Raw genomic sequence first — 95868 nt, forward strand, 5'->3', positions numbered from 1 at the left:
TCTGAGGATTGTGACGATAACGATGCAACCAACACAAACTCTAACGTCAACGATGCCGATTGCGATGGTGTTCCAACCAGTGAAGACTGTGATGACAACGATGCTACCAATATAAACTCAAACGTCAATGATGCGGATTGTGATGGTGTTCCAACGTCAGAAGATTGTGACGATAATGACGCAACAAATACGAATAGTAACGTCAACGATGCTGATTGTGATGGCATTCCAACATCAGAAGACTGTGACGACAACGATGCAACCAATACAAACTCTAACGTCAATGATGCCGATTGTGATGGTATTCCAACAAGCGAAGACTGTGACGATAACGATGCAACGAACACAAACTCTAATGTAAACGATGCGGATTGTGATGGCGTCCCAACATCTGAGGATTGTGACGACAACGATGCAACTAACACAAATTCTAATGTAAACGATGCCGATTGTGATGGCGTTCCAACATCCGAGGATTGTGATGACAACGATGCAACCAATACGAATAGCAACGTCAATGATGCCGATTGTGATGGCGTTCCAACATCTGAGGATTGTGATGATAACGATGCTACCAATACGAATAGTAACGTAAATGATGCGGATTGTGATGGCGTTCCAACATCAGAAGACTGTGACGATAACGATGCAACTATTGGTCAAAACTGTGATGGAGAGTTAATAGTGATTAAAACAGCTGAGGTTTTTGGCACTAGACTAGGTGATCAAATTACCTACACCATAACTGTTGAGAATACAGGTGATGTAGTCTTAACGGAAATAAGCCTTGTTGATACGTTTTTAGATGCAAATGGAAATATATTAACATTAACTACCGAGCCAACATTTGATAGTGCAGATTTTGGAAGTGCTGAAGGAACTTTATTAGTAGGTGAAATTGCAACTTACACGGCAACATTTATAATAACTCAAGAAGCAATTAATGCAGAAGGAGTAAGTAATAGTGTGGTTGCCACTGGAATAACACCAGATGCAATAATTGTATCTGACACAAGTGATGATGATGATGATTATGATGGTAATACAACCGATGATCCGACAATAACTCAATTAGGGTGTTTGACAATCTATAACGAGTTTTCACCGAACAATGATGGTATAAATGACACATTCATTATTGGTTGTATAGAAGATTACCCAGACAATAAATTAGAAGTATATAATCGTTGGGGAAATATGGTTTATTCAAAACGAGGATATCAAAATAATTGGGATGGAACTTCAAACGGTCGAGTGGCAATTAACGAATCAAAAAAGTTGCCTGTAGGAACTTATTACTATGTATTGGATTTAGGAAATAGTTCTGCCCCAAAAGTTGGATGGTTATACATAAACAGATAATTTTTTTACCCAAATAAAAAACAATAAAAATGATACATAAATCATCAAATATAAAAGGATTAATTATAGCTATAATTACGTTAATGGTTACTTTAAATGGTTTGGCTCAGCAAGATCCTCAATTTACTCAATACATGTATAATACTATGAGTATTAACCCAGCTTATGCAGGGCAAAGGGAGACTTTAAGTATTACTGGCCTTTACAGAACACAATGGGTAGGCATTGATGGGGCTCCAAAAACACAAACCTTAGGAGTTCATTCTCCGTTACGCAATGAAAAAATTGGTTTGGGACTCTCTATTGTAAATGATGCCTTAGGGCCTGTAAATGAAACTTATATAAACGCAAATTTTTCATATACAATACCTTTAAATAGCAATGGGACAAAACTATCATTTGGACTTAAAGGAGGAATTAACTTATTAAATACGGATTGGAGTAAAGGAAGTTACCAAAATCCAGATCGTGTATATAGTGAAAACGTAAGTTTGCTTTCACCAACTATTGGAGCTGGTTTATACCTACATTCTAGAAAATGGTATCTAGGGTTTTCTGTGCCAAACTTTATTAAGACAGAACATTATGATGATTTTCAAGAATCACTAGCTGCAGAACGTTTACACTTCTATTTAATTGGTGGTTATGTATTTGATTTAAGTGAAACAATAAAGCTTAAACCTGCTTTCTTAGTTAAAGCAGTCTCAGGTGCTCCACTAATTGCAGATGTGTCAGCAAATTTTCTTTTCAATGACAAACTAACCTTAGGATTAGCTTGGCGATGGGATGATTCATTTAGTGCATTGGCAGGTTTTCAAGTAAATAAAGGCTTGTATATTGGTTATGCATACGATTTAACAGCAACAAATTTGAATAATTATAATAGTGGAACACATGAAATCATGCTGCGTTTTGAGTTACAAAAATCAGGTAGATTTATATCCCCAAGATTCTTCTAAAAAATAAATACGATGAAAAATAAACTACTTATAATAGTACTAATTCTTATTACGAATCTGTCATTTGGACAAAATAAAGTGAATAGAAAGGCTGAAAAGGCGTATACAAATTTTTCTTATGTTAAATCAGTACAACAGCTTTTGGAATTGGCAGAAGAAAATAAAGCAACATCTGAAGACCTTCAACATTTAGCAAATTCTTATTATTTTAACGGAGATATGCAAAATGCTTCTAAATGGTACGAAGAACTATTGAGGCAAGATCGAGAAGTAAACTCTGAGAGCTATTTCCGGTATGCATTAAGCTTAAAAGCAATCAATAATTATTCTAAAGCCAATGATATAATGAATTTGTTTTGCGAATTAAGCCCAACAGACTCAAGAAGTATATTGTTTAAAGAGAACATTAATTATCTCTCTGATATAGAAAGTCTATCAGATAATTTTGAGCTAATAAACTTAGATGTTAATACATCATTATCTGATTTTGGAGTGTCAGTTTATAAAGGCAACTTAATTTTTGCATCTTCAAAAGATTTAGATGGAAAACTATACTCATGGAATGAGCAACCATTTTTAGATGTTTTTCAATTAAATGAGGATGGTAGTGTCGATAAGCTTATTGGAGAGGTTAACACAAAATATCATGAATCTTCAACAACTTTTAGTAAAGATGGTGAGACTATGTATTTTACAAGGAATAATTTCTTTGAAGGAAAACTAAAAAAAGACACTACTAGTACCTATAAGTTAAAAATATTCAAAGCTAAACTAGTTGATGGGCAATGGACAAGTATAGAGTCTTTGCCATTTAACAATGATAAATATAATGTAGCCCACCCTACTTTAAATCAGGATGAAACAAAATTATATTTTGCGTCAGATATGCCAGGTACTTTAGGGGCTTCAGATATTTTTATGGTTAAAATACATGAAGATGGAAGTTTTGGTGAACCGGTAAATTTAGGATCTAAAATTAATACAGAAGCAAGAGAAAATTTTCCATACATCAGTAATAATGGTACACTTTATTTTTCATCTGAAGGAAGAATAGGTTTAGGCGGTTTAGATGTATACAAATATGAAAATATTGAATCAATTAAAACGTCTAATAATACAGCAACAAATTTAGGGAAACCTATAAATAGTAAAAAAGATGACTTTGCTTTTATTTTTGATGAAGTAACAAGGCAAGGTTATATTTCTTCAAATAGAGAAGGAGGGAAAGGAGATGATGATATATATTCATTCGAAAAACCTTTATGTAACCAATTAATTTCTGGAACAGTTTTAAATGCTATAACTAATGAAATAATTTTGGAGGCTGATGTTACTTTATATGATGAAAATAATTCTATCATAAGAACTTTTAAATCTGATTCTAAAGGGATGTTTAGTGATGAATTATCTTGTGAAGCGGCAGTAATTAAAGTAATTGCTGAAAAGGAAGGATACAATCAAGGATTGACAAATTTTGAAATTAAATCAAACTCAAGTGAAGACCTTACGCTTAAATTGAGTTTAGAGCCAAAACCGAAAGCTGCAGCTTTAGGAACTGATTTATTTAAATTATTAAATTTAAATCCTATTTATTTCGACTATGATAAGTCATTTATAAGGTCTGATGCGGAAATAGAATTAGCAAAAATAATCAATTATATGAAAGAATTTCCTTCGGTAAAGGTAGATGTGCGTTCGCATACAGACTCACGAGGTAATGATTCTTATAATTTAGCTCTATCCAATAGAAGGAATAAATCAACAAAGGAGTATCTTATTAATATTGGAGGTATCTCTGAAGATAGATTGTCTGGAAAAGGTTATGGAGAGACCCAACTTACTAATAAATGCTCGAATGGAGTAAAATGTAGCAAAGAGGAACACCAGGCAAACCGAAGAAGTGAATTTATAATTACAGAAAACTAAAAAAATGAAAAAAATTCTAATCGTATTAGCTGTTTTAGCATTAACAGCTTGTAAAAATGAAAAATCAAAGCTTACTAAAATAAGCAAAACCTTAAATAAGTCGGAGGTTAATAACTATCCAAATATAACTTTTGAAGAAACAGAACATGATTTTGGATTTATTCAACAAGGTGACCAGGTGTCTACTGTTTTTAAATTTAAAAATACTGGTACAGAATCGTTAGTTATATCGTCTATAGAAGCGAAATGTGGTTGCACCGTTCCAAACGATTGGCCAAAAGAAGCTATTCTACCAGGAGAACATGGACAATTTGAGGTGCAGTTTAACTCCACGAATAAGAATGGTAGAATCAAGCAACCAATAACTATTACCTCTAATAGCAAAGCTGTTCAAGATGTTGTAACAATTACTGCAACTGTTAATTAAGATTTAAAATAAGGGAACTTCTTAATTAGATTAAAAAAGCCTTTAGAGTTATTCTAAAGGCTTTTAGTTTGTGGAGTCGGAGAGAATCGAACTCTCGTCCAAACAAGCCACTAAAGAGCTTTCTACACGTTTATTCTGTTCTTGGTTTTTCGATTGTAAGCTGGTTACAGACAACCTACTTACAACTTATCTTCTTTAGTTTCAAAAGTAAATCGAAGCGCTCTACTCTCTATATTAACATTTACGATGCCTCTAATAGAACGCCGTTAATCAAGGCTTTCAGGAGACATTTAGCTTGTACACCTTGTGTACCTAGGCCAATCCTACTATAATTCAGATTAGGCAGCTAAAGCGTAGTTATTCTCGCCGTTTAAAAGTTTGACCTAGCCTTTTACGTGTTTCAAAGTCATTACACGACGTGCTTACCGTTTAATTGATCTCGCTGTCAAAACCAGTCGACCCCAAATAAATTATAATCCTTTTTTTAAAAGGAAAGCGAAGTTACTAAAAAATAGTTGTACAACTTCATAAATCCATGTATTTTCGTGCAAATTCTATACCAAAAACCCATGGTCTCATCGAGATATCACTTCAAGAAAGTTGATATATAATTAACAGAATAATTTATAAGTAATAATTTTTAGCAATGAGTATTAAATTCGCCATCATAAAAGAACGAAAAAACCCACCAGATAGGCGTGTGGTATTTTCACCAGAAAAATTAGCTGAAGCTAGAAAACAATTTCCAGAAGCTACTTTTAAAATAGAATCGAGTGAAATACGCGTATTTCCAGATGAAGCATATAAAGCCTTAGGTTTTGAAGTTACTAATGATGTTAGTGATTGCGATGTTATGTTAGGTGTAAAAGAGGTCCCTATAGATGCGCTTATCCCTAATAAAAAGTATTTCTTTTTTTCGCATACTATTAAAAAACAGCCATACAATAGAAAGCTGCTTCTAGCCATGCTGGAAAAAAATATTGAAATGTACGACCATGAAACTATTGTAAAGAAAAGTAACGCCAGATTAATTGGATTTGGTCGTTATGCTGGTTTAGTTGGAGCTTACAATGGATTTAGAGCTTTAGGCTTGAGAGATAACTTGTTTAACTTACCAAAAGTAGAAACTTTAGCTGATTTAAATGCTGTTAGGGCAGAATTAGATAAAATTACAATTCCTAATATTAAAATAGTTCTAACAGGAACTGGAAAAGTAGCTCAAGGTGCCAAAGAAATTCTAGACCACCTAAAAATAAAAGAGGTTAGCGATGCGCTGTATTTAACGTGTCACTTCTCCGAACCTGTTTATTGTATGGCAGATGTTATGGAATATAATATTCGTAAAGATGGAAAAGTTGGGAGAAAACAAGAGTTTTATAAGGATCCTACAGGATATAAAAGTAATTTTATGCCTTACGCTAAGGTAACGGATTATTTTATAGCTGGTCATTTTTATGGTAATAACGCACCTTACCTATTTACGAGAGAAGATGCAAAACATGCTGATTTTAAAATTAATTTGATTGCAGATATTAGCTGTGATGTGGATGGACCTGTAGCGTCAACATTAAGGGCTTCTACTATAGCAGACCCTTTTTATGGCTATGATGCAAAAACCGAAAGTGAAGTGGCCTACAATGCTAAAGATGCAATAACAGTTATGGCGGTTGATAATTTACCATGTGAATTGCCTAAAGACGCCAGTGAAGGTTTTGGAGAGATGTTTTTAGAGAATGTTATTCCTGCTTTTTTTAATAAAGATGAACGTGGTATTTTAAAGCGTGCAAAAATTACCGAGAATGGAAAACTAACGGAAAGATTCTCATATCTACAAGGATATGCGGATGGTAAATATTAAAATAGTTAATATGAATAAAACAGCTTTAGTAACGGGAGGCGCCTCTGGATTAGGATATGAACTAGCACTTTTGTTAGCTAAAGATGCACATAATTTAGTTTTAATAGATATTGATGCTGAAAAACTTCAGGAGGCAAAACAACTAATAGAATCTGTTTATTCGGTTACAGTTCAAATTTCAGTAAAGGATTTAAGTCAAGTCAATATTTCTGAAGAAATCATTGAAGAATTGAATGGTTTAGAAATAGATGTATTAATTAACAATGCCGGTTTTGGTTTGTTTGGTACCTTTTGGGAAACCGATTGGAAACGCGAAGAACAAATGTTGCATCTGCATGTAATGACTACCACTCATTTAACCAAATTGATTTTAAAAGGAATGGTTAAAAGAGGGTCTGGAAAAATTTTAAATTTATCCTCTTTAGCTGCTTTTCAGCCAGGACCATTAATGTCTTTATACTATGCTACAAAAGGATATATTCTTTCTTTCTCTGAAGCCATAGCATGCGAGTTAAAAGGAACTGGAGTTACAGTAACAGCTTTGTGTCCTGGGCCTACAAAAACTTCGTTTCAGCAAGTGGTTTCAAACAATACATCTGAAAATAAAATTACTTTTAATATGGCTAGTTCTAAAGAAGTAGCTGCTTACGGCTATAAATCTATGAATAAAGGTAAGGTCTATGCTATACCGGGTAGATTTAATAAACTTTTAGCAACTTTACCTCGTATCATGCCCAGAAATACTGCTGCTTTAATTGTTAAAAGAATTCAAGAGAAGAATCGTGAGGATTAATTCGACTTGTTATGAAACCAGCCGAAGAATACATACTAAAGCAAGTTGAGCCTTTCCGCTCTATATTGATGCATTTGCAGGTGGTTATTGAGCGCACTTTACCACAAGTCGAGTTAAAATATAAATGGAGGTTGCCTTGTTTTTATATAGGAAAGCGGCCAATTTGTTATTTAAATAAAAGTAAAGATTATGTAGATGTTGGTTTCTGGCATTCGGCTCATCTTTCAAAAAAGTTTGATGCTCATCTGGTAGGTGAAAGCCGAAAAATTGTAAAATCACTTCGATATAAGACTCTAGAAGATATCAAGGATGATATCTTAGTTTCTATTTTAAAGGAAGTAGAGCTGCATAAAGATAAATCGTTTTGGAATAAATAAAATTATAGAGAATTCACCACTTTTCTAATAGTAATTAAATTGGTCAATAATTTTTCCAAATTATCTAAATGAAGCATATTTGCGCCATCACTTTTTGCATTTGCAGGATCGAAATGTGTTTCTATAAATAAGCCATCGACATTATTTACAATTCCAGCTCTAGCAATAGTTTCAATCATATCTGGGCGTCCACCAGTTACACCTACAGTCTGGTTTGGTTGCTGTAAAGAATGCGTCACGTCTAAAACAGTAGGTGCATATTGACGCATGGTTGGAATGCCTCGAAAATCGACAATCATATCTTGATAGCCAAACATGGTGCCTCTATCGGTTATCCAAACTTTTTCGTTACCAGCATCTTTTACTTTTTGGACGGCATGTTTCATGGCTTCAGGACTCATAAATTGTCCTTTTTTTAAGTTGACTACTTTGTTTGTTTTTGCAGCAGCTACCACCAAATCTGTTTGACGAACCAAAAAAGCAGGAATTTGTAACACATCTACATATTCGGCAGCCATAGCGGCATCAGATATTTCGTGAATATCGGTAACCGTTGGGACATCGAATGTGTTGGATACTTTTTGAAGAATTTTAAGTGCTTTTTCATCTCCAATACCTGTAAAACTGTCAATTCTGCTTCTGTTAGCTTTTTTAAAACTTCCCTTAAAAATATATGGAATCTCAAGCGTCTCTGTAATTGCAATTACTTTTTCAGCAATACGCAAGGCCATATCTTCACCTTCAATGGCGCAAGGTCCTGCTAAAAGGAAAAAGTTATTAGAACTAGTGTGTTTTATTTTAGGGATCTCGTTAAGATTCATCTGCTTAAAATTTTAAGCCACAAAGATAGTCAATTTAGAATGCTTTTTTCATACTATTTCTAATCATCCAAAGCGACATTAAAAAGTTTGTAAAAACAAATATACCCCCAACAATAACAAAGTTTCTTACTGTTTCAGAAAATGTAATAATATTAAGGGTATCTATTAAGTATGCTAATATCATATAAGACGATAGGCATACAGAAACAATTCCTAATGAAAAATTAAGTTGTTTACTTGGTTTAATAAGTTGCCAAACAAATGGAATAGCTGTCAATAAAATAGGGTAAGCAGTTATGCCTTCATTTTTATTAACGTCTGTAAACCAATAAGCAACTGCTGCTATAAAATAGAAGTAAGGTGTGAATTTTGAGTATTTACTAATCAGTTTCATCTTTTAAAATTTAGGGTTAAACCTGTTTTTATTAAGATGTAAATTGCCTGTTGTGGTTTAATTACTGGTTAGTTTGGCTATTTACTATTAATCATTAATTAAACGAAAGATACAAACAGAAAGTATAATACTTTTTAACTATAACATTTACTTAACATAGTTTGTAAACTGATAATAGTGTTTTATTAGGGGTATTAAAATTTCATTATTGTGAACTCCGTTATATCACAATCGTTACAATACCAAACTTGAATAAAGTATATGTAATTTTCATTATCAATAATATCAGAATTTGATTGGGATAAAGTTGTTTGTGTGAATGTACTAAACATACCGTTTGGTGTGTCGGAGCCATCAATTATGTAGATAGGTAAAATTGAATTTTCGTTATATGCGTATTTGTTAGCTCGATATAGTCCAGCATAAGCAGTATTATGAACGCCATAACTTCCTGAATTGTCATTATCTTTCAATATTGCCTTAATACCAGCAAGAACGGTTCCATCTGGAATCTGAACCCCTCTTCGTAATCGCGTGTAAGTTGAATACTCGTCAATAATCGGTAGTTCAAACCTATTAAATATGTATTCACCTATAATTTCAGATATAACTTTCCCTGTTGCATCAACCTTAAGTGAACCATTATTATTACCTGCATATTGAGGTAGATAAAACTCTCCATTTTTAATCTCTAAAACACTACCTGTTCCAGTCTCAGTGATCCTTAGATTGTCATCAGGAGCATGATAATTTATATTAAATTTAGTATTCGTGCCATCTTTGAGACTAAGATTAAAAGCTGTAGTTGATTCGGTTGCAAAATCTGAAGAGTTGGAATGGGTTGATTCAGTTGCGAAATCTGAAGAGTTGGAATGTAGAGCATAAGGCACAGTCTTAAGTTGTGTCGTGCCTAAATTAACAAAATCAGGGCCACCAGTGTTTATTAGCACCATTAAAAAATGATCATCTGAAGCCCAATCTATGGCATTAAACGTTCCATAAACAGGTGTGCCTTCTCCAATGTTTAAAATAACTAAACCATTAGCATCAGTGTCTGGCATGTGTACTTCTTGATATACATTGGTTTGGGATGCTCCTTTTAATATTACAAACTGTATTAGTATTTCTGCATTAGTAAGGGGGTTGCCATTTTCATCTTTCACAATTGCCTTATAATTTATTCCATTTGTTTGTGATATTAAATTAGTGAAAGTGAATAAAGTTATTAGTAGTATTAATTTAAATTTCATTATTAAAGTTTTTGTTTGTTAGATAAATTTAAGGTAAAAAATTAATATTCAGTCATATAAAGCAGAAATTAATATTCAGTTGCGTTTAAAAAACTTGTTAATTATCACATACAACCTATTAAAATAAAACGTAACTTTGCACGCTCAAAATAAAGCACCTATATGGCTAACATTAAAAACATTGCAATTATTGCCCACGTCGATCATGGTAAAACTACTATGGTTGATAAAATCATGTACCATTGTCAATTATTTCGTGAAAACGAAAATACTGGCGATTTAATTCTAGATAATAACGATCTAGAGAGAGAACGAGGTATTACTATTACTTCTAAAAATGTGTCTGTTATTTATAAAGACACAAAAATTAATATTATTGATACTCCTGGTCACGCCGATTTTGGTGGTGAAGTAGAGAGGGTATTAAACATGGCTGATGGTGTTTTATTGTTAGTTGATGCTTTTGAAGGCCCTATGCCTCAAACACGTTTTGTTTTACAAAAAGCAATTGATTTAGGTTTAAAACCATGTGTGGTTGTAAATAAAGTCGATAAAGAAAACTGTACTCCAGACGATGTCCATGAGGCTGTATTCGATTTGATGTTTGAACTAGGGGCAGAAGAGTGGCAACTAGATTTTCCAACGGTTTATGGTTCTGCCAAAAACAACTGGATGAGTGAAGATTGGAAAAATCCAACAGATAATATTGAACCATTATTAGACATGGTTATCGAACATATTCCTGCTCCAAAAATTGTTAAAGGAAATACACAAATGTTAATTACATCTTTAGATTTTTCGTCTTTTACGGGGCGAATAGCTATTGGACGTTTAACTCGTGGTGAATTAAAAGTAGGTCAAAACATTTCTTTAGTAAAAAGAGATGGTAAGATTGTTAAAAATAAAATTAAAGAACTTCATGTTTTTGAAGGCGTTGGCCGTAAAAAAGTAGAAGAAGTTCAGACAGGTGATATTTGTGCGATTGTTGGCCTTGAAGGTTTTGAAATTGGTGATACTGTTGCGGATTTTGAAAATCCAGAAGGCTTAAAAACCATAGCTATAGACGAACCAACAATGAGTATGTTATTTACAATTAACGATTCTCCTTTCTTTGGGAAAGATGGAAAGTTTGTAACTTCTAGACATATTAAGGATCGTTTAAATAAAGAACTAGAAAAGAATCTGGCATTACGTGTTAATGAAACTGATAGTGCAGATAAATTCATCGTTTTTGGACGTGGTGTATTACACTTATCGGTTTTAATAGAAACGATGCGTCGTGAAGGTTATGAACTTCAAATTGGTCAACCACAAGTAATAATTAAAGAAATAGATGGTGTAAAATGTGAGCCAATTGAAGAGATGACAATAGATTTACCAGAAGAAGTTTCAGGAAAAGCTATTGAAATGGTTTCTACTCGTAAAGGCGAAATGTTAAGTATGGAAGCTAAAGGAGACAGAATGGTTTGTAAGTTTATGGTACCTTCAAGGGGAATTATTGGCTTACGTAACCAGCTTTTAACTGCTACAGCAGGAGAGGCGATTATGGCTCATAGGTTTAAGGAGTATCAACCTTTAAAAGGTGGAATTCCAGAACGTCAAAATGGATCTTTAGTATCTATGGAAAAAGGTCAAGCTATTCCTTATTCTATTGATAAATTACAAGATAGAGGGAAGTTTTTTGTTGATCCAGGTGAAGATATTTACGAAGGACAAGTAATTGGTGAAAACTCTCGTGGAGACGATATGACTGTTAATGTAACCAAAACCAAAAAGTTAAGTAACGTACGTAGTTCTGGAGCAGATGATAAAGCGAAGATTGTACCAGCTATTAAGTTTTCTTTAGAAGAAGCTTTAGAATATATTCAAAAAGATGAATATGTTGAGGTAACACCAAATCACTTGCGTTTACGTAAAATATACTTAACTGAAGTAGAGCGTAAAAGAAACAAGGCTATTTAATTAAATAGTTTAATAATTATATCTAAAGAGGAATTCTATAAACGAATTCCTCTTTTTTTTTAGTTGTAAATACAATTAGATATAACTTTTTTTGAATTTATTAAGCACAACGGGAGGGTGATGTTGCTGGGACTGTTTAGTTAATATTGATTTAATAAACCAATATTATGTGTTAAATAAAGATTAGTCATTAGCGTTCTTTAATCCCAGAATGCTGAAAAACAAACTAAAAAATATTACTTGCATCCCCAGAAGTATTGTAAATACTGCGGGTATAATAATCCTTAAGGTTTCTGACGGATTCAGTTCTCCAAAATCTGAATGTCTCCAAATACTGAATCCATAATAACTTAATATTACCCCAAGAATAAGAAATAGAACGCCGATTACCAAACCAGTTTCTAGGTTTAAATAATTGAATAACTTGTTGTAACGATTGCTCTTAGGAAGCAAGTTGTTTTCTACTGCATAAATTTTTGTCAGCGCATAAAAAACAATAAACTGAAAGCCAATTAGCACCATACTAGAAGAATATAGTAAAGTGTGAATATCTAATTTAACATTATTGATAACAATTGGGTGACTTATAATTATGGCTGAAGTAATAATGCCTAAGAGTATCAGAATGATACCTGGAATAAAAAAAAGCCATTGCGGACTGTATAAAAGTAAAAACCTTAAATGCCTCCAGCCATCCCTCCAGGTGTTAAGATGAGGTGCTCTAGTTCTTCCGTCTGGTTTTAAAGTAGTTGGTACTTCGGTAATGGTTAGATTATTTAGTTTGGATTTTACAATCATTTCTGAGGCAAACTCCATTCCAGTAGTTTTTAAATCCATTTTATAATAAGCTTCTTTACTAAAGCCTCTTAGCCCACAATGAAAATCGCCTATATTAATTTTATAGAACAATCGTCCTAAGAAAGACAAAACAGGATTGCCTAAATATTTATGTAGAAACGGCATGGCTCCTTCTTCAATCCCTCCTTTAAAGCGATTTCCCATTACTAAATCAGTACCAGCCCTAAGCTCTTTTAAAAAGGGTAATAAATTTTCAAAATTATAACTGTCATCGGCATCGGCCATAATAATATAGGTTCCTGAAGCAGCAATTATACCTCCTTTCAGAGCGCTTCCGTAACCCTTTTCTTCAACTGGTACTACTATAGTATCGTGACTTTTTGCTATGTCTTGAGACCCATCTGTGCTACCATTATCTGCTATTATAATTTCACCTGCAACCTGATTGGTTTGTAAAAATCGTTTCGCTTTTGTAATACATATGGCTATAGTCTCGGCCTCATTTAAGCATGGCATAACAATAGATAATTCAGGTTTTTTTTCCATGCTTGATTAACTTTAAAAGAATAATAAATATTAAGAAAAATAAAGAATAATTATAAAATAAATACCTCATAATGGAATGACTCGCTAAAGCAACAATTAAAGCATTTGAAAGGATTAATGACGAAAATAGAAATAAATAGAGAATAAACTTGTTGTTTGAGACGAAGAATCTTATTCCGCTATAAATAAAGACAAGAATCATAAAAAACAATAATAATTCCGATTTAAATCCATGAATTAGATTGTTGTAATACAGTTTTATCCATTTGTTGAAGTTATTTTTTATTAAAACTTTTACAATATTACCACTTGTATCTTCAATACCAACCCTTGCTTCTCTTATAGAATATCCACGATTTAAATAATATTCGGTACCACGATCGTGTACTGTGTAATTGCATATTTTGCCTAAATTGTTGTGAAAATGGTTGTAATAGTCCTTGTACGAATTTCTTTCTTTGCTTGACAATAACCAGTTGTTTTCTTCTATAAAACCATAACAATCCTTAAAAATATTTTTATCGTCTTCGTCTTTTATATATTGAATATCTGACGCATCACTTACATAAAAAGCAGCTCCAGACATACAGATATTAGTAAATGGAGTTGTTACAAAAAGATTGTCTTTTAGTTTGTGGTAGGTTCTATCCATTAAAGTAATAACAACTGGAATAAGAAGTAATAAAATAATGTTTCTAAGATGAGGTCGTTTTAATGCTAATGTTTTTATTTTAATGATATAAATAACTAGTATTATAATTGGCAAGACAATAAATTGGCCTCGAGTTAAAGCTAAAAGAATGAATGTGATTAATAAAAGCCGAAACGATTTTATGTGATAATTTGTAAGAAAATCTGTAGAAAAAGCAATAAATAAAAGATAAAGAGGATAACTTAAACCTTCAGAACAAATGTTATTTGCTATATATAAAGGTCCAAAAAATGGGAAAATTAAAAGTGCCAGAAAAACAAACTCACTGATAATATGTAACTGTAATAGCTTCGAAATTCTTGTTAGCACAACATGAACCGCAAATAGCCCAAATAAAAGTTGAAAGCCCACAGTAAAAACATTGAAATAATCTTGAAAAATAAATGTAAACAATTTTGCAAATAACGAATAACCAGGAGTTCTATAAATTTGTGCATTTAGATAACTTCCTGTATCAGGTGTATATATAGCATCATGAAAAATAAGAATCATGAATGTTAGCACATAAATTATTATAAATAGAAACTGTTTGTTTATTTTTTTTAAATAGTCCAACGTTACTTTTTTTAGCGATTAAATATAAGTAAACCATTCTATTAAAAAAGTAGCTACATTAAAAATGTCTTGCTATTTTTTTTTAAAAATTATATCAAATTATGAAGCTTAAGTAATAGTATTCGCTTATTTTGTAAACGATTTATTTTCTTAAGATAAATAGGTATTAATTTTTTTTGAAAGAAAAGAACTTTAATTTTAGATTTTCATATAGATACTCATGAGCGACTTTAAAGTTGTAACATATTCAGATAAAAATCACAAAATTTGGAATCATTTTGTCCAAACCTCAAAAAATGGAACTTTTTTATGTCATCGTGATTTTATGGAGTACCATCAAGATAGATTTAAAGATCAATCCTTCTTGATTTTTAAAGATAAAAAACTAGTTGCACTTTTCCCTGCAAACATTAAGAATCATATTATTTATTCGCATCAAGGACTTACTTATGGTGGCTTGATAGTTGGTAAGAATGCTACCTTTAAAACTATTATGAAAGTTTTTAAAAGTTTGCTTGAAACTATAGAAAATTTAGGGTTTGAAGAACTAATAATAAAACCAACACCAAGAATATACCATACACATCCAAGCGATGAAGTAGATTACTTGTTATTTAAACTTCAAGCCGAGCTTATAAGAAAAGATTTAACTTTAGTTATAGATACTAAGGATCCAATTAAAATAAGTTCATCTAACAGAAAGAGAGGTTTAAAAAAAGCACATAAAAACAATTTAATTATTAAGGAAGAGTCTGATTTAGATTTGTTTTGGAATCAGATTCTAAAACCAAACCTAAAGGAGAAACATGGTGTAGAACCGGTTCATACTTTGGAAGAAATAAACTATTTAAAATCTAAATTTCCTAATAATATTAGGCAATTTAATGTATATAATGACAATAATATTGTTGCAGGAACTACCATTTTTGAGACTGAGAAAGTGGCTCATGCCCAATACATTTCAGCAAACCATACCAAGCAAGAATTAGGTAGTTTGGACCTGTTGTTTCATCATTTAATTCATGATGTTTATGAGTCTAAGCCCTATTTCGATTTTGGTATATGTAGTGAAAATGGCGGTAAGCAAATAAATTCAGGCTTACAATCTTGGAAAGAATCTTTTGGAGCCAGAAGTATTTCGCATGATGTTTATAGTGTTTTAGCCAAAAACCATGTTAATTTAAACGATATTTTAATATGATAAAGTTTTTAGACTTAAATAAAATCAACAAAAGATTTGAACCTGAATTTAATAATAAATTTAAACAATTTTTAGACTCAGGACATTATATTTTAGGTAAAGAAGTAGCAACTTTCGAAACTAATTTTGCTAAGTATTGTGGTTCAAAATATAGTATAGGAACTAGTAATGGTTTGGATGCTTTAAGCTTAATATTTAAAGCCTATATAGAACTAGGAATTTTAAAAACTGGAGATCATGTGTTAATTCCGGCAAATACTTTTTTTGCAAGTGCCTTGGCCGTTATAAATTCCGGATTGATTCCTGTTTTTGTTGAGCCAGAAATTAACACCTTTAATATGTCGGTACAGGAAATTGAAAAGCAATTAACACCGAAGGTTAAAGCTATAATGGTTGTGCATTTATATGGACAATTAGTTAATATGGAAGCTATTAATGTTCTTGCAGAAAAAAATAATTTAATCATTATTGAGGACGCAGCTCAAGCACATGGAGCAGAGAACAAAGCTGGTAAAAAAGCGGGAAATTTAGGTCATGTCGCTGCTTTTAGTTTTTATCCTAGCAAGAATTTGGGGGCTTTGGGAGATGGAGGAGCAGTCACTACTAACGATCCTGTTTTAGCAAAAACCATCAAAAAACTTCACAATTATGGCGCTGATAAAAAGTATGAATATAGTCTAGTGGGTTTTAACAACAGATTAGACGAAATACAAGCCATGTTTTTAAATATTAAATTAAATGCGTTAGATGATGATAATTTTAAACGACAAGAAATTGCAAAACGGTATCTAACTGAAATATCCTCAAATAAGATAGAACTTCCATTTTATGATGGCTCTAAAAACCATGTGTTTCATGTATTTGTAGTAAGAGTAAGAGAACGAGAAAATTTTGTCTCTTATTTAAAAAAACATGATATTGAAACTTTAATTCATTACCCAATTCCACCTCACAAACAAAAGGCTTTAGTTCATTTTAATAATTTAAGTTTGCCCATTACCGAAAATATTCATAAAACGGTTGTTAGTCTTCCAATTAGTCCAGTAATGACAGACAAGGATGTTGCCCAAATTATAGAAATAATAAATTATTATTAATTGAAAAAATTAATTAAATACATAAACAATAACGTTTTAATTAAAGTTGCTTCGTTAAATTCTGTGTCGCTTTTAACCAGAATTGTCGGAGGACTTTTAACCTCGAATGCTATTGCTCATTTTATTGGAGCAGAAGGTATGGCACTTATCGGGAATTTAAGAAATTTTGTGTATTCCATTCAGTCTTTGGCTACTTTAGGTTTGTATAATGGTGTTGTTAAATATATTGCGGAATTTAAAAGTAATACTGTTGAGTTAAGCAAAACCATTTCTTCTACTTTTTATTTAGGTTTTATTTCAACTGTTGTCGTATCATTTTTGTGTTATTTTAATGCTGAATTTATTAATGATATTATTTTTCCCAAGTACAATGACTACGCTTATGTTATTGAAGTGTTAGCCATTGCTTTACCATTTTACACTTTGAATATGTTTACATTTTCAATAATGAATGGCTTTTCAAAGTTTAAAATTCTGATTATAATTAATATTATTGGTCAGATTCTAGGTGTGTCAGTTACCTTGTTATTAATTTATAAAAACCGGATTGATGGTGCTTTAATTTCTGTTGTTATTTCAGAGTCTTTAATCTTTCTAATCACCTTAGTTGGAATTGTTAATCAACGTAGTTTAATACCTTTAATAAAGATAAGTAACGTCAGATTTATAAACATAAAAAAATTGAGTTCTTATTCTGTTATGGCCTTATTTTCGGCTATGGTTATTCCTATGGTCGCCATTGGAATACGAAATTATATAAGTGATAACATTGGTTTGCGCGAAGCAGGATTCTGGGAAGCCATGACCCGTATTTCTAAGTATTATTTGATGTTTGTAAGTTCTTTGTTGACACTTTATATTTTGCCTCGTCTATCAGAAATTAACAATCCAAAGGAGTTTAGAAACGAAGTTTTTAATTTTTATAAAACCATTATTCCAATTTTTGCGGGCGGGTTGTTGGTTATTTACTTATTGAGGAGCTATATCATTACAATTGTTTTTTCTAGCGAATTTAAACCTGTAGAAGAATTGTTTTTATGGCAACTATTAGGGGATTTCGTGAAAGTGTTATCCATTGTAATTGCCTATCAATTTTTAGCTAAGCGCATGTTCTGGCACTATATAATTACTGAAGCTTTTTCGGTGCTAATTCTTTATGTGTCTAGTGTTTTGTTTGTAGATATGTATGGCGTAAAAGGTGCAACCATCGCACATTTTGTTACATATGTTTTATATTACTGTGTGATTTTACTTATTTTTAGTTCGTCACTTTTTGGAGTTATTCCAGATGAAAAAGATTTAACTATTAATGATTAGCATGTGCATCCCCAAATCTTCAGATATTTTTCAGCAATTAGAATATAATGGTGCTCTTTTTCTATAAAATCTCTTGCGTTTTTTGAAATGTCTTTAATTAACGCGGGGTTTTCAATGAGCCATTCTAATTTTTCAACTATATATTTAACATCTGGTAAGGCATTTATAGCAACAGTATTTTCGGCTAAATTATAATAATTTAGCCATTCTTTCTCAGCACCTGTAAAAACGACCTTTCCTTTTGCCATTGCCTCTAAAGCATTATAGCCTTGATCGAAACTGTAGAGCTGATCTAAAACTATATGAGCTTGATTGTACACTTCAATGTACTGATTGTAGGGAAGATTATAAGTTGTATGAATTTCTACCTTATTGCCATATTTTTTTTGAATAACCTCTAAAGCTTCTATAAAAAAATGAGAACCTTTTTTTATTTGAGACAAGGTGTTTATCCCATGAAAGATGTGAATTTTATCAGTTACATTAATTGGTTCAAAAGGTATTTTGTCTGTATTTATTGGGTTTGGGATTAATCCTAAATAAGCACTGTTACCTATTAAGGGAATATGATAATCCATATCTGAAGCAATCACACCACAACTATGTTTATAAATAAACTCATGAAGTTTTTTATAAGCTGGACTTATATATTTTAAACAATAATCGAATTGTTTTTTAAGGGCTTTGTTGTTTAAATAAGGCGACAATACAGAATAAGCTTCTTTTTCTTTTAAATAATGACTAATATTTATAAAATCGTCACCACAAGACAGTAAAAATAATTTCTTATTTTGAGTGAATAATTTCTTCAATAAGGGGATTTGTAATTTTGGATGAATAGAAAGTGCATCCTCATTTATAAGTTGAACCACATCAAAGTGATGTAACTTTTTTAAGGCTTTTCTAAATTTATAAGCAACTTCTAAATCAGCTATATCAAAGTTAGTTAGCTTATGGATGGCTTTTCTAATAAAAAGTAAAATAGGCTTGTTGCAAGTTTTAATTGAAAGATCGATGTCAGAAGGAAACTGTTTAAAAAGGTCACCATTTCCAACTAAAACAACGTCGTGTCCTAGTTTTTGTAATCCTTCCTTTAGGGAATTATGTAATCGACTAAATTCTCCAATTAAAAGTATTTGCATGCTTATTTTGATACCTTTGTTGTCCAAAGATACTCGTTTCAATGAACATTTCAGAAAAAACAAAAATTCCTTTAGAAATTCTTGTGGCTACAACCAATAGAAACTCATTGGATTTTATTAATAACATGTTTAAAAACAATGTTTTGGAAAATTATCAGGTGTTGATAATAAATCAGACCAGTGAAAATATGTTACTAGAATCTGATAAACCAAACATTCGTGTTATTAATTCTTTTGAAACAGGTTTGAGCCGAAGTAGAAACTTGGCCATACAACATGCCATTGGAGATATATGTTTGCTGTCAGATGATGATGTAATCTATCTGAAAAATTTTGAAAAACAGATCCTTAAGAGTTATAAGGAATTGCCTGGTGCAGGTGTTATTACCTTTAAAACTTTAACACCCAATAATAAGCCTTATAGTAAATATCCAGAAAAAATAATTGGATTAGAGAGTTTCTATAGAAAAGTGCTTTCTATTGAAATTTCTTTTAAAAAAGAAATTATCATTGAGAATAAGTTGTTTTTTGATGAGAATTTTGGTTTGGGAAGTGTTTTTCAGGATTGCGAAAACAGATTATTTTTAGAGGAAGTTTTAAAAAATAAACAGATAAATGCGTATTTTTCACCTGAATTTATTGTTGTGCACGAACCATTAAGTTCAAGTGACGATGTGACTTCAGATAGATATATGTTTGCAAGAAGTGCCTTGTTTTATAAATATCATGGTGTTTTGGGATGGATTTATGTATGCAAGCTTATTTTTTCGTTAGTTAATAGGAAATATATCAAGCTAAATAATGTGCCACATAAATTAAAGGTGGCAAAACAAAGTATTAATACCTACAAAAGCATGGTACATGGAGAGTAAAAAATCAATGATAGCTCAATTAGAATTAATTGAAATTCCTAAAATTGAAGATAAAAAGGGTAGAGGTAACCTATCTGTCATAGAAAAAGATTGTATCCCTTTTTCTGTTAAACGAGTGTATTATTTGTACGATGTGCCTAGTGATGCCTATCGAGGTGGTCATGCACATAAAAACCTATATCAGTTTTTAATCGCTTTAAGTGGTAGTTTTGATGTGGTTCTAGACGATGGAAAAGAAAAAACAACTATTACATTAAATAAGCCTAATAAAGGTTTGTTAATACCTAAAGGCATATGGCGTGAATTGGAAAATTTTTCTTCAGGTTCTGTTTGTTTGGTTTTGGCATCTGAAGAGTTTGACGAAGCAGACTACATAAGAAGTTATAAGAAATTTCTAAGTTTTAAAAGCTAAAAATAGTTCTTTTTAAAGCTTATTAAATTGTAGCTATTAATAATCAGTTTGGTTATAAATAATGGAGAATTAAGAAGTAGTTTTTGTTTAAAATTTAGCTTTTTAATGTCTATTTCATTTTTTAGCTTCTGAAAATTAAAGGTATCACCTACTAGCTTATATTTAATGGCTGAAGAAAATTTGTTTTTATTTATATAGTATTTAAAATAATCAGACTGGTTAGAATTGTTGTCATAATTTGAAAAATTAATCGATGTAAACTTTTTTCTATTAGACTTAGTTAATCCATCATCTACAACTAAATGAGTTGCTAATGGTGTATTTAAAAATACTACTTGATATTTTAATCCAACCCTTATCCAATATTCTGTGTCTTCACCAGTATTTAGATTTTCATTAAACTCACCAACTTTTTCTATGGCTTTTTTACTTAAAACAGAACTAGAGCAATGTAAAATAGAATGGTCTATACTAAATTTAAAATAGTTAAGTATTTGTACTTGATTTGGACTTAAATCTAAATTTTTATAGGAAGCAAAATAGCTGTTTTTATTTGTTTTTATTTTTAAAGCAGTAGCAAAAATATGTTCTTTTGGATAATTTCGAATTAACCTATTTATATGTTCAAGAAAATTGTGTTCCCAAAAATCATCTGCATCTAAAAAAGCCACATAATCAGCTTGTGCTTTTTTTATACCATAATTCCTAGCTGTAGATACGCCAGAATTTTTAATAGAATACACTTTTATTCTTTCATCTATAATAGTATCTACTATATCTAAACTGTTATCTGTTGAGCCATCATTAATCACAATAACTTCAAAATTTGAACAGCTTTGGTCAAGAACACTGTCTAAAGAATTTTTAATGTGCTTTTCTTTATTGTATAAAGGGATTATTATGGAGAAAAATGGTTTCATACTAATTATGTATCCTACAAAAATAACCTAATCTATATAAATCGAATAATAATAAATTCGGATTCTCTTGTGTTAGATTCGTCTTTATTTTTAAATCAAACATTAGCATAACCTTTCCAAAGAGATGCTGTAAATAAAACAATTTTAAAAATCCATAAGCTTTTAATAAGCTAATGTCGTTGTTGGTTACTTGTTTAGATTCATGTAAGTTTTTTAAAGTAAGCATGGCACCTTCTGTTTTTTTTAAAAACTCAGAATTTTCATCTAAACCAAAATGGTAGACTTCATTGTTTATATGCCAAATTTTAATTTGCCTTTTTTTTAACAAGGCTCCTAATAAATAATCCATCCCATAACTATTGTCGGTGTTATTTTTTATCAGTTCTTGATAAATAGACTTTTTTATTAGAACATTGGCCGAAATAATCACCTTATAAGGATTTTGATTTCTAATGGCAGCATCAACTTCTTCTCGTTGTTTTCCAAAAGTAAAACGCAAAGTTTTGTTTTTAGCATAAGAAGCTTCTTGATAAGCAAAACCACCAAAAATAGCCTCGTGATTACCTTTAATTTCTTTAAGATATTTGCTTAAAAAATTTGAATTTTTTGGTAATACATCTGCATCTATAAATAACAACCAGTTGTATTGTGCTTGTTTTGCTAGAAATAGTCTGCTTGCCGTTCTACCAATATTTTTTTTGGCTTCAATAAATTTACAATTTGATAAGTTATTAATTTTCTGATTTTCAATGTTTAAATCTGAAAAAGAACCATCATCTACACAAATAAGTTCAAAAGCTATATTTGTCTTTAGCGCTTGCCTCTCAAGCTCTACAGCTAAAGGAAAAGCATTGTAATGATATGTTGGAATTAAAATGGATAACATGAATGTTGTTCAATTGTTCAAATCTAATCAATATTGACACAAATTTCATAAAATTAAATCATTAGTTGAACTTGTGTTACTGTTGCATTTTTAATTAATAGCTATTAAATGAATGTGCCTTCCATAAATCAAAAAGCATATATTTACATCTAATTGCTTATTCGTTTTTATAACTAAAAACAGATTATTAGATTTACAATCAACTTCTAACTACAACCAATGCTATTTAATACTATAGATTTTGCCATTTTTATGCCAATTGTCTTTTTGTTGTATTGGTTTGTTTTCAAAAAGAATATCAAAGTCCAAAACCTATTTTTACTTTTTGTTAGTTATTTCTTCTATGCTTGTTGGGATTGGCGATTTTTAGGACTAATTTTCTTAAGTTCTTTGGTAGATTATTTAGTTGGACTTTCATTAGCCAAAACGGAACAAAAATTAAAACGAAAAGTTCTTTTAGTAATGAGTCTTGTCGCAAATCTAGGAGTGCTTGGCTTTTTTAAATATTATAACTTTTTTTTAGAGTCTTTTCAAGACGTATTTTTACTCTTTGGAAGATCTTTAGAGTCCAGTTCTTTAAATATTTTATTACCAGTTGGGATAAGCTTCTACACTTTTCAAACCTTAAGTTATACTATAGATGTCTATAGAAAACGAATGGAACCAACTAATAACATCTTATCCTTTTTTGCTTTTGTTAGTTTCTTTCCACAATTAGTGGCTGGACCAATAGAAAGAGCTTCAAATTTGTTGCCGCAATTTGAAAGGAAAAGACTATTTGATTATGCTAAAAGTATAGACGGTTTACGATTAATTTTACTTGGACTTTTCAAAAAAATGGTTATTGCCGATAACTGTGCAATAGCTGTAAATGAAATTTTTACGCATCATGCCGAATATAATGGTAGTACTTTGTTTTTTGGTGCTTTCTTTTTTGCTTTTCAAATTTATGGCGATTTTTCTGGTTATTCAGATATCGCTATTGGCTCCGCTAGATTGCTTGGTTTTGATTTAATGCAGAATTTTAATTCGCCTTATTTGTCAAGAAACTTAGGAGAATTTTGGCGACGATGGCATATCTCATTGAGTACTTGGTTTCGTGACTATGTGTATATTCCCCTTGGAGGTAACCAAGTGTCCAAAGCGAAATGGATACGCAATATTTTTGTGGTTTTTCTTTTAAGTGGTTTTTGGCACGGTGCCAATTGGACCTTTATTATTTGGGGATTTATCCATGCACTATTTTTCTTGCCTCTTATTTTTCAAAAACCTCACAAAAATAATAAGGATATAGCAGATAAAGGCAAATTGCTTCCAAGTGTTAAAACCATTTTTCAAATAGGAAGTACTTTTTTAATAGTTCTTGTGGCTTGGGTGTTTTTTAGAGCAGATAATGTCTCTCATGCTTTTATGTATCTGGGAAGTATGTTTTCTAAATCCTTGTTTTCTTTTCCAACAGTTTCAAGAGGTTTGGTTTTATTTTTAATTGTTTATATGGTTTTCGAATGGCTTCAAAGAGATAAAAAACACATATTAGAAATTGATTTTATAAAATCTAAACCTTTAAGAATAGGTGTATATTATTGCTTGGTGTTTATTATATTTTATTTTGCCGGCGATACACAACCGTTTATATATTTTCAGTTTTAATGAAGAAATTACTAACACATATCTGTCTTTTTTTAATTCCAATTTTTGTGGTTTGGACTTTAGCTGAAGTATTTTACAGAACCGTTCCAAATAACTATACGTTTAAGCATGAGCAGATTTCGAATTTTAATGATGATGCCGAGGTACTTATATTGGGAGATTCGCATACTTTTTATGGAATCAACCCAGAATGGCTTTCTTTAAATGCTTATAATTTGTCTAATGTAAGTCAGACTATTTATTTCGATAAATTGTTGATTGAAAAACATATCAATCATTTGCCTAAATTAAAACATCTTATTTTGTCTGTAGAATATACCACATTAAGTCAGGCAGATAATACACAGGAGGATATTTGGAGAAAATATTTTTACAGTGCTCAAATGGATTTAGAAGTTCCATTAATTTCTTGGTACAATCCCAAAAAGTACAGTCTAGCTTTAGCACGAAAGTTAAACAAAACCTGGCATACATATAAAGATTTTAAAAAAGAAGGCACGTTAATTGGTTGCGATGTTAAGGGGTGGGGAAATACGTATCTTTCAACACTAGATACTTCAGAAATGGAGTATTTAGCTAAAGTGGTAGCAAAAAAACACGAAGATAGCTCTATGGATTTCAGGTTGAATACTGAAAGAATTCAAAGCATAATTGATTTGTGTAAAGAAAGAGATATTGAGGTCCTTTTAGTAAATATGCCAGTTTCCCAAAATTATTTAAATTATTTAAATCCTGAAAAACTACAAAAAATTCAAGCTACTTGCGAAGCAATAATCAAAAATAATCCCAACGTGAGAGGTTTAAACTTTCTAAGAAACTCTTATTTTAAGTTAAACGACTTTCAAGATGCTGATCATTTAAATGCCCAAGGTGCTAAAAAATGTACTTTATTAATTGATGAGTTTTTAAGATAAAAACTAAGTAGTTGTTTTATTGCGTTGCACCACTTCAAAAACTTGGTTTTCGTCGCATTTAAGAGTTTTACTAGGGTATTTTAGTAATAAAGCATAATCGTGTGTTGCCATTAAAATGGTATTTCCATTTTTATTAATTTCCTGTAAAACTTCCATAACTTCAATACTAGTTTGAGGATCTAAGTTCCCTGTTGGCTCATCGGCTAGAATGAGTTCAGGATCGTTTAACAACGCTCTAGCAATAGCCACACGTTGTTGTTCTCCACCAGAAAGTTCATGAGGATATTTAAATCCTTTAGTTTTCATATCAACTTTACTTAATACTTCCTCTACACGTGAATTCATGTCGCTTTTATTTTTCCAGCCAGTAGCTTTTAAAACAAATAACAGATTTTCGTTGATAGTTCTATCCGTAAGTAATTTGAAATCTTGAAAAACAACGCCTAATTTTCGCCTTAAAAAAGGAATGTCTTTTTCCTTCAGCGTTCTTAAATTAAAATCTACAATGCAGCCTTCACCTTTAGTTAAAGGTAAATCGCCATAAAGAGTTTTCATAAAACTACTTTTTCCAGTTCCAGTTTTTCCTATTAAATAAACAAATTCGCCTTTGTTTATTTCAATATTAATGTCTGATAGCACCAAGTTTTCACCTTGAAATATAGAAGCATCTTTAAGATAAAGTACGTTTTGCATAGTTGTTTTTTAGGGTCATTATATTTACAATCACAAAGTAAACAATTAAAGGGAAAAAGGGAAAGGAAAATCTAGAATTTGAACCATAAACTACTAAAGCTTGAGCCAAAGCTCCAGAAAGGACAATGGCAACTATCAATAAATCTAAGTCGAACATTTTACCTTTGGATATAAAAAACTGAAGTAATTTTTTTATAGAAAATAAAAGAAAAAATATATTTATTAAAATGAGTAAATAACTTTGTATATAATTCCATAAACCTATACAGGCCTTACTAACATAGATGTCTTGAAATTTTTCAACATTCCATAAAATAGATGTGGTAAACCAAAAATCATTAAAAGACACTAAGACTTGTTTCGCGTATAAAATTGGATGAGATTTTATTAATTCCTTAGAAATGTTTCCAAGCTCATTTATGAGTTCCTGTCTGCTTAATCCCGTTTTCTCAATGAGTTCATCATGAGCATACCAGGCAGTCATAGGATATTCTTTTTCTGGTAAATTTTTTTCTATATAATTTCTGTGCTTTACAAAAACATCCCTTATTAATTGGTGTTTATCTGCTGCTTTATCAAAAAAAGGTGTAGCTACCTGGGCTAGATTTATTCCTATGTAATAAGAACTAGTAAATTGACCGATATTTTTTTCGTTTAAGGAACACCAGGCGTAAAAGGTAAGTAGAGGCAAAAAAGAAATAATAATAGTGTTTAGCAGTACTGTTTTTATTTTTTTGTTAAAATTTTTCACCATATAAAAAAGTGAAAAACCAATAGGAACATAAATAAACATGGGCCTTACAAGATATAAGCAACTTAAAATAACAGATAAAATAAGATAGTGCTTTAAAGGTTTTTGAGCTTCTAAAAGTCTGAATTTTTGTATATACCAGAACGACAACAATAGAAAAAATAAGGTGAGGGTTTCTGTTAAAATGGCAAATTCATAAAACACAACATGTAAAAAAGAGGTTGTAATAATACCTATCCAGAAAGCTGTGAGTACATTTTGTGTTTTTGTTTTACTAAAATCAAAAATCAAAATTAAACTTAAAAGACCTAATAGGTTTTGAATAAAGGCAGTTAAATAAATGTTGCCTCCAACCAATGCTATTAAAAACGGAAGCCCTGGAGTTCGTTCTCCTGTGTAGTTTACTAAACTAAAGTTTAAAAGATAATCTGCTAGATTGGTATAGTCTTCAGAATCAGGGTAGATAGTTACATCATGATAGAAAATAAATACTAATAATCTTAAAAAGATACCATAACAAAGTAAAATGAAAAGCGGGTATTTTACAAGATATGTATGTATTTTATTTAGCATTTTTATTTTTGGTATTGAAAATATATTTTCAACAAATCTATTGGAATAAATATAAAATCTGTAAAAGTGATTCTGGTGTTTCCGTTGTCGTGCCATTTTTTCAAGGGAACTTCAAGAATGTATTGTTTGCAAAATTGCGAACCTTTTAACTTGTTGATTCTTAAAAGAAGTTCTATATCAAATAGCCATTTACTAACAAAAGGTTGTTTAAAAATATCCTTGGCCAGCGATGTTTTTATTATTTTAGCACCACATTGTGTGTCGTAGATTGGTAATTTCAATATTAAAGTATTAACTATAGTTGCAAGTGCTCTACCTAGAATATGGCGTAAAGGATTTCTTTTTATAGACGTATTTAAAGTTTTAATTCTCGAGCCAAGAATAAATTTTGCAGATTCAGAGGTGAAAGTAGATATACGCAGCATTTCATCTAATGAAGTAGATAAATCGGCATCTAAATACCCTAAATACTTATAATTTTCTGCACTTATACTTAAAACAGCATAGCGAATAGCCTCAGCTTTTCCAACATTTTTTTCAAGATTCATCACAGAAACCGTATTAAAGCGTGTTTGTAACTGGTTTAAAAGGTCAAGAGTATTATCAGAGCTTCCATCGTTTACAAAGCACATATCTAGTTCTTGATGTGTATTCAAAAACTGGTTATACGCTTCGATATTAAATCGCAATCCTTCGTTGTAACAAGGAATAATTACACAGATTTTTTGCATACCATATAATTAGATAAACCTATAGGTTTTAAATGAATTTTTTCTAAAAAAAAGCTTATTCTAAAGTCAAATATAAGTATGTTTTTATAGATGCTGGTTACAAATGTTCCACGATGCCATTCTGCTACAGATGTTTTTTTACTTCTGGGACTTATAATCTTTTCTTTTAGCTTAATTAATGTCCTTGGAATTAACAGAGAGATAAAAAAGTAACCTATAGAAATTATCTCTAAACCAGCTTTATTAGCTACCTGTTTTAAAGTGTTGTTTGTATACCGTCTGTAATGGCCTAATATAACATCATGATGACTAAATAAACTTTGAAAGGCTGGAACAGTCAATATAATTTGAGTTTTTTTAGTAACCTTGTCACTATGTGTAATATCCTTTAAGAAATCCAAATCGTTAGCAACATGTTCCATGACATCCAAAGCTAAAACAAAATCGATGTCAGATTTTAAATGAACTAAAGCTGTCTCTAAAGAATTAAATACCTGAATGTTTATATGGCTAAATTTTTTAGAGTAGTATTGTATATGCTCTTCGGTAAATGCTGTATCTACACAATAAAAGGTGCTAGCAGGTATTTTTTTTAATAGATTTTCTGCAACAAATGTGTCTCCAGATCCTATATCTAAAAATACGGGATTTGTGCGTTTAGACGTATGCTTGTTTATCAATTTATATACAAATTCTAGTCGAGCCTGCTCCCATGGGTGTCTAGTGTATTGTTGGTTTTTGATATGTGCAGAGAATTCGCTTAAATCCATTGGTTGATTAAGAGTTTAATAAAAATGTAAAAGTAAATTAAAAATCATTATTTACAAGTCTGTTTATAATTATAACATAATTCTAACGTTATAAAATTAAGATTGAATTATCTTTGATTTTAATTGAAAAAACGCCTCTATGAGTATCCATAAAATTCTAATTTTTTTTATTGCTTTTAGCTTTAATTTAATTGCTTTTAGTCAGGAGTCTGCCATCTATACCAATCACTTGGCAGATTATCAAAAAGCATTGACTTTATACGATAATCAGCAATATGCTGCTGCTCAAGCCTTATTTGCACAAATTAAAAAAACAGCCGAAACTGATGTATTACAATCGGATTGTGCCTTCTATATAGCCAATTGTGCTATACGTTTAAACCAGCTAAATGCCGACCAATTAATGGAAAGCTTTGTAAAAAATTATCCTACAAGTACCAAACGAAATACGGCTTATGTAGATGTGGCAGAATACTACTTTAAAAACGGAAAATATGCTTATGCTAAAAAATGGTACGATAAGGTTGATGAAAACTCTTTGGCTAGAAACGAACGCGAAAAGTTTAATTTTAATAATGGATATGTTGCTTTCTCAACCAAAAACTTTAAAGATGCGAGAAAATATCTAATGCGTATAGAAAATTCACAGAAATATGGGTCACAAGCCAAATATTATATTGGGTTCATGGCTTATGAAACTGACGACTACAACCAAGCCAATCAGTATTTCGATCAGGTTAGTGACAATGAAAAATACAGAGAAAAATTGTCCTACTATCAAGCAGATTTAAATTTTAAATTAGGGAAATTTGAAGAAGCTATCAAATTGGCAAAAGAACAATTGCCAAATAGCGATAGAAATGAAGTGTCTGAACTTAACAAGATTATAGGTGAAAGTAATTTCAACCTTGAAAAATATGCTGAAGCCATTCCATATTTAACCGAATATAAAGGTAAACAAGGCAAATGGAATAATACAGATTACTACCAATTAGGATATGCATATTACAAAGAAAGTAATTTTGAAGGTGCAATTTCGGAGTTCAATAAAATTGTAGATGGAAAAAATGCTGTAGCTCAAAATGCCTATTATCATTTAGGTGAAAGTTATGTGGAATCAGGTAAAAAACAAGAAGCATTAAATGCATTTAGAAATGCATCTCAAATGGATTTCGACTTAAAAATTCAGGAAGACGCTTGGTTAAATTATGCTAAAATTAGTTATGAGATTGGTAATCCATATCAAGCTACACCACAAGTTTTAACCAGTTATTTAACCAAATACCCAAATACCGCCTATAAAGAGGAAATAGAAACACTTTTAATAGACTCATATATTACTTCAAAAAATTATCAGGAAGCTTTACAATTATTAAAAGGAAAAAATAGCTTTGAAAATAAAGTAGCTTATCAAAAAGTGGCATTTTACAGAGGTTTGGAACTTTATAATGAAGCCAAATACCAAGAAGCTTTAGAGATGTTCTCAAATTCCTTGAAAGAACCAAGAGAAGCTAAATTTACAACCAGGGCTACTTTCTGGAAAGCAGAAACAAACTATGTGCTTACAAATTATGGAGATGCTTTAATTGGGTTTAAGCAATTTCAGCAACAAGCAAATGCTTCTGAAACACCAGAAAATAAAAACATTAATTACAATCTGGCTTACACATATTTTAAGCAGAAAAACTATACTCATGCCATCTTAAATTACAAACAGTTTATCTCAAATCAGAAAGATGACCTCATCCGCTTAAACGATGCGTATTTACGTCTTGGAGATGCACATTTTGTTTCAAGTCAGTATGGCGAGGCAATTCAAGCCTATGATGAAGCCATAAAAATCAATAAAATTGATGCAGATTATGCGTTTTTTCAGCAAGCAATAAGCTATGGTTACGAAGGGAAAGCTTCTAAAAAAATAACCGAATTAGAAGCCTTTCTTCAAAAATATCCTAAATCGACCTTGCGTGATGATGCCATGTTCGAACTAGGGAATTCTTACGTTAAAGCCAACGAAGATGTTAAAGCTTTAAAAATATATTCCAGACTTCAGGCTGATTATAGAATGAGCACCTTTGTGCCAAGATCTATGTTGCGTCAAGGTTTGATTCATTATAATAAAAGTGATAACGAACAAGCCTTAAATACTTTTAAAGAAGTTGCCAAAGATTATCCAGGAACACCAGAAGCCAATCAAGCAGTAGCTACTGCGCGATTAATTTATATCGATTTAGGCCGTGTTAACGATTATGCCACTTGGGTAAGAACCTTAGATTATGTAGAAGTTACGGATGCCGATTTGGATAATACCACATACGAATCTGCCGAAAAGAAATACATTGACAATAAAACCGACGATGCTATCAAGCAATTCAATAGTTATTTAAGTCAGTTTCCAAAAGGGTTACACAGCTTGAAAGCCCATTTTTATCTAGCACAATTGTATGATAAAAAAGAATTAAAGGAAAATGCTGCACCACATTATCAATATGTAGCAGATGCTACTCCAAGTGAATTTACAGAGGAATCTTTATCTAAAGTATCGCAAATTTACCTGGAAAAGAAAGATTGGATTCAATCTATTCCAGTATTAAAACGGTTGGAACAAGAAGCGAGTTTTCCACAAAACGTCATTTTTGCGCAATCCAATTTAATGAAAGCCAACTACCAGTTAAATAAATATGATGAAGCAGTTGATTACGCTGAAAAAGTTCTGAATCAAGGGGTCGTTGATGCAAAAATTAAAAGCGATGCTCATTTAATTATTGCAAGATCTGCTATTAAAACCAAAAACGAGGAGCGCGCAAAAACGGCTTATACTGAAGTTGAAAAAACGGCCACAGGAGAAGCTGCTGCAGAAGCTTTGTATTATAATGCCTATTTTAAAAATAAAGCAGGTAATTATGAAGGTTCCAACGAAACTGTTCAGCGTTTAGCTAAAGATTATTCTAGTTATAAATATTTTAGTGCAAAAGGTTTGGTGCTTATGGCAAAGAATTTTTACCAATTGGATGATGCTTTTCAAGCCACTTATATTCTAGAAAGTGTAATAGATAATTTTAAAGAATTTAACGAAGTGGTGACTCAAGCTCAAGAAGAATTGAGTAAAATTAAAACCGAACAAGCTAAAACCAATGCCTCTATTTTACCTGAGGACCATGAGGATTAATTTAATACTCAGTCTCAATTTTTAGTAATCATAAATCGAAAAATCTTCAATAAACATAAAATCTATGCGAAAGCACATTCATAAAATCATCCTTTTACTTCTTAGCTTGCAAGTAAGTATGGCTTGGGCACAAGAAAGAGGTAACGATACCATTAAAACCGATGTTATTCAAGTAGTAAAACCATATACCCCAACCATCTCAGATGCGTTTAAAGTGAAGGAAACACCTGTTTTAGACGACGATGAAACTACAGCTAAAAAAGAGATTGAGTACAATATTTTCTCATTTCCGGTGGCTTCAACCTTTACACCAGCAAAAGGAAAAGCTGCTGTTATAGATAAAGAGAAACCTGCAAAATTTTACGATAATTACGCCTCGCTTGGTTTTGGAAGTTATACCTCTATTTTAGGCGAAGTCTATCTCAATCACGAATTGAGTAAAACCGATAATATTGGTGGTTATTTAAGTCATCATTCTTCACAAGGAGGTATTGATGATGTGTTGCTAGATGATTATTTTTACGACACCAATTTAAACGTCAATTTCTCTAGAAAAGAAAGAGATTTAAGCTGGAATGTAGAAGGTGGTTTCAAGCATCAGATTTTTAACTGGTATGGTTTGCCACAACCTTATTATGATATAACCTCTCCAGAGTCACAATTAGGTGTTAGTCATACCTTTTATGGAGGAAACCTTGGTGGAGACATTTCGTTTCAGGATTCATATATAAAAAAAGCCCATGTTATGTTTAGACATTTTGGAGATGATTATGGTTCTGGAGAGAATAGATTTTCGGCTGATGTTTCAGGAGATATTCCCATTGCAGATATTAATATTTCAACCAAGGTGATGTTCGATTATCTTGGAGGGTCTTTCGATAGATATTATAATGTAAATGCCGAAAACAAATATGGAAACTTCAATATTGGTTTAGCTCCAACGTATCGATACACTCAAGATGATTTAACCTTAGACTTGGGAGTTTCTCTATTTTATTTAAATGATACTCAAGCAAAAGAAAGCAAGTTTTATATCTACCCAAATATCGCAGCCTCCTATCGTTTAGTGGATGAGGTTTTAATAGCCTATGGAGGCATTAAAGGAGGTTTGATTCAAAATACCTACGAGAATTTTGCTAAAGAAAATAAGTTTGTATCTCCAACTTTACTAATCACCCCAACAGATCAGCAATACCATGGTTATGTTGGTTTACGAGGGAAAGTATCTAATAATGTGAGTTATGATATTAAAGGAGCTTATTTTGCTGAAAGTAACAAAGCTTTATATAGACACAACGACATAGTTTTTATTAGTCCAGAAAAAAACTACCAGTTTGGTAATTCTTTCTCTGTGGTTTATGATGATGTGTCAACTTTCAATATCGGAGGTGAGCTAAGTGTTGATGTAAACCGAAATTTTAAATTAGGTTTAAAAGCAGATTTCTTTGCCTATAGCACAGATAATGAAAGTGAAGCTTGGAATTTACCAAGTATTACAGGTTCTTTATTTATGGATTACCAAATTGACGAAAATTGGTTTGCTGGAGCAAGTTTATTTTATGTAGGAGAACGTAAAGACCAAGTGTATGAAACTACCTTTCCAGTAATTTCATTCGGTTCACAAACTCTAGATGGATATTTCGATGCCAATGCGCATGTGGGGTATCATATAAACGATAGACTTTCGGTATTTGCCAAAGCTAATAACATTGCCAACCAGAATTACCAGCGTTGGTTGAATTATCCAGTACAAAGTATACAGATTCTAGCTGGAGCTACTTATAAGTTTGATTTTTAATGATGTTGTCATTCAGAATGCCTGTCTGCCGACAGGCAGGAAGTGAAGAATCTCATAAATAGAATGTCATTGCAAGGAGAGTAACGACGTGGCAATCTCATCAAAAAATTCTAAATCATTTAAAAGCGTTCTCTTAAAACACTTAAAAACACCCCTCATGAGCTACGCTCGCTATTTTCGATAAAAGAATTCTTTCATCTCAATAATCCTCAAGGGGACAACTTAGGAGGTTGCAATCAAATTTGGAAAATTATAAGAAGAAAAAAGCAATATAAAACTAATCCAATAATTCTTTAATTTTTTCTTCTATAGCAAGTAGGACATTAAATAAATCTTTTTTAACCTCTTCATTGGTAAATCTAATGAAAGTAACTCCATAAGCCTCTATTTCTCCTTGACGTTTAGCATCTTCTAAAAAGGAATGATCATGAATGGAGCCGTCAATTTCTATAGCCAATCCAAGCTCATGACAATAAAAATCAACGATATAATTTACCATAGGAACTTGCCTATGAAACTGAACGCCTAAAGCTCTTTTTTTAATGCTTTGCCAAAGAATCACTTCTGCAAGCGTGCTGTTTTTTCTAAGCTCTCTAGCTAGGAATTTAAGTTCAGATCTATATGGAATTATCTTATTTGCCATTATTTAAAACTACTTAAATTTTATAACTTCTTCAAATTAAATAGTATGCGAGTTTTAGAATGTCCCCTTGAGGGGACTTTAGGGGTGTCATTTATTTTTTTTCAGCAAAAACATCAAATTTCATTACATCTATTATTATTATTATTATTATTATTATTATTATTATTATTGCGTAACATTAAACCCCAAATTCATGAAACATTTCTACTTACTATTATTAGCTTTTTTAGTTATTACTTTTTCACAAGCCCAAAATGTATTTATTCCAGATACCGATTTTAAAAATGCATTAGTGAACACTTTGTGTGTGGATAATGATGGTGACGGGATGTATGAGTCTAATGTAGATACTAATAATGATGGCGAAATTCAAGTGTTTGAAGCTGAAGCAGTTTTATCACTTAAAGTTTCTGGACAAAGTATTTTTTCTTTACAAGGGATAGAAAACTTTATTAATTTGCAAGAACTTAGGTGTAATAATAATATGCTCACAAGTTTGAATGTCGGTGGAATAACAAACCTTGAAAGATTATATTGCTATAATAATTATTTAGGAAACTTAAATGTATATGGCTTGAATAACCTTAGAATTCTTGAATGCTATAATAATGAATTAACCACATTAGATGTAACTTCTCTAAGCGATCTTCATACATTAGAATGCTATAATAATGAATTAACCTCTTTAAATGTAAGTGGTTTAACAAATTTATACTATCTATATTGTTCTGATAATGAATTAACTACATTAGAATTGGATGGATTAACAAATCTCTCACAATTGATTTGTTCAAATAATGAATTAACTGAACTAGGTTTAAGTGATTCACAGAATATTCAAGAATTGTGGTGTTTTAATAATTTACTTACTGAATTGGATTTAAGTGGGTTGTATAATCTTGATGATTTAGTTTGTAGTAACAATCAAATAACAACTTTGGATTTGAGTGGATCAATTTTATCTACCAGAATATGGTGTACCAACAATCAATTAACCTCATTGTCTATTAAAAATGGAAGCCAAATTTATGATTCAACCATGTTAGAATTTGGAGGTAATCCAAATTTAGATTATATCTGTGTAGATGATTTTGAATTAAATAATATACAATCTAAAGTAAACTCGTATGGTTATACAAACTGCGTCGTAAATAGCTATTGCAGTTTTGCTCCAGGAGGAGATTTTTACACCATTCAAGGAGAAAATAAGTTAGATGTAGATGCTAATGGCTGTAATACAAACGATCCAATTTTTCCAAATTTAAAATTTAATATTACAGATGGAAGTGTTAGTGGCACTAGTATTTCTAATGAAACTGGAAACTATTCTATTCCAGTGCAAGAGGGTAATCACACCATAACACCAGTTTTAGAGAACCCAACCTATTTTACTATTACTCCTACAAGTCTGGTTGTAGATTTTCCCACAGATGCAAGTCCTTATAACCAAGATTTTTGTTTAGTTCCAAATGGCACATATAACGATTTAGAAATTATCATTTTGCCAATAGATCAAGCTCGACCAGGATTTGATACAGGTTATAAAATAATCTACAAAAATAAAGGGAATACAGAACTTAGTGGTAGTGTTGACTTGGTGTTTCAAGATGAACTTATGGATTTGGTTTTAGCTAATCCTACGGCAGATAATCAAATTCTAAATGAGTTATCATGGAATTTTTCAAACTTGTTACCTTTTGAAAGCCGAGAGATTACATTCACCATGAATTTAAACTCACCTACAGATACTCCACCATTAAATGGAGACGATGTTTTAGTGTTTACGGCAACAGCTAATCCAGTTTCTGGAGACGAGATGCCAGACGATAATGAATTTGTTTTAAATCAAACAGTGGTTAACTCTTTCGATCCAAACGATAAAACCTGTTTAGAAGGCGAGATTATTACTCCAGAACAAGTTGGAAAGTTTGTACATTACATGATTCGTTTTGAAAATACAGGAACTGCTGATGCTGTTAATATTGTAGTAAAAGATGACATTGATTTAGCAAAATATGATGTGACTACATTAATTCCACTAAGCGGAAGTCATGACTTTGTGACTAGAATAAAAGAAGATAATGTGGTAGAATTTATTTTTGAAAACATCAATTTACCATTCGATGATGCCAATAATGATGGTTATGTTTTATTCAAAATAAAAACGTTGCCAAGCTTAGTTCTAGGTGACACATTTTCTAACGATGCCGAAATATACTTTGATTACAATGCACCAATAATTACAAATGATGAATTGACAACAGTTGCTGAAAATTTAAGTATTGAAGAATCAGTATTGCAAACAGCTGTAAAAATCTATCCAAATCCAGTTTCAGATGAGTTAACCATTGAAAGTAAAAGTATTTTAGAAACCATTTCAATTTTTGATGTTAATGGTAGACAATTACAAACATTTGTTATTGGTGGAAGCACAAATAAATCGAAAATAAATATAAGTCATTTATCAAAAGGTGTTTATTTTGTTTCTATTAAAACCGAAGCTGGAATGCAAACTTCAAAAATTATAAAAGAATAAAATCTGTCATTCCGAGAGAATTCGAGGAATCTCAACAATAAATTCTAAATCATTAATAAAAGCGTTCAATTTTGAACGCTTTTATTATTTTTACACATCGTTATATAAAAGAAAATTAATATATACAATATGAAAAAACTTCTATCTATTTTCGTTTTAGTCTCCATTCTTTCTTGTAGTAAAGACAAGGAACACGTAGATTCTATTGTTATAAATGCCAACGCTTATACGGTTAATTCAAATTTTGATAAAGCTGAAGCCTTCGCTATAAAAAACGGTAAGTTTTATAAAATAGGAACATCTAAAGAACTTCAAGAGACTTTTGAAGCAGATACCATTATTGATGCAAAAGGACAAACGGTTTTTCCAGGGTTTATAGATGCACATTGTCATTTTTATGGTTTAGGAACAAATCTTCAGAAAGTAGATTTAAGAGGAACAACGAGTTTTGATGAGGTCATGAAACGTGTGTTGGATTACCAAAATGAAAAGAAAACAGATTTCATTATCGGACGTGGGTGGGATCAAAACGATTGGGAAGACAAAAACTTTCCTAATAAAAAATTACTGGATGCTCTATTTCCAGATACTCCGGTGGCTTTAACCAGAATTGATGGGCATGCTTTGTTGTGTAATCAAGCGGCTTTAGATTTGGCGAAAATCACAAATAAAACTAAAATCGATGGAGGGGAAGTCGTTCTTGAAAATGGTGAGTTAACTGGGGTTTTAATCGATAATCCTATGAGATTGGTATATGATGTTTTTCCTAAACCAGATAGAGAATTTCAAATCAACGCCTTATTAGATGCACAAGACATCTGTACAGAATTGGGTTTAACAACGGTTTCAGATGCTGGATTAGATAGAAACGTTATCGAGTTAATTGATAGTTTGCAGCAAACGGGTGACTTACAAATGCGCGTGTATGCCATGGTAGAAAATTCCAAAGACAATTTGGATTACTATTTACCAAAAGGAAAAATAAAAACAGACAGATTAAATGTACAGTCTGTAAAAGTCTATGCAGATGGGGCTTTAGGGTCTCGTGGTGCGGCTTTAAAAGCACCTTATTCGGATAAGGAGAATCATTTTGGTGCTATGATTATCGGACTTGACGAGTTTGAAAGTCTGGCTAAGAGATTAGAAGCAGCCAGTTTTCAAATGAATACGCATGCTATTGGAGATTCTGCCAATAGCTTTGTTCTAAAAACTTATGATAAAATCTTACAAGCAAAAAAAGACAGACGTTGGAGAGTAGAACATGCACAAATAATTACGGATAACGATTTTGAAATCTTTAAAAACGAAAATATCATTCCATCTGTGCAGCCTACTCACGCTACAAGCGATATGTACTGGGCTGAAGATAGGTTAGGAGCCGAACGTATAAAAGGAGCTTATGCCTTTAAAACCCTACTAAATGCAAGTGGGAAAGTGGCTCTTGGAACCGATTTTCCTATAGAACATGTCAGTCCGATGTTAACTTTTTACGCATCGGTTTCCAGACAAGATGTAGACGGATATCCTGAAGGTGGTTTTAATGTAGAAGATGGTTTATCTAGGGAAGAAACCCTGAAAGGCATGACTATTTGGGCTGCTTATGCTAATTTTGAAGAAGATGAAAAAGGGAGTATCGAAGTTGGAAAGTTTGCGGATTTTATTATTCTTGATCATGATTTAATGATCACAGATTTAAAAAACATTCCAAATACTAAAGTGGAACAGACGTATATAGGTGGCGTGAAACAGTAAGTCTCAGCGTATCTTTGTGTGTCTCTGTGCAACTCTGTGTAATGGTTATTTCGCTGACTTGTATGCCGACAGGTAGGGACGCGCAGAGGTTTACGGAGAAATTATTCTTAATAGAGTCTCGCCAAATAATCAAAATGGTCGCCGTCCATCACTTTTTCGCATTTCAATCCCACACTTTCGCAAGCAAATTCTAAGCTTTCAAAATCTAAATACAACCATTTCATTGGCGCTTCATCTTCATTCTTATAGCTTAAAAAATAATCTAATTCGCCGTAATAATTCGCATTGGTATCAATCCAGAGTCCGCCATCTTCATCTTCGTACATATATTTAATATCTGAAGAATCTATCAGAATCTGGCCTTTCGGATTTAAAAGCGATTTTAAATGTTTTAAATATCTGGCAACTTCAGAAAGTTCTTGAAAAATGCCCGTACCATTCATAAGTAATAAAATAGTATCGAAAGTTTCAGTTACATTTAAAATATCTTTTAGTTCAACCTTTAAAACACCCCGTTTTCTGGCAACTTCAATGGCGCCTTTAGAGATATCAATAGCTTTTACATCAAGCCCTTTTTCTTGTAAATACAAACTGTGACTTCCAGCACCACAACCAACGTCCAACACCTTTCCTTTAGACAGTTTTAAGGCTTTTTGCTCTAGTTTGGGCATTTCTTTAAAGTCTCTAAAAAGATAGGGAAGAGCTAGTTCGTCTTCGTCCGAAATATTGGTAGAAGTTATTATATCTTCTGTGTAGTTATCGTTTTGATAATCTAATAAGGCTTTTCCAAATAGGTCTTTCAAGGGTTTTTGTTTGTGTTATGTTGAACAATACTGAAATAAAAATATATTTTTAATGAAAGTACCTCGAGAAACGAGTCGAAACATCTTTTTTAAATTTTAGATTCTTCGCTTCGCTCTAAATAACAAGTTTCATTACTTTTGTATTATGCAAGAATTTATTAAAATACTTCCTAAACTCGCCAAAGATAAGCATAAGGAAAATAAAACCTTCTTTGCTAAGCTTAAAAAGAAGCCTCCAAAACAATTAGATTATATCATGCAAGAACTGCATGACGAAGAGTTTAAGAAAACAGATTGTTTGGATTGTGCCAACTGCTGTAAAACTACAGGTCCTTTGTTTACAGATAAAGATATTGTAAGAATATCGAAACATTTTAAAATGAAGCAACAGCAATTTATAGATGCTTATTTACGTGTGGATGAAGACAAAGATTTTGTGCTACAGTCTGTGCCTTGTACCTTTCTTGGAGCAGATAATTATTGTTCCATTTATGATGTAAGACCAAAAGCTTGCAGTGAATTCCCACATACCGACCGGAAAAAGTTTCAGCAAATATCCAATTTAACTCTTAAAAACGTCGCCATTTGTCCGGCTGCTTATAATATTGTTGAAGAAATGAAAAAACGAATTAAACTGTAGTTTGAATTCTTAAATTGTAAAATTGAAATTTTAATAATTTTAGTATATTTAGTCAAAATTATTACTCTTGGAAACTATTTTTAATTATTTCGAGACCATTCCAACACTTCATAGAGCATTACTTCTAGCTGGAGGAATTACCTTATTTTGGATCATGGAAGGGGCTTTACCATTGTTTAAATTTTCATATAAAAAATGGAAACACGCTTGGCCCAACTTCTTTTTTACAACCACAACCATTATAATTAATTTTGGTCTGGCATTTTTGTTATTATTCTCAGCAGATTGGGTAGAAGCAAATAACTTCGGAATTATAAACTGGTTACCAGAAATGCCTCTATGGCTTTATGCTGGTTTAGGTGTTTTATTATTAGATTTTTTTGGGGCATATTTAGCACATTATGTCGAGCATAAAGTAAAACCTTTATGGATGATTCATATTGTTCACCATACAGATCATTATGTGGATACAACTACCGGAAATAGACATCATCCATTAGAAAGTGTTATTCGTTTCGCTTTTACTTTATTGGGCGTGTTTATTGTTGGAACTCCAATTGCCGTTGTGTTTATGTATCAATCGCTATCGGTAGTTTTTACGCAACTAACACATGCCAATATAAAAATGCCTAAAAAGCTGGATAAATTAATGAGTTACTTCTTTGTGTCTCCAGACATGCATAAGATCCATCATCATTACGTATTGCCATATACGGATTCTAATTATGGAAATATCTTTTCTATTTGGGACCGGATTTTTGGAACTTATATGGAGTTTGATAGAGAGAAATTAGTTTATGGCGTGGATGTATTTCCAGATGAAATTAAAAATGGTCAAATAAAAGAATTACTAAAACAACCATTTACAAACTACGAAGAATCTACTGTTATTCCAGAAAAGGAAATTCTTAAAAAAATATAACCACAGACAAATTTTAGCGTTTATTATAACGCATTTTGCACATCTAATAATTTTAAGAACTGTTTTTGAAATCACTTTTATTAACTTTTTATTTGGTCGTTTTTACTAGTTCCGTTTTTTCGCAAACTGCTTTTGCTAAAATAGAGAAGAACAGAAATTTAACAGCCAATAGTTTGTTTCACGAACTAAATGCTACTAAAGACAGTTTATTGCTAAAAAGTAATATGAAAATATCTCATGTATATTCGATAAATTCAGAATATAAAAGAGAAATAGATGTGTATTTAAATGATACTAATTTACAGATCCCACTTACTAATTTATCCCAAGGAAAACATGTTATGGTTGTTAATCTAACGCCCAAAAAAATAATCTTTGTTATACATTTTTTTGGTTCTTTTTCTATGGCTTCAATAGATGATTAGAATCATAATTTTACCCGAAATCTTCAACAAAACATAAAACGCTAATCGTTTAAATGCCTAAAATTTAGATGTTTAGTTCTTAAATATACAACTTGTCTAACTTTGTGTGAGACTTGTCGAATATGTAATTTGATTATGGTTTCTATATTCATATTGTTTTATTTTTGATTTGTTCAACAAAGAATTGATTGTAGCAAAAAAAGAATTTGTTAAACAAAATTACATACATCATGAAGACCCTAAATTTCAAAATGTTTATGTTAATAGTTGTAGCGTATTTTAATACATCCTATAGTCAGGATGTTGTTTATTCTGCAATTTTTAAAAATGTAAATAAAACAGCCGAAAGTTTAAATCACTTTATAAATACTTCAGGAGATACACTTTATCTTAAAAGTCAGTTCGATCTTAATAAGATTGAAGTTATTGGAACTTCCGGATTAAAGGAGTATGCTATCAACGATATTACAAAAGAAATTAGAATTCCTTTAAGCGATTTACCTGTAGGCGATTATACCTTTGCTGTTGTTCATACAGAAGGACGAGACGATACATACATTTACAGAAAAACCATAGTTTTTAAGATTTCTAGATTATTACCTATAGATTCTAATTTGATGAAAGGCATAAATCCGCTAAGATCTAATAATGATTTAGCCATTGGAAATATTCCCATTTTGGATTTAAGCGAAAACAAGATTATTAAGGATTTTCCAAAACCTATTGGCTTAGCTAGTAATGATGAGGTACAGTCAATAAGTTTAGATTCTAAAAGTATGACAGCTATATCTGATGCAGAAAATTCCGAATCTTTAGCGTCTATTGAAAATAAAGAAGTTTTAGATGCCAAACATTTAAGAACTAGAAAAATTGATAACATCCTAGAGCGTACTAAACCAGCATATTATAAAGCATATAATCTTACAGATATTCGTTCTGGAAACCATAATATTCAGTCCAGAGCAGATTATAGACGTAACAATTTAAGGCCAAACGGGAAGCCTTACGATTAGTATTTACTTATAAATTAAATATTTAACACTTATTTTTCTATAGTTTTCTAAATCTTTTTGCCAACTAGCTTTAATGTCTTTTTCGCTTAATCCAGCTTCAATTTGCTGTTGTAGTTTGGCTGTACCAGCATGTTTGGTAAAGTTAGCTGTATTAAAAACTTTGCTTTTATCTGTAGCATTCTTATAAGCTTTCATTATCCACTGTAACGATACTTCATTCTGTAAATTGTCGTTTTGTAAATCTTCCCCATAGCAAAGCACATCTTTATGTTTTGGGTTTTTAGCACCAAAATTTTCTTTTGGGGTATAACTAAACGAGAAAACATTATTATTTAAAAAGGGAGCACCGTAGCGTTGAAACTGAAATTCAGTTCCACGTCCAGCATTAATATCAGTCCCTTCAAAAAGTCCGAGACTTGGATATAATTTTATAGCCTGATCATTAGGTAAGTTTGGTGATGGTCTTATAGGAACACTATAAAAAGTGTCATGGGTATAATTCTTAACGGGAATAACAGTAATATTACATTGTGCTTTATTTTCTAACCACTTTTCACCATTTAACATCTTCGCAAATTCACCAATTGTCAATCCATGTACTAAAGGAATAGGGTGCATCCCTAGAAAACTCTTGTTTTCAATTTCTAAGGTTGGCCCATCAATATAGTGTCCGTTGGGGTTGGGTCTGTCTAAAATCAGTAAAGGAATATTGGCCTCTGCGCAAGTTTCCATCATATAATGTAATGTTGAGATATAGGTGTAAAACCGAACGCCAACATCTTGAATATCGAAAATCATGATATCAATATCTTTTACAGCTTCCAGAGACGGCTTTTTATTTTTTCCATAAAGCGAAATTATAGATAAGCCTGTTTTTGTGTCTTTTCCATGTGCTACTAATTCACCAGCATCAGCTTTTCCTCGAAAACCATGTTCTGGCGAATACACTTTTTTAATATCTACATTCAAAGTTATTAAAGAATCTACCAAATGTGTGTTTTTAGTATGATCTGTGTTTTTAAAAATAACACTGGTTTGATTTGCAACAATTCCAACCCGTTTTCCTTTTAATAAGGGAAGATATTTTTCGGTCTGATTGGCTGCAACAATTATATTTTTATCCTTGTGTGGATCTTGAGATTTAGCAATTACATGAGTAGAAGATTGAACTTGGCTTTCGCTTTTGTTTTTAGAAAAGTTTCCACATGAAATGCCTATTAAAACAAATAATAAAACTGTATTTTTGACATGTATAAATTTTAATTGCATCATTTGAAATTCGAATATTTTATAGCAAAACGTATTATTGATAGTAAAGCGTATAAAAGTAGTGTTTCGGCACCAATAATAAAAATTGGTATTGCTGCAATTGCTATAGGAATTGTTGTGATGATGATTGCTATAGCTACTGGAATAGGACTTCAACAAAAAATTCGAGAAAAAGTTGTGGCATTTAATGGCGAAATAACTATTTCTAATTTCGATAGTAATAATTCTCAGGAAAGTGTTAATCCTGTTTCCATGAATCAAGATTTTTATCCAGAATTTAAATCGGTTGAAGGTGTGGAACATATTCAAGCAGTAGCCACTAAATTTGGTATAATTAGAACCGAAACAGATTTTGAAGCTATTATCCTAAAAGGGGTTAGAGCAGATTTTAAATGGAGCTATTTTCAAGACTTTTTAGTAGAAGGAAGACTTCCAGATTATACAAAAGAACGTAACGAAGAAGTGTTAATTTCTGAATATTTAGCAAATAGATTAGGTTTTAAAGTTGGTGATAGTTTCCAAATGTACTTTATGAAAGAAGACACAAACAAATCGCCTTTTATTAGAAAGTTTGATGTGGTTGGAATCTATAATTCAGGCTTTAAAGATTTTGATGAAACCTATGTGCTTGGAGATTTACGTCATTTACAACGTCTTAATAAATGGGAAGACAATCAAGCTGGACATTTCGAGGTTTTTGTAACCGATTATAACAAGCTTAACTTTATTTATAACGAGGTGTATAATAACACCCCGCCTTTGTTAAATGTAACAACGGTTGAACAAAAATTTGGCTCTATTTTCGAATGGATTAAAATTTTTGTTAAAAATATTTATGGCATTATTGGAATCATGATTTTAGTTGCAGGCATCAATATGATAACGGCCTTATTGGTTTTAGTCTTGGAGCGTACACAAATGATAGGGATTCTTAAAGCACTTGGTTCAAACAATTGGGCGATTAGAAAAATATTTTTATACAATGCGTCCTACTTAATTGGTTTAGGATTAATTTGGGGAAATATCATAGGCTTAGGCTTACTGTTTGCTCAAAAATACTTGGGTCTATTTCCATTAAATCCAGATGTGTATTACGTAACTGAAGCTCCTGTGTATATAAGTTTAGGTTATATTTTAGCATTGAATATTGGAACTTTTGTGCTGTGTTTGGTCATGTTATTATTGCCATCTTATATTATAACTAAAATTTCACCAGTTAAAGCCATTCGTTTCGAGTAACATTATATACTAGCTTCATTTTTGCTACTTTAATATAATTTCTATTTACTAAAACTTCATTAAAATTATTCGTTTGTTCATAGCAAAAACTTACATTTGCACCTGAAAATTAACAGAATGAATTACGCAAAGAACATCTTAGATACCATTGGAAATACGCCATTGGTTAAAATGAATAAACTTACTGAAGATTTACCATGTTTGGTATTGGCAAAATACGAAACTTTTAATCCTGGAAACTCTGTAAAAGACAGAATGGCTTTAACCATGATTGAAGATGCTGAAGCAGATGGACGCTTAAAGCCGGGTGGAACTATCATTGAGGGAACTTCTGGAAATACAGGAATGGGCTTAGCCCTAGCTGCTGTTGTTAAAGGTTACAAATGTATTTTTGTTATGGCAGACAAGCAGAGTAAGGAAAAAGTAGATATGCTTAAAGCTGTTGGAGCAGAGGTTATTGTTTGCCCTACAGATGTAGAACCTACAGATCCACGTTCTTATTATTCTGTATCTAAACGTTTGGGAGAAGAAACACCAAACTCTTGGTATGTGAACCAATATGATAATTTAAGCAATACAAAAGCGCATTACAAAAGTACAGGTCCAGAAATTTGGAAACAAACAGAAGGGAAAATTACGCATTTTGTGGTTGGAGTTGGAACAGGAGGAACTATTTCAGGAGTTGGAAAATATCTAAAAGAACAAAACCCGAATGTGAAAGTTTGGGGAATTGACACCTATGGTTCTGTATTTAAAAAATATCATGAAACAGGAATTTTCGATGAAAATGAAATCTATCCTTATGTAACCGAAGGTATTGGAGAAGATATTTTACCAAAGAATGTAGACTTCGATATTATTGATGGATTCACTAAAGTAACCGATAAAGACGCAGCAGTTTATACTCAAAAATTAGCCAAGGAAGAAGGCATGTTTTTAGGGAACTCTGCTGGAGCAGCTATAAAAGGCTTGTTGCAATTAAAAGAGCATTTTACAAAAGACGATGTGGTGGTGGTTCTATTCCACGATCATGGTAGTAGATATGTTGGTAAAATGTTTAATGACGAGTGGATGAAGAAAATGGGTTATATTGACTAACTGTCATTCAGAAGGAGTGAAACGACTGAAGAATCTCAATACAATATAAAAAAAACCTGAGCCATATGCTCAGGTTTTTTTATGTCACTGTAATACTTGTTAAGCAAAAAATATTATTTATTTAATGGTGCACCAACTGGAATAGCGCAATCATGACCTGGTTGTCCATGAGCTGGATTCATACCTTGAGCAGCCTTAACAGGCGATGAGCTTCCTGGATTTACCATAGGAGAAGAACTTCCAGGGTTTACCATGGGTGATGAATTGTTTTTACTGTTTAATGGTGCTCCAACAGGAATAGCACAATCGTGACCCGGTTGTCCGTGAGCTGGATTCATGCCTGTAGCTGCCTTGGCAGGAGTTGGAGTAATAGAACCATTATCAGAATTACTTTCTGGTGTATTATTTACCTGTTTTGCCGGTTCTTCTTTGGTAACAGTCTGATCTGTATCAGTGTTTGATTTCTTAGAATTAGATTGTTCGCATCCGGAAAATAAAAATACACCGAATAATAAAACTGCTAAATATGTCTTCATAGATTTAAGGTTTATGCGCTGTTATAACCAAATTCTAGTTAATAACGGCTGATTGTTTAAAGGTGCGAATATATGAAATTATTAACTTTCTTCCATGTTAACCGATGATTACTATTTTAAACTATTAGCTTTCTGTCTTATTTATTAAACATTAAATGGTAAGCTTTAAATAATTTGATTCTATGACAAGAATATCAATTTTTATGAAGTTTTAAAGCTTTTTCCACTTGAAGATATGTCATGTCTAAAACGTCTATAGAGCTTTTTAAAATTGATAACTCTGTACAAGCAATCAAAACAAGAGTATTTTGGCTATATTTTTTCAGCAATATATTAAAGACTTCTATTTCTGAAGGTGTTTCAGAATTCGAATAGATTTTCGTTCTTAAATTATCAATAAATTCCATGTCTTTTTTTGAAGGTGAAGTTACCTCAATACCTTCCTTGGCTAAGTAATTTGAAATATATGTAGAAGTCATTGTATATTTTGATCCAAAAACAACTACCTGCTTTTTATTGTTTTCCTTTAAATAATTAAGGCTTAAAGCTAGTGGATGAAGAATAGTTAAAGAAATTTTTAGCTTATCTAGAGCTTCATGCAACGTGATATTTGGAATTAAAAGATGACTTATTGGAAGTTTTTCGATCTGTTTAATATACTCTGATAATCTTGGAAGTAGCTTATCGAAATTATCAGGTAAATATGGATTGATTTGATTAAAGTCTGTGTTATAAAGTATAAAAGGAAAGGTGTTATATTCTCTCTGTGTGTTGTTAAACGTCTTGTTTAATGCATCAATATAAAACAAGGTGCTTCTATTGCCCAAGCCTAAAATTCCTAAAGTATTTTTAGTTTTGGGCATGTTTTTAGGTTTTAATTATAATATAATCTGCAAAATAGGCTTTGGAATCTAATAGTTTTGTGACAATTTTTAGCTGACTGTTTTCTAAAATGCTATTTAAAACAGTATCGTTATATTTTCTTGAAATTTCGGTGTGGATCTTTTCTGCCTTCTTAAAATGAAATGTTTTGTTTAAAGCGCCAATAAATACATCTTGATCTTTATTGCTAACAATATAGCTTCTGGCAATGCCTTCTTTTTCTATGTATTCCGGTTGATGTGAAAAGTCTTCTATACTAAAATTAGCATCCAGTTCTTTATTGATTCTGTTTAATAAATTTAAATTGAAAGTTTTGGTAACACCTGTCTTATCATTGTATGCTGGTAAAACAATGTCTTTGGATTTTATTAAATCGACACCCAATAAAATTCTATCGTTTGTATTTAAAGATTTGCTTAAACTTAAAGTGAAATTTTTGGCTCGTTCGTCTTCCATGTTCCCAATATTAGAACCTAGAAACAGAACAACTTTTGGGTGCTTAGAAGTTTTTAAACTGTCAAGAACACTAAAATAATCCCCTTGTTTTTTTGTGACTTTTAAGTCTGGCAATTCATTATTTAAGTTGGCTTCTAAGTTGTTGAGGGCGTTTATGGAAATGTCTATTGGCAGATACTCAAACTTGAAATTTTCTGATAGTAAGACCTTAAGAAGTTCTTTGGTTTTTGTACCATCTCCAGCACCTAATTCTATTAACTCAAAATAGGTGTCAGGTTTTATGCCTAAAGATGAAATGATATTTTTAGTTTGATTTTTAAAAATATCAAATTCAGCTTTTGTTAAATAGTATTCTGGGAGATTCATTATTTTTACAAATAAGGCATCTCCAATTTTATCGTAGAAATATTTTGAAGGTAAGGTTTTTGATAACTTGCTAAGACCTTCATTTATATCATTTTTAAATTTTGTGTTCATAGAGATTATTTAGCTAATCGTATTCCTGAAAATTGCCATTGAGTACTAGGGGAAAAGAAGTTTCTATAGGTGTTTCTACTATGATTTTTAGCTGTTGCTAAAGACGCACCTCGAAGCACCATGAGATTTACCATAAACTTCCCATTGTATTCCCCAACAGCTCCTTTTGCAATTTTAAAATTTGGGTATGGTAGGTAAGCAGAGTTGGTCCACTCCCAAACAGAACCCCAATCCAATTGCCTTGAGGCTATTTCCCATTCAAATTCTGTTGGTAATCTATATCCTGCCCAGAAAGCATAAGCAGCTGCCTCGTAATAAGAAATATGAGTTAAAATGGCTTTAGGGTCTACAGTTTGCAAACCAGATAAGGTATATTGATGCCAAACACCATCAATTAATTTCCAATATAAGGGACTTTTAATTTTGTTTTCTTTTAACCAATGCCAGGCATCGTCCAGCCAATATTTTACTTGTTCATATCCATTGTCGTTTATAAATTTTATATAATCGGCATTTGTAACTAAAGCTTTAGAAATTTTAAACGGTTCTAAAAATACTCTGTGTTTTCCATGCTCATTATCATAACAAAAATCAGTTCCATCATGGCCTATATTATAAGCCCCTTCGGGTATTTCTATCCAGCCGTTACTTTTGTTTTGTGCATGGATATAATTTGTTTTTGAATACTTTGGATAAATTGGGTTACAGGAAAAAGTGTACTTTAAATCTGTTATTAGTAATTCTTGATGTTGTTGTTCGTGATTGATGCCTAAGATGGTAAGCACCTCTATCTCTTTGGATAAATTAGACTGTAGAAGGGCTGTCATGTTTTTATCCACATAAGCGCGATATTCATAAATGTTATCTATAGAAGGTCTAGTTATTAATCCGCGATTTTTCCTTTCTAAACGTTCGCCAATACTATTATAATAACTATTAAATAGGAAACTATAAGAATTATCAAAAACCTGATAGTTTTTAGAATGTGTTTTTAAAATCATTTCTTCAAAAAACCATGAAGTATGTGCCAAATGCCATTTTGGAGGACTTGCAAATTCAGCAGATTGCGGTGTGTAATCTTCTGTTTGTAAAGGCTTACAAAGTTCTTTGCTTTGGTTTCTTATAGATTGAAAATATGATAAGATGTTTTGCATAAACTATAAATATAATAACTATAATATGAATTGTTGTTTAGAATAAGAAAATTTTAATATTCAACCTTAATGTAAGTCTCAATAGTTTTGAATACCTTACTCTTAATATTTGGAATAAAAAATACGTAAGTTATTTTTAACTTATCTAAGCATATTAGTGACAGTAAAACATATTGGATAATTCACTATTTTTAGATTATGCAAGAAGACTTTATACATTATATCTGGCAACATAAAAAAATGGCTGTAATTAATCTTAAAACTACACAGCATGAAGGTTTAGAAATTGTTTCAGTTGGACAACACAATTCTAATTCTGGACCAGATTTTTTTAATGCCCAACTTAAAATTGCAGATCAGCTTTGGGCAGGAAATGTAGAGATTCATATAAAGTCTAGTGATTGGTTTGTACACAATCACGAAACAGATAAAGCATATGATAATGTAATATTACACGTAGTTTGGGACCACGATACCGAAATATTCAGAAAGGATAATTCCATTATTCCAACTCTGGAATTGAAGGAGTTTGTAGATAAAAAAGTATTACATAATTACAATAAATTACTTTCTTCTAAAAACAAATGGATTAATTGCGAAGCAGATTTTGCAGAAGTTGATAATTTTATTATTGACAGTTGGTTAGAGCGTTTATATATTGAAAGATTGGAAAGGAAGTCTCAAATAATTGAAGCTTTATTATTGGATTCTAAAAATAACTGGGAAGCTGTTTTATTTAAAATGTTAGCCAAAAACTTTGGATTAAAAGTAAATGGCGATGCTTTTTTTAGCATAGCAAGTAGTATTGATTATGCTAACATTAGAAAACTACAAACCAACCAAATAGCTTTAGAAGCTTTGTTTTTTGGTCAAGCAGGTTTATTAGTCGAAGATATTCAGGAGCCTTATTTTTTAGAGCTGCTAAATGAGTACCAGTTTTTAAAACAAAAATTTCAATTAAGTAATAACGAGGTAATACCTATTCAGTTTTTTAGATTGAGACCTCAAAATTTTCCTACCATTCGTCTATCTCAATTAGCAACTCTCTACGGTAAACAAACAAATTTATTCTCTAAAATAATTGAAATTAAGTCTCAAAAAGAACTTTATAACTTATTTCAAGTGTCAACTTCATCTTTTTGGGAGTTGCATTATACGTTTGGAAAAGAATCTAAACCATCATCTAAAAAAATTGCTAAATCGTTTATAGATTTGTTATTGATTAATACAATCATTCCAATAAAGTTTGCTTATGCAAGATACCAAGGAAGAGATATTAACGACGAACTTTTGGAGTTAATTCAACAAATACCATCGGAGAAAAATAATATTATATCGGCTTTTAATAGTTTAAAGAAAGTGTCACATTCGGCATTACAATCTCAAGCTCTTATTCAGCTTAAAACAGAATATTGCGATAAAAATAAATGTGTCCAATGCGCAATAGGAAATGCGTTAATAATTAAAGAGTGAATATTATAACTCTTGAAAGATATTTTTGAGTTTTAACTAATTGCTAATTACCTAGAAAGAGGAAAATATTTTTTTTCAATTTTATAATTTTTTTATATTTAAATTGCAACATGAATTTATTTTACAGGATTTTACTTTACTTTCAAAAACATGGCTATTATGTTTGTCAGCGAATTGCAGATAGACTTGGTATTAGAGCTAGGGTTGTAAGAACATCATTTTTGTACTTAACTTTCGTAACCCTTGGTTTTGGTTTTGCTTTATATCTTTTTATTGCTTTTTGGATGCATATTAAAGATTTGCTTTATACAAAGCGCTCATCGGTATTCGATTTATAAAAACATAATATGAATAACCCCTTAATTAAACTTTTAAAATCTAAAATATATACAGCTATTTTACTTCTCACAACCCTTTTAAGTGCAGGAGTAATTGGGTTTAAAGTGTTATCTCAGCTTACTTGGATTGACGCACTTTATATGACCGTAATTACCATTACAACAGTTGGTTTTGGTGAAGTACAACCTTTAGATGATGGCTCTAAATTGTTTACGGTTATTTTAATTTTAACCAGTGTAGTTATTGTTGGTTATGCTATTAGTGTTATAACAGAATATATTTTAAGTAAGAATAATTTTGAAGGATTAAAACAAAGAAAGATGCAAAAAAAGATTGATAACCTCAAAGATCATATTATCGTTTGTGGATATGGTAGGAATGGGAAACAAGCTGCTACCAAGTTAATAGCATACGAAAAACCTTTTGTAATTATTGAAAAAAATAAAGAAATAGCCGAGAAATATCAAAGTGAATTGGTGCCTTTTGTTATAGGAAACGCCAATGAAGACGAAACCCTTTTGAAAGCAGGAATTGTACGAGCAAATACATTAATTTCAGCGTTGCCAAACGATGCAGATAACTTATTTGTAGTGCTTTCTTCAAGACAAATAAATAATAAATTAAATATTATTAGTCGTGCTTCTCAAGAAACATCATACAAAAAATTAAAACTAGCAGGAGCAAATAACGTGATACTTCCAGATAAAATAGGGGGAGATCATATGGCTTCTTTAGTTGTGGTTCCAGGCTTGTTGGAGTTTATTGATAATTTGTCCATAGTTGGAAAATCGAATATTAATATTGAAGAAATTTCTGTTGAACAACTTTACGACACTATGGAAATTAAGACTATAAGAGATTTAGATCTTAGAAAACAAACAGGTTGTAGTATTATAGGTTTTAAAGACGCAAAAGGCGAGTATTTAATAAATCCCGACGCAGAAATAGAGTTGGTACCTAATTCAAAAATTATTGTTTTAGGAAGACCAGAACAAATTCAAAAGTTAAATTCTTTGTACAATATCTAATTTTAATAGCTTGGTTGAGCGTTAAATTAAAGTTGAAACTTTAAAAAATCATTTTTTTTTAGCATCTTGCTACACTTAAAAATAACAAACTAACTAATAATAAATTTTTATGAAGAAAATTCTTCTTTCAATTTTCACATTAATTTTACCCGTTCTAATTTTTGCTCAAGATTTTAATATTGAAGGAGTTGTTTCTAATCCTTCTAGAGCTATAAACGATGGAGTTGTAACTTTAAATGTAACTGGAGGTGTAGAGCCTTACACTTATAGATGGAGCAACCAAAATACACCTTTAAAGTCTAATAGATCCAAGGGTCTTACCGAAGGCATCCCTTATACCGTAGTAGTTACAGATGCAGTTGGAGATACTAAAACAGCAGTTTTTACAGTAAAAACACAAGCTATTACCGAAGTTTTTAATGGCACCATGACACCTGCAGTAAGTGCTTTAGGTTCCATTTTGTTTTGGGATCCCTTTGAAGCAATTGGTATTTATGATCCTGTAGTTTATGCAGATTCTAAACGAATAGGTATTCCTAACTGGACGAATGAGGTTGAAAATAAATACGTTCTTAAACAATGGTTAAAAGGAGACGGCGTCCATGTTAACAAAGGTGAAGCAATAGCAATTATTACTGATTTAAGTGGAAAAGAAATTACAGTAAATTCATTAGCAAATGGTAAATTAAGCCAACTTACTGCCGAAGGAAAAACAATTTATAATTCTGAAAACAAAAAGCATGTTATAGAGCAAGGGGCTCATATTTTTGCAGAAATAGCATACGATAAACCTATTGTTTTAACGCATCCAAATGGAGATCCACTTACCAAACCAATTTCTTTTATTGTTATTTGGTTAGTGCTTGGAGCTTTGTTTTTTACCATTAGAATGGGCTTTATTAATATTCGTGGATTTAAACATGCTATCGATTTGGCAAGAGGAAAATATGACGATCCGGACGCACCAGGACAAGTAACACATTTTCAGGCTTTGGCAACAGCTGTTTCCGGAACCGTTGGTCTTGGTAATATTGCTGGAGTAGCCGTAGCTGTTTCCTTAGGAGGAGCAGGAGCTACTTTTTGGATGATTGTTTGTGGATTATTAGGGATGTCTACCAAATTTGTAGAATGTACCTTAGGTGTAAAATACAGAGATATCTTACCTGATGGCCGTGTTTTTGGTGGTCCAATGAACTATTTACGTCACGGACTGGAAAAACGAAATATGAAAGGCTTAGGGAAAGTTCTAGCTGGAATGTTTGCTGTTCTTGCCGTTGGAGCTTCTTTTGGTGGTGGAAATATGTTCCAAGCCAATCAGTCTTTCGAGCAATTAGCAGGACAGTTTCCAATGTTAGAAGGAAATGGATTTTATTTCGGTATTATAACTGCTATCTTAGTAGGAGTAGTAATTATTGGTGGTATTAATAGTATTGCAAAGGTAACAGGTCGTGTGGTGCCAATTATGGCTTCTATATATGTGGTTGCTGCTTTAGCTGTTATTATCATGAACATTCAAAATATAGGACCTGCATTTTCGGCAATTGTTGATGGTGCTTTTAGTCCGTCTGCATTAAAAGGAGGGATTATTGGAGTATTAGTCGTAGGATTTCAACGTGCAGCTTTTTCAAACGAAGCAGGTGTAGGTTCGGCAGCTATTGCACATAGTACAGCTAAAACGAATCATCCTCCTTCTGAAGGTTTTGTAGCTTTATTAGAACCGTTTATAGATACAGTAGTTGTGTGTACTTTAACAGCATTAGTTCTTATCTTTACTGGTATGCATGAGGTAGAAGGAATGGCTGGGGCTCAATTAACTTCTGATGCTTTTGGAAGTCAAATCTCTTGGTTCCCTTACGTTTTAGCATTAGCAGTTTTCTTATTTGCTTTTTCAACTATGATTTCCTGGTCTTATTATGGAATGAGAGCTTGGACATACTTATTTGGAAAAAGTAAAAAAATTGAGTTTATTTATAAAATGTTGTTCTTAGTATTTGTAGTTATTGGAGCATCGGTAAGTTTAGGAGCAGTTTTAGACTTCTCAGATATGATGATTCTTGCTATGTCCTTTCCAAATATTATAGGACTGTATATTATGTCTAAAGAAGTTAAATTTGATTTAGATGCCTATACTAAAAAATTAAAAGCAAATCTGCTGTTTCGAAAACAGATAGAGACTAAAAAATAACCAATCATGGAGAAATTTAAATCCCATTTTACGTTTTCAAAAAAACAACGGAATGGGATTTTTTTATTGGTTTTAATTATAGTTGGATTGCAAGCTGTTTATTTTTTTGTTAGTTTTTCTTCAGAAGATGTTCAAGTAAATCAAGACGAATTGCAAGCCTTTCAAAAAGAGATAGATTCTTTGCGTTTGGTGGAAATTGAAAAGAGAAAACCAAAAATCTATCCGTTTAATCCTAACTATATAACCGACTATAAAGGGTATACTTTGGGAATGACTAATGAAGAAATTGATAGATTATTAGCTTTCAGAAAACAAGATAAATGGGTGAATTCTGCTAAAGAGTTTCAGGAAGTCACTCAGGTGTCAGATTCTTTCCTGTCAAAAATTTCACCGTACTTTAAGTTTCCGGAATGGGTTACAAACCCAAAACCCAAAAAAGAATATTCCTATAAAAATAATAATCAGCCCAAAACCTTCGAACAAAAACAAGATTTAAATACAGCTTCAGCCACACAATTGCAAAAAGTTAATGGTATTGGCGAAGCATATTCAAAACGAATTGTAGCATACAGAGAAAAGTATGGCGGATTTATTGCCGATGTCCAATTGCAGGAAATTTATGGCTTGTCGCCAGAAGTTATTGAGAGACTCACAGAGCAATTCACAGTAAAAACGCCAAAAGAAGTTGATAAAATAAGCTTGAACTCCGCTACTATAGAAGAACTCGTTACTATTCAGTATATTGATTACGAGATAGCACACCACATTATCGAACAACGAACCTTAAGAGATGGATATCAATCTCTGGACGATTTGTTGAAAGTTAAAAGCTTCCCATCAAACAAAATCGATATAATTAAATTATATTTGAAGCTAAATTAATAAAGAAAAAGGTATGAATAGTATGTACTTCACAGAAGAACATCAATTGTTTAGAGAAAGTCTTAAAGATTTTTTACAAAAGGAGGTTGTTCCACATATTGAGAAATGGGAGAAAGAAGGAACTGTAGAGCGCTTTATATGGAAAAAGTTTGGCGATATGGGATTTTTTGGCTTGGCCTATCCTGAAGAATATGGCGGATTAAATCTCGACTTATTTTACACCGTCATATTTTTAGAAGAACTTCAAAAAATAAATTCAGGTGGATTTGCTGCAAATATGTGGGCACATGCCTATTTAGCTATGACCCATGTTAATAAAGAAGGAAATCACGAAATAAAAGAAAAATATCTAACTCCAAGTATTGCTGGAGATAAAATTGGTTGCTTGTGCATTACAGAGCCTTTTGGAGGTAGTGATGTTGCGGGAATGAGAACTACAGCTGTTAAAAAAGGTGATAATTATGTTATTAATGGTTCTAAAACCTTTATAACTAACGGTGTTTATAGCGATTATTTAGTTGTTGCAGCAAAAACAGATCCAGAAGCTGGACATAAAGGAATGAGTATTTTTATTATGGATAGAGATACGCCAGGAATTTCAGCAACTAAATTGGATAAATTAGGTTGGAGAGCTAGTGATACGGCAGAAATTGCTTTCGATAATGTAACTATTCCTGCTGGTAATTTAATGGGTGAAGAAGGAAAAGGTTTCCCATATATTATGCAGCATTTTGCTTTAGAAAGATTAATTATGGGAGTTAACTCGCATGCCAGAGCAGAGTTTGCATTAGATTATGCCAAGCAATATATGAGTGAGCGTACGGCTTTTGGAAAAACTATTGATAAATTCCAGGCGTTAAGACATAGGTTTGCAGAGTTATATGCAGATATGGAAATCTGTAGAGAATTTAATTATTCTGTAGCTTATAGACTAGATAAAGGTGAATATGTTGTAAAACAAGCTACCATGTCTAAATTGAAATCAACTAAAATGGCAGACGAGGTTATTTACGATTGCCTTCAGTTTTTAGGAGGTTATGGGTATATGGAAGAATACCCAATGGCAAGATTATTACGTGATAGTAGGTTAGGACCAATTGGAGGAGGAACTTCAGAGATTCTTCGTGAAATCTTAGCTAAAATGATTTTAGACGATAAAAACTACAAACCTGCTACCTAAATTTAAGTAAATAGTATTATGAAGCCTCAATATTTCAAACATTTTTTCGTAGCTCTTGTTCTTTTATGTGGTGTTTCGGCGTTTTCACAAACAGAATTGAAAAACTCTGTATTGGATGCAGAAACATTTTTACCTCTTGAAAGTGCAAGTGTTTATGTTAAAAACACCACTATTGGTACCATTACCAATGCCGATGGAAAGTTTGTTTTAGTAGTGCCAGATAGATATAATTTAGATACTTTAGTTGTGTCTTCTATTGGTTTTAAGAGTTATAAAATTCCTGTAAATGAATTCGACAGTACATTTGATGTGTATTTAGAGCCTGATGTGGCCTCTTTAGATGAAATATTGTTAGTGGCAGACACAAGACCAAAAACAGGAAACGATATTGTATTACGCGCTTTGGAGAGATTGTCTGAAAATTTACCAGATTCAGCTTATATAGAAAAAGGTTTTGTTAGACATAAAGAACGTAATAAAAAAGAGTTTAAATGGCTTGTAGAAGGAGCTATTACACTTTACGATTCTAGTTATCAGACAAATACTTCAGAGTTCTTAAAGATTAATGTGGATGAGGTTAGAAAAAGCTACGATTTAAGAGATGTAGATAGTTTATTAACTTATACAGCATACTTAAAGGATAAGTCTAATAATAGAGATTTAAAAGCAAGAAATTTAAGAAGAGATACTATTAAAACATCTTCTTTAATAAAAGCCATCAAATGGAATGACACCAGAATAAATGGTTTGGAGAATTTTTTTCAAGGAAAATTAAACCTTGTTAGAAACTCTAATAAATCAAGAGCTTTGTTTAGCGAAAACATGTTAGAGCAACATTTGTTTTCTTTAGATACCATTTTGGTGGATAACGACAGAAAAATCTACAAGATTAAAATTAATAAGGGAAAAGAGTATATCAATCTTGAAACTAAAGGCATTTATAACGATGGTTATAATGCCAATGGTTGGATCTATATCTATTGGGATACGTATGCTATTAAGAAAATTGAATACGAATTAATTGCAGCTTCTAGTGCTCAAAAAAGTAGAAGTAAAACGCTTTTTGGAACTCAGGTAAACCATAAATTAATTATTAATTATATGGAGTATCAAGATAAAATGTATCCAAGTTACATTTATTATGAAACCCCAAAACTTGTAAATGTAGGTTCTAAGGTTGGAAGTAATTTAAAAGGAGAAGAGGTAGAAAGTAATCCGGAAGAACGTTATTATTATACGGTTCAGGAAATTTTGTTTACTGAGATTATATTAGATAAAGAGAAAATTAAAGAAGCTTTAAATAGTACTTGGGATCCAGATATTTTCATGTCAAGGCCATACAATAAAGCTTTTTGGAAAGACTATAATACCTTATTGGAAAGTGAGGAAGAAGAAAAGCTCATTCAAGATTTAACCAAACGTTCCTCATTATTTAAAGAATAAGGTTAATCTGTTTTAAAAGCATTATTTTAAAATGGTTTTATTAAGCTGTTATTTAGGTTTTTAGGAGGGTAAGACGGCTGTGTTATTCACATAATATAAATCTAAAAAATAATTTTCATTTTTTTGATTGCTCATTATTAAAATGTTTTTATATTTGCGCCTTGAAAATCTAAAAGAGAGGAGGTTAAGACACTATGTTAATAATACCAATTAAAGAAGGAGAAAATATAGATAGAGCGTTAAAGCGTTATAAGAGAAAGTTTGATAAAACTGGAACTAAACGTGCACTACAAACTCGTAAGCAGTTTGACAAGCCTTCAGTTATAAAAAGAGCTCAGCATCAAAAAGCACAATACATCCAACATTTAAGAGATCAAGAGAACATCTAATCTCATTTTTGTTAAATCCCAAAAAATCCTGCAATTGCAGGATTTTTTTTGTTCAATAGATATCTTCTTTTTTAAATTCAATATATTTACTAAACAATATCTACTCATCATGCCTTTTAAATCGTTTATAGACTACTTATTACTAGAGAAGAACTACTCTAAACTCACAATAAAGGCGTATCAAAATGATTTGACTGAGTTCTTGAATTTTTTAGAATTAGAGTACGATAACAATTTAATTGAAGCTGTCAATTATTCACAAATAAGAAGTTGGATTGTTTGTTTGGTAGAAAAGAATATCTCTAATAGAAGTATCAATAGGAAAATTTCAGCTTTAAACTCTTATTATAAATTTTTATTAAAAACTGAAAGTATTCAGGCCAACCCATTGGCAAAACATAAAGCTTTAAAAACGAGTAAAAAAATTCAAGTTCCTTTTTCAGAAAACGAAATTACTAATGTTCTGGACGAACTTTTCCATGAAAATGATTTTGAAGGTTTAAGAAACAAGTTAATTATAGAGCTTTTCTATTCCACAGGAATTAGAAGAATAGAATTAGTAAATCTTAAATTAAAGGATGTTGATTTCTCTAATAAAACATTAAAGGTATTGGGTAAAAGAAACAAGGAACGGTTTGTGCCATTATTACAATCAGTAATAAATACAATAAAAGATTACCTAGAACAAAGAAATAAGTTAGAAAGACTAACAAATCCTGAGGTTCTGTTTTTAACAAAAAAAGGAGTTAAAATTTATGAAACACTTGTTTACCGAATAATAAATGAGTATTTTAGTTTAGCATCTAGTAAGGTAAAAAAGAGTCCACATATATTAAGGCATTCTTTTGCAACCCATTTGCTAAATCAAGGTGCAGATTTAAATGCTGTTAAAGAACTTTTAGGACATTCTAGTTTAGCTGCTACACAAATTTATACTCATAACAGTATATCCGAATTAAAAAAAGTGTATCTAAACACACACCCTAGAAGTAAAAAGTAATACAGTAAAACACTAATGTATAATCAAAAAAACAATAGAAGTATGAAAGTAAACACGCAATCAGTCAATTTTAATGCAGATAAAAAACTGATAGACTTTGTTCAAAAACGTATGGATAAGTTAGATATGTATTATGATAAAGTAATCAGTTCAGATGTTTATTTAAAATTAGATAACACAAGCGATAAAGAAAATAAAATTTTTGAAGCTCGCGTTAATGTTCCAGGGGATAGTTTGGTAGTAAAAAAACAATGTAAAACTTTTGAAGAAGGAACAGATATGGCTGTAGCCTCCTTAGAAAGACAGCTTAAAAAAAGAAAAGAGAAACTTAGAGCACATTTATAATAAATTTTTCAGAAAAAATGTTTTGAAAAAGAAAATAAATATATACATTTGCAGTCCGTTAGAAATAGCGGGCTTTTTTTTTTGTGAAAAAGGTTTAAAAGCCGATGTAGCTCAGCTGGCTAGAGCAGCTGATTTGTAATCAGCAGGTCGTGGGTTCGAGTCCCTCCATCGGCTCAAAAATAAATATCTAATTCGTGTGTTTTTAACCGAAAACAGATAAAGTTCTTTAAAAGAGTGAAACATTTTAATTGGGGAGATACTCAAGCGGCCAACGAGGGCAGACTGTAAATCTGCTGACTACGTCTTCGCAGGTTCGAATCCTGCTCTCCCCACTTTATTTTTAGATACTAAAAATAATTAGAATTAAAATATAGGAAATTAAATATTGCGAGAGTAGCTCAGTTGGTAGAGCGTCAGCCTTCCAAGCTGAATGTCGCCGGTTCGAACCCGGTCTCTCGCTCTTTTTTTAAAGCCGGTGTAGCTCAGGGGTAGAGCGTTTCCTTGGTAAGGAAGAGGCCACGGGTTCAATTCCCGTCATTGGCTCTTTTTAAAGCTAAATTAAATTTGAATACACTAATATTATTATATAACTAAGATTAAAATTTTTTAAAACATGGCAAAGGCAACTTTCGATCGTTCAAAACCACACTTAAACATTGGTACAATTGGACACGTAGATCACGGTAAAACAACTTTAACTGCTGCTATTACTAAAGTATTAGCTGATGCAGGTTATTCAGAGGCAAGATCATTTGATCAAATTGATAATGCACCAGAAGAAAAAGAAAGAGGTATTACAATTAATACTTCACACGTAGAATATGCAACACTTAATCGTCATTACGCTCACGTAGACTGTCCAGGTCACGCGGATTACGTAAAGAACATGGTTACAGGTGCGGCTCAAATGGATGGTGCAATTCTTGTGGTTGCTTCAACTGATGGTCCAATGCCTCAAACTCGTGAGCATATCCTATTAGGACGTCAAGTAGGTATTCCTCGTATCGTTGTATTTATGAACAAAGTAGATATGGTGGATGATCCAGAATTATTAGAGTTAGTTGAGATGGAAATCCGTGACTTATTATCTTTCTACGAGTACGATGGAGATAATGGTCCTGTAGTTCAGGGGTCTGCTTTAGGAGCTCTTAACGGTGAACAAAAATGGGTTGATACAGTTCTTGAGTTAATGGAAGCTGTTGATAATTGGATTGAAGAGCCTTTACGTGAGGTTGATAAGCCTTTCTTGATGCCAATCGAAGATGTATTCTCTATTACTGGTCGTGGAACTGTAGCTACAGGTCGTATCGAAACTGGTATTGCTAATACAGGGGATCCTGTTGAAATTATTGGTATGGGAGCTGAAAAATTAACTTCTACTATTACAGGAATTGAAATGTTCCGTCAAATATTAGATAGAGGAGAAGCTGGAGATAATGCAGGTATCTTATTAAGAGGTGTTGATAAATCTCAAATCTCTAGAGGTATGGTTATTGTTAAACCAGGTTCAGTAACACCACACCAGAAATTTAAAGCTGAGGTTTATATCCTTAAGAAAGAAGAAGGAGGACGTCATACACCATTCCATAATAACTATCGTCCACAGTTCTACGTACGTACGACTGATGTAACTGGGAATATTGCACTTCCTGACGGAGTTGAAATGGTTATGCCTGGAGACAACTTAACTATTACTGTTGAATTAATTCAGCCTATCGCAATGAACGTAGGTTTACGTTTCGCAATCCGTGAAGGTGGACGTACAGTAGGAGCAGGTCAGGTAACTGAAATTTTAGACTAATAAAGTTTAATAAAATATATGGTTAAGGTATTTCGTTTTTCGGAATGCCTTGACTTGTATTTACGGGTTTAGCTCAGTTGGTAGAGCACTGGTCTCCAAAACCAGGTGTCGGGAGTTCGAGTCTCTCAACCCGTGCAAATAAATATATTATAATGGCAGGAATTATAACCTATATAAAAGAATCATTTGGAGAATTAAAGAACAATGTTACTTGGCCTACAATGGCTGAGGGACAAAGTTTAACAGTTTTAGTAGCTGTGTTCTCTATCATTTTTTCCTTAGCAATTTGGGGTGTAGATACGGTTTTTAGTAAAGTTGTCGGATTCTATTTTAAATTCATTAACGGTTAAAAAAAGATTTTATGTCTGAAGGGAATGAGAAAAGATGGTATGTTGTTCGTGCTGTAAGTGGTCAAGAGAATAAAATTAAAGCTTACATCGAAACAGAAATAGCTCGATTGGGTTTAGAGGATTATGTTGACCAAGTTTTAGTTCCAACCGAAAAAGTAATTCAAATACGTAACGGAAAAAAAATAAACAAAGAAAAAGTTTATTTTCCAGGTTACATTATGGTTAAGGCTAATCTAACCGGAGAAATACCACATATTATAAAATCTGTAACCAATGTTATTGGGTTTTTAGGTGAAACAAAAGGTGGGGATCCAGTACCATTAAGACAATCTGAAGTAAACAGAATGTTAGGTAAGGTGGATGAATTAACTGTAGATGCAGATTCAAGTGTAGCTATACCATTCACTAAAGGAGAGACCGTAAAAGTTATTGATGGGCCATTCAATGGATTTGATGGAACTATTGAAAACATAAACGAAGAAAAGCGTAAGCTTGAAGTAATGGTTAAGATTTTTGGAAGAAAAACACCATTAGAGTTAAGTTATATGCAAGTTGAAAAAGTATAATAATTGTTACAAATATATATTAAGTGTAGTTCTTAAGCTTCAAAAAAATAGAATTACATAAAAAACTAAATTATTAAAAATGGCAAAAGAGTTAAGTAAAGTAGTTAAACTACAAGTAAGGGGAGGTGCAGCGAATCCGTCGCCACCGGTTGGACCCGCTTTAGGTGCCGCTGGAGTGAATATCATGGAATTCTGTAAGCAGTTTAATGCTAGAACCCAAGATAAACCTGGTAAAGTTTTACCAGTTGTGATTTCGGTTTTCAAAGACAAATCATTTGACTTTGTAATCAAAACACCACCTGCAGCTGTACAATTATTAGAAGCGGCCAAAGCAAAAAAAGGTTCAGGAGAGCCACATATTAAGAAAGTTGCAAGAGTTTCTTGGGATCAAGTTAGAACCATTGCAGAAGACAAAATGCAAGATTTAAATGCATTTACTATAGATGCAGCTATGAAAATGGTAGCAGGTACTGCAAGATCAATGGGTATAACTGTAAAAGGTGGCGAAGCCCCTAATTAATCTAAAAAATTTTTAAAATGGCAAGATTAACAAAGAAACAAAAAGAAGCTTTAGCAAAAATAGAAAAAGGTAAAATTTATTCTGTTACTGAAGCTTCAGCATTAGTAAAAGATATAACCAATACAAAATTTGATGCTTCTGTTGATATAGCAGTTCGTTTAGGAGTAGACCCTAGAAAAGCAAATCAAATGGTAAGAGGAGTTGTAACACTACCTCATGGTACTGGTAAAGACGTAAAAGTTTTAGCATTAGTAACTCCAGATAAGGAAGCAGAAGCAAAAGAAGCAGGAGCTGACTATGTAGGTTTAGACGAATATCTTGATAAAATCAAAGGTGGTTGGACAGACGTAGACGTTATTGTAACTATGCCTAGCGTTATGGGTAAATTAGGTCCTTTAGGACGTGTATTAGGTCCTCGTGGCTTAATGCCAAACCCAAAAACAGGTACTGTAACTATGGACGTAGCTAAAGCAGTAAGCGATGTGAAAGCTGGTAAAATTGACTTTAAAGTTGATAAAACTGGTATTGTTCACGCTTCAATTGGAAAAGCATCTTTTAGTGCTGATAAAATTGTAGATAACGCAAACGAATTATTACAAACATTAATGAAACTAAAACCAACTGCAGCTAAAGGAGTTTATGTAAAAAGCATTTTTATGTCTTCTACTATGAGTCCAAGTATCGCTGTTGATCCTAAAATCGGTTAAGTAGTTTAAAACTTTTATTATGACAAGAGAAGAAAAATCACAAGTAATCGAAGAATTAACTGCACAATTAGCTGATAATGCAAATATTTATTTAGCAGATATATCAGGATTAAATGCAGCTAGTACTTCAAACTTACGTCGTGCTTGCTTTAAAGCAAACGTAAAGTTAGCAGTTGTTAAAAATACCTTGCTTGCAAAAGCAATGGAGGCCTCAGAAAAAGATTTTGGAGACCTTCCTTCTACATTAAAAGGAAATACTTCAGTAATGTATTCTGAGACTGGTAATGCTCCAGCTAAAATAATAGATACTTTCCGTAAAAAATCAGATAAACCTCTTTTAAAAGGAGCATTTATTGAGGAAGCTATTTATATTGGCGATGATCAACTAGATTCTTTAGTTAACATTAAATCTAAAGAAGAAGTTATTGGAGATATTATTGGATTATTACAATCTCCTGCTAAAAATGTTATTTCAGCACTTAAATCAAGTGGTGGTAAACTGGCAGGTATCATTAAAACATTATCCGAAAAAGAAGGATAATTTAAACGTGTACGCACTTAATTACAATTATATTATTATTAAAATTTATTAAAACGATAGAAAAATGGCAGATTTAAAAGATTTCGCAGAACAATTAGTTAACTTAACAGTAAAAGAAGTAAACGAATTAGCAACTATATTAAAAGATGAGTATGGTATCGAGCCTGCAGCTGCTGCTGTAGCTATGGCTGGTCCTGCTGCTGGTGGTGGAGACGCTGCTGATGAGCAAACAGAATTTGATGTTATCCTTAAAGCGGCTGGTGGTTCTAAATTAGCAGTTGTAAAATTAGTTAAAGAATTAACTGGTTTAGGATTAAAAGAAGCTAAAGGTTTAGTTGATGAAGCACCAAGTGCAATCAAAGAAGCAGTTTCTAAAGATGAAGCTGAAGCATTAAAAGCTCAGTTAGAAGAAGCTGGAGCTGAGGTTGAGCTTAAATAAGCTTAACAACCAAAATTAACAAAGGTTTAGGTCTGGAGAGTGCTCTCTAAGACCTAGACCATTTGTCGTATATAGCCAGTAGGCTATAAACAAACATTTTTTTTTAATCAAAATTTCGTCCATTGATGTTAATAACACAAGCTGAAAGATTAAACTTCTCGTCTATTGTAAATAGAACAGAGTATCCAGATTTTATGGATATTCAGATTAAATCCTTCCAGGATTTTTTCCAGTTAGAAACGAAATCAGAAGAAAGAGGTAATGAAGGTCTATATAATACCTTCATGGAAAACTTCCCAATAACAGACACTCGTAATCAATTCGTACTAGAATTTTTAGATTACTTTATCGATCCACCTAGATATACTATTGAAGAATGTATTGAAAGAGGACTTACATATAGCGTTCCACTTAAGGCTAGATTAAAACTTTATTGTACAGACCCTGAACATGAGGATTTCGAAACCATTGTTCAAGATGTGTACTTAGGTACAATTCCTTATATGACACCTTCTGGTACATTCTGTATCAACGGTGCAGAACGTGTTGTTGTTTCTCAATTACATCGTTCTCCTGGTGTGTTTTTTGGACAATCTTTTCATGCAAATGGAACTAAATTATATTCTGCAAGAGTTATTCCTTTTAAAGGATCTTGGATTGAATTCGCTACAGATATTAACCAAGTCATGTATGCGTATATTGATAGAAAGAAAAAATTACCAGTAACAACTCTTTTTAGAGCTATTGGTTTTGAGCGCGATAAAGACATTCTTGAAATATTCGACCTTGCTGAAGAAATTAAAGTTTCAAAAGCAGGATTGAAAAAAGTTCAGGGACGTAAGCTTGCTGCTCGTGTACTTAATACATGGCATGAAGATTTTGTTGATGAAGATACTGGTGAAGTTGTATCTATTGAACGTAACGAAATTATTCTTGATCGTGATACTGTTTTAGATAAAGACAATATTGAAGAAATTCTTGAAACTAGCGTAAAAACAATTCTTTTACACAAAGAAAGTGCGCAACAAGGAGATTACGCAATTATCCACAATACCTTACAAAAAGATCCAACAAACTCTGAAAAAGAAGCTGTTGAACATATCTATAGACAACTACGTAATGCTGAGCCGCCAGATGAGGAAACAGCACGTGGTATTATAGATAAATTATTCTTTAGTGACCAACGTTATTCTCTTGGAGAGGTAGGTCGTTATAGAATGAACAAGAAATTAGGTCTTGATATTGGAATGGATAAGCAAGTGCTTACTAAAGAAGATATTATTACCATTATAAAATACTTAATAGAACTTATCAACTCGAAAGCAGAGATTGATGATATTGATCACTTATCTAACCGTCGTGTACGTACAGTTGGTGAGCAGTTATCATCTCAATTTGGAGTTGGTTTAGCTCGTATGGCTCGTACTATTCGTGAAAGAATGAATGTACGTGATAACGAAGTCTTTACACCTATAGATTTAATTAACGCTAAGACTTTATCGTCTGTAATTAATTCTTTCTTTGGGACTAACCAGTTGTCTCAATTCATGGACCAAACCAATCCACTTGCAGAAATTACGCACAAACGTCGTTTATCTGCATTAGGGCCAGGTGGTTTATCTCGTGAAAGAGCTGGTTTCGAAGTACGTGACGTTCACTATACGCACTACGGAAGACTTTGTCCAATTGAAACTCCTGAGGGACCAAATATTGGTCTTATTTCTTCACTTTCAGTATTTGCTAAAGTGAACTCCATGGGATTCATAGAAACACCGTATAGAAAAGTAACAGATGGTGTTGTAGATATAAAAAGCACACCAATATATTTAAGTGCGGAAGAAGAAGAAGACCAAATGATTGCGCAAGCAACCGTAAGTGTCGATGATAAAGGAAAAATTCTTCACGACAAGGTAATTGCTAGAATGGAAGGCGATTTTCCTGTGGTAGAGCCAAACCAAATTCATTATACAGACGTTGCTCCAAACCAGATTGCTTCAATTTCAGCTTCATTAATTCCTTTCTTGGAACATGATGATGCGAATAGAGCCTTGATGGGATCCAACATGATGCGTCAAGCAGTTCCTTTATTACGTCCGCAAGCTCCTATTGTTGGAACCGGATTAGAAAGACAAGTAGCTTCAGATTCTCGTGTTTTAATTAATGCAGAAGGAAACGGTGTTGTAGAGTATGTAGATGCAAACGAAATTACTATTAAATACGATAGAACTGAAGACGAAGCAAAAGTAAGCTTCGATAGCGAAACTAAAACCTATCCATTAGTTAAGTTTAGAAAAACGAACCAAGGTACGTCTATCAACTTAAAACCTATTGTAGTAAAAGGTGATAAAGTTGCTAAGGGTCAAGTACTTTGTGAAGGTTATGCTACTCAAAAAGGAGAATTAGCTTTAGGAAGAAATATGAAAGTAGCCTTTATGCCTTGGAAAGGGTATAACTTTGAGGATGCAATTGTAATTTCTGAAGAAGTTGTTAGAAATGATGTTTTTACATCTATCCATATTGATGAGTATTCTCTTGAAGTTAGAGACACTAAACTAGGTAACGAAGAACTGACAAATGATATTCCTAACGTTTCAGAAGAGGCAACAAAAGACCTTGATGAACATGGAATGATTCGTATTGGAGCCGAGGTGAAGCCTGGAGATATCCTTATAGGAAAAATTACTCCAAAAGGAGAAAGTGATCCAACACCAGAAGAAAAATTATTACGAGCTATTTTTGGTGATAAAGCTGGAGATGTTAAAGATGCATCTTTAAAAGCGTCACCATCATTAAATGGTGTAGTAATAGATAAAAAACTTTTTGCTCGTGCCGTTAAAGATAAACGTAAACGTGCAAAAGATAAAGAAGATATCGCTCAATTAGAAGGGATTTACGATAAGAAATTCGACGATTTAAAAGATGTTTTAGTTGATAAACTCTTTGCAATTGTAGGAGGAAAAACAGCTCAAGGTATCTTTAACGATTTAGGAGAAGAAGTATTACCAAAAGGTAAAAAATATACTCTTAAAATGTTAAACTCTGTAGACGATTATACGCATTTAACTAGCGGAACTTGGACTACAGATGATTATACAAATAAATTAGTTGCCGACTTAATTCACAACTACAAGATTAAAGAAAACGACTTACAAGGTTCTTTACGCCGTGAGAAGTTTACTATTTCTGTAGGAGACGAATTACCAGCAGGAATAATTAAACTTGCTAAAGTGTATATCGCTAAAAAACGTAAACTAAAAGTAGGAGATAAAATGGCAGGGCGTCACGGTAACAAGGGTATTGTTGCACGTATCGTTCGTCAAGAAGATATGCCTTTCTTAGAAGATGGAACGCCAGTAGATATTGTATTAAACCCACTTGGTGTACCTTCTCGTATGAACATTGGTCAGATTTATGAAACTGTTCTTGGTTGGGCTGGACAAAAATTAGGACGTACTTATGCAACACCTATTTTTGACGGAGCTTCTCTAGATCAAATTAATGGATATACAGACGAAGCTGGAATTCCAAGGTTTGGTCATACCTATCTATACGATGGTGGAACAGGAGATCGTTTTGATCAACCTGCAACAGTTGGAGTTATCTATATGTTGAAATTAGGACATATGGTTGACGATAAAATGCACGCACGTTCTATAGGACCTTACTCTTTAATAACTCAACAACCTCTTGGTGGTAAAGCACAATTTGGTGGACAACGTTTTGGAGAGATGGAGGTTTGGGCTCTTGAAGCCTATGGAGCATCTGCAACTTTAAGAGAAATATTGACCGTTAAATCTGATGATGTTATTGGTAGAGCTAAAACTTACGAAAGTATAGTTAAAGGAGAACCAATGCCTGAACCTGGATTACCAGAATCATTCAACGTACTTATGCACGAATTGAAAGGTTTAGGATTAGACATCAGATTAGAGGAATAATAAAATAGTTTACAGTATTCAGTCAGCAGTAAGTACTGCGACTGAATACTGAATACTGAAAACTATAAAGAAATGGCAAGAAAACAAGATAAGAATACAGTACAGAGATTTAATAAAATCTCCATTGGTTTAGCATCACCAGAATCTATTTTAGCAGAATCTCGAGGTGAAGTTTTAAAACCTGAAACTATCAATTATCGAACTCATAAACCAGAACGTGATGGTTTATTTTGTGAGCGTATTTTTGGACCTGTAAAGGATTACGAATGTGCTTGTGGAAAATATAAAAGAATTCGCTACAAAGGAATTATTTGCGACCGTTGTGGTGTAGAAGTAACAGAAAAGAAAGTACGTAGAGACAGAGTAGGACATATTAATTTAGTAGTTCCTGTTGCCCATATCTGGTACTTCCGTTCTTTACCAAATAAAATAGGTTACCTTCTTGGCTTACCATCTAAGAAATTAGATATGATTATTTATTACGAACGTTACGTAGTAATTCAAGCCGGTATTGCTAACAACGCCGAAGGAGAACCAGTACAAAAAATGGATTTCTTAACAGAAGAAGAATACTTAAATATTCTTGAAACACTTCCAAAAGAAAACCAATATTTAGACGATTCAGACCCTAATAAGTTTATTGCAAAAATGGGTGCTGAGTGTTTAATCGATTTATTAGCTAGAATAGACTTAGACACCTTATCATTCGAATTAAGGCATAAAGCTAATACTGAAACGTCTAAACAGCGTAAAACAGAAGCCTTAAAAAGACTTCAAGTTGTTGAAGCACTTCGTGAATCAAATGAGAACAGAGAAAATCGTCCTGAATGGATGATTATGAAAGTTGTGCCAATCATTCCACCAGAATTACGTCCTTTAGTACCACTAGATGGAGGTCGTTTTGCAACGTCTGATTTAAATGACTTGTATCGTCGTGTAATTATTAGAAACAATCGTCTTAAAAGACTTGTTGAAATAAAAGCACCAGAAGTTATTTTACGTAACGAAAAACGTATGTTACAGGAATCTGTAGATTCATTATTCGATAATACACGTAAATCTTCAGCTGTAAAAACAGATTCTAACAGACCTTTAAAATCTTTATCAGATTCATTAAAGGGTAAACAAGGTCGTTTCCGTCAAAACTTACTAGGTAAGCGTGTGGATTATTCTGCTCGTTCGGTAATTGTTGTTGGACCTGAATTAAGATTATTTGAATGTGGATTGCCTAAAAATATGGCAGCTGAACTTTACAAACCTTTTGTAATTAGAAAATTAATTGAAAGAGGAATTGTAAAAACGGTAAAATCTGCAAAGAAAATTATAGATAGAAGAGAACCTGTAGTGTGGGATATTTTAGAAAATGTTTTAAAAGGACATCCAGTTCTTTTAAATCGTGCTCCTACCTTACACAGATTAGGTATTCAAGCTTTCCAACCTAAATTAATTGAAGGTAAAGCTATTCAGTTACATCCATTAGCAACTACGGCATTTAATGCCGATTTTGATGGTGACCAGATGGCTGTTCACTTACCATTGGGGCCAGAGGCTATTTTGGAAACTCAATTGTTAATGTTGGCTTCTCATAATATCTTAAACCCTGCCAATGGGTCACCAGTAGCTGTACCATCTCAAGATATGGTTCTTGGTTTATATTATATGACCAAAGAGCGTGTGTCTACTACAGATGTGCCAATTAAAGGAGAAGGTTTAACATTCTATTCTCCAGAAGAAGTAGTTATTGCTTATAATGAGAAGCGTGTTGATTTAAATGCTTCAATTAAAGTTAGAACATATGACTTTGATGAATCAGGAGAATTGTCTCTACAAATTATACCAACAACTGTAGGACGTGTATTGTTTAACTTACATGTACCTCATACTGCTGGATATGTGAATGAAGTACTTACTAAAAAATCTTTAAGAAGTATTATTGGTAAGATTTTAGAAGTAACTTCTGTACCTGAAACAGCAGATTTCTTAGATGAAATTAAAAACTTAGGATATAGTTTTGCCTTTAAAGGTGGATTATCCTTTAGTTTAGGAGATATTATTATCCCACCAGAAAAGCAAAGCATGATTGACAAGGCCAATGGTCTGGTTGATGGTATTATGGGTAACTATAACATGGGACTTATTACTAATAACGAACGTTATAACCAAGTTATTGATATCTGGACTTCAACAAACGCAGAATTGACAGAATTGTCTATGAAACGTATTCGTGAAGATCAACAAGGATTTAACTCAGTATATATGATGCTTGACTCTGGGGCTCGTGGATCTAAAGAACAGATTCGTCAGCTTACAGGAATGCGTGGATTAATGGCTAAGCCTAAAAAATCTACTGCAGGAGGTGGAGAAATTATTGAAAACCCAATTCTTTCTAACTTTAAAGAAGGACTTTCAATTTTAGAATACTTTATTTCAACTCACGGTGCTCGTAAAGGTCTTGCCGATACAGCACTTAAAACAGCAGATGCTGGATACTTAACTCGTCGTCTAGTAGACGTGTCTCAAGATGTTATTGTAAACAGTGAAGACTGTGGAACGCTTAGAGGAGTAGAAGTTACACCATTAAAGAAAAACGATGAAATAGTTGAGCCTTTAAAGGATAGAATTATTGGTAGAATTTCTTTAAATGATGTTTACGATCCTTTAACAGACGAATTACTTGTTGCTTCTGGAGACTTAATAGACGAAGTAGTTGGAAAAGCTATTGAAAACTCACCAATAGAATCTGTAGAAGTACGTTCTCCTTTAACTTGTGAAGCTAAAAAAGGAATTTGTACTAAATGTTATGGTCGTAACTTGGCTACCAATAAAATGGTACAACGTGGAGAAGCAGTAGGAGTTGTGGCAGCACAATCTATTGGAGAACCTGGAACACAGTTAACATTACGTACATTCCACGTAGGTGGTATTGCAGGAAACATTTCAGAAGAAAATAAATTAACAGTTAAGTTTAATGGAATTGCCGAAATTGACGATTTAAAAACTGTAAAAGGTGAAAATAGTCAAGGCGAAACAGTAAATATTGTTATTTCTCGTACGTCTGAGTTGAAACTGGTTGATAAGAAAACAGGTATCACTTTAAGTACTAATAACATTCCTTATGGCTCATCCATTTTTGTTAAGAATGGTGAAGAAGTTAAAAAAGGAGATGTTGTTTGTTCTTGGGATCCATATAACGGAGTAATTATTTCAGAATTTGCCGGAAAAGTACGTTACGAAAATATTGAACAAGGTATTACATACCAAGTTGAAATAGATGAACAAACTGGTTTCCAAGAAAAAGTAATTTCTGAATCTAGAAATAAAAAGTTAATCCCAACACTTCATATTGAAGACTCTAAGGGAGAGACTATCCGTTCATACAACCTACCAGTTGGAGCGCATTTAATGATTGACGATGGAGATAAGATTAAAGTTGGTAAGATTTTAGTTAAAATTCCACGTAAATCTGCTAAATCTGGAGATATTACAGGAGGTTTACCTCGTGTAACAGAATTATTTGAAGCTCGTAATCCTTCTAATCCAGCTGTTGTAAGTGCTATAGATGGCGTGGTTTCTTTTGGAAAAATAAAAAGAGGTAATCGTGAGATTATTATAGAATCTAAATTAGGAGACATTAAAAAATACTTAGTTAAATTATCGAATCAGATTCTTGTTCAAGAAAACGATTTCGTTAAAGCTGGTATGCCTCTTTCTGATGGATCTATTACTCCTAACGATATCTTGAATATTAAAGGACCTTCAGCTGTACAACAGTACTTGGTAAATGAAGTGCAAGAAGTTTACCGTTTGCAAGGTGTAAAGATTAACGATAAGCATTTTGAAGTTGTTGTAAGACAAATGATGCGTAAAGTTAGAATTATAGACTCTGGAGACACTACATTCTTAGAAGATCAATTAGTTCATAAATCAGATTTCATTGAAGAAAATGATGAAGTATTTGGAATGAAAGTAGTTGAAGATGCTGGAGATTCAGCAACTATAAAACCTGGTCAAATTATTTCACCTCGTGATTTAAGAGATGAGAATTCTATTCTTTTAAGAGAAGATAAGAAACTTATTGCTGCTAGAGATGCACAACCTGCAACTGCAACACCTATTTTACAAGGTATTACTAGAGCATCTTTACAAACTAAATCGTTTATTTCTGCAGCATCGTTCCAGGAAACTACAAAAGTTCTTAACGAAGCAGCTGTAAATGGTAAAGTGGATAATTTAGAAGGACTAAAAGAAAATGTAATTGTAGGTCATAGAATTCCAGCAGGAACAGGAATGAGAACTTATGAGAATATTATTGTTGGTTCTAAAGAAGAATTCGACGAAATGATGCAAGCAAAACAAGAAGTTAATTACAATTAATTTTTTGGTATTCATTCAATAATAAATAATTAAAAGAATCCTGCTATTGCAGGATTCTTTGTTTAAAACTATACATATTATGTCAGACGAAAAAAAACAACAAAAACCAGGACAAATTAATATTGAATTAGATGAAAAGGTTGCAGAAGGAACCTATTCTAACTTAGCAATTATTAACCATTCTGTATCAGAATTTGTTATCGATTTTGTAAGCATCATGCCTGGAACCCCTAAAAGCAAAGTCAAATCTAGAATCATTTTAACGCCACAACATGCGAAACGTTTATTAAAAGCATTAAGCGATAATGTAAATAAATTTGAAGGCGCCCATGGTGAAATTAAAGATTACGAGCAACCACCAATTCCATTAAACTTTGGTCCAACTGGTGAAGCATAAAAAAAATCAGGCAATAAAAAAATCCCATTGAATTAATTCAATGGGATTTTTTTAATAAATTTTGTTTTTATAACTAATGAACAATTACTTTAATTATTTGTTGATGTATTTGATTTTCAATTTTCACAAAATATAATCCTGATTGTAAATTCGAGACTTCTAAATTTTTGCCATTAAAATTCTTAGTGTTATAAATTTTTTGCCCAGAAACATTATGAATTGTAATAGAAATATTTTTCTGAATAGAATTAAAATGTAAAGTTTTATTATAAACAGGATTATTAATTGAAACGTAATTATTTGAATTTTCAAAATTAGATATTGATAAATTTTGAATGCAAGTTTCAGAGTTGCTATTAATATCTTCAATTATAGTACCTGGAGTTAAATCTTTGCCTTCAAAAGCAGGATAATCTTTTGGATATTTCTCACCTCTAAATATTGTGTTATCCCTAAAAATTTCTAATTCAGTTTCAAATTGATTATGAATTACAGAACCTACAGGGTTTCTATAAATCCAAACAATATTACCATTTAAGTCCATTTCTGTTAATCTACCTTTTGCTGTTTCACAAAGCATCATGTTTCCATTGGGTAAAGCTTGTACTCCAGACTTTTTTAATTCTACAACGGTTTCACCTAAAATATCTCCACTCCATGACCAAAAATAATCAGCTGGTAAAAACGCGTCATTGTTTAAAAGGTATTCATTATTAATATCTAATTCTGGTGCAATTAGATGAATAGCACTATGGGTTTGTGTGCCATTTTGATCGTTATTGAATACAGTTATTTTTCCTTCGTGCAAATAATCGTTTTTAACCCACTTGGCGTCATGCTGTTCAAATAGCTTTCTATCTGCTGCAGTTCCTTGTCTATATACTTCGGGATTTCCCCAACGCCAAAGAAAATCGCCACCTTTTCCAGAATTTCCTCCAGTATGTCCAGCAGCTTCAATTGTTGTTGTGCTATGGTCAATAACATAAATCTCACCCATACTCTTGGCAGATAGGATAATGTGGTCTAAATTGCTATTATATGCCACACTATTAATATGTAACCAGTCAGAATGGTTCATATTATAATCTTCGTAGTTAAAATCTACCAATTCTGGGTGTGCAACAACATCCCCATAATTAGCTGCACTAGCATTGAAATCTTGAATAATATGATCAAGAAAACGCCATTCCCACACAATATTAACCTGATTTGTGCCTATTGGTTGGAGTTCTATTACTTTTTCAGATTTCAATGTTCCATTAAGTAATAGGGGATTTTTGCCTAAATCAATTTGTTCTGTCTCAGTAACATTGTCTTTTACTAAACATAAAATATTCCCATTTGGAAGTGGTTCTATATCATGATGTTGTCTAATTCCGATTGCACTCAGACTGAATTGCCAAATAATATTGTTATCCCAATCTCTAATTTCTAAGCCTTGTTGGCCTGCTCTTAATAAATTTCCATTTTCAAGAAGATAACAAGTTAAAGCAGGGTTGCTTGAAAAATCCCATGTATTTATAACTTGTCCACAGTTATCTATTAAATATACTAATGTATTTTTCTCAGGAGTAAATAATGTATAACCATCATAAGAGTCCTCTTCGTGTTGCAATAATCCAACAGTTTCTTGACTAAAAAGATTGGTTGTAAGCGCAAGTAAAAAAAAGATTTTAATAAATAAGTATTTCATGTTTAATTTTGGTAATTTTAATTAAAAGTGAAATTACAACTTTAAGTTAAAACATGAAGAATATATAATATATAAATATGAAACTTTAACAGGCTTCTTTTTTATTCAAACAATAATCTAATGCTCCAGAAGGGCATTTTTTTATCTGATTGATAATTTTTTTAGTAGAAGCACCATCAAGGTCTATCCAAGGAATTACAGAATCCCTAAAGACGTTTGAAAGTTCTTTTGCACAACGCTCGGCATGAATGCAAACTTTTGGATTGTAGGTTACAGTAATATCATTATTACTGAAAACATTTGGGTTGTTTGTTTCCATAAGTAGATCATTTTTTGGGGTTATGATTCTAATTTATATGTGAAAATTTAAGAATATGAAAACTTAATATCACGATTAAATGTATTAAAAATTCGATTAAAAACAATATAAAATGAATTTATTCGATGAAATACATACGGATTTTAGCTAAACTCTGAGGTAAAGTGGAATTTAATATTAGGATATTTCTGTTGCGTCATTTGTAAAGAAAACGGAGAATCTGCTAAAAACACCAGTTGATTTTGTTTGTCTTTGGCTATAAATCGTTGTTTGACTCTTAAAAACTCTTTATATTCATCACTCTTAGGGTCTTTAGCTTCAATCCAACAAGCTTTATGAACATTTAGATTTTCATAAGTACATTTTGCTCCATATTCATGCTCAAGTCTGTATTGAATCACTTCGTATTGTAGAGCACCAACAGTACCAATAACTTTTCTTCCATTTAACTCTAAAGTAAATAATTGAGCAACACCCTCGTCCATTAATTGATCGATACCTTTAAATAATTGTTTCGATTTTAAAGGATCAGCATTATTAATATATCTAAAATGCTCAGGAGAAAAGCTGGGAACACCTTTATAATTTAAAATTTCACCTTCAGTTAGTGTATCTCCAATTTTAAAAGTTCCAGTATCTTGAAGTCCAACAATATCTCCTGGGAATGAGATATCAACAATCTCTTTCTTTTCAGCAAAAAAAGCATTAGGACTTGAAAACTTAACTTTTTTATTTTTTCTTACATGTAAATAAGATACATTACGCTTAAATTCTCCAGAAACAATTTTAACAAATGCTAAGCGATTTCTATGATTGGGATCCATGTTGGCATGAATTTTAAAAACAAACCCTGTAAAATTCTTTTCTTCAGGTTTTACCAATCTTTCTTCACTTTGTTTAGGTCTTGGTTTGGGAGCAATTTCCACAAAACAGTCTAATAATTCTCTGACACCAAAATTATTTAATGCCGAACCAAAAAAGACAGGTTGTTGTTTACCTTCTAAATATTCTTGTTTATCGAATGTTGGATAAATTCCTTCAACTAAATCAATTTCTTCACGTAAAGTTTTTGCAGCTTTATCACCAACAAGTTTGTTTAATTCGGGAGACTGTAAATCAGAAATTTCTATAGTTTCTTCAATATCTTTTCTGCTATCTCCACTAAAGAGGTTGACATTTTTTTCCCATAAATTATAAATGCCTTTAAAGTCGTAACCCATTCCAATAGGAAAGCTTAATGGAACTACATGTAGTCCTAATTTCTGTTCAACTTCATCTAACAAATCGAAAGCATCTTTTCCTTCACGGTCCATTTTATTAATAAAAACAATCATGGGAATATTACGCATTCTACAAACCTCCACTAGTTTTTCAGTTTGTTCCTCAACACCTTTTGCTACGTCTATAACAACAATAACACTATCTACTGCCGTTAAAGTTCTAAAAGTATCTTCAGCAAAATCCTTATGTCCAGGAGTGTCAAGAATATTAATTTTAATGCCATCATATTCAAAAGCAAGTACAGACGTTGCAACCGAAATTCCACGCTGACGTTCAATTTCCATAAAGTCACTAGTAGCTCCTTTTTTTATTTTATTGCTTTTTACAGCTCCAGCTTCCTGGATGGCTCCACCAAAGAGTAATAATTTTTCAGTTAGTGTTGTTTTTCCGGCATCAGGATGCGATATAATACCAAAGGTTCTTCGTCTGTTAATTTCTTTAATAAAACTCATATTATTCTTGCAAATGGGTTGCAAAGATACTATTATTAAGCACAAAATAAATGATTGTTTTACCAGCTTTTTAATTTTATGAAAAGTTTGACGTATTTTTAATGTTTTGATTGGTATTTTTACACTATGATTGAAGAACAAGTAATTTTAGTAAACGAAAACGATGAGCAAATTGGTTTAATGCCAAAATTGGAGGCACATGAAAAGGCTTTATTACATCGTGCATTTTCTGTTTTTGTTTTTAACGACGATAATCAATTAATGTTGCAACAACGAGCAGCGCATAAATATCATTCACCAAAATTGTGGGCTAACACTTGCTGTAGTCATCAAAGAGATGGAGAGTCTAATATTGCAGCAGGGAAACGTAGGTTACAGGAAGAAATGGGCTTTAAAACAGCTTTGGAAGAATCTATTTCTTTTATTTATAAAGCACCTTTTGATAACGGATTAACCGAACACGAGTTCGATCATATTTTGTTAGGAAAATATAATGATGCTCCAATTATTAATCCAGATGAAGTTTTAGATTGGAAATGGATGTCGTTAGAGGCTATTGAGGAAGATATCCAAATTCATCCAGAAATATACACAGAATGGTTTAAAATAATATTCGATAAATTCTACGAACATATAAATATTACTAAAAGATGAAGGTAACCGTTAGTAGAAAAGGGCATTTTAATGCTGCACATAGACTGTACAGGAAAGAGTGGAGCGATGAAAAAAATAATGCTATTTTTGGCAAATGTAACAACGCTAATTATCATGGACATAATTATGAAATTATTGTAAGTGTTACGGGCGAAATTGATAAGGAAACAGGTTACGTTATCGATATGAAGATTTTAAAAGATCTTATTAGGGAAGAAGTTGAAGAAGCTTTCGACCATAAAAACTTAAATGAAGACGTAGAAGCTTTTAAAGACTTGAATCCTACTGCCGAAAATATTGTGGTTGTAATTTATAATAAACTGAAACCACGACTTAAATCAAATTTAAAACTAGAAGTTACACTGTACGAAACTCCACGTAATTATGTAAGCTATTCAGGAGAATAGTATAGTAAACCTGAACAGTTTTAATAACTTAGTAGGTTTTTTAGAATCATATGAAAGCCAATTTATACCCTATAAAATTCCATCCCATTTTAAAAGAAAAAATTTGGGGAGGAAAAAAACTTAAGCAACTTCTCAATAAAGATAGCAATTTACCCAATATTGGTGAAAGTTGGGAGATTAGTGATGTAGAAGATGATACGTCTATAGTTGCCAATGGCCAATTGGAAAACCAATCTTTAAAACATCTTTTAAGCACCTATAAAGAAGAATTAATAGGTAAAAAGAATTATAAACAGTTTGGGAACAAGTTTCCGTTGCTTATTAAATTTATAGATGCGAAGCAAGATTTATCTATTCAATTACATCCTAATGATGAAATAGCTGCCAAACGTCATAATTCTTTTGGGAAAACAGAAATGTGGTATGTTATGCAAGCAGATCCAGATTCAAATCTAATTGTTGGGTTTAATCAAGAAATGTCTTCAGAATTATACTTAGAGCATCTACACAAAAAAACGCTAACCGAGATTTTAAATTTCGATAAAGTAAAAACAGGAGATACTTATTTTATAGAAGTAGGACGTATTCATGCTATTGGAGCAGGAGTGTTATTAGCAGAAATTCAGCAAACTAGTGATGTAACTTATCGTGTTTACGATTGGGATCGTGTTGATGATAAAGGAAATTTTCGAGAACTGCATAACGATTTGGCTTTAGAAGCTTTCGATTTTAACATGCCTGATAATTTTAGAATTGCATATAATAAGACAGAGAACAAATTAAATAAGATGATTAGCTGCCCTTATTTTACTACTAATTTTTTAAAAATAAATAAAACAATAAACCTTGAAAACACATACGACTCATTTATTGTTTATATGTGTGTAGAAGGCGAGGCAATAATTTCAACAGGAGCTTATAAAGAACCCATTAAAAAAGGTGAAACCATTTTGATTCCGGCAAATATACAAGCGTTTGAAATTACTTCTAAAAATGCTACACTATTAGAAGTTTATGTTTAATTTTGCATCAAAATAAATTATAATTAAAATGGCAAATAAGAGAGATTTAAAAAAAGACATCAATTATGTGTTAGGAGACATTATTGAAGCAGTATACGTTTGGGAATATTCAAACACAGATAAAGACACAAAAAAGAGTGAAGCGATAATTGACGAAGCTATTCTTACTTTCGATGAGCTAATTGTTAAGGTTAACGATAAATCTGTTGAAGATAAAAAAGCACACTTTAAAGCTATTAATAAAGAATTAGAAAACAAAGGAAGAGCTTTAATTGAAAAAATTAATAAACTAGGATAAAAAAATAAAAAAATAGTTGCAAATTATATTTTCACGATTATATTTGCATCTTGTTTTGCCGATGTAGCTCAGCTGGCTAGAGCAGCTGATTTGTAATCAGCAGGTCGTGGGTTCGAGTCCCTCCATCGGCTCTAAAAATAAAGTTCAGTAGAAATACTGGACTTTTTTGTTTTAGTTCAATTTTGAAATCTTATAGGGATTATAATTTAACAATAACTTAAACAGAGTCCTTGTCTTTTTTTAACCATGAAAAGAAACCTTTCTTTTTCTTCTTTTTAAACCTTTCTTTGGTTTTGTCTTTTCCAAATAATTGATTGAAGAAACTGTCTTCCTTAGTATAATCACAGTTTATAGATTTTTTTACTTGATCTGATGGCGTTTCAAAAGAAGCATCCGTGATGTTTTTATACGTAGAATCGTTATTCAATTTTTGTAAAAATTTTGCAAACATTGGTAATGCAGAATTAGCTCCCTGTCCAATTCTAGTATTACTAAACCCAATTTGCTGATTATCGTTTCCAACCCAGGTTACTGTTACTAGATTTGGTATAATCCCTACAAACCAGCCATCCTTATTATCTTGTGTTGTTCCTGTCTTACCTGCAATTTCATTTTTTAAATTATAGGTAGAACGTAACCTGTTGGCTGTTCCGTTATTAACGGTTTCCTTTAAAAACTCTAATATAATTTGTCTGGAATTATCACTATAAGCTTTTTCTACCTTTGAACTTTTAGGATTTAAATCGTCGTAAGTAGCAATAACATTTCCATTTTTATCTTCAATTCTCGTAATAAATATTGGTTTTGAAGGGATGCTTTTGTTTACATAAGATGTGTAAGCAGTTGCCAGTTCAATCAAAGTTAAGTTAGATGTTCCCAAAGCAATAGATGGGACTTTTTCAATATCACTTTCAATTCCCATAGCCTTGGCTTGCGCTATAACTTTGTCCACTCCTGTATCTTGTAAAATTTTTACTGAAATGGTATTTACAGATCGGCTCAAAGCATATTCTAAAGAATAATTTAATTCTTCGTCTTCAACTTTTGAAGCATTTTTTGGTGTCCAGTTATCCACATCTGTGTAAGTTACTTCTTTAATGGAAAAATAGGAGCAAGGCTTCATGCCGTTTTCTAAGGCTGCAGTATAAACAATAGGTTTAAAAGTAGAACCTACCTGACGTTTGCTCTGAGACACGTGGTCGTATTGGAAATATCTATAATCGATACCTCCAACATAGGCTTTTATTGCTCCACTTGTTGGTTCTATCGACAGGAAACCAGCATTAAGAAATTTGGAGTAGTACTCAAGGCTATCAAGGGTTGAGATGTGTTCAATGGTAGGTTCATCCCAGGAGAATAATTTAGTTTCCTTGGTTTTTTTCAAGGAATCTTCAATAGCTTGATCTGTTAAACCTTGATTTTTTAAATCTCTATAAGTTTTTAAGCGCTTTTTAGCAGCCAAAAAAATAGGTTTGTTTTTTAACCAAGGAGCTTGTTGTCCATACCCTTTTTCAAATTGACGTTGCAAACTTGACATGTGTTCTTGCATAGCTTCTTCGGCATAGCGTTGTATGGTGTTATCTAAAGTTGTGTAAACTTTAAGGCCATCATGAAATAAGCTATAAGCTTCTCCATCAGGATTTTTATACTTTTTTTGTTGAAGAATAGAGTCTAATTGTTTTTTTACTTGGGCTCTAAAATATGGAGCCAAGCCTTGATTTGGAGCATAATATTGATAATCTAATTCCATGTCTTTTTCTGTAGCGTCTCTTGCTGTTTTTTCCGAAATAACGCCTTGGTTTTTCAATAAACTTATAACCAAATCTCTTCGTTCTTGCGACCTTTTTGGATAGAGTCTTGGATTATAACCTGTATTGGCTTTTAAAGATCCAATTAGTGTTGCAGCTTGCGAAAGATTTAGAAGCCTTGTTTTTGTATTAAAAAACTTTTGAGAAGCACTTTCAATACCATAGGTGTTGTCTGGAAATGGAACCGTATTTAAATATAAAGTAAGGATTTCTTTTTTTGAGTAAATATCTTCAATGCGTCTTGCAACAATGCTCTCTTTTAGCTTGTTAACAACAATGCTTAAAAAGCCATAATCTTTTCTTCCATATAGATTTTTTGCAAGTTGTAAAGTGATAGTGCTTCCTCCTCCTGATGAAGCGTCAGATAATAAAATGGTTTTAAAAAAAACCCTTAACAAACTGGTATTATCTATGCCGTTATGTTCGTAAAACCGGGTATCTTCAGTAGCTATTAAGGCGTCAATTAAATGTTGTGGGAAATCTTTGTAAGCTATGGATTGTCTGTCGTAAATATAAAATTTTCCTATAAGTTCTTCATGAGAATCTAAAACTTGGGTGGCTTGACTTTGCTTGAGGTTTGCTAATTTCTTTGCTGAAGGTACTTCTCCCCACAAGCCATAATAGATACTTCCATAAAGGCCTAACAAAAGAATAGCGATAATTATAAAACTATAAGCTAGACGTTTTGTCCATTTTCTAAAAAGTTGGTTTTTTAAAATCATGTATTGTTAATCTCGCTTTACAAAGTAACGAATTACGAGAGGGTTGCGTATAAAAAAACGGAATTAAATTAAAGTTAATTCCGTTTAAATAATCAGGTTTTAATACGATTTTCGAAGTGTGAGATACCCATCCAAGGCTTTTCCATACTTGGATCCTTTAACTTTAGGTGTTAATGAATTGTTTATGGTATCCAGCCATTTTGTTTGGGCATCGTATATTTCTGTTAGTGCTAAATAAGGAGCAACCTCGCTGTCTTTGTTGTTAACTGCAAAATTAACAGTATATAAGTATCTGCTTTTAACCAAATCTACCATGGCTTTATTGTTTGAAAGGATTTTTATAGAGTCATTTTCTATTTTAGCATCAAAACTCTCTTTTATTAAATCCAATCTTTTACTATCATATCTATCAATTACTTTTAAGTAATCTTCATAAAGCTTTTGTTGTTCAGAGCCGGTAATTATTGCATCAGAAACAAAGTTTTTTAATGTAGTATTAATCTCAGTAATGCCTTTGTCAGCAAAAAATATAATTCTGTTATTAGTTTCTTTACTGTTGTTTTTATCTAATCGTAGATAAAAAGCTTCAGGAGATTCTAAGTCACTTTTTAATTCAAATTCTGAAGGACCATTTAAAGCAATCGAATCTGCAATTATTATAACAGAATCTTTTTCTTTTTCAAGATAGACGGTTCCCTTTTTTAATCCTTTTACTTGACCTTTTACAATTAAATCAGGGTCTTTTTCACAAGAAACAATAAAAAGAAGGGCTAGTAATACAAATATATTTTTCATGAGATTTTTTAGAATTTTGGAGCGCAAATATCATATAATTATTTTTCAAATACTAACCTCCTGCCGCTATTCTCATTAAAATAGTGCAACCAATTGCAGCAATAGTACCAATGGCATATCCAAAAACAGCTAGAAGTACACCAACCGTAGCTAAGGATGAATGAAATGCTGAGGCTACAATAGGAGCAGAGGCTGCGCCTCCAACGTTTGCTTGACTTCCAACAGCTAAAAAGAAATATGGTGCTTTAATAATTTTAGCTATAATAATTAATAATATGGCATGAATACTCATCCAAATTAAACCAACAGCTATTAATCCAGGATTATCAAAAATAGACATAAGGTCTATTTTCATTCCAATAGAAGCAACCAGAATATATATAAAAACTGAACCATATTTACTAGCTCCAGCTCCTTCATAATTCTTAGCTTTCGTAAAGGATAATAGGACAGCGATAAGGGTTGCAATACTAATCATCCAAAAGAACTGAGAATCTAGAAAAGTAAACGTGTTTCTTAACATTGGAGATTCTATATTTTTAACGATACCTTTAAATGTAGGAGCTAAGTTGTTTGCTCCAATATGTGCGAAACTTACGGTTCCAAAGGCAATAGCTACAATTATCATAATATCCGCTAAAGATGGATTACGCTTTACGCTTTTTGCAAAAGAAGTTACTTTTTCTTTTAGAGATTCAATAGCTGAATTGTCTGCACCTAACCATTTATCAATTGCTTTCGATCGGCCTATTCCAATTAATATGATAGCCATCCAGATGTTGGCAACTACAATATCTACAAAAACCATTTTACCATATTCAGACTGGTTGTATCCATAAATCTCTAACATGGCAGTTTGGTTTGCTCCTCCACCAATCCAACTTCCTGCAAGGGTTGAAAGGCCTCTCCAAACAGCATCTGGTCCAGCACCTCCAACAGTTTCTGGAGACACCATAGAAATCAATAAAATAGCAATGGGTCCACCTATTACTATTCCAAGAGTTCCAGTTAAAAACATAACTAAAGCTTTCCATCCTAAATTAAAAACGGCTTTTAAGTCGATACTCAAAGTCATTAATACTAAAGCAGCAGGTAATAAATAACGACTTGCAACATAGTATAAACTAGTACTCTGTTTAACAACTTCGCCAGTTTCGGATGTTGTTTCCCATTCTGGAGCAATTAGGCCTGATGTAGTTAAAACAGCTGGAAGCATATATGCCATAAATAGACCTGGAACAATTTTATAAAATTTTGGCCAAAATCCTGTTTTTATAGATTCTGTATAAAAAATAAAACCTAACGTTAACATTAGGAGTCCAAATACTATAGTGTCATCTGTAAAAATTGGTGGCTGTTGCATATATTATAATTTGAACTGCAAAGTATAAAAATAATTGGGTATAAAAAAAGCAACCTTTTTAAAGTTGCTTTTTATCTGATTTTTTAGGTTCTCTATTATGTTCTTTAAGTTGTTGCATCAAGATCCATTCAATTTGTCCATTGGTGCTCCTAAACTCATCTGAAGCCCATTTTTCAATGGCTTTGAGCATTTCTTCATTAATTCTTAATGCAAAGGCTTTCTTTTTCGACATATTATTTTTTTATAAAAACTTCAAGTGTATTTATTAAATCAATAGATAATGGGTAATCTGGAGAATAGTACGATTTCATGTTATCTTCATCTTTTTCTATGTCTTTTAACACATGGTTCATATTGTCAATAAAAACTAATTCTGAATCTGGTTTAGCTTCATGAAGTTTGTTAGCTTCATCAAATTTTACCTGAAGATCTTTAGTGCCATTAATAATGAGAACAGGAATATCTAATTTTTTAATTTCTTCTGAAGGGTTGTAAGCCATCCAAGTAATAAAAAACGGCTGATTAGGTTTGCTAAACAAATGTGCTAGAGCTGGATTTATTGTCTCTATAGTTCTAGTTTCTTTTAGCTCGTCTATTTGTTGTTTAGCCATATTACCCATTTCATCACTATATAGTTTGTAGCTATTAATAATGAAATCTCCCATATTTTCACTAATTCCAGCTAAGGATACATATTTGTCTACGTTTTCTTGCGCAGCCAGCATAGCCACTAAAGATCCTTGACTATGACCAATTAAGGTAATACTATTAAAACGATTATCGTCTTTAAACTTATTAATTGCAAGATTAGCGTCATCCACAAAGCGATCAAAATTTAAATCTGTCATTACAAACTTCATGTTTTCTTCAGTAGAGGTTCGTTTATCGTACCTGTACAAAGCAATTCCTTTGCCGTTTAGACTATCAGACAATTGCTTAATATAATTTGCATTTATATTTACTCCGGCTTGATTTCCATTTCTATCTACATTACCAGAACCATGAATAAAAATTGCCAGAGGTTGACTCTTTAAATTTTTATTATAAGATAGTGTACCTGGAAGTTTAACACTGTCATTCATTATTAGAATTTCTTCTGAAATAATGTTTTCTTGTGCTACTACCAGCATACCATAAAATAGAGCTAGGTATAATAAGATTTGTTTCATAATTTAAAAATTAATTATCTGTTTTTATCTCTTTCAAAAACTATTCGTGCAGAGTTTTCTGCTATATGAATCACTTTCCAACCAGACATAGCGTGTTGATTAAGTGTATCTTCTAAACGTTCGTCGTTTTTGCTTAATCCCATTTTCCATGAAATAACTTTGTATTCTTTCATTTGTAAGGTGTTTAATGATTTAAGGTTCCAGCGTTAACAATGGGAGAGGCGTCTTTATCTCCACATAAAATAACCATTAGATTACTAACCATAGCTGCTTTTCGTTCGTCGTCAAGATCTATAATTTGTTTTTTACTTAACTCGCTAAGAGCCATTTCTACCATACTTACAGCGCCTTCCACAATTTTATGTCTGGCTGCAACAATGGCAGTGGCTTGCTGACGTTTAAGCATGGCATTAGCAATTTCCTGAGCATAAGCTAGATACCCAATTCTGGCTTCTAGAACTTCAATTCCAGCAATAGATAAACGTTCGTCTATTTCTTTTTCTAAGGCTTCACTCACTTCATTAACACTAGAACGAAGCGTAATATCCTCAGCAAGACCTTCGTCTGCAAAATTATCGTATGGATACATACTAGCCAATTTTCTAACGGCAGCATCTGTTTGTACGCGTACAAAATTTTCGTAATTATCTACGTCAAAAGCTGCTTTGTAGGTGTTTTGAACTCGCCAAACTAGTATAGTACTAATCATAACTGGATTCCCAAGCTTATCGTTTACTTTTAAACGCTCACTGTCAAAATTACTGGCACGAAGAGATATTTTCTTTTTTGTATACAACGGATTTGCCCAATACAAACCATTCTTTTTTATACTGCCAACATATTTTCCAAACAATAATAAGACTCTTGAATTATTTGGTTGTACCATAATAAAACCAAAGGCAATGAATAATCCTGTTATTATTGATAATACAAACCATGGATTTTTAGTTGAGGTTACGGCTGCAATACCTCCAAAAAATAATATTAAAAATACAACGAGCATGACATAGCCGTTTGCTGGGACGATAATTTTTTCTTCTTTCATGTGATTAAATTTAGTTTGCTTAATTTATTATGATATTAAAATGATATCATAAAGATATGTATAAATATTTTAACCACAAAATCGAGTTTGGCACGGAGATTGAACTATCTATTGTAAATTGATACTACACAAAAAACTTTTTAAAGAGTGTGGTTACTTTTAAAAAAGGTAGTATTTCATATTTTTGGTTGGTTAGTTAAGAAAAGCATCCTATTTAGGGTGCTTTTCTTTTTTTTATCAACTAAGAGTATTTATTATTTAATGAATTCCAAAATTGCTGGAATTAACTCTGGACTTAGAGTTCTAAAAGATTCATTATAGGATTTGGAATTTTCTAAATCGTCTCCAAGAATAGAAAACATTACATGATTCATGTTTTCTATAATTTCTAAACTACCTTCTTTTGAAGCATCTTTTAATAAATGAGCTTCTTCTATAGGAACTTGTAAATCTTTAGTTCCATTTATTATTAATGTAGGAATGGTTAGGTCCGCAATTTGTTCCTGAGGATGGTATTGCATCCAACTACTCATAAATGGTTGGTTTTCGATACTAAAAATAGATTCTAGAGCAGAAGGGTAGTTGGTAGTTGTTTTTCCCTCTTTCAACTTTTTAAAAGCAGCTTGAGATTCATCAGTTAGTCCTGGAACAGTTTGTTCTACTTGATCTAATATTACTTCATCTATAGGTTTTGCAGAGCCTGCAATAGAAATATAGCCAGATATATTTTCTTTTGATGCCAAAATTCCAACCAAACTACCTTGTCCATGACCTATTATATAGATGTTTTTAAATGTGTTTTTCTCGGTAAAATAGCTTACTGTTGAAATGGCATCATTAATAAAGTCCTCAAAACTAATGGTTTTGCTAACACTCCCTTTTCTAATTTGTTTTACTATGCGTTTATCGTACCTAAAAGTTGCAATTCCATTATTGGATAGTTCTTCTGCTAATTTTTTTAAGATATTATTTTTTTGAAAATTCTGATTCCCATTTCTATCTGTTGGACCAGAATCACCAATTATAATAGCTAAGGAAGCATTTTTATTAGATGAAGGAATTAATAAGGTTCCATCAATAAACTGATTGACTGAGACCTCTTCTTGTATGAAATTGTTTTCTTGTGAGATAATTATAGGGGAACTAAAAAGGAATAAGATTAAAAGACACTTTAGTTTCATAGGTGTTTGTGTATTAAAAAAAATTATTAAATCATCAAAGTCTTATAACGTGAAATTAGCACTAAATTATCTAATAAACATATAATTCTTTACTGAAATAAGTAAGAAAAAAGATGTATTTAGTCGGATTTATATGTTATTTCACCTATAAATGTTAAAATTATATGCATTTCATCGAAAATAATAGCTTTTAAACGTTGTTTTTAAAATATAGTTTTACATTTGGAATGTACTAGAATATTACTTTTTAGTTCAATGGATTAATTAATTAATATTTGCATTATGTTGTTGATACTGGAGACCCTAAATCTAACTACATAATAAAGATGCAAATAAAACTAAACCGAGGTTGAGGGACCTCGGTTTTTTTTATGCAATAAACCGAAAGGTTAAATTAATTCGTTTTCCAATGTCTTTTTTTGTTTTTGGAATTTGATGTAGCCAATAATGTTGCATTTCGTCAGTCATTATTAATAAGCTACCATGTTCTAATTTTAGTTGATGTTTTTCGTGTTTTAAAGTTCTATGTCTGAATTTAAATGTGCGTTTAGCTCCAAAACTTACCGAAGCAATGGTTGGGTTTAATCCTAATTCTTTTTCGTTATCTGCATGCCAACCGTTACTATCACTGCCATCTCTATATAAATTTATAAGCACCGAATTGAATTTGTGTTTTGTAAATAGTTCAATTTCCTGTTTTATACTTAAAATTAAACTGCTAAAAGGATTAGGATTCATGGTAATACCAGAGTAGGAGTAAGACTTATTATCTTCACTGTATAAAGCTGTTAATCTAGGTTGTTTATGTGTTTTTCCAAAAATGGTAATATTGTCTTGTTGCCATAATACCTGTTCCAACAAGATTTTAAATAATTTGTCTGCTTGACTTTGGTTGTAAAACTGTGGTATATAAATAAGTTCTGCCTGAGGCAACTTAAAACTGGTTTTTTCTGAAGAAAACAAATCCATCCTATATTTTTTTTCTCTAAATTAGCCAAAGTCTATGAAAATAAAAATTTCCATATTAGTTTTCCTTTTTTTAATTCTTGTGTCTTTTAAGCAGGTTAAAAAAAGCTTGCCAGAAGGTTTTGTCTATGCGCAAACTCTTATTCCAGATTTAAATATTGAACTGCGTTATTATTCTACAAATAATTTTGTTGGAGATACTATTGCCGGTTATCATGCTAATAAATTAATAGTTACTAAGCCGACGGCTGAAGCTTTAAAAAAGGTTCAGGAGGAATTATTGCTTCATAATTTATGTTTGAAGGTTTATGACGCATACAGACCACAAGAAGCCGTAAACCATTTTATAAAATGGGCTAGAAAGTTGGATGACACTTTAATGAAACAGCACTTTTATCCAGATGTTAAAAAAAGGCACTTGTTTAAAGAAGGATATATTGCTTCAAAATCTGGGCATAGCAGAGGAAGTACGGTAGATTTAACTATTATAGATGCTGACACTCACGACCCTTTAGATATGGGTAGTCCGTACGATTTTTTTGGAGAACCTTCCTGGGTTGCATATCAAAACCTGAACGAAGAACAAAAAGCTAACAGACAACTTTTACAACGTATAATGGCCAAACATGGATTTAGAAATTACCCAAAAGAATGGTGGCATTTTACTTTAAGGAATGAACCTTTTCCAAAAACTTATTTCAGTTTTCCAGTAGAATAAGATTCCAAAACTGTAAAGATATCTTGTTTTAAATGGGAGTCCATCAGATTATTTTCTGAAAACCTCTGATTAATCTCTAATTCGATTCCAATATAATTTTCAAGGAATTGCTTTCTTAAATAAGTGGTAAAACCATCAGCCTTTCCAAGATATGGGTAATTATATCGAATGTTATAATTTGGATTTATCTTTAAAATATGTGCTCTAAAGCTTTTACTGAAATGTTTTTCAAGAGGTCTCTTGGGATCAAAAAGCAAACCAACATCACAATTCCTAATTTCACCTTTTAAAAATGGAGTAAAGGAATGAATAGAGATATGCAAAACTGTTTCTCCAATATTAATATATTCTTCGATTTTATTTTCAACTTTATTTCTATAAGTAGAATAATAGGTATGAATAAGTTTTTCTTTTTCTTCTATTGAAATTTCTTTGGAAAATTCTGAAAACAAGTTTTTATGATGTAACGACCTGTTAAGTTCTATTAATAAGCGACTTGTTTTGCTGAATTGAGAAAAATCTGAAAGTGATTTTAGAGATTCAAAAATGTCTAAAGCTCCCAAATCCAAACCTCTGTGAGTTTCTAAAATGGCTTGTTGATTTTTAAAAAACGAAACATACTTTTTAGGGATTTTATTTCCACCATGTTCACAGGTTAGAACAAGTTTCATGGCAAGAATAGCTTGTTTTCCTGCAAGCATTCGGCTAAATTTGTATAGACTTTTTTGATGTTAGCTTCAGAATAATCTTCTGCAACGGCTTTTAAAATTCTTGTAGACAAAGTGCCTTCGTTTAAAACTGTTTCAAGAGTTTCATGATGCGACTTATGAATGTTTTCTTTAGCCAAAGCATAAAGATGTTTCCAAAGGTTTTTAACAGAGATTGGTTCTGCAATCTGAAACAAATTTAAATATGCTAAGTTAGAAATGGTATAACTTTCAGCGTCTTTAATAATCGGATTAAAAACCTCGTAAAGCTCCTCTTTTGGCCATTTTTTTTGTTCAGGAAGTGTCGCTAGTTTTTTATAAACTAAGAGTTTTAAGACTTCAATAATAAGCACGCAAATGGCTATATCTGCTTTTGGACATTCTTGGATGTCCACCAACCTTATTTCAATAGCATTTCTATCGAAACGCGCAATAGCTCCTCTAGAATTTAAAAAATGATGATCTAAGATTTTCTTGGTGTCATGAGGTTTGATGGCTTTTTTTATAGGCTCAAAAATGGTTGCATAATAATCAACCTTACTAAACACACGTTCTGGAATGACTAAGCCAGTAAGCTCTGGAATTTCTTTCTGGTTGGTTTTATAATACTCCAAACGAGCATCTTTAAAACCTGTGTCTTTTCCGTCTAGTATGGGAGAGCTTGCACATAATCCTGGAATTAATGGTAGTATAATTCTAATGGCAGCATGGAGTTTTTCAAACTCTTTATCGTCAAAAAACGGCAGATTGATATGTGTGCTTTGTACGTTGCTCCAACCATGTCCACGACAATCAAAAATACGATTATATAACTCGTAAACATCACTATAACTGTGTTTCCAGAGTTCGGTGTCTTTTAACGGATTTAATAAAGGATGCGCTGCAGTTGGTAATAAATACGATTCTAAAGGGTTTAAAAGTGAATTTATTTCAATAATGTTTTTATGAAACTGTTCCGATAATTGATCTAGATTGTTAGTTGGTCCATTGGTTTTTAATTCTACTACATGAGCCACCAATTCGTTGCTCCAAGCAATGTCTCCATTTTCAACATCAGAACTTTGTTTTCCAGCCTTTTTACTTAATAATTTGTCAACGATTGGAGCTGCTTTAAAGTTTTTCTTAAAAACCAGCATATATTCCAACTCAATGCCATAAACTTCAAATAAATGATATTTTTTACTCATGTTACGTCAGTCTGTTTTTTAGAGCTGTTAGAATTTCGGTATAGATAAGATCTCCATAATAGGCATCTTCTACACCAAAGTCAATATTTGGGTTATCGTTAATCTCAATTACCATGGGTTTGTTGTTCACTACTTTTATGTCTATACCATAAAGTCCTTTTCCCATTAATTTAGCAGATTTTAAGGCCATATCTAGTATTGGTTTTGGCACTTCTTCTATAGCTAAGCAATCTGCATTTCCGTCTTGATCGTCTTTTTTCTTGGCGTTCCAATTATATATTTGCCAATGACCTTTTGCCATATAATACTTACAGGCAAAGAATGGTTTGTCGTCTATAATTCCAATACGCCAATCGTAATCTGAAGGACAAAATTCCTGTGCAATAATTAAATCAGATTCTTTTAACATATCAGAAACTAAACTTTGGTATTCTTCTTTGGTTTTGGCTTTTTTTACACCAAAAGAAAAAGTGGAATCTGGTGCTTTTAAAACACACGGTAAACCAATTTGCTCTAGAACATCATTTTTATTGTTTTTATGAACGATAACCGTCCTTGGGGTTGCAATATTGGCATTATTAAGAGCTTCGGCCATATAAACCTTATTGCAGCATTTTAAAATGGCATCTGGATAATCTATAATGGCAATACCATCTTGTTGTGCTTTTCTTGCGAAAGCGTACGCTTCGTTGTTGACTTCAGTACTCTGACGAATAAATAAGGCATCAAACGAAGACAGACGAGACAAGTCTTTCGGCTCAATTATTTCAGCATAAATATTCATTTTTTCAGCCATGTCCACAAACTTTTTTAGAGCCTTTGGGTTACTTGGAGGAGCAGGGTCGTTGGGGTTTACTAAAATAGCTAGATCAAAATCCGATTTGGTCAATTTAGGTGTATCATAACGTTTTTTTGAAAAGTACTGATTGGCAAATTCATGCACACTCTCCATGTGTTCTATTGGGATTTCAGACTCAGAAATAGCTCGAATGTTCTGTACATTCCATTTGGTTGTATGGTTGAATTTGACTCTTAAAAAAGGCACTTGAAAATGTCTGTAAAACAGTGCGCTTAATTCCTTGTATTTATGAGCCACATTTTGTCCAAAATAAATACTCAAAGTAAACTCTTGAGATTTGATGTTTTTTAAGCTCTGTTGGATGACATCATCAAACTCATCTGAAACAATGCGAACTAGTTTTAAAGCTTTTAAATCCACAATATTCTTTACAGTTGGAATGGCTAAATGGCCTCTAGCTTCAGCTAAAAGCGACACATAATATCCTTTTGATTGATAAGAATAGTCTTTGCAAAGGTTAAAAATACGCGCGTTTTTTAATAGGGAAAACTCTGGGTTTGTAAGATATTCTTGCGAAGAAATTACAGTAATATTCTCAATCGAAAAATGCCATTTTTCAGGTTGATTGACAACAATATATTTATTCATTTATTGCGAAATCGCGATATATATTTTAAACAAAATTAGATTATTTTTTAATAGCTTTTACAAGTTTTAAAATTATTTTTTGCGTAGCTCAAAAAGATCTGTTCGTCTATCTCTTAGGTTGTTAACGCTTCCGTGCTGGTTTAGTTCTCTAAGTAAATCTATATCCACATCTGCAATTAAAATCATTTCTGTATTGGTAGTGGCTTCAGCTTTAATTCCATTAGCTGGAAACGAAAAATCGCAAGGAGTAAAAACCATAGACTGCGCAAATTGGATATCCATATTATGCACCTTTGGTAAATTTCCAACACTACCTGCAATAGCTACATAACATTCGTTTTCAATAGCTCTTGCTTGTGCACAATGTCTAACTCTGGAGTAACCGTTTTGGGTATCGGTTAAAAACGGAATGAATAAAATATCCATACCTTCATCGGCTAAAAGTCGGCTTAATTCTGGAAATTCAGAATCGTAACAAATTAAAATACCAATTTTACCACAATCAGTATCGAAGGCTTTTAATTGTGTGCCACCTTGTAAGCCCCATACTTTAGCTTCGTCTGGAGTTACATGAAGTTTTTCATAGCGTTCTACGGAGCCATCACGTTTACATAGATAACCGGCGTTATAGAGCAAGTCGTTTTTAACTTCTGGCATACTTCCAGTAATAATGTTAATATTGTACGCGATGGCAAATTCAGAAAACTTTTGAACAATAGATTCTGTGTGTTTAGCTAATTCCCTAATAGCTTCAGATTCTGATAAATGATTGTTTTCGGCCATTAAAGGGGCATTAAAAAACTCTGGAAATAAGGCGAAATCTGAACGATATCCAGAAACAGCATCAATAAAGTATTCAGCCTGTTGCATCAACTCCTCCAAATCTTTATATAAACGCATTTGCCATTGTATAAGACCTAAACGAACAATCTTCTTTTTTGTAGCTGCTTTTTTTGATGGTTTTTCATAATATATATTGTCCCATTCCAATAGAACTGCATATTCCCCCGAAGCATTATCTCCTTCTAAATAGCCTTTTAAAATACGAACAGGGTGAAAATCGTTTGAAATTTGAAAGTTTAAAACAGGATCGTGAATTTCCTTCCGTCTTACTTTGTCAATATATTCTTTTGGAGTCATCTCTTTAGAATATTTGTGAAAGTTTGGAATTCTTCCACCAAAGGCAATGCCTCTCAAGTTTAATTTTTCACAAACTTCTTTTCTATAATCGTATAAACGTCTTCCTAAACGCAGGCCACGAAACTCAGGTTTTATAAAAACATCAATCCCATATAATGCATCACCTTTATCTGCATCATGGGTGTTAAAGGTATAATTTCCGGTAATATCTTCATAGGTATGAATGTCATCAATACTATCATAATCCACAATAATAGATAGTGCACATCCAGCAATTTGGTTGTTGATTTTTATAACTACCTGTCCTTCAGGAAATTTATCAATAAGTGTTTTAATTTGATTTTCTCTCCAAAATAAATCTGGCATAGAACTATACGCCTGTTGCATAGCGCCTTTTAATTCTTGATAATCATCTAAAGTGAGATATTGTAATTCAATATTTTCAATGTCTTGTGGTTTCATTTTTTAAGTATAATTAGTAATGTAAAGGTACATTAAAACTTATCGATTTTTTATTTGCTAAGATTGTAATTTTTATTAAAAACAAATTTTGTACAACTTTTTTTAAAATAAATTAGACAAATTAAAATATTTTGTCTAAGTTTGTTAATATTAATCATAGACAAAATAAAATGAAAAAAGAAACTATTATCCGATTTCCCAAATCTACCATTTTACTTTTGTTGGCAATGATCTTATCTTTTCAGTCGTTTGCAGATGTTAATTGTGGACATATAGAGGGCTTTATGTTTTCTAATGGACAGAACTCTGTAATGCTTGAAAATGGCGGTAATTATAATATTACCGATTTACCTCAAAACTTCTATATTGATTTAAATGTAGAGGGTTACTCACAAAGTGTCAAATATTATGTTCAGAACTTAGACACAGGAGAACGTGTTTATATTACTGAAAATGTCTTGCCTTATACGTTTCCAACAGGAAATCAAGCTTGGAATTTGGGAGCTGGTAATTTTAAAATCAGTGCTTCTCTTTACAAGTATGATTTTGGCTTTGGAAGACGATGTGATAAAGAAATCATTTCATTTACATTAAATGAAGAATGTCTCGCTTTTGCAGGTTCTATTACAGCAACTGAAAGTTCTGTTGAACTAATAAACGGAATGGCTACTATTTCAGGAAATCCTAATGGGGATGCTTTTATACCTGATGGGTACATTTCTGGATATGTATTAACTAAAGGAAATGATTTAATTATCATGGATGGTGATGATATTCCATCCTTTCCAGTTACAGAACCTGGAAACTACATTATTCATACATTAATCTATAACCCGAATACATTAGATGTAGGAATTGTTGAATTTGGTGTCACCACCGGTTTTGATGTATACGGATTAATAACAGAAGGAGGAGGAGATATTTGTGCGTCTTTAGATGTTGCAGGAGCACCAATTATGGTGACCAGCTGTGAAGCTGATGCAGGAACACTTATGGCGGATGCAGATACTGCCTGTTTAATAAATGGAGCAGCTACAATCTCTGCAACAGCAAATAACGATTCTAATGTTCCAGAAGGATATGAAACAGTTTATGTGTTAACAGAAGGTTCCGGATTGGTAATAGTAAATGCAGGAGCAATACCAAGTTTTGAAGTAACAGAAGGAGGAGATTATACCATCCATAGTTTGGTATACAATCCAGAGACTTTAGATTTAGGAATAGTTGTACCAGGCGTAACTACCGGTTTTGATGTTTACGGATTAATAACAGAAGGAGGAGGAGATATTTGTGCGTCTTTAGACGTTGCAGGAGCACCAGTTTCAGTAGAAAATCCACATGCAGGAACATTGTCTGCAGATATGGATTCAGTGACTTTAGTTGACGGCCTTGCAACAGTATCAGCAACAGCAAATGGCGATGCTAATGTGCCGGAAGGTTACCAAACGGTTTTTGTTTTAACTCAAGGTTCAGGATTAGTTATCATGAATGCAGGAGCATCGCCTAATTTTGAAGTTAGCGAAGCAGGAGATTATACCATTCATAGTTTGGTTTATAATCCAGAGACCTTAGATTTAGGAATCGTTGTTCCAGGTGTCACTACCGGTTTTGATGTTTACGGATTAATAACAGAAGGAGGAGGAGATATTTGTGC

Annotated in this window: 86 protein-coding genes, 6 tRNA genes and 1 other RNA gene; 57 read left to right on the plus strand and 36 right to left on the minus strand. The window is 32.1% G+C overall.

The window, feature by feature from the left end:
* The 4 genes from OS191_RS06710 to OS191_RS06725 form a co-directional block, all read left to right on the plus strand.
* On the plus strand, window positions 1-1362 hold a 1362-nt coding region (locus tag OS191_RS06710; protein ID WP_267154954.1), incomplete at its 5' end, for a T9SS type B sorting domain-containing protein.
* A 29-nt stretch (window positions 1363-1391) separates the two neighbouring features.
* Window positions 1392-2321, plus strand: a complete 930-nt coding sequence (locus tag OS191_RS06715) for a PorP/SprF family type IX secretion system membrane protein (protein ID WP_267154955.1) — start codon at window positions 1392-1394, stop codon at window positions 2319-2321.
* Window positions 2322-2333: 12 nt separating this feature from the next.
* On the plus strand, window positions 2334-4247 hold the full coding sequence (locus OS191_RS06720) for an OmpA family protein (protein WP_267154956.1): 1914 nt from the start codon (window positions 2334-2336) through the stop codon (window positions 4245-4247).
* Window positions 4248-4251: 4 nt separating this feature from the next.
* Complete coding sequence (locus tag OS191_RS06725) at window positions 4252-4674, plus strand: DUF1573 domain-containing protein (protein ID WP_267154957.1); 423 nt, start codon at window positions 4252-4254, stop codon at window positions 4672-4674.
* 68 nt (window positions 4675-4742) lie between these two features.
* Here the strand turns inward: OS191_RS06725 and ssrA are convergent.
* Window positions 4743-5137: a transfer-messenger RNA gene (gene ssrA / locus OS191_RS06730) on the minus strand.
* Window positions 5138-5326: 189 nt separating this feature from the next.
* On the opposite strand from ssrA, the gene OS191_RS06735 reads away from it, so the two are divergent.
* Genes OS191_RS06735 through OS191_RS06745 form a run of 3 tightly spaced genes read left to right on the plus strand, consistent with a single transcriptional unit; the run spans window position 5327 to window position 7702 of the window.
* On the plus strand, window positions 5327-6532 hold the full coding sequence (locus tag OS191_RS06735) for an NAD(P)-dependent oxidoreductase (protein ID WP_267155034.1): 1206 nt from the start codon (window positions 5327-5329) through the stop codon (window positions 6530-6532).
* A 10-nt stretch (window positions 6533-6542) separates the two neighbouring features.
* A complete protein-coding gene (locus OS191_RS06740) occupies window positions 6543-7325 on the plus strand; it encodes an SDR family NAD(P)-dependent oxidoreductase (protein ID WP_267154958.1) in 783 nt (260 codons plus the stop codon).
* A gap of 11 nt (window positions 7326-7336) precedes the next feature.
* Entirely contained in the window at window positions 7337-7702 is a 366-nt protein-coding gene (locus tag OS191_RS06745; protein ID WP_267154959.1) for a DUF1801 domain-containing protein, read from the plus strand.
* 2 nt (window positions 7703-7704) lie between these two features.
* Here OS191_RS06745 and kdsA read toward each other — a convergent pair whose 3' ends face one another.
* From kdsA to OS191_RS06760, 3 genes are all read right to left on the minus strand, one after another.
* A complete protein-coding gene (kdsA, locus tag OS191_RS06750; RefSeq protein ID WP_267154960.1) occupies window positions 7705-8523 on the minus strand; it encodes a 3-deoxy-8-phosphooctulonate synthase in 819 nt (272 codons plus the stop codon).
* 34 nt (window positions 8524-8557) lie between these two features.
* Window positions 8558-8917, minus strand: a complete 360-nt coding sequence (locus OS191_RS06755) for a hypothetical protein (protein ID WP_267154961.1) — start codon at window positions 8915-8917, stop codon at window positions 8558-8560.
* Between the two features lie 194 nt (window positions 8918-9111).
* A complete protein-coding gene (locus OS191_RS06760) occupies window positions 9112-10167 on the minus strand; it encodes a hypothetical protein (RefSeq protein WP_267154962.1) in 1056 nt (351 codons plus the stop codon).
* 162 nt (window positions 10168-10329) lie between these two features.
* On the opposite strand from OS191_RS06760, the gene typA reads away from it, so the two are divergent.
* Complete coding sequence (gene typA / locus OS191_RS06765) at window positions 10330-12129, plus strand: translational GTPase TypA (RefSeq protein ID WP_267154963.1); 1800 nt, start codon at window positions 10330-10332, stop codon at window positions 12127-12129.
* Window positions 12130-12312: 183 nt separating this feature from the next.
* Here the strand turns inward: typA and OS191_RS06770 are convergent, their stop codons facing one another.
* On the minus strand, window positions 12313-13473 hold the full coding sequence (locus OS191_RS06770) for a glycosyltransferase family 2 protein (RefSeq protein ID WP_267154964.1): 1161 nt from the start codon (window positions 13471-13473) through the stop codon (window positions 12313-12315).
* A complete protein-coding gene (locus OS191_RS06775) occupies window positions 13457-14677 on the minus strand; it encodes a hypothetical protein (RefSeq protein ID WP_267154965.1) in 1221 nt (406 codons plus the stop codon). Before OS191_RS06775 ends, OS191_RS06770 begins: the two co-directional genes overlap by 17 nt.
* 283 nt (window positions 14678-14960) lie before the next feature.
* Between OS191_RS06775 and OS191_RS06780 the strand changes: the two genes are divergently transcribed.
* Genes OS191_RS06780 through OS191_RS06790 form a run of 3 tightly spaced genes read left to right on the plus strand, consistent with a single transcriptional unit; the run spans window position 14961 to window position 18355 of the window.
* A complete protein-coding gene (locus OS191_RS06780; protein ID WP_267154966.1) occupies window positions 14961-15941 on the plus strand; it encodes a GNAT family N-acetyltransferase in 981 nt (326 codons plus the stop codon).
* Window positions 15938-17038, plus strand: coding sequence for a DegT/DnrJ/EryC1/StrS family aminotransferase (locus tag OS191_RS06785; RefSeq protein WP_267154967.1), 1101 nt, complete (start codon window positions 15938-15940; stop codon window positions 17036-17038). Before OS191_RS06780 ends, OS191_RS06785 begins: the two co-directional genes overlap by 4 nt.
* Window positions 17039-18355 carry an O-antigen translocase gene (locus tag OS191_RS06790; protein ID WP_267154968.1) on the plus strand — a complete coding sequence of 439 codons (1317 nt, stop codon included), beginning with the start codon at window positions 17039-17041 and terminating at the stop codon, window positions 18353-18355.
* Here the strand turns inward: OS191_RS06790 and OS191_RS06795 are convergent.
* On the minus strand, window positions 18352-19497 hold the full coding sequence (locus OS191_RS06795; RefSeq protein ID WP_267154969.1) for a glycosyltransferase family protein: 1146 nt from the start codon (window positions 19495-19497) through the stop codon (window positions 18352-18354). The two genes, OS191_RS06790 and OS191_RS06795, sit on opposite strands and share 4 nt — an antisense overlap.
* A gap of 41 nt (window positions 19498-19538) precedes the next feature.
* Here OS191_RS06795 and OS191_RS06800 point away from each other — a divergent pair, with 41 nt between their 5' ends.
* Both OS191_RS06800 and OS191_RS06805 read left to right on the plus strand, forming a co-directional pair.
* Window positions 19539-20369, plus strand: a complete 831-nt coding sequence (locus tag OS191_RS06800; protein WP_267154970.1) for a glycosyltransferase family 2 protein — start codon at window positions 19539-19541, stop codon at window positions 20367-20369.
* A complete protein-coding gene (locus OS191_RS06805) occupies window positions 20359-20781 on the plus strand; it encodes a sugar 3,4-ketoisomerase (RefSeq protein WP_267154971.1) in 423 nt (140 codons plus the stop codon). The genes OS191_RS06800 and OS191_RS06805 overlap by 11 nt, the downstream gene beginning before the upstream one ends.
* On the opposite strand, the gene OS191_RS06810 is transcribed toward OS191_RS06805, so the two are convergent.
* Together OS191_RS06810 and OS191_RS06815 are read right to left on the minus strand one after the other, a co-directional pair.
* Window positions 20778-21701 (minus strand): glycosyltransferase family 2 protein, encoded by a 924-nt coding sequence (locus OS191_RS06810; protein ID WP_267154972.1) that lies wholly within the window; start codon window positions 21699-21701, stop codon window positions 20778-20780. The genes OS191_RS06805 and OS191_RS06810 overlap by 4 nt on opposite strands.
* Before the next feature lies 1 nt (window position 21702).
* Window positions 21703-22587 (minus strand): glycosyltransferase family 2 protein, encoded by an 885-nt coding sequence (locus tag OS191_RS06815; RefSeq protein ID WP_267154973.1) that lies wholly within the window; start codon window positions 22585-22587, stop codon window positions 21703-21705.
* Window positions 22588-22806: 219 nt separating this feature from the next.
* On the opposite strand from OS191_RS06815, the gene OS191_RS06820 reads away from it, so the two are divergent.
* Together OS191_RS06820 and OS191_RS06825 are read left to right on the plus strand one after the other, a co-directional pair.
* Entirely contained in the window at window positions 22807-24237 is a 1431-nt protein-coding gene (locus OS191_RS06820) for an MBOAT family O-acyltransferase (protein ID WP_267154974.1), read from the plus strand.
* Entirely contained in the window at window positions 24237-25151 is a 915-nt protein-coding gene (locus tag OS191_RS06825) for a hypothetical protein (RefSeq protein WP_267154975.1), read from the plus strand. The genes OS191_RS06820 and OS191_RS06825 overlap by 1 nt, the downstream gene beginning before the upstream one ends.
* Before the next feature lie 3 nt (window positions 25152-25154).
* Here the strand turns inward: OS191_RS06825 and OS191_RS06830 are convergent, their stop codons facing one another.
* The 4 genes from OS191_RS06830 to OS191_RS06845 are packed head-to-tail and all read right to left on the minus strand — an operon-like array spanning window position 25155 to window position 28669.
* Window positions 25155-25844, minus strand: coding sequence for a cell division ATP-binding protein FtsE (locus OS191_RS06830; RefSeq protein WP_267154976.1), 690 nt, complete (start codon window positions 25842-25844; stop codon window positions 25155-25157).
* Complete coding sequence (locus OS191_RS06835; RefSeq protein WP_267154977.1) at window positions 25822-27168, minus strand: hypothetical protein; 1347 nt, start codon at window positions 27166-27168, stop codon at window positions 25822-25824. Before OS191_RS06835 ends, OS191_RS06830 begins: the two co-directional genes overlap by 23 nt.
* 2 nt (window positions 27169-27170) lie before the next feature.
* Window positions 27171-27899: a glycosyltransferase gene (locus OS191_RS06840; protein ID WP_267154978.1), complete on the minus strand. Its 729-nt coding sequence runs from the start codon at window positions 27897-27899 to the stop codon at window positions 27171-27173.
* A complete protein-coding gene (locus tag OS191_RS06845; RefSeq protein WP_267154979.1) occupies window positions 27881-28669 on the minus strand; it encodes a methyltransferase domain-containing protein in 789 nt (262 codons plus the stop codon). The genes OS191_RS06840 and OS191_RS06845 overlap by 19 nt, the downstream gene beginning before the upstream one ends.
* 139 nt (window positions 28670-28808) lie before the next feature.
* Here OS191_RS06845 and OS191_RS06850 point away from each other — a divergent pair, with 139 nt between their 5' ends.
* Both OS191_RS06850 and OS191_RS06855 read left to right on the plus strand, forming a co-directional pair.
* Window positions 28809-31838 (plus strand): tetratricopeptide repeat protein, encoded by a 3030-nt coding sequence (locus tag OS191_RS06850; protein ID WP_267154980.1) that lies wholly within the window; start codon window positions 28809-28811, stop codon window positions 31836-31838.
* Between the two features lie 64 nt (window positions 31839-31902).
* A complete protein-coding gene (locus OS191_RS06855; protein WP_267154981.1) occupies window positions 31903-33636 on the plus strand; it encodes a TonB-dependent receptor in 1734 nt (577 codons plus the stop codon).
* A 277-nt stretch (window positions 33637-33913) separates the two neighbouring features.
* Here the strand turns inward: OS191_RS06855 and OS191_RS06860 are convergent, their stop codons facing one another.
* Window positions 33914-34279 carry an endonuclease domain-containing protein gene (locus tag OS191_RS06860; RefSeq protein WP_267154982.1) on the minus strand — a complete coding sequence of 122 codons (366 nt, stop codon included), beginning with the start codon at window positions 34277-34279 and terminating at the stop codon, window positions 33914-33916.
* 193 nt (window positions 34280-34472) lie between these two features.
* Between OS191_RS06860 and OS191_RS06865 the strand changes: the two genes are divergently transcribed.
* Entirely contained in the window at window positions 34473-36815 is a 2343-nt protein-coding gene (locus OS191_RS06865) for a T9SS type A sorting domain-containing protein (RefSeq protein WP_267154983.1), read from the plus strand.
* 129 nt (window positions 36816-36944) lie between these two features.
* Window positions 36945-38567 carry an amidohydrolase gene (locus OS191_RS06870; RefSeq protein WP_267154984.1) on the plus strand — a complete coding sequence of 541 codons (1623 nt, stop codon included), beginning with the start codon at window positions 36945-36947 and terminating at the stop codon, window positions 38565-38567.
* 107 nt (window positions 38568-38674) lie between these two features.
* On the opposite strand, the gene OS191_RS06875 is transcribed toward OS191_RS06870, so the two are convergent.
* On the minus strand, window positions 38675-39370 hold the full coding sequence (locus OS191_RS06875) for a class I SAM-dependent methyltransferase (RefSeq protein ID WP_267154985.1): 696 nt from the start codon (window positions 39368-39370) through the stop codon (window positions 38675-38677).
* 145 nt (window positions 39371-39515) lie between these two features.
* Between OS191_RS06875 and OS191_RS06880 the strand changes: the two genes are divergently transcribed.
* The 4 genes from OS191_RS06880 (at window position 39516) to OS191_RS06895 (ending at window position 42370) form a co-directional block, all read left to right on the plus strand.
* On the plus strand, window positions 39516-40010 hold the full coding sequence (locus tag OS191_RS06880; protein WP_267154986.1) for a YkgJ family cysteine cluster protein: 495 nt from the start codon (window positions 39516-39518) through the stop codon (window positions 40008-40010).
* A gap of 67 nt (window positions 40011-40077) precedes the next feature.
* A complete protein-coding gene (locus OS191_RS06885; RefSeq protein WP_267154987.1) occupies window positions 40078-40932 on the plus strand; it encodes a sterol desaturase family protein in 855 nt (284 codons plus the stop codon).
* Window positions 40933-40997: 65 nt separating this feature from the next.
* Window positions 40998-41357: a hypothetical protein gene (locus OS191_RS06890; protein WP_267154988.1), complete on the plus strand. Its 360-nt coding sequence runs from the start codon at window positions 40998-41000 to the stop codon at window positions 41355-41357.
* A 230-nt stretch (window positions 41358-41587) separates the two neighbouring features.
* Entirely contained in the window at window positions 41588-42370 is a 783-nt protein-coding gene (locus tag OS191_RS06895; protein WP_267154989.1) for a hypothetical protein, read from the plus strand.
* A gap of 3 nt (window positions 42371-42373) precedes the next feature.
* Here the strand turns inward: OS191_RS06895 and OS191_RS06900 are convergent, their stop codons facing one another.
* Window positions 42374-43642 carry an exo-beta-N-acetylmuramidase NamZ family protein gene (locus OS191_RS06900; RefSeq protein WP_267154990.1) on the minus strand — a complete coding sequence of 423 codons (1269 nt, stop codon included), beginning with the start codon at window positions 43640-43642 and terminating at the stop codon, window positions 42374-42376.
* On the opposite strand from OS191_RS06900, the gene OS191_RS06905 reads away from it, so the two are divergent.
* Both OS191_RS06905 and OS191_RS06910 read left to right on the plus strand, forming a co-directional pair.
* Window positions 43643-44878 (plus strand): ABC transporter permease, encoded by a 1236-nt coding sequence (locus OS191_RS06905; RefSeq protein ID WP_267154991.1) that lies wholly within the window; start codon window positions 43643-43645, stop codon window positions 44876-44878. It begins immediately after the preceding gene.
* A 117-nt stretch (window positions 44879-44995) separates the two neighbouring features.
* Complete coding sequence (locus tag OS191_RS06910) at window positions 44996-45976, plus strand: PLP-dependent cysteine synthase family protein (RefSeq protein WP_267154992.1); 981 nt, start codon at window positions 44996-44998, stop codon at window positions 45974-45976.
* Between the two features lie 113 nt (window positions 45977-46089).
* On the opposite strand, the gene OS191_RS06915 is transcribed toward OS191_RS06910, so the two are convergent.
* From OS191_RS06915 to egtB, 4 genes are all read right to left on the minus strand, one after another.
* Entirely contained in the window at window positions 46090-46512 is a 423-nt protein-coding gene (locus OS191_RS06915; RefSeq protein WP_267154993.1) for a hypothetical protein, read from the minus strand.
* A 194-nt stretch (window positions 46513-46706) separates the two neighbouring features.
* On the minus strand, window positions 46707-47375 hold the full coding sequence (locus tag OS191_RS06920; RefSeq protein WP_267154994.1) for an aspartate/glutamate racemase family protein: 669 nt from the start codon (window positions 47373-47375) through the stop codon (window positions 46707-46709).
* Between the two features lie 4 nt (window positions 47376-47379).
* On the minus strand, window positions 47380-48327 hold the full coding sequence (locus OS191_RS06925) for an L-histidine N(alpha)-methyltransferase (protein WP_267154995.1): 948 nt from the start codon (window positions 48325-48327) through the stop codon (window positions 47380-47382).
* Between the two features lie 5 nt (window positions 48328-48332).
* Entirely contained in the window at window positions 48333-49481 is a 1149-nt protein-coding gene (gene egtB / locus OS191_RS06930; protein ID WP_267154996.1) for an ergothioneine biosynthesis protein EgtB, read from the minus strand.
* Between the two features lie 198 nt (window positions 49482-49679).
* Here egtB and OS191_RS06935 point away from each other — a divergent pair, with 198 nt between their 5' ends.
* The 25 genes from OS191_RS06935 (at window position 49680) to OS191_RS07055 (ending at window position 73378) form a co-directional block, all read left to right on the plus strand.
* Window positions 49680-50954 (plus strand): DUF2851 family protein, encoded by a 1275-nt coding sequence (locus OS191_RS06935; protein ID WP_267154997.1) that lies wholly within the window; start codon window positions 49680-49682, stop codon window positions 50952-50954.
* Window positions 50955-51064: 110 nt separating this feature from the next.
* Entirely contained in the window at window positions 51065-51292 is a 228-nt protein-coding gene (locus tag OS191_RS06940) for a PspC domain-containing protein (protein ID WP_267154998.1), read from the plus strand.
* A 9-nt stretch (window positions 51293-51301) separates the two neighbouring features.
* Window positions 51302-52321, plus strand: a complete 1020-nt coding sequence (locus OS191_RS06945; RefSeq protein ID WP_267154999.1) for a potassium channel family protein — start codon at window positions 51302-51304, stop codon at window positions 52319-52321.
* 109 nt (window positions 52322-52430) lie between these two features.
* Window positions 52431-54506, plus strand: a complete 2076-nt coding sequence (locus OS191_RS06950) for an amino acid carrier protein (protein ID WP_267155000.1) — start codon at window positions 52431-52433, stop codon at window positions 54504-54506.
* A 6-nt stretch (window positions 54507-54512) separates the two neighbouring features.
* Window positions 54513-55388: a ComEA family DNA-binding protein gene (locus OS191_RS06955; RefSeq protein WP_267155001.1), complete on the plus strand. Its 876-nt coding sequence runs from the start codon at window positions 54513-54515 to the stop codon at window positions 55386-55388.
* 13 nt (window positions 55389-55401) lie between these two features.
* On the plus strand, window positions 55402-56568 hold the full coding sequence (locus OS191_RS06960) for an acyl-CoA dehydrogenase family protein (RefSeq protein ID WP_267148570.1): 1167 nt from the start codon (window positions 55402-55404) through the stop codon (window positions 56566-56568).
* 18 nt (window positions 56569-56586) lie between these two features.
* Window positions 56587-58011, plus strand: coding sequence for a carboxypeptidase-like regulatory domain-containing protein (locus OS191_RS06965; RefSeq protein ID WP_267155002.1), 1425 nt, complete (start codon window positions 56587-56589; stop codon window positions 58009-58011).
* Between the two features lie 194 nt (window positions 58012-58205).
* Window positions 58206-58400, plus strand: a complete 195-nt coding sequence (gene rpsU / locus OS191_RS06970) for a 30S ribosomal protein S21 (protein ID WP_267155003.1) — start codon at window positions 58206-58208, stop codon at window positions 58398-58400.
* A 109-nt stretch (window positions 58401-58509) separates the two neighbouring features.
* Window positions 58510-59400 carry a phage lytic cycle repressor MrpR family protein gene (locus OS191_RS06975; RefSeq protein WP_267155004.1) on the plus strand — a complete coding sequence of 297 codons (891 nt, stop codon included), beginning with the start codon at window positions 58510-58512 and terminating at the stop codon, window positions 59398-59400.
* Between the two features lie 42 nt (window positions 59401-59442).
* Entirely contained in the window at window positions 59443-59745 is a 303-nt protein-coding gene (hpf, locus tag OS191_RS06980) for a ribosome hibernation-promoting factor, HPF/YfiA family (protein WP_267155035.1), read from the plus strand.
* 100 nt (window positions 59746-59845) lie between these two features.
* A tRNA-Thr gene (locus tag OS191_RS06985) sits at window positions 59846-59919 on the plus strand.
* Between the two features lie 76 nt (window positions 59920-59995).
* Window positions 59996-60077 (plus strand) — tRNA-Tyr (locus OS191_RS06990).
* Window positions 60078-60132: 55 nt separating this feature from the next.
* Window positions 60133-60205 (plus strand) — tRNA-Gly (locus OS191_RS06995).
* Between the two features lie 11 nt (window positions 60206-60216).
* Window positions 60217-60288 (plus strand) — tRNA-Thr (locus OS191_RS07000).
* Window positions 60289-60358: 70 nt separating this feature from the next.
* Window positions 60359-61546 carry an elongation factor Tu gene (gene tuf, locus OS191_RS07005; protein ID WP_267155005.1) on the plus strand — a complete coding sequence of 396 codons (1188 nt, stop codon included), beginning with the start codon at window positions 60359-60361 and terminating at the stop codon, window positions 61544-61546.
* A gap of 62 nt (window positions 61547-61608) precedes the next feature.
* Window positions 61609-61681: transfer RNA gene (locus OS191_RS07010), tRNA-Trp, on the plus strand.
* Window positions 61682-61698: 17 nt separating this feature from the next.
* Complete coding sequence (secE, locus tag OS191_RS07015) at window positions 61699-61896, plus strand: preprotein translocase subunit SecE (RefSeq protein WP_267155006.1); 198 nt, start codon at window positions 61699-61701, stop codon at window positions 61894-61896.
* A gap of 11 nt (window positions 61897-61907) precedes the next feature.
* Entirely contained in the window at window positions 61908-62462 is a 555-nt protein-coding gene (gene nusG / locus OS191_RS07020) for a transcription termination/antitermination protein NusG (RefSeq protein ID WP_267155007.1), read from the plus strand.
* 79 nt (window positions 62463-62541) lie between these two features.
* A complete protein-coding gene (gene rplK, locus OS191_RS07025) occupies window positions 62542-62982 on the plus strand; it encodes a 50S ribosomal protein L11 (protein WP_267155008.1) in 441 nt (146 codons plus the stop codon).
* Window positions 62983-62999: 17 nt separating this feature from the next.
* A complete protein-coding gene (gene rplA / locus OS191_RS07030) occupies window positions 63000-63689 on the plus strand; it encodes a 50S ribosomal protein L1 (RefSeq protein ID WP_267155009.1) in 690 nt (229 codons plus the stop codon).
* Window positions 63690-63708: 19 nt separating this feature from the next.
* Window positions 63709-64230, plus strand: coding sequence for a 50S ribosomal protein L10 (rplJ, locus tag OS191_RS07035; RefSeq protein ID WP_267155010.1), 522 nt, complete (start codon window positions 63709-63711; stop codon window positions 64228-64230).
* A gap of 64 nt (window positions 64231-64294) precedes the next feature.
* Window positions 64295-64669 (plus strand): 50S ribosomal protein L7/L12, encoded by a 375-nt coding sequence (gene rplL, locus OS191_RS07040; RefSeq protein ID WP_267155011.1) that lies wholly within the window; start codon window positions 64295-64297, stop codon window positions 64667-64669.
* A 125-nt stretch (window positions 64670-64794) separates the two neighbouring features.
* Window positions 64795-68607, plus strand: coding sequence for a DNA-directed RNA polymerase subunit beta (gene rpoB, locus OS191_RS07045; RefSeq protein WP_267155036.1), 3813 nt, complete (start codon window positions 64795-64797; stop codon window positions 68605-68607).
* 72 nt (window positions 68608-68679) lie between these two features.
* On the plus strand, window positions 68680-72981 hold the full coding sequence (gene rpoC, locus OS191_RS07050; protein ID WP_267155012.1) for a DNA-directed RNA polymerase subunit beta': 4302 nt from the start codon (window positions 68680-68682) through the stop codon (window positions 72979-72981).
* Window positions 72982-73060: 79 nt separating this feature from the next.
* A complete protein-coding gene (locus OS191_RS07055) occupies window positions 73061-73378 on the plus strand; it encodes a DUF3467 domain-containing protein (RefSeq protein ID WP_267155013.1) in 318 nt (105 codons plus the stop codon).
* Between the two features lie 73 nt (window positions 73379-73451).
* On the opposite strand, the gene OS191_RS07060 is transcribed toward OS191_RS07055, so the two are convergent.
* The 3 genes from OS191_RS07060 to OS191_RS07070 all read right to left on the minus strand — a co-directional run bounded on the left by OS191_RS07060 (window position 73452) and on the right by OS191_RS07070 (window position 77123).
* Window positions 73452-75071, minus strand: a complete 1620-nt coding sequence (locus tag OS191_RS07060) for an aryl-sulfate sulfotransferase (RefSeq protein WP_267155014.1) — start codon at window positions 75069-75071, stop codon at window positions 73452-73454.
* An 85-nt stretch (window positions 75072-75156) separates the two neighbouring features.
* Window positions 75157-75390: a (4Fe-4S)-binding protein gene (locus tag OS191_RS07065; protein WP_267155015.1), complete on the minus strand. Its 234-nt coding sequence runs from the start codon at window positions 75388-75390 to the stop codon at window positions 75157-75159.
* Between the two features lie 143 nt (window positions 75391-75533).
* Window positions 75534-77123 (minus strand): peptide chain release factor 3, encoded by a 1590-nt coding sequence (locus OS191_RS07070; protein WP_267155016.1) that lies wholly within the window; start codon window positions 77121-77123, stop codon window positions 75534-75536.
* Between the two features lie 126 nt (window positions 77124-77249).
* Here OS191_RS07070 and idi point away from each other — a divergent pair, with 126 nt between their 5' ends.
* The 5 genes from idi to OS191_RS07095 all read left to right on the plus strand — a co-directional run bounded on the left by idi (window position 77250) and on the right by OS191_RS07095 (window position 79635).
* Complete coding sequence (gene idi / locus OS191_RS07075; protein ID WP_267155017.1) at window positions 77250-77777, plus strand: isopentenyl-diphosphate Delta-isomerase; 528 nt, start codon at window positions 77250-77252, stop codon at window positions 77775-77777.
* Entirely contained in the window at window positions 77774-78184 is a 411-nt protein-coding gene (locus OS191_RS07080; protein WP_267155018.1) for a 6-pyruvoyl trahydropterin synthase family protein, read from the plus strand. The genes idi and OS191_RS07080 overlap by 4 nt, the downstream gene beginning before the upstream one ends.
* 50 nt (window positions 78185-78234) lie before the next feature.
* Window positions 78235-79206, plus strand: a complete 972-nt coding sequence (locus OS191_RS07085; protein ID WP_267155019.1) for a type I phosphomannose isomerase catalytic subunit — start codon at window positions 78235-78237, stop codon at window positions 79204-79206.
* Between the two features lie 28 nt (window positions 79207-79234).
* Window positions 79235-79504 (plus strand): hypothetical protein, encoded by a 270-nt coding sequence (locus OS191_RS07090; protein ID WP_267155020.1) that lies wholly within the window; start codon window positions 79235-79237, stop codon window positions 79502-79504.
* A gap of 57 nt (window positions 79505-79561) precedes the next feature.
* Window positions 79562-79635 (plus strand) — tRNA-Thr (locus OS191_RS07095).
* An 86-nt stretch (window positions 79636-79721) separates the two neighbouring features.
* On the opposite strand, the gene OS191_RS07100 is transcribed toward OS191_RS07095, so the two are convergent.
* The 9 genes from OS191_RS07100 to OS191_RS07140 form a co-directional block, all read right to left on the minus strand.
* Complete coding sequence (locus tag OS191_RS07100; protein ID WP_267155021.1) at window positions 79722-82034, minus strand: transglycosylase domain-containing protein; 2313 nt, start codon at window positions 82032-82034, stop codon at window positions 79722-79724.
* A gap of 99 nt (window positions 82035-82133) precedes the next feature.
* Window positions 82134-82829 (minus strand): DUF4369 domain-containing protein, encoded by a 696-nt coding sequence (locus OS191_RS07105; RefSeq protein WP_267155022.1) that lies wholly within the window; start codon window positions 82827-82829, stop codon window positions 82134-82136.
* 52 nt (window positions 82830-82881) lie between these two features.
* Complete coding sequence (locus OS191_RS07110; protein WP_267155023.1) at window positions 82882-84192, minus strand: DUF819 family protein; 1311 nt, start codon at window positions 84190-84192, stop codon at window positions 82882-82884.
* Between the two features lie 58 nt (window positions 84193-84250).
* Entirely contained in the window at window positions 84251-84424 is a 174-nt protein-coding gene (locus tag OS191_RS07115; RefSeq protein WP_267155024.1) for a type II toxin-antitoxin system antitoxin, read from the minus strand.
* Between the two features lies 1 nt (window position 84425).
* Complete coding sequence (locus OS191_RS07120) at window positions 84426-85361, minus strand: alpha/beta hydrolase family protein (protein WP_267155025.1); 936 nt, start codon at window positions 85359-85361, stop codon at window positions 84426-84428.
* A 14-nt stretch (window positions 85362-85375) separates the two neighbouring features.
* Window positions 85376-85534 (minus strand): DUF4177 domain-containing protein, encoded by a 159-nt coding sequence (locus tag OS191_RS07125; protein ID WP_267148052.1) that lies wholly within the window; start codon window positions 85532-85534, stop codon window positions 85376-85378.
* Between the two features lie 11 nt (window positions 85535-85545).
* Window positions 85546-86406: an SPFH domain-containing protein gene (locus tag OS191_RS07130; protein WP_267155026.1), complete on the minus strand. Its 861-nt coding sequence runs from the start codon at window positions 86404-86406 to the stop codon at window positions 85546-85548.
* A gap of 254 nt (window positions 86407-86660) precedes the next feature.
* Window positions 86661-87587, minus strand: coding sequence for an alpha/beta hydrolase (locus tag OS191_RS07135; RefSeq protein WP_267155027.1), 927 nt, complete (start codon window positions 87585-87587; stop codon window positions 86661-86663).
* A gap of 369 nt (window positions 87588-87956) precedes the next feature.
* Window positions 87957-88556, minus strand: coding sequence for an alpha-ketoglutarate-dependent dioxygenase AlkB family protein (locus tag OS191_RS07140; RefSeq protein WP_267155028.1), 600 nt, complete (start codon window positions 88554-88556; stop codon window positions 87957-87959).
* Window positions 88557-88590: 34 nt separating this feature from the next.
* On the opposite strand from OS191_RS07140, the gene OS191_RS07145 reads away from it, so the two are divergent.
* A complete protein-coding gene (locus OS191_RS07145; RefSeq protein ID WP_267155029.1) occupies window positions 88591-89271 on the plus strand; it encodes a M15 family metallopeptidase in 681 nt (226 codons plus the stop codon).
* Here the strand turns inward: OS191_RS07145 and OS191_RS07150 are convergent.
* The 4 genes from OS191_RS07150 to OS191_RS07165 all read right to left on the minus strand — a co-directional run bounded on the left by OS191_RS07150 (window position 89247) and on the right by OS191_RS07165 (window position 94214).
* Window positions 89247-89972: an N-formylglutamate amidohydrolase gene (locus OS191_RS07150; RefSeq protein WP_323370080.1), complete on the minus strand. Its 726-nt coding sequence runs from the start codon at window positions 89970-89972 to the stop codon at window positions 89247-89249. The genes OS191_RS07145 and OS191_RS07150 overlap by 25 nt on opposite strands.
* Window positions 89939-91165 (minus strand): glutamate-cysteine ligase family protein, encoded by a 1227-nt coding sequence (locus OS191_RS07155; protein WP_267155030.1) that lies wholly within the window; start codon window positions 91163-91165, stop codon window positions 89939-89941. The genes OS191_RS07150 and OS191_RS07155 overlap by 34 nt, the downstream gene beginning before the upstream one ends.
* Before the next feature lies 1 nt (window position 91166).
* Window positions 91167-92612 carry a RimK family ATP-grasp domain-containing protein gene (locus OS191_RS07160; protein WP_267155031.1) on the minus strand — a complete coding sequence of 482 codons (1446 nt, stop codon included), beginning with the start codon at window positions 92610-92612 and terminating at the stop codon, window positions 91167-91169.
* 72 nt (window positions 92613-92684) lie between these two features.
* The gene (locus OS191_RS07165; RefSeq protein WP_267155032.1) at window positions 92685-94214 is read right to left on the minus strand and encodes a bifunctional GNAT family N-acetyltransferase/carbon-nitrogen hydrolase family protein; all 1530 of its coding nucleotides are present in this window, start codon (window positions 94212-94214) and stop codon (window positions 92685-92687) included.
* Window positions 94215-94384: 170 nt separating this feature from the next.
* Here OS191_RS07165 and OS191_RS07170 point away from each other — a divergent pair.
* The coding region (locus OS191_RS07170; RefSeq protein ID WP_267155033.1) for a hypothetical protein at window positions 94385-95868 on the plus strand (1484 nt) is incomplete at its 3' end.

This window comes from Xanthomarina sp. F2636L (assembly GCF_026410195.1).
In the GTDB taxonomy this organism is placed as follows: domain Bacteria; phylum Bacteroidota; class Bacteroidia; order Flavobacteriales; family Flavobacteriaceae; genus Xanthomarina.

Coding starts and splice junctions, on each gene's coding strand:
- secE (WP_267155006.1), top strand. CDS start 61,699: ATGGCAGGAATTATAACCTATATAAAAGAATCATTTGGAGAATTAAAG.
- OS191_RS07110 (WP_267155023.1), bottom strand. CDS start 84,192: ATGCAACAGCCACCAATTTTTACAGATGACACTATAGTATTTGGACTC.
- OS191_RS06815 (WP_267154973.1), bottom strand. CDS start 22,587: ATGTTATCCATTTTAATTCCAACATATCATTACAATGCTTTTCCTTTA.
- OS191_RS06745 (WP_267154959.1), top strand. CDS start 7,337: ATGAAACCAGCCGAAGAATACATACTAAAGCAAGTTGAGCCTTTCCGC.
- OS191_RS06760 (WP_267154962.1), bottom strand. CDS start 10,167: ATGAAATTTAAATTAATACTACTAATAACTTTATTCACTTTCACTAAT.
- OS191_RS06925 (WP_267154995.1), bottom strand. CDS start 48,327: ATGAACACAAAATTTAAAAATGATATAAATGAAGGTCTTAGCAAGTTA.
- OS191_RS06915 (WP_267154993.1), bottom strand. CDS start 46,512: ATGAAGACATATTTAGCAGTTTTATTATTCGGTGTATTTTTATTTTCC.
- rpsU (WP_267155003.1), top strand. CDS start 58,206: ATGTTAATAATACCAATTAAAGAAGGAGAAAATATAGATAGAGCGTTA.
- OS191_RS07085 (WP_267155019.1), top strand. CDS start 78,235: ATGAAAGCCAATTTATACCCTATAAAATTCCATCCCATTTTAAAAGAA.
- typA (WP_267154963.1), top strand. CDS start 10,330: ATGGCTAACATTAAAAACATTGCAATTATTGCCCACGTCGATCATGGT.
- OS191_RS07065 (WP_267155015.1), bottom strand. CDS start 75,390: ATGGAAACAAACAACCCAAATGTTTTCAGTAATAATGATATTACTGTA.
- OS191_RS06955 (WP_267155001.1), top strand. CDS start 54,513: ATGGAGAAATTTAAATCCCATTTTACGTTTTCAAAAAAACAACGGAAT.
- OS191_RS06850 (WP_267154980.1), top strand. CDS start 28,809: ATGAGTATCCATAAAATTCTAATTTTTTTTATTGCTTTTAGCTTTAAT.
- OS191_RS07130 (WP_267155026.1), bottom strand. CDS start 86,406: ATGAAAGAAGAAAAAATTATCGTCCCAGCAAACGGCTATGTCATGCTC.
- OS191_RS06920 (WP_267154994.1), bottom strand. CDS start 47,375: ATGCCCAAAACTAAAAATACTTTAGGAATTTTAGGCTTGGGCAATAGA.
- rplK (WP_267155008.1), top strand. CDS start 62,542: ATGGCAAAAGAGTTAAGTAAAGTAGTTAAACTACAAGTAAGGGGAGGT.
- OS191_RS06950 (WP_267155000.1), top strand. CDS start 52,431: ATGAAGAAAATTCTTCTTTCAATTTTCACATTAATTTTACCCGTTCTA.
- OS191_RS07125 (WP_267148052.1), bottom strand. CDS start 85,534: ATGAAAGAATACAAAGTTATTTCATGGAAAATGGGATTAAGCAAAAAC.
- OS191_RS07080 (WP_267155018.1), top strand. CDS start 77,774: ATGAAGGTAACCGTTAGTAGAAAAGGGCATTTTAATGCTGCACATAGA.
- OS191_RS06845 (WP_267154979.1), bottom strand. CDS start 28,669: ATGGATTTAAGCGAATTCTCTGCACATATCAAAAACCAACAATACACT.
- rplJ (WP_267155010.1), top strand. CDS start 63,709: ATGACAAGAGAAGAAAAATCACAAGTAATCGAAGAATTAACTGCACAA.
- rplL (WP_267155011.1), top strand. CDS start 64,295: ATGGCAGATTTAAAAGATTTCGCAGAACAATTAGTTAACTTAACAGTA.
- rpoB (WP_267155036.1), top strand. CDS start 64,795: ATGTTAATAACACAAGCTGAAAGATTAAACTTCTCGTCTATTGTAAAT.
- OS191_RS06770 (WP_267154964.1), bottom strand. CDS start 13,473: ATGGAAAAAAAACCTGAATTATCTATTGTTATGCCATGCTTAAATGAG.
- egtB (WP_267154996.1), bottom strand. CDS start 49,481: ATGCAAAACATCTTATCATATTTTCAATCTATAAGAAACCAAAGCAAA.
- OS191_RS07135 (WP_267155027.1), bottom strand. CDS start 87,587: ATGAAACTAAAGTGTCTTTTAATCTTATTCCTTTTTAGTTCCCCTATA.
- OS191_RS06820 (WP_267154974.1), top strand. CDS start 22,807: ATGCTATTTAATACTATAGATTTTGCCATTTTTATGCCAATTGTCTTT.
- OS191_RS06945 (WP_267154999.1), top strand. CDS start 51,302: ATGAATAACCCCTTAATTAAACTTTTAAAATCTAAAATATATACAGCT.
- OS191_RS07150 (WP_323370080.1), bottom strand. CDS start 89,972: ATGCTTGCAGGAAAACAAGCTATTCTTGCCATGAAACTTGTTCTAACC.
- OS191_RS06880 (WP_267154986.1), top strand. CDS start 39,516: ATGCAAGAATTTATTAAAATACTTCCTAAACTCGCCAAAGATAAGCAT.
- OS191_RS06975 (WP_267155004.1), top strand. CDS start 58,510: ATGCCTTTTAAATCGTTTATAGACTACTTATTACTAGAGAAGAACTAC.
- OS191_RS06960 (WP_267148570.1), top strand. CDS start 55,402: ATGAATAGTATGTACTTCACAGAAGAACATCAATTGTTTAGAGAAAGT.
- idi (WP_267155017.1), top strand. CDS start 77,250: ATGATTGAAGAACAAGTAATTTTAGTAAACGAAAACGATGAGCAAATT.
- OS191_RS07070 (WP_267155016.1), bottom strand. CDS start 77,123: ATGAGTTTTATTAAAGAAATTAACAGACGAAGAACCTTTGGTATTATA.
- OS191_RS06800 (WP_267154970.1), top strand. CDS start 19,539: ATGAACATTTCAGAAAAAACAAAAATTCCTTTAGAAATTCTTGTGGCT.
- OS191_RS06780 (WP_267154966.1), top strand. CDS start 14,961: ATGAGCGACTTTAAAGTTGTAACATATTCAGATAAAAATCACAAAATT.
- tuf (WP_267155005.1), top strand. CDS start 60,359: ATGGCAAAGGCAACTTTCGATCGTTCAAAACCACACTTAAACATTGGT.
- OS191_RS06825 (WP_267154975.1), top strand. CDS start 24,237: ATGAAGAAATTACTAACACATATCTGTCTTTTTTTAATTCCAATTTTT.
- OS191_RS07105 (WP_267155022.1), bottom strand. CDS start 82,829: ATGAAAAATATATTTGTATTACTAGCCCTTCTTTTTATTGTTTCTTGT.
- rplA (WP_267155009.1), top strand. CDS start 63,000: ATGGCAAGATTAACAAAGAAACAAAAAGAAGCTTTAGCAAAAATAGAA.
- OS191_RS06805 (WP_267154971.1), top strand. CDS start 20,359: ATGGAGAGTAAAAAATCAATGATAGCTCAATTAGAATTAATTGAAATT.
- OS191_RS06965 (WP_267155002.1), top strand. CDS start 56,587: ATGAAGCCTCAATATTTCAAACATTTTTTCGTAGCTCTTGTTCTTTTA.
- OS191_RS06840 (WP_267154978.1), bottom strand. CDS start 27,899: ATGCAAAAAATCTGTGTAATTATTCCTTGTTACAACGAAGGATTGCGA.
- OS191_RS06910 (WP_267154992.1), top strand. CDS start 44,996: ATGAATTACGCAAAGAACATCTTAGATACCATTGGAAATACGCCATTG.
- OS191_RS06830 (WP_267154976.1), bottom strand. CDS start 25,844: ATGCAAAACGTACTTTATCTTAAAGATGCTTCTATATTTCAAGGTGAA.
- OS191_RS06895 (WP_267154989.1), top strand. CDS start 41,588: ATGAAGACCCTAAATTTCAAAATGTTTATGTTAATAGTTGTAGCGTAT.
- OS191_RS06900 (WP_267154990.1), bottom strand. CDS start 43,642: ATGATGCAATTAAAATTTATACATGTCAAAAATACAGTTTTATTATTT.
- rpoC (WP_267155012.1), top strand. CDS start 68,680: ATGGCAAGAAAACAAGATAAGAATACAGTACAGAGATTTAATAAAATC.
- OS191_RS06855 (WP_267154981.1), top strand. CDS start 31,903: ATGCGAAAGCACATTCATAAAATCATCCTTTTACTTCTTAGCTTGCAA.
- OS191_RS06725 (WP_267154957.1), top strand. CDS start 4,252: ATGAAAAAAATTCTAATCGTATTAGCTGTTTTAGCATTAACAGCTTGT.
- OS191_RS07100 (WP_267155021.1), bottom strand. CDS start 82,034: ATGATTTTAAAAAACCAACTTTTTAGAAAATGGACAAAACGTCTAGCT.
- OS191_RS06810 (WP_267154972.1), bottom strand. CDS start 21,701: ATGAAACCATTTTTCTCCATAATAATCCCTTTATACAATAAAGAAAAG.
- hpf (WP_267155035.1), top strand. CDS start 59,443: ATGAAAGTAAACACGCAATCAGTCAATTTTAATGCAGATAAAAAACTG.
- OS191_RS07115 (WP_267155024.1), bottom strand. CDS start 84,424: ATGTCGAAAAAGAAAGCCTTTGCATTAAGAATTAATGAAGAAATGCTC.
- OS191_RS06720 (WP_267154956.1), top strand. CDS start 2,334: ATGAAAAATAAACTACTTATAATAGTACTAATTCTTATTACGAATCTG.
- OS191_RS06775 (WP_267154965.1), bottom strand. CDS start 14,677: ATGATTCTTATTTTTCATGATGCTATATATACACCTGATACAGGAAGT.
- OS191_RS06940 (WP_267154998.1), top strand. CDS start 51,065: ATGAATTTATTTTACAGGATTTTACTTTACTTTCAAAAACATGGCTAT.
- OS191_RS06870 (WP_267154984.1), top strand. CDS start 36,945: ATGAAAAAACTTCTATCTATTTTCGTTTTAGTCTCCATTCTTTCTTGT.
- OS191_RS07145 (WP_267155029.1), top strand. CDS start 88,591: ATGAAAATAAAAATTTCCATATTAGTTTTCCTTTTTTTAATTCTTGTG.
- OS191_RS06755 (WP_267154961.1), bottom strand. CDS start 8,917: ATGAAACTGATTAGTAAATACTCAAAATTCACACCTTACTTCTATTTT.
- OS191_RS07120 (WP_267155025.1), bottom strand. CDS start 85,361: ATGAAACAAATCTTATTATACCTAGCTCTATTTTATGGTATGCTGGTA.
- OS191_RS07090 (WP_267155020.1), top strand. CDS start 79,235: ATGGCAAATAAGAGAGATTTAAAAAAAGACATCAATTATGTGTTAGGA.
- OS191_RS06865 (WP_267154983.1), top strand. CDS start 34,473: ATGAAACATTTCTACTTACTATTATTAGCTTTTTTAGTTATTACTTTT.
- OS191_RS07160 (WP_267155031.1), bottom strand. CDS start 92,612: ATGAATAAATATATTGTTGTCAATCAACCTGAAAAATGGCATTTTTCG.
- OS191_RS07055 (WP_267155013.1), top strand. CDS start 73,061: ATGTCAGACGAAAAAAAACAACAAAAACCAGGACAAATTAATATTGAA.
- OS191_RS06935 (WP_267154997.1), top strand. CDS start 49,680: ATGCAAGAAGACTTTATACATTATATCTGGCAACATAAAAAAATGGCT.
- kdsA (WP_267154960.1), bottom strand. CDS start 8,523: ATGAATCTTAACGAGATCCCTAAAATAAAACACACTAGTTCTAATAAC.
- OS191_RS06860 (WP_267154982.1), bottom strand. CDS start 34,279: ATGGCAAATAAGATAATTCCATATAGATCTGAACTTAAATTCCTAGCT.
- OS191_RS06785 (WP_267154967.1), top strand. CDS start 15,938: ATGATAAAGTTTTTAGACTTAAATAAAATCAACAAAAGATTTGAACCT.
- OS191_RS06795 (WP_267154969.1), bottom strand. CDS start 19,497: ATGCAAATACTTTTAATTGGAGAATTTAGTCGATTACATAATTCCCTA.
- OS191_RS07060 (WP_267155014.1), bottom strand. CDS start 75,071: ATGAAATACTTATTTATTAAAATCTTTTTTTTACTTGCGCTTACAACC.
- OS191_RS06715 (WP_267154955.1), top strand. CDS start 1,392: ATGATACATAAATCATCAAATATAAAAGGATTAATTATAGCTATAATT.
- OS191_RS07155 (WP_267155030.1), bottom strand. CDS start 91,165: ATGAGTAAAAAATATCATTTATTTGAAGTTTATGGCATTGAGTTGGAA.
- OS191_RS06740 (WP_267154958.1), top strand. CDS start 6,543: ATGAATAAAACAGCTTTAGTAACGGGAGGCGCCTCTGGATTAGGATAT.
- OS191_RS07165 (WP_267155032.1), bottom strand. CDS start 94,214: ATGAAACCACAAGACATTGAAAATATTGAATTACAATATCTCACTTTA.
- OS191_RS06835 (WP_267154977.1), bottom strand. CDS start 27,168: ATGCTAAATAAAATACATACATATCTTGTAAAATACCCGCTTTTCATT.
- nusG (WP_267155007.1), top strand. CDS start 61,908: ATGTCTGAAGGGAATGAGAAAAGATGGTATGTTGTTCGTGCTGTAAGT.
- OS191_RS07140 (WP_267155028.1), bottom strand. CDS start 88,556: ATGGATTTGTTTTCTTCAGAAAAAACCAGTTTTAAGTTGCCTCAGGCA.